Origin of the sequence: Demequina activiva (genome assembly GCF_016862815.1) — a bacterium.
In the GTDB taxonomy this organism is placed as follows: domain Bacteria; phylum Actinomycetota; class Actinomycetes; order Actinomycetales; family Demequinaceae; genus Demequina; species Demequina activiva.
In genome coordinates, this window is the sequence record NZ_BONR01000002.1 from 338989 (window position 1) to 452239 (window position 113251).

A 113251-nucleotide genomic window follows, 5' to 3' on the forward strand; every position below is an offset into this window, starting at 1 on the left:
CGCGGCTTCCGCTGTCCGGCGTGCGGCAACGAGGATCCCCGCACCTGCGACGTCGTGAAGCGCACCTGCGGCTACCTGGGCAACCCGCAGCAGCGCCCCATGGTCCATGGCAGGCACGCGGAGATCGCCGCGCGGGTCAAGCACCTGACGGGCGACACCCGTGCGTGGCCCCTCCCGGCGGACGCGTCACCTCGGACGCGCGGCTGACGTTCATGCACCGCTCGCCAGACTCGCGCACGTGGATCGCCAGCAAGGTGAGCCAGGATCATGTCGCCGACTACAAGCCCTTCCAGTTCGTGGATGGGGAAGGCGTGCGATGCAGCCTCTACGTCGCTGGCTGCCTGTTCGGGTGCGAGGGGTGCTTCAACGAGCAGGCGTGGAGCTTTCGCCGGGGTGAGCCGTACTCGGACGCCCTCGAGGAGCGCATCATCGCGGATCTCGCGCACCCGGGGGTGCAGGGCCTGTCCCTGCTGGGCGGGGAGCCGTTCCTCAACACGACCGTGTGCCTGCGCATCGTGCGCCGTGTGCGCGATCAGCTGCCCGGCAAGGACGTGTGGTGCTGGACGGGGTACACGTTCGAGCAGCTGGCAGCCGACAGCGGGGACAAGCAGGAGCTGTTGAGCCTGGTGGACGTGCTGGTCGACGGCCCCTTCGAGCTGGCCCGGCGCGACCTCCGGCTGGCCTTCCGCGGGTCGGACAATCAGCGGGTGCTCGACGCGCGGCTGTCTGTCGCGGCCGGGCGGGCGATCGCGTGGACGGCATCGGGATGACGTGGTGGTTCGATCCTCGACGCACCTACGAGGACAACGTCGCACGCGGACCCTTCGGTGCGTTCGCCCCCGACGCCCGCTTGCCTGAGCCGACCGCGCAGGCACCGGGGGAGACGTTCCTGGCTCGACCGGTGCATCGACCGTTCGGGATCGCAGCCGGACCCTTGCCCACCGCGCGCCATTGCGCCGCCGCCTTCGCGCACGGCTTCGACATCAACGTCTACAAGACCGTCCGCTCCCGAGCGGTCCGCGCGCATCCGTTCCCGCACGCTCTCGCCGTCCGTGTCGAGGGCGACCTGCCAGCGGGCGGCCGGGAGACGCTCGTGGCCGACGCGGACATCGACTCAGCCTGGAGCATCTCGAACTCGTACGGCGTGCCGTCGTCCGACCCCGACGTCTGGCAGCCGGACATGGAGCGGGCAGCCCAGGCAGCCGGCGCCGGCCAGCTGCTCGTGGGCTCCTGCCAAGGGACGCGGGACGGTGGATCGGAACGCTCCCTCATCGAGGACTACGCCCGAACCGCCGCACTGGTCGCGGAGACCGGCGCCCATGCGATCGAGCTGAACCTCAGCTGTCCCAACGAGGGCACGTCTCAGCTGGTGTGCCACGATCCTCGCCTGACCGGCAGGGTGGTCGGCGCGGTCAAGGAGCGCGTGGGCGACGTGCCGGTGGTCGTCAAGATCGCCTACGTGCGCTCGGACCACGACCTCGCGGCCCTGGTCGCCTCCGTGACCGACGCGGTCGAGGGCATCGCGGCGGTGAACACGCTGCCGGCGCGGCTGGTCCGCGTCGACGGCTCGCCCGCCCTGCCCGGTGCGGGCCGTGAGGTCGCAGGGGTGTGCGGCGCGGCGATCCGATGGGCGGGCCTCGAGATGAGCTCGCGGCTGGCCCGGCTGCGGGAACGGACGGGTGCCGCGTTCGTGATCGTGGGGGTCGGAGGGGTGCTCACCGCCCACGACTACGTCGCCTACAGGCTCGCCGGGGCTGACGCGGTGATGGCGGCGACAGGCGCCATGCGGGACCCGGCTCTGGCACGGGCCGTGCGCGCCGTGCGGGTGGGCGAGCCGACGGGCTAGCCCTGAGCGTGCGCTCCCTGCGACCTCGCCGCCTCGATGTCGCGCAGTCCGCGGCGCAGAACCTTGCCCACGTTGGTCTTGGGCAGCTCGTCGAGGAACTCGATCTGGCGCGGCCGCTTGTATCCCGTGAGGTGCTCCTTGAGATAGTCCGCGAGCTCGGCCTCCGTGAGAGAGTCGTCACGACGCACCACGAACAGCTTGGGCACCTCGCCGGCCCGCTCGTCCGGGATGGGGATGGCCCCGGCCTCGGCGACCTTGGGGTGGAGCATCGCAGCGTCCTCGAGATCCCCGGGGTACACGTTGAAGCCGGAGACGACGATGATCTCCTTCTTGCGGTCGACGATGCGCAGATAGCCGTCCTCGTCGAACGTGGCGACGTCTCCCGTGAGCAGCCAGCCGTCCTCGGTGATCACGGCGGCCGTCTCCTCCGGCTTGTGCCAGTAGCCCGCCATGACCTGTGGACCCTTGACCGCGAGCTCGCCGGGCTCGCCTGGCGGCACGTCGCGGCCCTCGTCGTCCAGCACGCGCACATCGGTCGAGGGCAGCGGCACCCCGATGGTGCCGATGCGCGGCGGCAGGTGGGTGGGGTTCACGCTCACCACGGGCGACGCCTCGGTGAGGCCGTAGCCCTCGACGATGTCCGAGCCCGTCATCTCGCGCCAGCGAGCGCCCACCGCGGAGCGCAGCGCCATGCCGCCGGCGACGGAGATCTTCACGTTCGATAGATCCAGCCTCGCGAAGTCCGCGTTGTCCATGAGTGCTCCGGCGAGCGTGCTCACCAGGACCAGCGCATCGGGCTTCGAGGCGTCGATGGTCTTGACGAAGCCGGGGATGTCGCGTGGGTTGGTGACCAGCACGTTGTGGCCGCCGAACCGCAGGAAGCCGATGCAGTTCACGGTCAGCGAGAACACGTGGTACAGCGGGAGGGCCGCGATCACGGTCGACCCGCCGTCCTCGAGCACGGCGCGGATGTTGCCGATGAACTGCTCCTGGTTGCACAGCATGTTCCAGTGGGTGAGGACGGCTGCCTTGGTGCCGCCGGTGGTGCCTCCCGTGTACTGGAGGAACGCGACGTCCTCGTGGGTCACGCCCGGCTCGGTGAACCGCTCAGGGTCGCCGCCCAGGATGGTGCGGAAGGGGATCGCCTGGGGAAGGAAGTAGGCGGGAACCATCTTCTTGACCCTCTTCGCGACCAGGTTCACGATGGCGCGCTTGGGCTGGTGCAGCATGTCGCCGGCCTCGGTGACGATGACGCTCTCGATCGACGATCCCGGGAGGACCTTCTGCACCGTGTGAGCGAAGTTGGCGAGGACGACGATCGCCCGCGGCTCGGCGTCCGCGATGACCTTGGACAGCTCGTCCGCGGTGTACAACGGGTTCGCACCGACCACGACGAGGCCGGCGCGCAGCGCTCCGTACAGCACCACCGGGTACTGCATGAGGTTGGGCATCTGGATCACGATGCGGTCGCCCTTGGTCAGGCCGAGGTCGTGCTGGAGGTACGCGGCCACGCGCGTCGCGAGGTCGTCCAGCTCCGCGAAGCTGAGCGTGCCGCCCAGGTTCGAGAAGGCCGTGCGGTCGCCGTACCGCAGGGCAGCCTGGTGTGCCATGTCTCCCAGGCTGGACTCCTGGGGCACCTCGATGGTGCGGTCGACCCCTGGCGGGTAGTGGGCGAACCAGGGCCGGTCGCCGCCGGCGACCGGGTCGTGGCCGGGAAGGGGGCGGGCGGTGTCGTCGTGCGTCATCATGCATCTCCATTGATGTCGATGGTGGTGGGAAAACTGTAGTGCGTGGCAGGGATCTCAGCTGACAGGGGAGCGGGTGTGGTGCGTCCAGTCGCTCATCCACGGCGCGATCCTGAGGTGGGCGGGGAAGCCTCCGACGGCACGCTCGAGCTCGTCGACCTCGACCGTGCCGCCGGCCCGGCGCACGAACCGCCCCCGCACCACCGCGTGGGCGTGGACGGTCTCACCCACGACGAAGCGATGCTCCAGATAGCACCAGCGTTCGTCGAAGCCCAGGACGCGGGTGTGGAGATCGAAGCGCTGGCCCAGCCGGAGCTCCTTGCGGTACGTGATGGTCTGACCTGCCACGACCGCCGCCCAGCCACGCTCGGCCAGGCGCTCCCACCAGCCCGAGCGCTTGAGCAGCTCGTACCTGCCCAGGTCCATGAGCGTCAGATAGCGACCGTTGTTCATGTGTCCGAGCACGTCCAGGTCCGTGGGGGTCACGATGAAGCTCACCGCCACGTCATCCCACAGCGACGCAGGGCGTGGTCGCATGAGGGCGATCCACCTGCGCAGCAGGCGCCACCACAGATTCATGGGGCCTCCGTCACCTGCAGGCGCAGGAGCGGCCGGCTGCCGTCGCGTGACGTGACGGTCGCATCGATGGCGTGCTCGCGTGCCGTGCTCGCGAAGCCGACCGGCCCTGGCAGAAGGATGGGCTTCAGGAAGTCGACATGGACGCGGTAGGACGCGGGGAGTCGGTTCTCGAGCGCGGCGAGCGCGCGGGCGTGCGTCCACATGCCGTGGATGATGGGCCGGGCGAATCCGAAGGCCTTGGCGGCGATGCGGCTGGTGTGGATCGGATTGGGATCGTGCGACACGCGCCGGTACCGGCGTCCGAGGTCACCGGGCAGTCGCCACGTGGCATGGGGGACGAGCGGCTCCCACGGTGGCCTCTCGGCTTCCTCTGGCTCGCCCGGCGTGCTCATCCCCGATGCCAGGTAGGTGCTGACTCCCTCCCACACCACGTCCCCTGCGACGGTGATGGTGCCCACGAGGTCCACCAGCGCTCCACGCCGGTGGGGCCGGAGGTTCTGCGCGTGCACCGCGATGTCGAGGGACTCCTGAACGCCCACCGGGCGGTGGAGCGTCATGGAGTTCGACACGTGCACCGCGCCCGCCAGACGCACCGTGGAGCTCCGATCTCCCAGCACGTGCACGTGCAGGGGGAAGGTGAGCACGTGGAGCCACGTGGGTGGCACGTGATCGCGCAGCGTGAACCCGCAGACCCTGCTGTACTCGGCGAGCCTCGCGGGATCCTGCCGGTAGCCACTCACCTGAACGGCGTGGCGAGGCAGGCGGGCCTCGTCTCGGCGCGAGGGCGCGAGCGCACGTGCGAAGGCGGCGGCCATCCCCGGCATGGCGTCGAGGTGCTGGACGGGACGATCGGCGGCGCCGGCGGCCGGGGGGACGGACATCAGGCGCCCACCAGGTTCTGGCCGCACACTCGGATCACCTGACCCGTCACGCCTTGCGACGAGGGATCGAGCAGGTAGCCGATGGTCTCCGCGACGTCCTCCGGCCTCCCTCCCTGGCTCAGGGAGTTGGAACGGCGGAACACCTCGCGCTGCACGAAGGGTATCCGTCCCGTCATCTCCGTCTCGATGAATCCCGGGGCGACGGCGTTGACGGTGATGGCGCGCGCCGCGAGGTCCGGCGCCATCGCGGCGACGAGCCCTGCGACTCCTGCCTTGGACGCCGCATAGTTGGTCTGGCCCTTGTTGCCCGCCAGGCCCGAGGTGGAGGCGATCCCGATCACGCGGCCGCCGTCCTCGATGCCGCCTGCTGTGGCCGGATCGAGCAGGACCTCGTTGATGCGCATCTGGGCGGCGAGATTCACCTCGAGGACCGAGGCCCAGCGCTGCGCATCGGTATTGACGAGCATCTTGTCGCGCGTGATGCCGGCGTTGTGGACGATGCCGTGGATGCGCTCGCCGCGCTGGGCGACGTGCGACGCGATCCGCAGTCCCGCATCGGCCGCGGTGATGTCGAGCTGCAGCGCCGTGCCTCCCACCTCGTTCGCGACGGCGGCGAGCGCCTCGCCGGCGGGAGGGATGTCGATGGCGACGATGCGCGCTCCGTCGCGTGCCAGGGTTCGCGCGATCGCGGCGCCAATGCCCCGCGCAGCGCCGGTCACGACGATGGTCCGACCGTCGAGCGGCCTCTCGGCGAGGGGGTCCTGCGCCTGGTTCGCCGCGTCCACGTGCCAGCGCTGGCCGTCGACGAACGCCGAACGCCCCTGCAGGACGAAGCCGAGCGTGGACACCAGATCTCCGGGCCCGGCATCCGGCGCGACCTCGAGGAGCGTCGCGGTGGCGCCGCCGCGCAGCTCCTTGCCCACGGTTCGATTGATGCCGTCGAGGGCCCGCGCGACCGCCTGCGCCTCCCAGTCACCGGCGGCGGGCCTCGCGAGCACGACGATGCGGCCCGAGCGCTCGATCGCCCGCACCGCGGGTCGCAGGAGCGCGCGCAGCTCCTCGAGCTGATCGATGCGCGTCGCGGCCGTCGCGTCGACCACGAGAGCGCCGATGCGCGAGCCGTAGCCGGGCGCGCTCTCGCCCTCGTCGACCACGGGCTCCTCGGTGGCGCGGCCCAGAAGGCGCATGGTGCGCGACGCGAGGTCGCCCCCACCGATGGAGGCCAGGACGATGGGACCGTCCGGCCACGTGCGTCCGCGGCGCAGCCGCGGCGGCTCCTTGAGGCCTGCCTTGGCGGAGACCGCCTTGCCGACGGGGGAGTAGAAGGCCTTCTCGAGCGCGCCCATCACACGGCCTCCAGGATCGCGACGACGCCCTGTCCGCCTGCAGCACACATGGAGATGAGCCCCTTCGAGCCGGCGCCACGCTGGTGCAGCAGCTTCGCCAGCGTGGGCACGATCCGTGCGCCGGTCGCGGCGAACGGGTGACCCACCGCCAACGAGGAGCCGGTCACGTTGAGCCTGGCGCGGTCGATGGTGCCGAGCTTGCCGTCGAGCCCGAGGCCGCGGCAATAGTCCTCGTCGTCCCACGCCTTGAGCGTGGTCAGCACGGTCGAGGCGAATGCCTCGTGGATCTCGATCAGGTCGAAGTCGTCCAGCGTGAGGCCCTGGCGCTCCAGCATCCGTCCGGCCGCTGCGACCGGCCCCAGCAGGAGGTCGTCTCCGCCCGGGTGATCCACCGCGGCGACCTCTGCGTCCACGACCTTGGCGAGCACGGGCATGTGGTGTGCCGCTGCCCACTCCTCGCTCGCCAGCAGTGCCGTCGCGGCGCCGTCGGACAGCGCGGTGGAGTTGCCCGCCGTCATGGTGCCGTGCTCGCCGCCGAACGCCGGGCGCAGCTTCGCCAGCTTCTCGACGGAGGTGTCGGCGCGGAGGATCGCGTCACCCGCGACGCGGAGGTACGGCGTGACGAGGTCGTCGAAGAAGCCGTCGTCCCAGGCGGCCGCGAGGTGGTGGTGCGATGCGGCCGCGAGCTCGTCCTGCTCCTCGCGCGAGATGCCCCAACGCTCGGTGGTGAGGGCCTGGTGCTCGCCCATGGACAGGCCGGTGCGCGGCTCCGTGACGCTGGGCGCCTGAGGCTTCAGGTGGCTGGGTCGCACGCTGGCGAAGGGCTTGATGCGATCCATCGCCGAGCGCGCGCTGTTGGCCTTGAGCAGGGTGCGCCGCAAGGGGTCCGACACGGTGATGGGGGCGTCGGACGTCGAGTCGACGCCGCCGGCGATCCCGGACTCGATCTGCCCCAGGCGAATCTTGTTCGCGATGTAGATCGTGGTCTCCAGGCCCGTCCCGCACGCCTGCTGCAGGTCGCATGCGGGCGTCGCGGGGGAAAGCGCGGAGCTGAGGACCGCTTCGCGGGTGAGGTTGAAGTCCTTGGGGTGCTTCAGGACGGCGCCTGCGGCGACCTCGCCGATGCGCTCGCCGGCGAGGCCGAAGCGCGCCACGAGCCCGTCGAGGGCTGCAGTGAGCAGGTCATGATTCGAGGCCTGGGCGAACGGGCCGCCGGCCTTCGCGAACGGGGTGCGATTGCCCCCGACCACCACGGCGTTGTGGGTCATGCGGTGCCTCCATCGTTGAGAGAAACTAACCGATACCAACGGTAGCAGATACCGCGAGTGTCGGGTAATGTGGCGACCATGACCACCGACGGCAGAGACGCCCGCTGGGAGCAGCACCGCGCCGACAGGCGGCGGGAGCTGGTCTCTCACGCCCTGCGTGCCATCCGCGTGCACGGCGCGCAGGTGGGCATGGATGCGATCGCCGCCCGGGCGGGCACCTCCAAGACCGTCATCTACCGCCACTTCGGCGACCGCGAGGGCCTCTACGACGCGGTCGTCGAGTCCGTCCACAGCTACATCCACGAGGGTCTCGCCGCGGCCTTCCGGCTGTCGGACCCCGCGGACCTCGGCAGGCTCACCGCTGATCTCGCCGACGCCTATCTGGAGCTCGTGGAGCGCGATCCCGAGATCTATCGGTTCGTCATGACTCCGCCGCCGCAGGGAGCTGACGCGGTGGTCGATCCCGTCCGTGGCCTGCCAGGCGTGATCGGCGAGGAGATCTCCGCTGCGATCGCCCACAGCCTCACGGAACGCGGCCTGGACGCCTCGGCCGCTCCCACGTGGGGGCATGGCCTCGTCGGCTTCATCAAGGCCACCGCAGATCACTGGATGGCATCGAGCCCGCGACCACCGCGTGAAGACGTGGTGGCGCACATCGCAGACTTCTTCGCCCCCGCACGAGTCGGCGCACCCGCGCCGGCACCCCACTGACTGGAGGATCGACGATGACGTTGACCGCGCAGCACCACCGCGAGACCACCCCCTTGCGCGACGAACGGCTGACCACGCTGGGCTCACGACTGCGCGTGGCCCTCGACGGCCCCTTCGCCGCCGAGCGAGCGGTGCGCCGCGCCACCTTCCCGGCGGAGGGCATGCTCCGCGATCCCGAGCTCGACGTGGCCGCCTCGCGCGCATGGACCCTGCAGCGCCTGCTCGACCTCGACAAGCAGGGCTTCGGGCACGTGGGCGTGCCGGAGGGTGCGGACGCCGTCTCGGACCCGCTGACCGCCGTGCTGGCGTTCGAGATGCTGAGCCATGGCGACCTCTCCGTGACCATCAAGTCGGGCGTGCAGTTCGGCCTGTTCGGTGGGGCGGTGACGAACCTGGGCACCGCGTGGCACCACGACACCTACCTGCCTGACATCACGTCGATGACCCTGCTGGGCGGCTTCGCGATGACTGAGCTGGGGCACGGCAGCGACGTCGCGAGCCTCGAGACCACCATCACCTACGTGCCCGAGACGGACGAGTACGAGGTGCATTCGCCCACCCCCGGATCCACCAAGGCCTACATCGGCAACGCTGCCAAGGACGGCACGATGGCCGCCGTGTTCGGTCAGCTCGTGGTCGACGGCACGGGGCACGGGGTGCATGTCATCCTCGTGCCGCTGCGCGACGACGCCGGTGGGGACCTGCCCGGCGTGACCACCGGCGACCACGGTCACAAGGGCGGGCTCCTGGGGGTCGACAACGGCACCCTCCGCTTCGACCACGTCCGGGTGCCGCGACGGATGCTGCTGAACCGCTACGGCGGCGTCGATGAGACCGGCGCGTACGTCTCGCCCATCGACAACCCCAACCGTCGGTTCTTCACGATGCTCGGCACGCTCGTCCGTGGACGCGTGTGCGTGGGGGGAGGCGGAGGCATCACCGCACGCCGAGCCCTGTCGATCGCCACGCGGTACGGACTGTCGCGCCGGCAGTTCCCGGCCTCAGGACGCCCCGACGGGGTGCGCCTCATGGACTACCTGGTGCATCAGAAGCGACTGCTTCCTCGCATCGCTCGGGCGTACGCGCTGGGCTTCGCGCAGAACGAGCTCATCGTCGACCTCGTGCACGTCCAAGGTGCGGACGACTCGAGCGAGGAGGACCAGCGACGCCTCGAGACCCACGCCGCAGGGCTCAAGGCCGTCACCACGTGGTTCGCGAACGACACCGTCCAGGAGGCTCGCGAGGCATGCGGCGGCAGCGGGTACCTCAGCGAGAACCAGCTGGTCGAGATGCGGCGCGACGTCGACATCTTCGCGACGTTCGAGGGCGACAACACCGTCCTCATGCAGCTCGTCTCGAAGGCGCTCCTGACCGACTACAAGAAGGAGTGGAGCGAGCTGGATCGCACGGGCGTGGTGCAGGCGACGGCTCGCGTGGCAGGCGAGACGGTGATGGAGGCCACCTCTGCGAACCTGGTCCTCGAGCGCCTCGCGGACGCCGTGCGGCGCAAGCCGGAGGAGACCACGCTGGTCGACAGGCGCTGGCACGCGCTGATGTTCGAGGAGCGCGCTCGTCACTCGCTCGAGTCGCTCGCCCAGCGGATGCGGGCGGCGAGCAAGGAGCAGGGTGACTCCTTCGAGGCGTTCAACGCCCTGGGCGACCACGTGCAGTTCGTCGCCCATGCGTACATGGAGCAGCGCATCCTGACCGCGTTCGTCGACGCTCTCGAGACGGTGGAGGACGAGGAGACCCGCGACGTCCTCGAGCGCCTGTGCAGCCTGTACGCCTTGCATTCGATCCATCAGGACCGCGCGTGGTTCATGGAGCACAATCGGATCAGCTCGGGCCGCTCCAAGGCCATCGGCGCGCAGATCAACGACCTGTGCCGTGAGCTCAGGCCGCACGCGCTGAGCCTGGTGGAGGGCATGGGCATCCCCGAGGCATGGTTGGGAGCCGCGATACTCAAGGTTTGACGCCAGGCACCGGAACCCAGAACGAGAGTTTGGCACCATTTTCATCTCTCAGGGCGTTAGGTGATGAAAATGGTGCCAAATTCTGATGAGGGGTGGCGTGGGGCGATGTCGACCAACGGCTGGATGAGCGCGGTGGGGCGCGTCACGGAGCGCATCTGGTTCCGCCTGACCCTGTTCGGCGTGGTGGCGATCCTGCTGGCGCTGCTCGCGCGACTCGTGGGCGAGCTCGTGCCGGGCTCGATCACGATCGACTTCGGCCAGGACTCCGTGAGCGGGATCCTGCAGATCCTCGCGACGTCGATGCTCGCGGTCACCACCTTCTCGCTGACCGCGATGATCTCCGCCTATGCCAGCGCATCGGCCGGGACTACGCCTCGGGCTACCCAGCTGCTCATCGCCGACCGCACGTCGCAGAATGCCCTCAGCACGTTCCTGGGGTCCTTCGTGTTCGCGATCGTGGGCATCGTCGCGCTGTCCACGAGCTACTACGGCGAGTCCGGGCGCACCGTGCTGTACGTCGGCACGCTGGTGGTGATCGCCCTCATCGTCGTGACCCTCATGAGGTGGATCCATCACCTGACCGAGTTCGGCCGCATGGCGGATGTGATCGATCGCGTCGAGCGGGCCGCCACGGACGCCGCGTGCGAGCACGCGCGCTCGCCGCACCTCGGCGGAGCGCCGCCGGTGGAGATCCCCGCGGCGGCACGGCCGCTCGCCGCGTCCCGCGCAGGCTGCGTCACGGGAATCGACATGGCCGAGCTGGCGACGATCTGCGACAGCGCCAGGCTCACCGTCCATGTGCACGCCCTCCCCGGTGCCGCCGTGGGCCTGGGCAGGCCGCTCGCGACCGTCGAGGGCACGGCGGACGAGGCGACGGTGGAGCGCCTGCGCGGCGTGTTCCGCATCGAGGATCACCGCACCTACGAGCAGGACCCGCGGCTGGGCTACGTCGCCCTGGCGGAGATCGGCTCCCGTGCGCTGTCGCCGTCCACCAACGACCCGGGATCCGCGATCGAGGCGCTCAACGCGATCCAACGAGTGCTGACGCGGATGCTTACCACCACCACCACCGATGCCGAGGTGCGCCATCCGCGTGTCCACGTGCCGACCGTGACGCTCGAGGACATCGTGGAGGATGCGCTGCGGCCGCTGGCTCGCGACGGGGCGGCGGTGGTCGAGGTGGGGCTGCGCATCCAACGCGTGATCGGAGACATCATCGGCATCGTCTCCGCCGACGATGCGTCGGTGCTGCGCAAGGCCTCCACGCGAGCGGAGCGCCGTGCAGTCGGCGGGCTCGCGGACGCGGGCGACCAGGAGCTGGTGACGGCGGCAGCGCTGGAGGTCCGGGCACGTGAGGCAGGCTCCGCTCTGCACCCGTGACAAGGCGTTCGGCTATGCGGGAGAGCGGCCAGCGCGACGGCGGGGCTGCGGGGGCCACACGGCGTCCGTGAGGTACGCCTCGGCGTCGCGCGCGATGCGTCGCGCGCCGCGGTTCGCGCTGATCGTGGACGCCTGCGGCCCATAGCCGGCGAGGAATAGTCCTGGGACGTGCACCGCGTGGCCATGCTCGACGCGTACTCCCTCCGCGGCGCTGACTCCCAGCGGCGCGAGCGGCCCGAGCTCCGCGCGGAAGCCGATCGCCCAGATCACCGCGTCGAGCGCCTGGAAGCGGCCATCCTGCAGCACCACGCCATCGCCGACCATGCGGGTGAACATCGGCTCGCGCCGCAGCACCCCCAGGTCGCGCAGGCGCTGCAGGCGAGGCGTCACGGGCATGCCGGTGGTCGACACGATCGACGGAAGCTCGCGACCCGCGCGGGCGGCCTCGTCCTGGAGACGCACCGACTCGCGGCCCAGCTCCTCGCGCAGCGTGGAGTCCCGCTCGTGGAACACCACGGGCCTGCGGGTGAACCACGTCAACGACGCGGCAGTGCCGGCGAGCTCGCGCAGGAACCCGATCGCCGATGCACCGCCTCCCACGACGGCGACACGCCGTCCCGCGAAGTCCTGCGCCGCCGTGTACTCAGGCGTCACGATCTGCTGGCCGTGGAAGTCCTCCGACCCCGGGACGTCAGGCAGCCGCGGGCTTCCCCACGTTCCCACCGCGGCGACCAGGACTCGAGGCCGGAAGGCGTCCCGGGCATCGGCCGTGTCCACCTCGAACGCGCCGTCCTCCGCGCGACGCACGGACGTGATCTCGACGGGCCGCAGCACGTTGAGCCCGAAATGACGCTCATAGCGCCCGTAGTAGTCGGCGACGACCTCGCGCGCTGGCGGCTCGGTGGGAGCTCCTGCGAAGCTCACACCGGCCTCGTCCATGGCTGGCAGGTCGTGGATGCGGTGGGCGTCGCCCAGCCGCAGGGAGTCCCAGCGGTGCTGCCATGCGCCGCCGGCACCGGGACCGCGGTCAACGATCACGAAGTCCGTGCCGGGCGCGAAGGAACGCCGCAGCAGGTGGTACGCCACGGAGAGTCCGGCCTGCCCTGCACCGACGACGAGGAGGTCAAGGGCCGATGCTCGCGTCGAGGTCACGACTCAGGTGTACGCGGTCAGGGGGCGCCCTCGCAAATGACGCGCACGCATCGGGGACAATGGAGGTCTTCGCCCCGTCGCCGTCACCTCCGGAGGTCTCCCGTGTCCGTCGTCGATCCGCCCATCGCGGAGAAGCATGCGGTGTGGGAGGACGCGCTCGCACTCCCGTTCGGCGCGTTCCTCCTGTCCTTCGGGCTGTTCCTGCTGAGCGAGATCGGCGGGGTGTCCGGGGGACTGGCCGGCGTGGCGATCCTGGGCAGCTACTGGACAGGGTTCGGGTTCGGCGTCATCTTCTTCGTGGTCAACCTGCCCTTCTACTGGCTCGCGGTGCGGCGCATGGGCTGGGCGTTCACGCTCAAGACGCTCATCACGGTGTCACTGATCTCGCTGTTCACGGCGGTGCACGGTCTGTACCTGGATGTGAGCGAGATCGCTCCGCTGTACGCCGTGATCTTCGCCGGGCTGGTCATCGGCGTGGGAATGCTGATGGTGTTCCGCCACGGCGCCTCCGCGGGCGGCTTCGGGATCCTCGCGGCCTACCTGCAGGAGCGCCACGGGATCCGAGCGGGGTACGTCCAGGGGGCGCTCGACCTGATCGTCGTGATCGCCTCGCTCGCACTGGTGCCGCTCGACATCCTGGCCTACTCGATCGTGGGAGCGGTGCTGCTCAACCTGGTGCTCGCCATCAACCACCGGCCGGGCCGGTACTTCGGCTGATTCGTCACGCGCACCCTCTGACATCCGATAGCATTGTCGGGCTGTCACGGGCTGTGGCGCAGCTTGGTAGCGCACTTGACTGGGGGTCAAGGGGTCGCAGGTTCAAATCCTGTCAGCCCGACCAGTAAACGCGCTGGTAGCGGTCAAACTGACCTGCTACCAGCGCGTTTCATCGTTAGGTGGACTACTGCTCGTTGTGCACTCGTTGTGCAGTGCGTTCCCGGGGGACGAGAGCGGACGCACGTCCCGCCGCTTTTCGCGCAGCGTCTCCGATGAGGTGTGAGTACACGTCAGACGTGATGCCGATGCTGCTGTGCCCAAGACGCTTCGAGATGAGGGCGATGTCGGCACCAGACTCGATCAGCAGGCTTGCGTGCTCGTGTCGCAAGCCGTGGAACGTCATCTTCGGGAGCTGCGCACGATTGCGAATGCGATCGAAGAGGCGCGTCACATACTGCGGGAGAAGTGGATCGCCCGCCGGACTAGTGAACACATAGCCTGATGTGCTCCATGTCGCCCCCAGTGCGGTGCACTCGCTCTGCTGACGGAGCTGCCACTCCATGAGGCATCCGACGGCGGCCTCATCGAGGTCGACAATGCGGCGCCCAGATGTGGTCTTGGGCGACTGCTCGAGGACTCCGCGCTCGGTCTGGATTCGGGTGCGACGAACCTGAAGCTTGTACGAGGCAACGTCAACGTCCTCCCACCGCAGGCCAAGGAGTTCGCCGCGGCGGAGTCCGGTGAAGACGGCGAACTCAAACAGCGGGCCCAAACGGTCGGCTGCAGCTGAATCGAGAAATGCGCCGATCTGCGCGGGAGACCAGGGCTCAAAATCGTGACGGCCGACCGTTGGCAACTTCACGCCGCGCGCAGGGTTCGTAGAGATGAGGTCTTCGTGAACGGCAGCCGTGAGCGATCCCTGCACAACCGCGACGATCCTTCTGATCGTTGTGGCGCCACGTCCCGATGCTCCGAGATCATCGATGAACTGGCGGATGTGCGATCGTCTGATATCCGTGACGCGCATTGCGCCAAGGGGCGAATCCTTGATGTCCTGATCGATGTAGCGCCGGTAGTTCTGCACTGTCGACGGCTTGAGATCCCCTCGCTGAATGCGTGACGAAAGCCAATCGTCGAGCCAGGCGGCGAACCTCGTGCGACTGTTCTCGACATAGCTGCCACGGTCGTGATCGTGCTTCGCTGATGCAAATGCCTTGAGCGCAGCGGATCTCGTGTCGAAGTTGGCGCTACGCGTCTGGAGCCGGCGCCCTCGTGAGTCGAAGCCTCGTGAGAGGTAGAAGCCCCACTTGCCGTGTCTGCCGCCGCTCGTGTGCGCGGCGACGAGTGCAGGGCAAGCGCGCTGCAACTGTTGCGGCGAAGGGTGCTCGGGCAGATTTGCATACGCCCGCCCGTCGGCTGTGCGGCATGCGCAACGGCGATAGATCATTGGTCGTCCTCTCGTGGTTCAAGGTTGAGTAGGCCCTCGTTTCGGCACCGCGCGGCCCAGCGGTTCGCAGTGGCGCGAGAGAGACCTAGTTCGCGTGCAGCAAGAGTCATGGCGGCGTCGGAGTAGGTACTGTGCTTGGTGTAGACCTCGGCAAACCTGGTCAGCTCTTCGTGAGTCGGGCCGCGTCGGCCGCGCTTGCTTGGCGCAGCGGACGCTTCGGCGTGGGACTCGACCCGCTCGGTCATACCTTCGAAACGGGCAAGTCCAGTCGGCCCGAGTGCGCCGACAGACCGGGGTGGGAGAGTGCCGCTCTCGCGCCACTGAATAGTGCGGATGATCTCTCCGGGTTTGATCGCTCTCAGCGCCTGGCCCGTGACTTCGTCGATGCCGTCTCCCATGACGAGGCCAGTGATGACGAGCTTCCCGTCACTCGACTTCGCGACGCGAACCAATAGGGAGCCCGCCGCTCCGGTTTCGTCGACAACCCTGTGCCAGTCGGCATCGTCGAGCGAGTCGAGGTTCAAGTTGGCTGGGGTCTGGACGTCCCAACGGGAGAAGTTCTGCATGCATAGAACGTACAAGGATGTAACCCAATGTGCAACATGCGTGCAGAACTGTGGCATAGGTACCGGCCCTGGTAGAATGCCTATTGACTTGGAGCATCGCGTCTCATTTCGCTGCAATAAGATGCAACATGAGACGCTAGCGCAGAAGTGTGCCGATACGTAACCTGACGCTATAAACATTCTTGATGAGGTGTCCGCGGACCGGGCATTGCCGACCCCCTCCGTCTCTCGCGCGATTCGGCAATCGTGCGGACTGTCGCAGGCGCGAGTCGCACTAGAGCTTGGCGTGTCCCGAATGACTGTGAGTCGCTGGGAGCGGGGCGCGAGGCGCCCGCGTGGCCTGCGTCTAGTCGCATACACGGCACTGCTTTCGGATCTGGCAGCAGCAGCAAAGAGGGGCCCACAGTGAACACCCAGCTTGAGGCTGCGCGGCTGACGTACACAGTTGAGGAGGCGGGGCGACTGCTCGGCATCGGGCGCGGCGCCGCGTATGCAGCTGTCCGCAGGGGAGAGATCCCCGTGATCGCCCTCGGCAAGAGGCTTGTCGTGCCGAAGGCGCCGCTCCTCCGAATGCTTGGTGCCGGCAGTGGCAGCGATGAGTAGCCGGTCAAGGTCGAACGACCCGGGACGAACTGGCGCGGCTGAGCCCGCCAAAGCGGGCCTTGGCACATGGGTGCGACGTCTCATGTGGGAATCCGACCTCGACCATCATGAACTCGTGGTCTATATCGCGCTTCTTACTCATCGCTCCGACGCGGGTGAGGCGTGGCCGTCTAGGACCACGCTTGCGCGGGAGTCGAAGGTGTCTCTTGACTCAGTGAAGCGAACGCTTCGGAAGCTCGAGGCGCGAGGGTTGATCGAGATCACTCGGCGCAAGAACGGGAAGCAGAACGCGTCGAACCTCTACCGAGTCGATATCTACGACCCGGCACAGCATCACGCAAGCAAATCGCATGCGAATCTCAAAGCGCGCGAAGTCGGAGCAGGCAGCGCCTATCCGGGTGCAGTGGGCACTGAAGTAGGGTGCCCAGAGCACCAGGAACAGATAAGAGAACAGGTAATTGAACATGGTTAGGCGCGCCGCGACGCGGCGACGCCCGCCAGCATGCAGGCCGGCAGGTCAAAGGCTCTCGATGCTGGGAGCACGTCGAACGTCGAGGCCGCCGACGCACAGCTGCAGTACCTGCGCGATCTCTTCCTCCATGAGCATTCGGTAACGCCGGGGAAGGCTCGGATTGATGCATGGCGCTCTCACTCCGTCAGCTCTGCCTCCGTGGAGATCTCGGATCGGCTGAGGACAGTGCGCCGCGGTTCGGACTACCGCGGACCCTGGCCCACTGACACTGCATACGGCGAGCTCTCACAGTCCGGCCGGGATTGGGCTGACAAGGCATTGGTGCCCGAGTAGGACAAGAGCGCTCCCGTGGCTGCCGTCTGGTCGCGTGAAGACTTCGTGGGCAACCCATGGAGCAGAAAGCATCGAAAGCCTGCGGCCGGGGTCTGCGTCACGTTCGTCGGCCGAGGCGAGCATCTTGGAACAACGACGTCTCAGAAAGTGCGTGGAGACCAAGACGGCGCAGACTTGTTTCCTGTCTACGAGGCGCGGCGCGTAGCCACGACTGAATGCGCGGAAATGCGTGAAGACCCCGCGTGGGTCCGGGATGATTGCTTCATGGGATTGGCCAAGCGCATGTGGATGGAACAAGAGGCGCAGGGCTGGTCTTACTCTGACAAGTACGTGTGTGCTGGGTGCGTCGACGATGAGGTTCTACAAGCCGCAGTTGCAGGAGCCGTTGAAGACGGGGAGAAGTGTTCGTTCTGTGGTGCTGCCGGAGCCGCGTCCCTCGACGTACTGACAGAGGCATTCGTGGTTGGTATCGGGCACTACTACGGGGACCCTGACGCCGAATTGGTCCCTTGGGAGAGCCGCGAAGGGGGCTACCAGGTCGCCACGTACTCCACTGGCGAGCTAATGATGGATTTTGGTGACGTGCTCACCGGTCCCGGCGTACTAGACGCAGTTGAAGAGGCGATTGGCGATCGTGACTGGGTAGAAGCGCTGTGGATGGAGTCCAAGAGGGACGCGGCACTTGAATCCGCGTGGGATCGCTTCCGCCATGCAGTCATGCATGAGACACGGTTCATCTATTGGCTGGCTGATGGAGATGACGAGTCGTGGCTTGGAGCGGGAGACATCCCCGCAAGTCGTTTCCTCCATCACTTCGCGCAGATGGTTGTCGACCACGATCTCATTGTTGAGTTTGCTCCGGGAGAAGCCTTCCATCGAGCGCAAATCCATTCGGGTCCGGCAATTGACGGCGGTGCTACTGCATACCGTCTCGGAACCGCTCCGTACGAGCTGTCGATGCGTCCGAACCGCATGAACCCTGCAGGTATCCCGATGTTCTACGGTGCTCTTGAGCCAGAGACCGCAATCGCAGAGGTCTCGGCGCACACGCCAGGTAGCGGCGACCACGTCACCGTTGGCACGTTCGTCGCGAGCGAAAGGATTGATGTCGTCGACCTGACTCGGCTCCCCGTGCTGCCATCAGTCTTCGACCCCGAACGAGGTGGCGACGTGCGGCGAGAAATCCAGTTCATGCACTCCTTCGTAAAGGAGTTGCAGCGACCGTCAGGTGAGCTGACCGCTGCGGTCGACTATGTGCCCACCCAGGTCGTCACTGAGTTCATTCTCCGTGCGCTTCATAGAGTCGTCGAGGGAGTGCGACAGCTCAGCGGTGTCATCTATCCATCCGTGGCCTTAGTCGGAGGACGAGCGTTGGTGCTCGACGTCGACAATTCCCGTTGCGTCGATGAATTGGGCAAAGACCCGGAAGTAGCTCCTCGGTTCGGGCCGACGCCCGACAGGTTGCGGCTGGTACTCGCCAAGGACTCGGTCAAGACACGCCCGCTCCGATAGGCGCTGCCCAGTCAATCTCCTGTCGGCTCAAAGCGCACATTGCTCAGACGCCTGTGGCTTGCGTGCACAGCGTCTGCACAATGTCTCGTAAAACGTCTGCTAAATGACTGTGCGACTTGATTGACTGTCAAGCGGTCGAGAGCGCGTTCCAGATTGCAGCGCGGCCTTCGCATCGGTGCCGCACACGCAGCGGCACTTGCGAGCGGAAGCCGCGACTGAAGCGCCAGTTTGGCGGGCCGAGGCACGAGCCAGCTGCAATCCTCCGGTCAACGCTTCTCGCATCGTGGCGTCGGGCGCGTGGCGGTAGCGCCATCGTTGCCAACGTGACGGATGGTATGGATGCTCGCCAAGCATCCACGTCGGCGTACCGCGTGTCACGAGGTGGTCAATCAGCCAAGAGACTTGGCTTCGGTGATGCAGCCGCGCTGCGCCACTGGGTTCGGTCTTGCCGTACGCGAGCAGCGCGCCGGACGCATGCGCGAGCGCATCTTCGAGCTCGATGCGCGCATCTTCCCACCCGTGTGCGCTGGCGCCGACCGCGGTAATCTCTCCACTACTTCTCGTTGCGATTCCAAAGATGTTTGCGACAGATAGTGATTCGTACCCAAGAACCTCCTTGGCCAGATCGAGTCGCGCGAGAGTCCGTGCGCCGCTGGTCAAGGGTGGGTTGCACAGCACTGCGACGAGGTTTCCTCTGGCGACGTGGGTGCGCGTCATCGCTCGATCCATTTCGCAAGAGTACGCGCCACGAGAATGCGGAATGTGACTCATAGTCTGTGGACTGATAGGCGTCAGTCTTCGATGCTGAGGCCCGTGAACGCGACTGGAAGACAACTGCTGGCCGCTGCAATGCGGCGTGAACGCGAGGCCCTACAGATCTCGCAGGAGGCCCTGGCCCACAGGGCCGGCCTGCATCGGACCTACGTGTCGCAGGTGGAGCGGTGCACCCGGAACGTGGGCATCGACAACATCGAGAGGATTGCCGGAGCTCTCGACATAAGCATTGCGGAACTTTTCGACCGGGCGGCCGACGAATGAGCGACGCCATGGCTGGTGCGGCGGCAGGAGATGAGCAGCAGACCCAGGCTGAAGTCGACTTCTTCGAATCGTCGCCGCTTGCGGACATGGACTGGGCAGAAGGCGACTGGGAGCAGATGCTCGTGTACCTGGTCGAGTCTGGTCTTGTGACCTACCAGGAGGTGGCCGCTTTGGTGCTGGGGCACCTAAACCCGTCGCAGGTCGGCACTTCGATCGCTTCCAAGAAGACATTTCAGGCGCATTATCCGCCTCGCAAGACGATGCAGGCCGTGCTCGCTTGGCACATCAACCAGGAAGGTGTCTGCGTCGACTGCGGGACGAGGCTCGAACTCCAGGCTGACCACGTGGAGACCCGTGAGGAATACGGCGATGCCGCGGATCGACTTGAGAACATGACTCTCCGCTGTCGGCGGTGCAACGTCATCCGTAGGCCGTCGCACGCGAACGGTGGCAAGACCTTTCTCACGACGGAATCGGCGCTGATGTGGATTCTCCTTGTGAAGCGGCCGGGGACCTACCTGGAGTACGAGAGGCTCTGCCGCAACTACGGGTTGACGATGGCGAATATTCGCTTCAAGGAGGCCTGGGCCATGGCCCACTGGCTCCAGCGTGTCGGTCTCTACACCATCGACGACTCGTCTACTTTCTAGACACTAGTCGAATAGAGGCAGCATCGAGTCTTCGCGAGCGATGAAGTCCTCGGTCATCTTTGTGCAGAGTTGTGCGTATGCCGGATCTCTTTCGATCATCACTGACCGCATTCCGGCCCGATGAGCCGCCCGCGCCGTTGTGCCCGAGCCGCCGTACGGATCGAGAACCAACGAACCCTTTGCGAGACCGCTAAGCAAGAGTGAGACGAGGTCGAGGGGATAGGGGGCGGTGTGCCCGTATGTGTTTTGTCCTCGCACCATCTTGATGACGGGTTGGATTCGTGTCACTGATGCGACTATATCCGCTGGAATTGCCAGCTCAGAGTCCAGCGTCTCCGGGCCGGGTGCCTTGCGGAGTAGCAGCACGTGTTCCCAGCAGTTGAACGGCGACTGGTAGAACGGCGAGAAGTTCCCGGCATTGAACCCGCGCTTGCCCTGAATCTCGCCCTTGTCCCACGGAATGACACCGACGAGCTCAAAGCCGATCCGTAAGAATGCGTCTGTCACTAGCGATGCCAGAGCGATGCGCTTCTTGCCCATGTCGGAGAAGACGACCGTGCGCTCGTTGTCGAAGTAGTCAAAGATGTTGTAGGCGTAGATGCCGCCCGGCTTGAGCACGCGGTGCACCTCGCGTGCGTTCTCGGCCATGTCGTACAAATAGGCATAGAGGTTCGGCCACTGCGAGTACTCGCGGGCATTGAAGTACGGGGGAGAAGTAACCGCCCGATCAAATGTCTCGGTCGGAATCGACTTCAACACCTCGTTTGAGTCGCCGTGGATTGTGGTGAATCGTGTGGGAGCGACGACACGCTGGGGCAATCCAGAACGCTCCGGCAGAGGTTCGTGGAGCTCGGTCGCTCGATACCGATGGAAGAACGCGGAATCCCAAAAATCCGTCCGAGCGTGAACCCGCGCGAGGCTTTCGAAGCTGGTGCGGCGTCCCAAGTCGGCAACGCCGAGACGCTCGGGGGCGTTGATGACGGCGATACCGTCCCCCCACATCGAATAATGCGTGACAAGCGTCTCAACGATCTCCTGGTCGCTCTCAAACTCAAGGACATCGCGCTGCCACCTACGCACGCTGGCGACCGAGACCCTGCTCTGGGGGTCCTCAATTGCGGCTTGGCTGATGACGGACTTGAACTGGAACCGTCGCCCGCGGTTGTAGATGCTTCGCGCCGGGCACAAGAGGTTCTGGCATTCCCAGCTCTTCACGCCAAGCGTGGGGTAGGAGTTCCCCTCAACGTGGGTGCTTCTGCAATCGGGGCACGGGATGGTCGTTTCGTCACGAAGGTTCTTCTGCATTACCAGGACGAGTCTGATCACCACCCCAGCGGGATCCGTCAGCACGAAGAGGTCGCGATAAGTAAAGCCTTCATTGAGGATGCCGAAGTCAGCACTCTCCTCGTTGAGACCCGGTATGTGCGCTGTTGTCTCCCGGGCCACCTCTTTGCTGCGGAAGAACATCTGGCGGAGGCGGGTCTCTTTGAAGCGCTCCGCGTATAGCATCGCGTCGTGAGCGGTTGCCCAAGCCGGTCCAGGATGTGCCGGGTCGACCTCGAGTACAGCAGCGATGAACCCGTGGTTATTGAGTCGCTGGTACTCGTCCGCGAGCCAGGCAGACAGCGCCGATCTGGTCTTGCTCACTTCGAGGACTTCCGCGGTGGCCACGAACCTCACGGAGAGTGTCCTCTCACGCTCGAAGAGTTCCGGCGAGCGTGCACGGAGGAACGATAGGTAGTCAGCCGTCGTGTCGCCCGCCCCTCCACTCCCGAAAGCCGCGTAAAGAGACTCGGCCGGCCACAGAGCCCACGCTAGAGGTCCGGCGCACGAACCCATGACATCGGCGGTGACACTTCGGTCGAGCGCCTTGCGAAGCTTCGAGGGCTTGTGGGCCTCGTCCGCAAGAGCCTGCCGTGTTTCTGACGAGGTGGCGGGCTCGACCCCATTAAGTAGTGCACGGGCGCTCGCCGCGCTTACGCCCATCTCTTCAAGTGCTTTGGCGCATAGGTCCATGCGCGCCGAGTCAATGCATGACGAGAGACGCGACTTCTGGTGGTAATTGAAGGTGATGTCTTTGGCCGCCGCCCGCGTGTAGAGCGTCGCGAGTTGCGCACGGTTGACGCCGAGTTTCCTGTTGACCGTGCGGTAGAAGCGCGTCGCGAGCTCGCTCGGCGAGTCGATGGACGCGGGCCCAAGGGTAGCCAGAAGCGTCCGAAGCGCGTCAGAAGTGTCGCCAGGGAGATCTCCGCGAAGGCCAGTTAGCTCGCGCAGGAGCTGTTGGAAGGCATCGACCGTCTCGACAACCTCTTGACTGGCGCTGGCAATCATCTGGACTTCTCCTCGCGCCGTCAGGGATGTTGCGCGGTTTGCATTGTAGACGCGGTCCCTGACGCTGACCGTTGGCCGGTCGATGCTTGTGGACACTCAGCCAGGTTGGCCCTTGCGGTGCGCAGCGTGGGTATAGCTGGCGTGATTGTGCAAACTGTTGTGCACACTGCGGACCATGGGATGGCACTCGACGACACGAGCGCCGTCAGACCCCATCGCCCTCGAGCATGCTTGGGCAAGAACTGCTACTAGGCGATATGGGATGGCACGCGGGTTCGTTCACTGGGGGTCAAGGGGTCGCAGGTTCAAATCCTGTCAGCCCGACGGTTCAGAGCCGTCTGCCTGGGGAGACCCAGGTGGGCGGCTCTTTCGTTGCTGCGGCCGGGCCGTCGGGACGATGGCTGCTCTCGCTGTGCCACGCGAAGGATCGCGGGTGCCACGGACAACCGGAGCGAGCCTGAGAACCGCGCCGTCCATCCCGTCTCAGCGTCGCGTCGAGACCGTGACGGTGAACTTGGCGTTGCGCGCGACCTGCTCGGTAGGGCCCACCGCATTCTCGAGCAAGGGCCGGTAACGCAGCGCCGAGTTCCACACGCACCACAGCTGTCCTCCGGCGCGCAGGACGCGGGCCGCATCGGCGAACAGCCGGGGCGCGAGGAGATCGGTCACAGCCCCGCCCGAGTGGAACGGCGGGTTCAGCGCGATCAGAGATGCGCTGCCAGAGGGCCGCGTCGCGAGGGCATCGTCCCGGACGACGTCCACACGATGGTCGATGCCGTTGGCGAGCATCGTGGCCCGTGCAGACGCGACCGCGACGGCCGACTGGTCGCATGCGTAGACATGAGCGTGAGGATGCCGCGTCGCGAGCCATGCCGCCACGATCCCCGTTCCGCACGCGAGGTCGATCAACGGATCGTCCGCCGTCCCGCCCATCGGCTCAGACGGCAGGCTCTCCAGCAGCAGACGAGTGCCGATGTCCAGGCGCGCTCCTGCGAAGGCGCCCCCGAAGGCCCGCACCTCGAGCCCCTCGACATGCGCCGCGGCGGGCTCGGGATCGCGACCATCGTGGGGCTCACGCGCCAGGAGCACACGGGACTTCTGCCGCGCGTGGGTCACATCCAACCGCCCGAAGAACTCGCTCAGCACCTCGTTCATCGACAACGACATGTGCTTGAGCCGGCCGCCTGCGACCACCACCACGGCTGGATCTGCGTGTGCGGCGACGAGACCTGCGATGTCTCGCAGCCCCTCCAGGGACCGCGGCAGTCTCATGAGCACGACTCGCGCACCGCTCACGAGATCCGGGCCCAGGGGCAGCGCGCGGTAGCACCCCTCGAGCCCGGTGCGGTGCGCATTGGCCTCGAGGGCACGCTCTCCGTTGAGCGCATCGACATGCGACCTGATGTCCGTCGCGCCCGCGTGCGCTGCCCCCAGCGTGAGCGCACCGTAGGCGTCACCGATCACGACGATCGAACCCGCGTCCGCGTCCGCGCGCAGCGCGGCGGATTCGTCGAGAATCAGGCGGTCGGCGGCATCGACGGCCACGAGTCCCGGGCCATCCACGTCAGGCCAGCGCAGCAGCCCCTCGAGAACCACTCTCAGGGCTTCCCACGACCGTCAGGGCGACGCGCCCGCGGGGCGCTGCCGTGCGCGAGGGAGTCGAGGCGCGCGGCAAGCGTCGCCAGGTCAGTGCCGATCATGAGGAGATCCTAGACGCGCGTGGTCGCCGTGCGTGGACACCACCCGATGCTGCGAGGATGAGGCGATGAGCGAGCCGAGAACCGAGAAGGGCCTGATCGCGCTGCCAGCGGTAGGCGCCCGTGTGGTGGTGCGGTACCTCTTGTCGACGGGACAGGCCACGGATGCTCTGGGCCACCTGCTCAGCGCCGATGACCACACGGTGGTCGTCCAAGGAGTGCGCGGGGTCGAGCGCATCGCGGTCGGTGACATCGTTGCCGCCAAAGAGGTGCCGCCCCGCCCCGGACCGCGGCGAGCTACGGGCCAACAGGAGACCCGAGCCCTTACTCTGAGACCGTCCCCGACACAAGGAACCGCCATGCACGCAGATCACGAGCAGTCCCCGCACGAGTCGAGCCCTGGTCCGGGCCAACCCGACGTTCCCGAGATCGAGGAGGACCAGACGGTCGCGCCGCGCCCCGAGGAAGAGATTGCGGACATCGCGCGGTCGGAGCCGGACCCCCAGGGCCACGGCGCCCATCCTGCGTGAACCCAGACGGCGTCCGGCCGCGGTGCCCCTGGCTCGCGCCTACGCCTCCCCGTCGCCCTCGGCTTCGGCTTCGGCGACGATCCTGTTGACCATGCCGCTGAAGATGAGGCCGTGGAAAGGGAGCATGGTGAGCCAGTAGAGCCGGCCGGTGAGACCACGCGGGAAGAACACCGCCCGCTGCCAGTAGCGGGAGCCCTCATCGGTGGGATCGACGCCCAGCTCGAGCCAGGCGCTGCCAGGCACACGCATCTCCGCGCGCAGGCGCAGCAGCCGGCCGCGATCCACGCGCTCCACGCGCCACACGTCGATCGCGTCGCCGACGCGGACCTTGCTGAGGGTGCGGCGGCCGCGGGCGCCGCCGACGCCCCCGGCGATGCGGTCGATGAGCCCGCGCGTGGCCCACAGCACCGACGCCGAGTACCAGCCGGTCGAGCCGCCGATCTGCGAGATGACGTCCCACACGGCATCGGGATCGGCGCTGGAGTCCTTGTGGCGCTCGTCCTTGAAGACGGTGCGACCCGACCATTCCGGGTCGCTGGGCATCGGGTCGCTCGGGACGCCAGAGAGACGAGCATCCACCCAGCTGGTCTCGACCTGGTCGATCTCGATGCGGCCGAGCGCGAGGCGCACCGACTCGTGATAGCCCGTGAGCCCGTCCGGGGGAGGCGGCACCACGGCGTCGATGGCGTCGTCCTTGACGATGCAGGTATGGAGCAGGGACTCCACCAAGGGCTTGGCGATCTGGCGGGGGACGGGCGTCACCACGTTCACCCAGTGCGATGCCAGTCGCGGCGTCAATACCGGCAGGGCGGCGATGTGGCGCTGCGGCAGACCGGCTTCCGTCGCATAGCCGTTCATCATCTCGGAGTAGCGCATGACGTCGGGCCCGCCGATGTCGAAGGGTCGGTTGACCGTGTCCTCGATGCGCGCCGAAGCCAACAGGTAGTAGACGACGTCGCGCACGGCGATGGGCTGGATGCGGTTGCGCACCCACCGCGGTGCCGGCATGACCGGCAGCACCTCGGTGAGGTGACGGATCATCTCGAAGGACGCCGATCCGGCTCCGATGACGACGCCGGCCTGGAGCACGACGGCGGGGGTGGCGGAGGCCAGCAGGATGTCGCCCACCTCCTTGCGCGAGGCCAGGTGGGGAGACAGCTCCACGTGGTCCGGGTGGAGGCCGCCCAGGTAGATGATGCGACCCACGCGGTGCTCGGCGGCCTGCACCGCCACCGTCAGCGCGATCTCGCGGTCCTTGCGTCCGTAGTCCTTGCCGCTGGTCATCGAGTGGACCAGGTAGTAGACGATGTCGATGTCCGCCATGGCCTGCGCCATCGCTTCCGCATCGGTGGCGTCCCCCTCCACGACCTCCACCTGCTCCGCCCAGGGAAGGGCGGCGACGCGCTGCGCCGATCTCGTGAGCGTGCGGACCCGGTAGCCGCCTTGGAGGAGCCGGGGCACCAGCCGGCCACCGATGTATCCGGTCGCGCCGAGCACCAGGACCAGGGGAGCGGTGCCGTCCGGACCGGGCTGGGCGCGCAGGTCCGGCTCGCTCCCGAGGGGGCTGCTCAGCTCGACGTTGCTGACGCTCGCTTCGTCACCGGGTGTCATCGTGGGCCTCTCGTCCGTGCGGCGGGAGCCGTCGCACCCAGGGAACCAGCAGTGGCACTGCGGCTATTCCGCGCGCCGTGCCGCACGGCACGGTACAGCCCGCGGGCCGGTGATCTCTAGGAGCCTCCCCGAGCGTTGTAGACCGTGACGTTCGCCGATCCGTAGGCGGCGTAGACGGCGAGCGCATCGGCGCGGCCCACGTCCTGCACCACCTCGATGCCGCGCCGCTCGAACTGCTCGGCCCAGTCCGGCACCATCGGCCCCTCGTCGAAGCCGGTGAGCCGTTCGAGCTCGGGCCCGTCGCCCGCGACCACCAGGTGTCGCACGCCGGACCACATGGTGGCGCCGTAGCACTGCACACAGGGGCGCCAGTTGACCACGAGCGCGAGGTCGCGGCCGTCTCCCAGGTCCCACGCGTCCAAGCGCTGCTGCGCCAGGGCGAGCGCGGTGACCTCGGCATGAGCCGAGGAGATGCCCGTGGACAGCACCACGTTGACGCCCACGGACACCAGCTCACCGGTGGCGTGGTCGACCACGATCGCCGCGAACGGCCCCCCATTGCCCTCACGCCAGTTGCGGTCGGCGAGGCGGTTGACCAGACCCATCTGCTCCTGATGCGACTCGAGACGGCGGGGAAGTCCGGGGAGCTCGCCGACGAGCCAGGGTGGGAGGGAGATGGAGTACGCGGTGCTCACACTCATGGCGGGTCCTCTCGGCCGATGCGGGTGAGCCGATCGTAGGGCGACGATGTTTCGTCCGGGTGTCCGCGCGTGGTGCGCGAGGCACACTTGCATGAACGGCCCTGGCATGTGACGATGGCGATATGTCGTTCAGTGTCGTTCGCGATACATTCACCGAGGAGGTCACCATGGGTTCGCACGGGTACAGCAAGGCGTCGGGATTCAGCGCAGGTCAGGCGGGCGACGCGATGTGGCAGGCGATGGACCAGCTGCGGGCATCGTTCGACAAGCGCGTGGGAGTGCGCATGGGACGCGGCGACGTTCGCGCCGCCGTGCTCGCACTTCTGCACGAGCAGCCGATGCACGGGTATCAGATCATCCGCGAGATCGCCGAGCGCACGGACGGCCGCTGGAAGCCCAGCGCCGGCTCCGTGTATCCCACGCTGCAGCTTCTCGCGGACGAGGGTGTGGTGACGGCGGCCACGCAGCAGGACCGCAAGACCTACTCGCTCACGGAGGAGGGACGCGAGGAGGCTGCCGCAGCCGCTGGCTCAGCGCCGTGGGCACAGTCCGACACCGACGGCGCCGGTCCGTTCGGCGTGGTCCCTAAGGCAGGCGTGGACCTCGCTCAGGCCGCCGCCCAGGTGGTGCGGTCGGGTTCCGCCGCTCAGCAGGAGGAGGCCGCGAAGGTCATCGACGAGGCACGTCGTAAGATCTACTCGATCCTCGCCCAGGACTGACGCGATCGGCGCAGCACGGCGGGGTCGAGGAGAATCGATGCCCGACGAGATCCACGACCGCGCGCGCTACCGCCGCATCCTGCGCTTCGCGGCGCGACACCTCGCGGTCACCTGGTGGTACGAGATCCTGCTCCCGCGCATCGGCCTGCGCAGGGTCGCGGAGCGCACCCGCACGGCCCGCATGCGCACGTTCGCGCGGCGCTTCCGGGGACTCGCCGTCGATCTGGGCGGGCTCATGATCAAGCTGGGACAGTTCATGTCCTCACGCCTGGACGTGCTTCCACCAGAGATCACCAAGGAGCTGGAGGACCTCCAGGACGAGGTTCCGGCAGTGCCGTTCGACGCCATCCGCGAGCTTGCGGAGCACGAGCTGGGACTGCCGCTCGAGCGCGTCTTCTCGACCATCGACACCGAGCCGGTCGCCGCGGCCTCCTTGGGCCAGGTCTACCGTGCGGTCCTGACGGACAGCGAGTCTCACGACACAGGCTTCGCCGGCGTCGTGATGAAGGTGCAGCGTCCCGGCATCGGCGACATCGTGGCGATCGATCTCGCCGCGTTGCGACGTGTGGGTCGATGGCTCAGTCGCGTGCGTCTGGTGTCGAGTCGTGTCGACATCCGCGCACTGATCGAGGAGTTCGCTGACGTCAGTCGAGAGGAGATCGACTACCTCCACGAGGCAGGCAACGCGGAGCGCTTCGCGGCCAACTTCGCCGACGACCCCCGTGTCAAGGTGCCCCAGGTGGCGTGGGAGCGCACCACCAGCAGGGTGCTGACTCTCGAGGACGTCACCGCGATCAAGATCACGGACCGCGAGCGCCTGAGGGGCGCAGGGATCAAGCCAGCCGAGGTCGCACCCGTGTTCGCAGAGCTCATGTTCGACCAGCTCTTCGAGCACGGCTTCTTCCACGGCGACCCGCACCCCGGAAACCTGTTCGTGGAACCGGCGGCCCCAGGGGCGGAGGGCCCGCCGTGGCGCCTGACGTTCGTCGACTTCGGGATGATGGGATCCGTTCCTGACACCCTGCGCGGGTCGCTGCGGGCGCTGGTGATCGCCTCCGCCCAGCGCGACGGCGCCGGGATGGTGAAGGCGATGAGCAACGCAGGCGTGCTGCTGCCATCCGCGGACACCGTCGAGCTCGAGCGGGTGGTCAGCGAGGTGTTCTCCCGGTTCGGCGGCATGGGCTTCGCCGAGCTGCGGGAGGTGGACGAGCGGGAGTTCCGCGACTTCGCCATGGAGTTCAGCGACGTCCTGCTGACTCTCCCGTTCCAGCTCCCCGAGGACTTCCTGCTGGTGGTGCGGGCAGTGTCGCTGACCTCGGGCGTGTGCAGCTCGCTCGATCCTGCCTACAACGTGTGGGACACGGTCGAGCCGTACGCTCAGCGCCTGCTGAGGAGCGAGACGGGCGACTTCGTGGGCGACTTCGCTCGCGAGGCCACCCAGATCGCAGGCGTCGCATGGCGCCTGCCCAAGCGCTTCGACTCAGTGCTGTCCAGGTTGGAGGACGGCAACCTGCCGGTGGCCGCGCCGCGCCTGGAGGCGACCGTCACGCGCTTGGAGCGGACTGCGCGCCGCCTCGTGTCCGCGTTGCTGTTCGCCGCTCTGCTGCTCGCGGGCGCCCTCGTGCACGCAGACTCGGAGGGCCTGGGCGTCACGCTCATGGTCGCGTCCGGCGTGCCGTTGCTCGTGACCGTCTTCGGTGGCCGATCCAAGCGCTAGGACGCGACTATCCTCGGGTGCAGAACCGAGAGGACGGGACCATGGCAGGGCACAGGATCTTCGGTGTGAGCTTTGCGAGCATCTATCCGCTGTACGTGACCAAGGTGGAGCGCAAGGGACACTCTGTGGAGGAGCTGCACCAGGTGCTCACCTGGCTCACCGGCTATGACGACGAGGGCCTTCAGGAGACCGTCGCGGACGGGCGGACCCTCGAGGAGTTCTTCGCGCAGGCGCCGTCGCTCAACCCCCATGCCGGCCTCATCACGGGTGTGATCTGCGGCGTCAGGGTTGAGGAGATCGAGGATCCCCTCATGCAGCGGATCCGGTGGATGGACAAGCTGGTCGACGAGGTCGCGCGCGGGAAGAAGATGCAGTCGATCCTGCGCGGTGCCGCCTGACATGGCCAAGCTCTACTTCCGCTACGGAGCGATGAACTCGTCCAAGACCGCGCTGCTGCTGACCGCGGCGTACAACTACGAGGAGCGCGATCAGCGGCCCGTGATCGTGAAGCCTGGGATCGACACCAAGGCGGGCGAGGCAGTGTCCTCGCGCATCGGCGTCGAACGCCCGGTGGACGTGCTGCTGGGGGCGGACGACTCGCTGCTGGACGCCCTTCGGGCGCATGCGGATCTCGACGACATCGACGCCGTGTTCGTGGACGAGGCACAGTTCCTCACTCCGAGCCAGGTGGACGAGGCGTTCACGGTGGCCGTCACCCATGGCGTTCCGGTGCTGTGCTACGGACTGCGTGGCGACTTCACCACCCGCTCGTTCCCCGGATCACTGCGCCTGCTGGAGGTGTCGCACGCGATCGAGGAGCTGAAGACCATCTGCCGTTGCGGCTCGAAGGCGATCTTCAACGCTCGGATCGTGGCAGGCGAGTTCGTCAGCCACGGAGAGCAGGTCGCGATCGATGGCCAACAGGCGGAGTACGAGTCGCTGTGCGGTCGCTGCTACCTCGAGAAGGTGGGACCGCTGCGAGCGGGTGCCGGCTCTTCCTGAGGGCCGATGCCCGGACCGCCTACGAGCGGCGCGGCTTGCGCGGCCCGCGGTCGCCGGACGCGCGCGGGGGGCGCGATGACCCTCGCGGCCCGCTGTCCGGCTTGAGGTCGATGAGGATGCCGCTGATGCGGGTGCCACCCAGCTTGCGCATGGTGTCCTGCGGAAGCTCGGCCGGCAGGTCCACGAGAGAGAAGTTGGGGAAGATGCGGATCTGGCCGAAGTCCCCCCGTCCCAGTCCGCCCTCGTTCGCGATCGCTCCCACGATCTGACGCGGCTCGACGCGGTGGCGCTTGCCCACGGCGATGCGATAGGTGGCCATGGGGCCCGACGGGGGCTGCCGGTCGCGGTCGGCACGGCTCTTCCCGTCCTTGCCGGCCGCACCGCGGAACTCCTCGCGCCGGGGCTCGTCATTCGGATCGAGCAGCAGCGGCGTGTCGCCCTGTGCGACGACGGCGAGCGCGGCAGCGACATCTGCCTCCGGCACGTCGTGATGCTCGACGTAGTGGCCGATGATGTCCCGGAAGCGGTCGATCCTGGCGGTCTGCGACAGCGCCGCCGTGATGGCGTCGTCGAAGCGCGACAGGCGCGTCGCGTTGACGTCGTCGACGCTGGGAAGGTGCATCTGCGTGAGGGATTGACGCGTGGCGCGCTCGATGTTGCTGAGGGTGCGCCGCTCGCGCGGGGTGACGAAGCTGATCGCATCGCCCGTGCGCCCGGCGCGGCCGGTGCGACCCACGCGGTGGACGTAGGACTCGGTGTCGATGGGGAGGTCGTAGTTGACCACGTGGCTGATGCGCTCGACGTCGAGTCCGCGCGCCGCCACGTCCGTGGCCACCAGGATGTCGAGCTTGCCGTCCTTGAGCTGCTTGACGGTGCGTTCCCGCTGAGTCTGCTGCACGTCGCCGTTGATCGCCGCGGCGGCGTACCCACGCGCGCGCAGCCGCTCTGCGAGCGTCTCCGTCTCATTCTTGGTGCGCGTGAACACGATCATCGCCTCGAAGTTCTCGACCTCGAGGATGCGCGTGAGCGCGTCCACCTTCTGGGGGTAGGAGACGATCAGGTAGCGCTGGGTGAGGTTGGTCGCGGTGGTGGTCTTCTTCTTGACCGCGATCTCCTGAGGATCGTTGAGGTACTTGGAGGAGAGCCTGCGAATCTGGGGCGGCATCGTCGCGGAGAACATCGCGACCTGCTTGTCATCCGGCGTCTGCGCGAGGATGGTCTCGACATCCTCGGCGAAGCCCATCTTGAGCATCTCGTCCGCCTCGTCGAGCACCAGGAACTTCAGCTCGGACAGGTCCAGCGTGCCCTTGTCCAGGTGATCCATGATGCGCCCGGGCGTGCCCACGACGATGTGCACGCCCCGGCGCAGCGCTGACAGCTGCACACCGTAGCCCTGCCCGCCGTAGACGGGCAGGATGTGAACCGCCTTGCTGTGTCCCGCGTACTGCTCGAAGGCCTCGCACACCTGCAGCGCGAGCTCGCGCGTCGGGGCGAGCACGAGCGCCTGTGGCTGCTTCTGGCCGCGATCGAGCCGTTCGAGGATGGGCAGGGCGAACGCGGCGGTCTTGCCCGTGCCGGTCTGCGCGAGTCCCACGACGTCCTGGCCGCCGAGCAGGGTGGGGATGGTGGCGGCCTGGATCGCGGAGGGCTGCTCGTAGCCCACCGCGCTGAGCGCCTTCAGCACCTGCTCGCCCAGGCCGAGGTCAGCGAAGGTGAGGGTGTCGGTGGCGGTCGAGTCGCTGTCGAGGTCCGCGGAGGAGTCAGAAGGCATGTGCCAACGGTAGCCCGCTCACGGGCACCTGGGGGGACGGTGAGCGCGACAGGCGGCTCGCGGCAGCCGGATCATGCCTCGTCGAAGGCGCTTGCGAGGGGCTCGAGCAGGGCCGGCGCCGCCGGCGCCTCGAAGGCTCCCACATCGGCCGCCACGTACTCGAGATGCCACGACTCGGGCTTCGAGCCTCCGGGTCGTGCCCATCGGGGGTGGACCCAGCCGAACCTGTCGCCGTGGGCGCGCATCCACGCCGATGACGCGACATCGAGGTCGACCGCCATGCCCCACCCGTGGTTCGACGTTCCGGGGACGGCGGCCGTCGCCGGCTTGCGTGAGCGGGTCGTGACCTGGAGTCCGTAGGACCGGTAGGTGTCGGTGACCACGAGGTGGCGACCGGTCTCGGCGTGGTAGGCGGCATTCGCGTCCGCGAGCGCGCGAGCGGCGTCGCACTGCAGCAGGTGCCCCGCGGCGAAGTCGACCTCGCAGAGGCTGGCGGATGCGACCTGGCCGTTCGAGCCAGCGACCCCGACGGGCTGGCCGGCCCATCCGTTGGCGCGGGCGGCGACGGCCGAGAGGTTCGCCTCGACGTGCGCGGCGCGGGCCGACGCGACGTCCTCCTGGTGCTGGACCATGCGTCGATCGTTGATGAGCTCGCGCCTGGCGTTCTCGCCCGCCAGCCACTCGTCATGGGATCTCCTGAGGTCCGCGAGGGAGGCATCGAGACGGGACTGGGAGGCCTTGACCGCGACGCGTGCGCTCGCGACGGCGTCGGCGTCCGTCCTCTCCGCCTCACGGGCCCCGTCCAGAGCATGGGTCATCGCTGCGCTGGCCTCGAGGGCCGCCGTCACGGTGGTCGCGCTGGAGACCCTCCGACCCACCGCACCGATGCGATCGGTGGCGTCGGCGAGCTGGGCATCGGCGAGCTCGATGGTCGTGTCGAGATCCGCGGCGCTCAGCTCGAGCGCAGCGGCTGCCGTGGCCGCCTCGAGGGAGGCCGCCTGCTGCTGGACCTTGAGAGTGGCTCGGTCGATCGTCTCGCTGGCCTCGGCGAGCGAAGCGGCGATGTCGTGCGCCTCCTGGCGCGATGTCAGGGACCCTTCGAGCGCCTTGGTCGCATCCCTGCCTGCCTCCTCGACGCGGTCCGCGATCGCGGCGTCCTGGTGAGCGGCGATCGCGGCGCTCAGATCGGCGCTCGTCGGCGCTGGTGCAGGAGCGGTCGCCGCGGGATCGGCGGTGGACTTCGCGACCCATTGGTCGGACTCGGGCGCGTTCGCCTCGTCGGGCTCGCCATGAGGGGTCGACGATGTCTCGGTCGCGCCGTCGACGACGATCTCCACCATCGCGGGCTCGGGCGTGTGCACGACGAGGGGTGCGGGATTCGCTGCGGCAGCGCTCGCATCGGCCACCGCCTTCTCGAGAGCCGCCGCTGCCGCCGCGACGTCGTCCTCCTCCAAGACGACCTTCGCCTCGTGCGCCACTCGCTCGGCTGCGCTGAGGCTCTCGTCGAGGGCCCGCCGGTCGGACTGAAGCTCGTGCGCGGCAGCGCGCGCCTCAGCGACGGCGACGTGCGTGCGCACGGCGTCTGTGCCGTGCGCGCTGAACAGGCCGATGGCGAAGCACGTGAGGGTGACGGAGGCCGCGATGTCACGGAAGGGCAGAGGAGGCAGGTGCATGCGAGAGGGTGGCTCGGGACTGGGACGCGCGCCCACGGCCGTGGCCGGGGAGCGTCGCCGTGCGCGCCACGTTCAGGTTCGTGGCGCGTGCGGCGTCGTCGTCGCCGAAGCGAGCGGCACTGTGGTGGCTGCCCGGGGTTCCAGGCCGGGTGAGGGCTCTGCGACAGAGACCTTCGCCCACAGTTCGCGGTTCGGTGCGACAGGCGGTGAACGCGTCGCACCCACCGAGCGTTCCTGCCGCACGTGTGACAAGCGTCACTGGCTCGCGTTTCGTCCTTCGCTCGCGGCGGCGTGGACTGGAAGGCGTACCACGCGCATCGGCGCGCACGCATGGAGGATCGCAGCCACCACGAAGCCTGCGGCGGCGATGGCGGCGACGCTGCCGACCACGGACGCCAGGCCGTGAGCGGGATCGAGGAACGGATAGGGGACCCACCCGTCGGTCAGGGCGCGAGCGAACAGGTAGGCGAGCCACGCCGCGGGCACCGCGAGCACGGTCCACCACGTCCGCACGGGAAGTCGCGACCCCTGTCCCACCAGGAACCAGTCGGCGACGAGGATCGCGCCCGTGCCGCCGTGGAGCACGAGGTTGGCCCACGGGAAGACGGGCGTGGCCACCCCGGAGAGCAGCCACCAGTAGACCACCCCGGTGACGACTCCGTAGGTGGCGGCGTTGACGCGCAGGAGAGCGATCCACCGCGGCTCCTGGGCCCCGGTGACGGCCGCGCCGGTGAGTGCGACGACGGCAGTGATGGCGGCCAGCGGGGTGAAATAGCCCGGGAGCTCTGCCCAGGTGAAGGTGCCGAAGGTGAGATCCGCCCACGCCTGCACCCCGAGGGCGGCGACGATGACGGCTGCTGCCGTCAGCCGCATGGCTGCGATGGTGGCGACCTTGCTCACGGTCCCTACTTTACGCAGACTTTGCTCTATAGAGAATCAGACGCGCCCGAACTGTGACGAAGTGCATAACGTGGCGTTCCGCCGGACACCGGTGTCCGAGTCCCGACGTATGACACGCTGATCAGGTGACCACCCAAGACCCTGCGAGCCACGTTCCTCCCCGGCTTCCGGGCGTCCGCGACCCCGGCGATGCCTGGGTGACCGCCGCGGATGGCACCCGGTACTGGGGCCGCTTCGGCGCAGCGGGCCTGCTCGTCCATGACCCTGCCAGGGGAGTGCTGCTCCAGCATCGCGCGATGTGGAGCCACCACGGCGGGACCTGGGGGATCCCAGGGGGCGCCCTGCACGCCGGAGAGCCGCCGGCGGCAGGGGCTCTGCGCGAGGCGAACGAGGAGGCGGGCGTCCCGGCCGATGCCGTGGTCGCCTTTGCCACGTCAGCCGTGGACCGCGAGGTCTGGCGCTACACGACGGTGCTCGCCCGGGTCGAGCGGTCCTTCACTCCCCACGCGGGTGACGCGGAGAGCCTCGAGCTCGCCTGGGTCACGGTGGACGCCGTCGCGCAGCGGGAGCTCCACCCGGCGTTCGCTCAGGCCTGGCCCCGCCTGCGCCGCATGCTCGACGTCCGACCGGTGCTGGTGGTGGATGCCGCGAACGTGGTCGGATCCCGTCCGGACGGCTGGTGGAAGGACCGCGCTGCGGCGACGCAACGCCTGGTTCAGCGGCTCGCCGTGATCGCGCGTGAGGGGCTGCCCGCCGCAGCGCTCGAGCTCGACGGCGATCGTTGGATGCCGCGCATCGAGATGGTGATCGAGGGGCGCGCACGCGACGCGACCGCGGTCGCTCCGGTGGTGATGACTGTCGCGAGAGGCAGCGGGGACGACCTCATCGTCGAGCGCGCAGCCGAGCGCAGAGAGCAGGGCGATGCGGTGACGGTCGTCACCAGCGACCGTGGGCTGGCGGAGCAGGTTCGAGAGGCCGGCGCCACGACGCGCGGCGCGGGCTGGCTCCTGGCGCTCCTCGACGAGGCAGCTGACCCACCGGCCTCCCGCTAGCCTCGGAGAGCATCGTCGAGGAAGTCGCGCACGTCCTCGAGCATCTGCTCGTTCACGCCGTGGCCGAGCCCGGCGTAGGTACGCTCCGTGAGCGTCGCCAGGTGCGCGAGGGTGTCCGCGGTGCGCTCGATCGCCGCCGGCCAGATCACGACGTCCTCCAGGCCGCGCCCCCAGAACACCGGGGGTCGCTCGAGCGCCAGACGCGCATCGGCAGGCTGTTCGTCCGTCGAGACGAATCCCGCGAGCACGACCGTTGCGGCGATGCGCTGCGGTCGCGTCCGCAGCAGCTGCGTCGCCATCAGCCCACCCTGGGAGAAGCCCACGGGGACGAGCGGCGCGCTGTCGCCGATCTCCGCGTCGATCCAGTCCCAGAGCACGCCGCCGGCCTCGTCGATCCCGGCCTGACGGGGCTCGTCGGGCAGGCTCAGATCGAACCAGGAGGCGCCTCCTCCGGCCATGGGTAGTGGAGCGCGCACCGAGATCCAGGGCATGCGAGGCAACAGGGGAGTGATGCCGGGCAGATCGCGCTCGTGGGAGCCGTAGCCATGCAGCAGGAGCATCACGGGCTCCGTGCCGTCCGGCGCGAAGGCTGGCTCGGCGGACGCGACGGACTGGAGGCTCGTCATGACGACCAGTATCGCGGCTCACGGGGCTCTGGTGCGCGGGCCCGGCGCGCCCGTGCTTGACTGGAGGCGGCGCCGAGACGGCGCCGTCCCCCATCAGGAAGGCATCCCACCATGGCTGTGAAGAGCACCGCGAGCACCCTCTGGAAGGGGTCGCTCGGAGACGGGTCCGGCACCACGTCGTTCGGCACTGGCATCGCGACGCTGAGCGTCGACTGGAAGGCGAGGTCCGAGGGGTCGTCGACGACGACCACGCCCGAGGAGCTGCTCGCCGCGGCGCACGCCTCGTGCTACGCGATGGCGCTGTCGAACGAGCTCGGCCAGGCGGGCCACGCGCCGGAGGAGCTGCAGGTGTCCGCTGAGGTGTCCTTCCAGGCGGGCGAGGGCATCACCGGCATCGTGCTCAAGGTAGAGGCGACGGTTCCCGGCATCGACGAGGACGAGTTCCTCAGGATCGCCACGGGCGCGAAGGACGGCTGCCCGGTGTCGAAGGCGCTGGCCGGCACGACGATCGAGCTGGGCAGCGCGACCCTGGGCTGAGTGCCAGCTCCCGCGACTACATCGCGAGGTGCGTGAGCCTGCCGGCCACCATCGTGGCCGCGACCGGCATGCGCTGCAGATCGTCGATGCCGCACTCGAGGGGATCCGCGTCCAGGGCGACGAGGTCCGCGAGCGCGCCCTCGGTGAGGGTGGCGTGGGATGCGGCGCCGGCGATCGCCTGCTCGCGCGTCAGAGCGTGCTCCGGGTACCACGGCGCGCGCTCGTCGCCCGAGCGATGGACTGCTGCGGCGATGCCGCGCCACGGGTCCAGCGGCGCCACCGGGGCATCCGAGCCCAGCACGAGGCGGGCGCCGGCGTCCCTCAGAGCGCCCAGGGGGAACGCGCGGTGGGCCCGGTCGGGCCAGATGCGCTCGGTGGGGTCGCGGTCGTCCCACAGGTGCTCGGGCTGCACCGACGCCGTCACCCCCAGCTGGCCGAACCGCGGGAGGTCCTTCTCGCTGACGAGCTGTGCGTGCTCGAGGGTTCCCTGAGCGCCCGTGCGCTCGAAGGCGTCGAGAGCGTGCGTGACCGCCGCGTCCCCGATCGCGTGCACTGCGACCGAGAACCCCTGCGCTGTGGCCCGCTCGAGCAGCGTCTCGCACTCCTCGGGCGCCACCGTCAGCACGCCACGCGTGTCGCGCCCGGGATACGGATCGTGACAGTAGGCGGTACGAGTGTTGAGCGAGCCGTCGGTGATGATCTTCAGAGGACCGATGCTCAGGAGGTCCCCGGTGCCGGGCACCACGTCTCCCGTACGCCACCCCGCCGCGACCCGCTCCTCGAGCTCCGCAGGATAGAAGCCCGAGTGGACACGCAGGGCGTGGAGGCCCCGGCTCATGCGCTCCGTCCAGCCGTCGAGATTGCGCGCCATCTCCAGGTCGACGATGCCCACGACGCCTCGGGCCGCCGCCGCGACGGCGGCGTCGCTCACGGCCAGGTCCTCGTCGCCAGGGGCTGCCTTCTCCAGGCGCATCTGCAGGGCGAAGGCGTCGTCCTCCCGCAGCACGCCCGCCTCGGGGAGGCCGTACCGGTCGCGTGCTGCGGTGTTCACCCAGCAGGCGTGCATGTCTCCGGAGAGCAGGACCACGGGTCGTCGGGGCGCCACCGCGTCGAGCACCTCCGCGCAGGCCTCGTCCTCCCACATCGCGTCGCGGTAGCCGTAGCCGATCACCGGCTCATGCATCTCCATCTCCGCAGCCATGCGCGCCGCGACTGCTTGAGCTGCGGCCTGGGCGCTCGTGGCCCCGGACAGGTCCATGCGCCTGCGCATGATCGCCCACTGCGCGAAGTGCACGTGGTGGTCCCACAGGCCCGGGATGAGCCAGCGTCCGTCGAGATCAAGGGTCTCGACGTCAGTGCGGCGCGGGCCGCCGAGCGTCGCGACACGACCGTCCACGACGAGCAGGTCGGTGGGATCGGGGCGCCCCGGCAGGCGCGCGTCCGTGAGCAGCAGATCAGTCATCGTGGGTGGTACCGCCAGGGGTTCGAGTCGTGGGTCAGGTGCGCATCGTCAGGATAGACCGGAGGTCGATACCCTCTGCACATGAGCGAGCAGGGGCGAGGTCGCGGCGGCGCGCTGAGAGAGGCGCTGCTGGGAGCGAGTCTCGCCTGGCAGGGGATGAGGACCTGGGGGACGAGCCCACGGCTGATGCTGATCGGCCTCATCCCCGGCGTCGTCTCCGCCGTGCTGCTGGGATCCGGCGCGTTGGTGCTGGTCTCGCAGATCGCCCGCATCGGAGACGCCATCGCGGTCGCGACGGTGGGGGAGGACGGTTGGCTCCATGACGCGGTGCAGGTGGTCGGCATGCTGGCGGTGCTGGGCGCGGCTGCCGTCATCGGCGTCTACACCTTCACGGCCCTCACCCTGCTCATCGGACAGCCCTTCTTCGAGCGCCTCGCGCGTGAGGTGGACCGCGGAGCGGGATGGGAGGGCGAGGACCCGGATGAGACGGTGTGGCGGGGAGTGATCCGCGGCGTCGGCGAGGCCCTGCGGCTGGCGATCCTGACGGTGCCGCTGGCGGTGGGGCTGTTCCTGGTGGGCCTGGTCCCGGCCATCGGCGGCCCCGCGGCCGTGGTGCTGGGCGCATCGTTCGGAGGCTGGTTCCTGGCTCTCGAGCTCACCGGCTATCCGCTGGCGCGACGTGGTCTGGTTCCGCTTCAGGAGCGCCGTGCGCTGCTGCGGCAGCATCGTGCCCGCGTCGTCGGGTTCGGTGCTGCGGTGTTCCTCCTGTTCCTGGTGCCCTTCGGTGCGCTGGCGTTCATGCCGGCAGCGGTCGCCGGCGCGACACGGCTCGTGCAGGGCCTCGACGTCGATGCCGCGCTCAGCGGGCGGCCACCTCGCGCGCCGCGTCCGTGAGCGCGGCCAGCGTGGCTCGGATGCCGGCGTCGGCCTGCGAGGTGTCGCGGAACGCCGCGAAGACCGACCGCGTCATCGTGCCTCCCACGGGTATCCTCGCGACGCCGGGAGGCGCGGACGGCCACATCAGGCCCGGAATCAGGGCGACGGCGAGCCCGGCCCCCACCAGTGCGAGCTGTGCCTGGAGGTCCGCGGTCTCGTAGCGCACGTCAGGCTCGAAGCCCGCGATGCGGCACACCTGCTCCGCGAAGTGCCGGGAGGCGGTGCCCCGCGGCTCCATCACCCAGGCTCGCTCGTGGTGGTGCTCGAGCGACGCCCCCCACCCGATGGGTGCGGCCAGGGCGATCTCATCCTGCACCAAGGTCACCCGGGTGAGCCCGGGGTAGTGCGGGGCAGAGTGGTGGGGGTACTCCTCGGCGACCACGAGGTCGAAGTCCCGAGCCCAGGTGTCCTCGAGGGCCTGCGCCGGCTCGCTCTGCGTGACCTCGACTCGCACGCGCGGCGCCGAGCGCGCGAGCCGGGGCAGCGCGGTGGGCAGCAGGGCCAGCGCAGCGGACTGGAACACCGCGAGCCGCACGGTCCCGCCTGGAGCCTCGTCGCCCGAGCGCAGCCGTGCCTGAGCGTGCTCCACGAGACCGAGGATCTCTCCTGCGGAGCCGGCCAGCTCCTGACCTGCTGGAGTGAGAAGCAGCCTCCTGCCTGACCGTCGAAGAAGTGGCACGCCTGCCTCGCGTTCGAGCGCAGCGAGCTGCTGCGACACCGCGGACGGCGAGTAGCCGAGCACGTCCGCGACGGCGGTGACGGTGCCGCGGACGGTGAACTCTCGAAGGGTCCGCAGGTGCTGGAGGTCGAGCATGCAAACAGTTAAGCAGAACTGGACGGTATATGGAGCAAACCTGTCATGGACGTGAATGAACTACGGACTCACACTGATCCCATGTCCCCCACCTCTACCCACGCACGCACCGAGCACGACGCCGATCGCGCCGTGGCGCACGTGAGGCGATGGCTCGACGAGGCCGCCTCCGTGCGGCCCAGCGCGGGCGCGCGACTGATGGCGCACGTGCTCTCGCGGCCGGGCGGACTGCGCTTCCTCACGGAGGTGGTGGACGGTGTCGTACGTCCCGAGGACCCCCACGTCGCCGCCGCCGAGCTGCGGCGCGCCGCGAAGCGCGGGCACGAACACCTCCCCGTGGCGCTCGCCACGCTCATGCGCGTGGGTGGCGCCGCCGCTCGCGTGGCGCCTCGCCTGACCTCGCAGCTCGCGCGTCGGGTGATCCGCGCGATGGTGAGCCACCTGGTGGTCGACGCCCGCCCCCGTCGGCTCGCTCGCGCCTTGAGGCGCCTGCGCTCCACCGGAGCGGATCTCAACGTCAACCTGCTCGGGGAGGCCGTCCTGGGTGGCGACGAGGCTGCGCGTCGTGTCGCAGCCACCCGCGCGCTGATCACTCATCCCGAGGTCGACTACGTCTCGATCAAGGTGTCCGCGGCGGTCGCGCCTCACTCGCCGTGGGACTTCGATGGTGCCGTCGAGCAGATCGTCGCGACGCTCGCGCCCCTGTACCAGGACGCGCGTGACCACGGTGGCGTGTTCATCAACCTCGACATGGAGGAGTATCGCGACCTCGACCTCACGCTCGCGGTCTTCGAGGCGCTCGTCCAACGCGAGGATCTCCGTTCGCTCAGCGCCGGCATCGTGCTGCAGGCCTATCTGCCCGAGTCGAGCCGCGCGCTGCGTCAGGTCCAGTCCCTCGCTCGCGCTCGCGTCGAGTCTGGTGGCGCGCCGCTGCGCGTGCGCATCGTCAAGGGCGCCAACCTGTCGATGGAGAGGGTCGAGTCGGAGATTCGCGACTGGCCCCTGGCCACGTGGAGCTCGAAGGTCGAGTCCGACGCCCAGTACAAGCGCATCGTCGACGCGGCCCTCGAGCCGGTCAGCACACGATCGCTGCTCGTGGGCGTCGCGGGCCACAACCTGTTCGACATCGCCCACGCGTGGACGCTCGCCGCCGATCGCGGCGTCCAGGATCGTGTGCAGTTCGAGATGCTGCTGGGCATGGGAGAGCACGTGGCCCATGCCGTGAGAGCGGACGTGGGGGCGCTCCGGCTCTACACGCCCGTCGTGGATCCGCGCGACTTCGACGTCGCACTGGCCTACCTGGTGCGTCGCCTCGAAGAGGTGGCGAATCCTCAGAACTTCCTGTCGCGGCTCACGACGATGGGCTCGTCGCCCGAGGACTTCGAGCGCGAGGAGCGCGGCTTCCGGGACTCGCTCGAGCTGTCGTCGCACGCGCCGTCGACCGAGAGCAACCGTGATCAGAGCGACATCGCCGCGCCACCGCCTGGCTTCCGCAACGCGCCCGACTCGGATCCTTCGCGACGTCGAGTGCGGGAGTGGGGGGCCTTGCTGCTCGAGCGCGCTCGCGAGTCACGGCTGGGCATGGCGGGCGTCGACGCCGCGCGTGTCGACGACGCCGAGACCTTGTCCGGACTGGTCGGACGAGCTCGCCAGGCGGGGGAGGAGTGGGCCCAGACGGATGTCGAGCACCGCGCTGCGCTGCTCGAACGAGTGGCGGAGCACCTCGAGGCACGCCGCGGAGACCTCATCGAGGTGATGGCCTCGGAGGCGGGCAAGACCATCGACCAGGCGGACCCCGAGGTGTCCGAGGCGATCGACTTCGCTCGCTTCTACGCTGACGCGGCTCGACGGCTCAGTGCCGTGCGAGGTGCCCGTCCTCGACCGCGGCCCCTCACGGCCGTGATCCCCCCGTGGAACTTTCCCGTGGCCATTCCAGCGGGCTCCACCCTCGCTGCGCTCGCCGCGGGCTCGGCCGTGATCCTCAAGCCCGCCGAGGAGGCGGAGCGCTGCGGCGCGGTGCTGGCAGAGATCCTGTGGGACGCGGGGGTGCCGCACGAGGTGCTGAACCTGCTGGTGATCGACCCGCAGCACCTGGGTCATGCCCTGCTGGGCGACTCGCGCATCGACCAGGCGGTCCTGACCGGGGCGTACGAGACCGCACAGGCATTCCTGGAGGTCCGCAGCGATCTGCGCGTGCTCGCCGAGACCTCCGGCAAGAACGCGATGATCGTGACCCCGAGCGCGGATCTCGACCTGGCTGCCAAGGACCTCGCAGCGTCGGCCTTCGGCCACGCGGGCCAGAAGTGCTCGGCCGCCTCGCTCGCGATCCTGGTGGGATCGGTCGCGGACTCGCCGCGCTTCCGTCGCCAGCTCCTCGACGCCGTCCGGTCGCTGCACGTGGCAGCGGCCTGGACGCCGGGCGCGCAGATGGGCCCGGTGATCGCGGAGCCCGAGGGCAAGCTGCTGCGAGGACTGACCGAGCTCGAGCCGGGCGAGACCTGGTGGGTGCGGCCGGAGCGGATCGACCACGCCCTGTGGACGCCCGGGGTGAGGGGCTGGGTCGAGCCCGGCAGCTTCCTGCATCGTGTGGAGTGCTTCGGCCCGGTGCTGGGCGTGATGCGCGCGCGCGACCTCGATCATGCGATCGCGCTGGTCAACGAGGTCGACTACGGCCTCACGTCTGGGCTGCACACTCTCGACGAGGCCGAGATGCGCGAGTGGGTAGATCGCGTTCAGGCCGGCAACCTCTACGTCAACCGGGGCATGACCGGCGCGATCGTCCAGCGTCAGCCGTTCGGCGGCTGGAAGCGCTCCGCCGTGGGGGCGACCTCCAAGGCGGGCGGGCGCCACTACGTGGCCTCGCTGACGGACTGGGAGAGGGCCGATGCGGGCCCCAGCGACGGCGCGACGCTCGCCGCGTCCGTCGAGGCCATCGTCCGCGCCGTCGATCGGGACTGGGTGCGTGCAGCGGCTCAGCGGGATGCGCAGCACTGGCGCGACACGTTCTCCGTGGGACATGACCCGACGGGGCTCAGCGCTGAGCACAACGTCCAGCGGTATGTCCCCACCCCGGTCCTCGTGCGTTGGGACGGCTCCGACGTCGACGACCTCGCCCGCGTGTGCGCAGCGCAGGTGCTGGCCGGGGACGGCGGTCGGGTCTCCGCCGCCGTCGAGCCCCCGCCCGCGCTCAGCGACGCTCTGGCCACGGCCGGAGTGACGGTGGTGGTCGAGGGCGACGAGCAGGCAGTCAGCCGCGCCCGGTCGTCCCACCACGGACGAGTGCGCCACGTGGGGGCCGTTCCGGCAGCATGGCGGGGCCAAGCCGACCTCGCGGTGTTCGACGGGCCCGTCACGGCCGCACCCGAGCTCGAGCTGCTCCCGTTCGTGCGCGAACAGGCGATCTCCATCACCGCCCACCGCTACGGCACGGCGTTCGACGCCGCCGACCGCGCGGCAAGGATGGTCCTCGCGAAGCCATTCGACGAGCCAGCGGCGTAGTCCGCCTGCTCGGGCGGTGCGCGTCTGCCTCGCAGCGGCGCACCGTACGCTCGAGCCATGAGGATCCGCCACCACGCCGGCGCCGCCGCGCAGTCCGTAGCCCCCCATGTCGAGCTCATCCTCGCTGAGGAGGGCGCGATCATCGAGGCGGACGACCGCGCGCTCGACGAGGCCAGGGACAGCGCTCGCGAGTCGGATCCAGCGCACATCGAGGACGCTCGGGCAGACGCCACCGACATCCCGTTCGTGACCATCGACCCGCCGGGAGCCAGGGACCTCGACCAGGCCCTCCACCTCGAGCGCACTCGCGATGGCCATCGTCTGCGCTACGCGATCGCAGACGTCGCCGCGCACGTGACCCCGGGCGGTGCGCTGGACGCCCTCGCGCATGCTCGCGGGTCGACCGTCTACTGCCCGGACCGGCGCATCGGCCTGCACCCGCCGGAGATGTCGGAGGGACACGCCTCCCTCCTCGCGCAGCAGCGCACCAAGGCGGTGATGTGGAGCGTGGTCATCGGTGGTGACGGCGCGCTCGGCGACGTGAGCATCGAGCGCGTCTGGGTGCGCTCCCGTCGCCAGCTCGCCTACGGGGATCTGGAACGGCCGGCCGACGCCGCTGACAAGGAGCTGCGTGCGCTGCTTCACGACGTGGGTCAGGCCCGCCGCGCCGCTGTGCGCGCGCAGGGCGGCGTCACGCTCCCGTTGCCGGAGCAGGAGGTGAACGAGCGGGATGGCCGCCTCTACCTCGACCTGAGGGCCGGCACGGCGATCGAGGACGACAACGCGCAGCTCTCGCTCGCGACCGGGATGGCGGCCGCGCGCGTCATGCTCGCGGGCGGCACAGGCATCCTCCGGACCATGCCGGCAGCGGACGACGGTGCGCTCGAGCAGCTCCGGCGCCAGGCGCGTGCTCTGGGCGTGGCGTGGCCCCGCGAGACCACGTATGCGCAGCTCCTCGATGCGCTCGACCCCACCGCGCCCTCCACGCTCGCCTTCCTCACGGCGGCGACGCGGCTCTTCCGCGGCGCGCGGTGGGAGCCCTTCGACGTGCACGACCCCGACCTGCCGCAGCCCGACTCCACCGCTCACGGAGCCCTGGGAGCGGCATACGCGCACGTGACCGCACCGCTGCGGCGGTTGGCCGACCGCTACGCGGCCGAGGCGGCGCTCGCCGAGGCCCAGGGACGAGACGTGCCTGCGTGGGTGCGGGAGGGCATGGTCCCGGCGGCCGCGGACACGGCGACAGGGGCACGGCGAGCCTCGGCAGTGGAGCGCCGATGCGTGGACGCCGTGGAGTCCGTGGTGCTGGCCTCACGGGTGGGCGAGGCGTTCGAGGGCGTCGCGCTCGACGACCGCACGGTGCAGCTCCTTCGCCCGCCCGTGATCGCGCGCTGTGAGGGAGAGGTGCCGCCCGGTGACACGGTCGTCGTCGAGCTCCTGCGTGCCGAGGCGCCCGACGGGCCGGTGTTCCGGCGCGTCGAGGGCGATCAGGGAGCTGCCGGTCCGTCCAGCACCTCGTCGTCCAGGTGGGCGCCGTAGGCCTCTGACTGGCCGTCCATGATCTCGGTCATCGGCGTCATGCGCGTCGCTCCGTAGACCGTGCCGGGAAAGTCCAGGCCCTGCTGGATGCGCCACACCTCCTCATGCTCGTCGGCCGAGGCGAGCTGAGCGGGATCGCCCACCGCGACCCACCCGATCGGCACCACGGATCGAGGGGCGAGCGCCGTGTTGACCTGCACCACGGCGTTGACCCGCACCTCGCAGCCCTCCCGTGCGAGCGAGCCAGGGAACAGCGAGGCTCCCGTGGCGATGAAGCACTCCCGCTCGATGGTGGCGCCGTTGATGTGCGCATGGGGGCCGACGAGCACGTGGTCGCCGATGGTCACCGGGTGGCGAGGCCGCCCCTTCACCACGGCGTTCTCCATGATCACGACCCGCTGCCCGATCGTGATCGGTCCGCCCTCGGACGTCAGCACCGCGCCGTGCAGCACCCGCGAGCCCTCGCCGATGGTCACGTCGCCGCACACGACGGCGGACGGCGCGACGTAGGCGCTCTCATGGATGCTCGGTGCATGGCCTCTGCTCGCGATGATCATGGCTCCCACCCTAGGACGCGGAAGATTCGGCGGCTCGGGCCCGTTGTCGGGGGCGAGCGGACCGATGAAGGAGGTTCCCATGACACCGCAGGAGTGGTCGGACAAGCGCGAACGGCAGTACCGCAAGATCAAGGAGTCCGTGCAGGATCGCGGCGCATCCGAGGATCGTGCGAAGGAGATCGCGGCGCGCACCGTCAACAAGGAGCGCGCGCGGGCCGGCGAGGCAGAGCAGTCCTCGAAGGCCTCGACTCAGGACATGTCGAGCAGCAAGCGGGGCGGCAAGCGCTCGCACAGCGGTGCTCGAGGCCGCACCAAGCAGCAGCTCTATGCCGAGGCCAAGCGCCGGGGCATCGAGGGGCGCTCGACGATGACCAAGAACGAGCTCGAGAAGGCGGTCGACGGCTGAGCGCGGGGTGAGCGCCACGCACTGCATGCGTCGCGCGCACGCCGTAGGCTGGAGGAGTCCCGAGGATTGCTGCCAGGGAAGGAGTGGATCATGACCGAAGAGCACCCGGCCGACACGCGCCGGTACAAGTTCGAGCAGATCAAGGCCAAGGAGCTCGCGCGCGGCGCGACCGAGGATGAGGCCACCCGCATCGCCGCGGAGACGGTGGACAAGGTCATCGCCCTGGAGACGGACGAGAAGTAGACTCCCGCTTCGTGAGCGAAGCCAGCCCCGTCGATCAGCACGACTCCGCCGAAGCGGCGCCCTCCGCTGCGATCTGGACGGTGCCGAACCTCATCTCGATGGCGCGCATCGTCCTCATCGTGGTGTTCGGCTGGCTGCTGATCGCAGGGCACGACGCGTGGGCCATCGGCGCCCTGGCGGCCGCTGGCATCAGCGACTTCCTCGACGGCTACCTCGCCCGACGGTGGAACCAGGTGACCGAGCTGGGTCGTGTGCTCGACCCCGCCGCGGACCGTCTGCTGACCATCGTGGTGGTGCTGGGCCTGGCGATCCGCGGGGTGATCCCGTGGTGGCTGGTCGCTATCCTGCTGGCGCGGGACGTGATGGTGGGCGTGGCGCTGCTGATCGCCCGGTCCCGCGGCGTCTCCTCCGCGCAGGTGACGTTCGTGGGCAAGGCGGCGACCTTCGGTCTGTACGTCACGTTGCCCCTGGCATTCCTCGCATACGAGCGCTGGGACGGCGTCTGGGTCGCGGCGATCGTCGGGGCCTGCGTCGCCGCCGCTCTGTACTGGATCTCGGGCATCGGGTACGCCAGAGACCTCGCCCGCCGAGCACATCCCGCGAGCGACGGCGCGTCTGTCGCCGGGGCACCCGAACGCCTAGGATGATGTGACCAGCCCAACTCCCGGAAGGAGGCGCCATGACGTTCGATGAGAGTCCCGTGGAGCGCACGATGTCGCTCGACGCACAGGTAGTGCCGGACGAGCACGCTCCTCACCGCATCTCCCCGCAGGACCAGACCGCAGTCGACGCCCTCGACGACGACTGCGCGCTGCTGATCGTGCATCACGGACCCAACCAGGGCGCCCGCTTCCTTCTCGATGTCGACGTCACCACGGCCGGCAGGTCCGTCTCCGGGGACATCTTCCTCGACGACGTCACGGTGAGTCGCGAGCACGTGCGCTTCGTGCGCGAGGGCAAGAGGTTCTTCGTCAAGGACGCGGGATCGCTCAACGGCACCTACGTCAACCGTGAGAGCGTGTCCGAGGCCGAGCTGCACGACGGCGACGAGGTCCAGATCGGCAAGTACCGCATGACGTTCTACCCCGGGTCCGCCGGCTGATCGGATGCCCGCGCTGAGAGCAGTCGAGCAGGCACCGGAGCCCGAGCGCCCTGCAGGGGCCGCGGCGAGCCCGTGGCCTCAGCAGCTCTCGCATGCGCCGGAGCTGCGCGTGAGCGACGTGCTCGCGCAGCTCGTTCGCGAGTTTCCGGCCCTCACCCCCTCCAAGCTGCGCTTCCTCGACAGCAACGGGCTCGTGTCACCTCATCGCACAGGAGCGGGCTATCGGCAGTACTCGGCGGCCGACGTGGAGCGCCTGCGCTTCGTGCTGACACAGCAGCGCGACCAGTACCTGCCGCTGTCCGCGATCGCGCAGCAGCTCGCGGACCTCGACGCCGGGCGCACGCACCAGCCGGTGGGGCCACGAGCGGTGGCGCAGACCACGCAGCAGCTCACACGCAGGCAGGTGGCCGAGGCCGCAGGGGTCGAGGAGGACACCGTCGCGACGCTCGAGGCTGCCGGGATCATCGCGCAGTCCGGGCCGGGCCGCTACGAGCGCGCCGTGGTGCCGCTCGTGGTCGCCGGCGGAGCGTATCTCGCGACCGGCGCGGACCCGCGCTCGCTGTCCGCACTCGTGCGCGCTGCAGGTCGCGAGGCGCAGCTGGCCCGCGACGCCGCGCGCCCGCGCCGCGAGCGCGGCGACGACACCACGGCCGATGCGCTGATACGCGAGCGTGCGGATGCGGCGGTCGCCGTCTTCAGTGCTTGGGTCCACGAGCAGATCGACCGATAACAGTGGCACAGGCAACGCCGCGCCCCGCCGGGCGCGGTCGTTGACCGGGTGGGGCCCCCGCTCTACCGTGGTGAACTAGGACGTGACGCAAGGAGAAGCGATGGCTGAGCAGGACGGTCGGGACGCGACACCCGTGCGCGACCAGGGCATTCTGTTCGACGACGGCCTCACTCACCTCGACGAGAACGCGGGCTACCGCGGGCCCACCGCGTGCAAGGCGGCGGGCATCACGTATCGCCAGCTCGACTACTGGGCGCGCACCGGACTGGTCGAGCCGAGCGTGAAGTCCGCGACCGGCTCCGGCACGCAGCGTCTCTATGGCTTCCGCGACATCCTGGTGCTGCGCGTCGTCAAGCGCCTGCTCGACTCGGGCGTCTCTCTGCAGCAGATCCGCACCGCCGTGGGGACGCTGCGCGAACGCGGCGTCGAGGACCTGTCACGCATCACGCTCATGTCCGACGGAGCCTCGGTGTACGAGTGCACGTCGGACGATGAGGTCATCGACCTTGTGCAGGGCGGGCAGGGCGTGTTCGGCATCGCGCTGGGCAAGGTGTGGCGCGAGCTCGAGGGCTCGCTGTCCGCGCTGCCCGCGGATCGCGGCGACGGCCCCGTGGCTGAGGCCGACGGCGTGGACGAGCTCGCCGATCGCCGCGCCAAGCGGTCGACCGCCAGCTGACGCGGAGCATCGACCGCTCGTCGGGGAGCGTGGGTGACGCAATGCCAGAAGACCTGGCAGACTCGAGCGCACCAGCCTGACGAAGGGATGTCGATGTTCTCCAAGGTGCTTGTCGCCAACCGTGCCGAGATCGCGGTGCGCGCCTTTCGAGCCGCCTACGAGCTCGGCGCGCGGACGGTCGCGGTGTTCCCGCACGAGGACCGCATGTCCGAGCACCGCGTCAAGGCGGACGAGGCCTACGAGATCGGCGATGAGGGACACCCCGTCAAGGCCTATCTCGACGTCGAGGAGATGCTCCGCGTCGCCAAGCATGCGGGCGCGGACGCCATCTACCCGGGCTATGGCTTCCTGTCGGAGAACGTCGAGCTGGCCCGCCGCTGCGCGGAGGAGGGCGTCACCTTCATCGGCCCGCCGCCGGAGGTTCTCGCGCGCGCCGGCGACAAGGTCGCCGCGCTCAAGGCCGCTCGCGAGGCAGGCGTGCCGGTGCTGGACTCGAGCGAGCCGTCGAAGGACCGGGACGAGCTCATCGCGGCCGCCGACGGCATCGGCTTCCCGATCTTCGTGAAGGCCGTCGCTGGAGGCGGCGGGCGCGGCATGCGGCGCGTGGAGCGCCGCGAGGATCTGCCCGACGCGCTGGCCGCAGCCATGAGGGAGGCGGACAGCGCCTTCGGTGACCCCACGGTGTTCCTGGAGCAGGCCGTCCTGGGGCCGCGGCACATCGAGGTGCAGATCCTGGCCGACGCGGACGGCAACGTGGTGCACCTCTACGAACGCGACTGCTCGGTGCAGCGGCGACACCAGAAGGTGGTCGAGATCGCGCCTGCACCCAATCTGGACCCTCAGATCCGCGACGCCCTGTGCCGTGACGCCGTCACCTTCGCTCGGTCGTTGGGCTACCGCAACGCCGGAACCGTCGAGTTCCTCGTGGCGACCGAGGGCGAGCGCGCAGGCCAGCACGTCTTCATCGAGATGAACCCGCGCATCCAGGTCGAGCACACGGTGACCGAGGAGGTCACGGACATCGACATCGTGAGCGCTCAGATGCGCATCGCGGCGGGGGAGAGCCTGGAGCAGATCGGGATCCGGCAGGAGGACGTCCGGACCAAGGGCTTCGCCATCCAGACGCGCATCACGACCGAGGACCCGACGAACGGGTTCCTCCCGGACACCGGCCGGATCGTCGCGTACCGCTCGCCGGGTGGGGCGGGCGTGCGCCTCGACGGCGCGACGGGAATGGCCGGCAACACGATCACGGGTCACTTCGACTCGATGCTGGTGAAGCTCACCTGCCGGGGAAGCGACTTCGACATGGCCGTGCGGCGCGCGTCGCGTGCGCTGGCGGAGTTCCGCATCCGCGGCGTCACCTCGAACATTCGCTTCCTCCGTGCCGTGCTGGCGGACGAGGACTTCCGCACCGGGGGAGTGACCACGGCGTTCATCGAGCAGCGCCCGCAGCTCCTCGAGGTGCCGGAGAGCGCTGAGCGCTCCACCAAGCTCCTCACGTTCCTGGGCTACCAGACCGTGAACCGTCCTCACGGCGAGCCCGCAGACGTGGCGCTGCACCCGGCGGACAAGCTGCCGCCGATCGACCTCACCGCGCAGCCGCCGGCGGGGTCGCGCCAGCGCCTGCTCGATCTGGGACCTGAAGGCTTCGCGCGGGACCTGCGGGAGTCCCAGCAGCTGCAGCTCACGGACACGACCATGCGCGACGCGCACCAGTCGCTGCTGGCCACGAGGGTGCGCACCTACGACCTTCTCAAGGCCGCCGGTCACGTCTCTCGCATGACGCCCGAGCTGCTGTCGCTCGAGTGCTGGGGAGGCGCGACGTACGACGTCGCGATGAGATTCCTGTCCGAGGACCCGTGGCTGCGGCTCGAGGATCTGCGCGAGGCGGTTCCCAACATCGCTCTCCAGATGCTCCTGCGCGGTCGCAACACCGTGGGCTACACGCCGTATCCGGACGAGGTGGCTCGTGCCTTCGTCGAGGAGGCGACGCAGACGGGCATCGACATCTTCCGCATCTTCGACGCGCTGAACGACGTGGAGCAGATGCGGCCCGCGATCGAGGCGGTGCGCGCCACGGGACAGTCGGTCGCGGAGGCGACGCTGTGCTACACGGGCAACATGATCGCGCCCGACGAGGACCTCTACACCCTTGACTACTACCTGCGTCTGGCCGATCAGCTGGTCGACGCGGGGGCGCACATCCTCGCGATCAAGGACATGGCCGGGCTGCTGCGGCCTGCCGCCGCCTACATGCTCGTGTCCGCGCTGCGCCAGCGCTTCGACGTGCCGATCCACCTGCACACGCACGACAGCGCGGGCGGCCAGACGGGCACGCTGCTCGCCGCCGCGGAGGCCGGCGTGGACGCCGTCGACGTGGCCAGCGCCGCGATGGCCGGGACCACCTCGCAGCCGCCCATGAGCGCCCTCGTCGCGGCGCTCGAGCACACCACCCGCGACACGGGAGTCTCGTTGACGGCGGCGCAGGACCTCGAGCCCTATTGGGAGGCGGTGCGCAAGCTCTACGCTCCGTTCGAGTCCGGGCTGCCGGGTCCCACGGGGCGCGTGTACCGACACGAGATCCCCGGCGGTCAGCTGTCGAACCTGCGCCAGCAGGCCATCTCGCTCGGACTGGCGGACAAGTTCGAGCAGATCGAGGACACGTACGCGGCCGCCGACAGGATCCTCGGCAGGCTCATCAAGGTCACGCCCTCCTCGAAGGTGGTGGGCGATCTCGCGCTGCATCTCGTGGCCAAGGGTGCGGACCCGGACGACTTCGAGGCCAACCCCGGCAGCTATGACCTGCCGGACAGCGTGATCGGCTTCCTGCAGGGCGAGCTGGGCGATCCGCCTGGCGGCTGGCCCGAGCCGTTCCGCACCAAGGCGCTTGAGGGCCGGCCCCAGTCCAAGCCCCGGGCGGAGCTGAGCGACGACGACCGCGCCGTGCTCGCATCGGCCGGTCCCGATCGGCGCAGGCGCCTCAACCACCTCCTGTTCCCAGGACCGGCGGACGACTTCGACGCCGCCGTCGACGTCTATGGCGACATCTCGGTGGTCGACACCTTCCACTACCTGTACGGCCTCACCGTGGGCAGCGGCGAGGAGGTGAACATCGAGCTGGACAAGGGCGTGCGGATGATCGTGTCGCTCGAGGCGCTGGGCGAGCCCGACTCGCACGGCGAACGCACGGCGATCTTCAACTACAACGGCTCGATACGTCCGGTCCAGGTCCGCGACGAGGCGGCCGCGGTCGACGTCGTGGAGCGCGAGAAGGCCGATGCCTCGGTGCCGGGACAGGTGGGATCGCCGTTCTCGGGATCGGTGGCGGTGACCGTGTCCGAGGGCGACGAGGTGGCCGCAGGGCAGACGGTCGCACTGATCGAGGCGATGAAGATGGAATCCGCGATCACCACGCCCGTGGCCGGCACCGTCGCGCGCATCGCGATCGACGGCGCGCAGACGCTCGGCGGGGGAGACCTCATCCTGGTCGTGGAGTGAGTCCCACAGGAGCGGTGCGTCCTGCGCTGCGCAGCGACGCCGCGGATGTCTGGGCGCTTCTCGAGGGTCTCGTGCTCGGCGGCCCTCCCGAGCGGGCGTTGTTCGACCGGACCTTCCCGACGCTCACGGCGGACGACGCAGTGGCGCTGCTGGTTCACGAGGGCGGCGGGGGAGAGGTGGACGGCTACGTCCACGCGCTGACCAGGCCGAGCCTGTACGCGAACGGGCCCGTCTGCTGGGTGTCGGAGCTCATGGTCGCGCCAGGCGCGCGGCGACGGGGAACGGGAGCGGCGCTCATTCGCGCCGTCGAGGAGTGGGCGAACCTCCGGGGGTGCCGGGAGGTCACGCTCGCGACGTCCAGGGCGCGCGAGTTCTACGAGGCCATCGGCTACGACGCCACCGCGCAGTACCTCAAGAAGCGCATGCCGCAGGTGCCGGGGACGTAGGTCCCTGCTGACGCTGCCGGCAGGAGGCGACACTTGAATCACACGATTCAGGGAGGTCGTCATGAAGGTTCTGGTCGCCACAGGCTCCAAGTACGGCTCCACGCGCGAGCTCGGTGCCGTGATCGGCGAGGTGCTGCGCGAGGACGGCTTCGAGGTCGACGTCGAGGACGCGTGCGACGTGCTGAGCGTGACGTACTACGACGCCGTCGTGATCGGCAGCGCCGTGTACGGCGGGCTGTGGCGCCGTGACGCCGCCGAGCTGATCCGCGACCACCTGATCGAGCTGCGCCACCGGGAGGTGTACATGTTCTCCGCGGGGATGGAGACCGTGGTGCGTCCAGGGCAGCGTCTCGACGAGGCGGACGCGCTCGCGACGGACGTGGGGGCGCGCACCCACCAGCGCTTCCCCGGCGCCCTGGACTACGACCGGCTGAATGTGGGGGAGAAGGCGATCATCCGCGCGCTGAACCCGCCCAAGGGCGACTTCCGCGACTTCGCGGCCGTGCGCAAGTGGGCCGGGGACGTCTCCGCGCAGCTGCGCGCCGTGGCCTCGGTCTGACGCGCGGTCGCGCCGCTTCGGTGCTGCGATCAGGCCGCATCGGTCCACACGTCTGCGTTCTCGGACGGCCGATGCCGTGGTCGCGGGTGCGTGTGCCTCGCAGGCTGCTGCTCTCGCGCGGCGTCGACGCGCTCTCCGCGGGCACGTCCGGCCAAACTGACATAATGTGCATTATCGGCGTTACGCGCAGACGGCGTCAGGAGTGTGCCGTTACCGCTTGGGCGGCGCCGGAGGCACGTCTCCCAGCGCTTCCGCCAGCGCCGTGAGCCCGCGCGTGAGCAGCTCGCGGTCGTCCGCGCCCATGAGCTCGAGGATCGCGCGCTCATTGTCGATGTGCGCCTGATGGACGGCGTCGCACACCGCGCGGCCCGCATCCGTCAGGAGCACGTGCACCACACGGCGGTCGTCCTCGTCGCGCACGCGCTCGACGAATCCTCTCGCCTCGAGCCTGGTGATGCGATGCGTCGTGGTCCCCGACGTGATCATCATGGTCCGATCGAGCTCGCCGGCCGTCAGCGAGTACGGCTGTCCAGATCGCCTCAGCGACGCGAGCACGTCGAACTCCCATGACTGCAGGTCGTGCTGGGCGAACACCGCGTCGAGCCGGACCTGGACCAGCGCGGCCATGCGCGACAGCCGTCCGATGGTCGCCATGGGCTCCACGTCGATGTCCGGGCGCTCCTCGCGCCACTGCTGGACGAAGTACTCGACCGCATCCATGTCCTGCCTCCGGAATATCTTGACATCAAGATGTGCTTGTATATCTTGATATCAAGATACAGGAGTCCCCCATGAATCGCACGCCCCTCGTCCTCGCCACCGCCGTCGCGCCACTGCTGTGGGGAACCACCTACCTCACCACCACCGAGCTGCTTCCCCCTGACCGTCCGTTGCTCGCCTCGGTAGTGCGCGCGCTCCCTGCCGGGCTGGTGCTGCTGGCCCTCACGCGCACTCTCCCCCGGGGCGTGTGGTGGTGGCGATCGCTGCTCCTGGGCGCGCTGAACATCGGCGCCTTCTTCGCCCTGCTGTTCGCCTCGGCGTATCGCCTTCCTGGCGGGGTGTCCGCGACCCTGGGCGCGGTGCACCCGCTGATCGTCGCCGCGCTCGCCGTGCTCGTGCTGCACGAGCCCGGACGCCGCCGCACCTGGATCGCCGCGGGCATGGGACTGGCGGGCGTCGCCATGCTGGTGATGACCCCTGGCGCCTCGGTCGACGCGGTCGGCGTCGCTGCGGGCCTGCTCGCCGGCGCCTCGACCGCGTGGGGCGTGATCCTCACCAAGCGCTGGGGACGGCCGGTGGGACTCGTGGCGTTCACCTCCTGGCAGCTCATCTGGGGCGGCCTGCTCCTGGTGGTGCCGATGCTCGCGCTCGAGGGCCTGCCCGCCCGGCTCAGCGTCCACCATGGCATCGGCTTCGCGTGGCTGATGACCGCAGGAGCGATCGTCTCCTACCTCCTGTGGTTCCGCGGAGTGCTCGCGCTGCCCGCCTCGCAGGTGAGCGTCCTGACCTTCCTGGCGCCACTGACCGCCGCGCTCCTGGGCTGGGGGGTGCTGGGCGAGACGCTGTCGCTCGTCCAGTTCGCGGGCGCGCTCGTGATCCTCGGCTCGGTGCTGGTGAGCCAGCTCCGCCCCCGATCCCGCCGCACCCTGGATCCCGCCTCGCCCGGCTCCCGGCACGGGCGTGGAGACCTCTCCGATCACGGTCTCCGGCGGACGGCGACTGCCGGGTCGAGACACCGCCGGCATCGCTCGGGCCGCACGGCCACCACCCCTCCGGCATCACGGAACGCCAGGCACAGGCGAGCCACCGGAGCGGCCCCTCGACGTCGCGGCTGAGGCGGCGGCGAGCCTCATCCGGCCGGGCCGGGACGTCGGTCGCTAGTGCCGGCCGTGCGCGAGCTGGCCGAGCTCGGCGGCCACCGTGGCGAGGGCTGCTGCCGACACACGATGGAAGGCCCAGCTGCCCCTCTTGTCCCTCTCGACGATCCCCGCAGCAGCGAGCTGGCGCAGGTGATGTGAGACAGTTGGCTGACTCAGTCCCAGCGGCTCCTCGAGATCGCAAGCGCACACGGAGCCGTTCGCGGCGAGGATCTGGACGATGCGCAATCGTGTGGGGTCCCCCAGCGCCTTCAGGCGGGCAGAGAGGCTCGCGACGTCCGCGTCGGGAAGCACGAGCGGTGCTCCCGGGACGCACACGGCGGGCTCGGCGAGAAGACTCTCCCCTGGTGTCATGCTCGTCAGGCTAGTTCACCACATCGACATCTGTCGATATTGACATTCGTCGATATTGCCGCCACGCTGACCGCATGAGCGACTCCAAGCCCTCCGTGATCTTCGTGTGCGTCCACAATGCCGGGCGCTCCCAGATGGCCGCCGGCTACATGGCGCACCTCGGCCAAGGACGCGTCGAGGTGCGCTCCGCCGGCTCGATGCCCGCAGACCAGATCAACCCGGCTGCGGTCGAGGCGATGCTCGAGGAGGGCATCGACATCCGCGCGGAGCAGCCCAAGGTCCTGACCCCCGAGGCCGTGCAGGCCTCCGATGCGGTGATCACCATGGGCTGCGGAGACGCGTGCCCCTACTACCCAGGGAAGCGCTACGAGGACTGGAAGCTCGACGATCCCGCCGGGCAGGGCGTGGAGGCCGTGCGCCCCATCCGGGACGAGATCCGCGGACGGGTCGAGGCCCTGCTGGCCGATCTGCTCGCGTGAGGACGCAGCACCGCCGGCTGCTCGGCGAACTGATCGGATCCGCGGGCCTCGCCGTCGCGGTGATCGGCTCGGGCATCATGGCAGCGAACCTGAGCCCCTCCGACGTGGGACTGCAGCTCCTCCAGAACTCCTACGCGACCGCGCTCGCGCTCGCCGTGCTGATCGCGGTGCTCGGGCCGGTCAGCGGCGCCCACTTCAACCCCGTCGTCTCCCTGGCGGAGAGGGTCCTCGACCGCGACGCTCGCACTCCGGGCGAGACCGCTGCCTACATCGTCGTGCAGGTCCTCGGCTGCTCGCTTGGCGCCGTGCTGGCGAACCTCATGTTCGATCTCGCTCCCGTGACCATCGCGACCACCGAGCGCGCGGACCTGCCACGACTGCTGGCCGAGGTGGTCGCCACCGCTGGCCTCGTCACGACGATCTTCGTCCTGGTACGCGCCGGCCGTGCCGCGCTGGTGGCGCCCGCCGTGGGCGCGTACATCGGCGCCGCGTACTACTTCACCAGCTCGACCAGCTTCGCGAACCCCGCCATCACCGTGGGACGCATGCTCTCCGACACGTTCGCCGGCATCTCCCCTGGCTCCGTGCTTCCCTTCGTGGTCGCACAGCTCGTCGGAGCCGCTCTCGCCGTCCTCGTCGTGCGCGCCCTCGCGCCCGCATCGGCCGTTCCCACGAGTGGGAGCGTCACGCAGGGAACATCGTCCCCGGCGTAAGCGTTCCCTGAGCGCAGGCACCACCCCGCCTGCACTGGAGAGGGAGGCTGACATGGCTGATCGAGCATTGCGCGGCATGCGACTGGGAACCCAGAGCATGGAGACCCCGGCGAACGCAGAACTGGCGGAGCGCAAGGACGTGCACTACGACTGCCCCAACGGGCACGTGCTGACGTTCCCCTTCTCGGTCGAGGCCGACGTCCCGTTGTCGTGGGAGTGCCACTGCGGAGCGCTCGCGCTCCTGCGTGACGGCGACCGCGCCGAGGTGAAGGACGAGAAGACCCAGCGCACCCACTGGGACATGCTCCTCGAGCGTCGCACCATCGCCGAGCTCGAGGACCTGCTCGACGAGCGCCTGGAGCTGCTGCGCGCCGGCCGCATCGGCTGACCCGCCTACCCCGACGTCTTCGAGAACGCGCGACGCACCTGCGTCGCGCGTTCTCTCATTCCCCACGCCGTCACCTTGACGAGCGCCTCGCGGATGATTGCGCCTGACATCTTCGATGTCCCGTGCTCGCGCTCCACGAAGGTGATCGGCACCTCGACCACGCGCCCGCCCGACTGCAGCACCCGCCAGGCCATGTCGATCTGGAAGCAGTATCCCTGGGACTCCACGCCGTCGAGGTCCAGCGCGCGCAGGGCCGATGCACGGTAGGCCCGGAACCCGGCCGTCGCGTCTCGCACGGGGATGCCGAGCAGGATCCGCACGTAGGTGTTGGCTCCCGTGGACAGCGCACGCCGATGCGCCGGCCAGTTCTCGACAGCTCCGCCGGGCACCCATCGAGAGCCGATCGACAGGTCCCACTCCCCCGGAGCGGACAGCACGCGCGGCAGGTCCTGCGCGCGATGCGAGCCGTCCGCATCCATCTCGACCAGAACGTCGTAGCCGCGCTCGAGTCCCCACGTGAACCCCGCGCGATACGCCGCGCCCAGGCCGTGCTTGCCCGGCCGGTGCAGCACGTGCACCTGCGGGTCGACGGCCGCTTGAGCGTCCGCCCAGGCGCCCGTGCCGTCCGGTGACGCGTCGTCGGCCACCAGGATGTCGACGTCGGGACACGCTGCACGCACCGCATCGACCTGGAGCGGGAGGGACTCGCGCTCGTTGTACGTGGGGATGATGACGAGGGTGCGCGTCACCACTCGTACCTGTTGCTCAGGCGACGTGACACGGCGGCGATCGCGAGGCCGGCTGCGCCGATCAGCGGTGCCCACTCCCACAGCAGCCGCAGCCGCACCGCGGGTGTGATGGTGTCTCGCAGCGCCACCTCCGCGTACATCTGCTCGGCGGTGAACAGCCCGGTCTGCTGGCTGACGCGACCACGCGCGTCGATCACCGCGCTCACTCCCACGGTCGACGCCTGCACCGTCGAGCGTCCGGTCTCGATGGCGCGCAGGCGGCTCATCGCCAGCTGCTGGGTCGACTCCGCCGTCTCGCCGAACGACGCATTGTTGGTCTGCACGATGAGCACCTCGGCTCCCGTGCTCACCGCGCCGGTCACGATGGGGTCGTAGGCCACCTCGAAGCAGATCACCGTGCCGATGGTCACGGTGCGTTCGAGCGCGGGCACCGGCAGGGTCATGACGGCAGGATCGTCCCCGGGCAGCACGTCGTGCGTGACGCGGTCGACCTCGGGCGAGAAGCGGCGCGCGAAGTCTCGGATCGGGATGTACTCGGCAAAGGGTGCAGGGCGCTGCTTGGCATAGGTGTCGAGCACGGTGCCGGAGGGCGCCCAGAGCAGCGACATGTTGTAGCGGCCGTCCTCCGGAGAGTAGTCGTTGGTGCCCAGCAGCAGCGGCGCATCGGCCGCTTGAGCGGACTGGGTGACCAGGGCGGCGGACTCGGGATCGGTGCGCGGGTCGTAGTCGGAGGAGTTCTCGGGCCACACCAGCAGGTCGATGGGACCGGGGTCGTCCTCGACGAGCGCGAGGCTGCCGTCACGATGGTTGGTGGTCACCTCCCTCGCCTGGGCGAACGCGTCGAGCCCTTCGTTGGGGACGTTCCCCTGGACGATGCCCAGCCGCAGGGTGCCGCTGATGGGCTGAGCGCTCAGCGGCAGCAGCATGCCCACGGACAGTGCCACCACGCCCAGCAGCGGAGCGGCGATGCCGGTGACCAGGCGCTTGCGCAGGAGTGCCTCGATGCCGCCTCCCAGGAGCCCGCCTGCGCAGGCAGCGACGAAGGACACCAGCGCAGCTCCACCGAGCCAGGCCATCGAGGCCACCGGCACGTCGAGCTGCGAGAACGCGAGCCGTCCCCATGGGAAGCCGCCGAACGGCACGATCGAGCGCAGCTGCTCCATGCCGGCCCACAGCAGGGCGAACGCCGGCGCTTCGAGCCACACCCCGCCGCGGATCATCCCGGAGCGGCGCACATGCGCCCACGCCGCGCCGAACAGGCCGTAGAACGCCCCCGACGCGATGGCCAGAGCGAGCCACGGAACGAGGCCCACGGCGACGTTGGCCCACCAGACGTGAGGAAGCATGAAGGCGCTGCCGAACACCCAGCCATAGAGGAAGCCGCCCCATGCGCTCGCGCGCGCCAGGCACAGCCACAGCGCCGCCAGCGCGACGAAGGCCAGAGGCCACCAGCCCAGGTCGGGGAATGCGGCGGACAGCGCGAGGCCGCCCAGGGCGGCGAGGCTCAGGCGCAGCAGGAGTGACACGGGACAAGCCTAGGCGCGGCCGGCCGATGCTCGGGCCAGGCGCCGCGCGGGGCGCGCCAGGTGCGCGTCGCGCCGAGCCGCAGCTCCCCCGCTGTCAGTAGGCGACCACGCCCCGGCGCATCGCGTCGATCGCGGTGCGGGCGCGCTCGCGCACCTGCTGCTCGGGTGCGGACTGGGCGACCTGGTCGAGCACGTCGATCACCTGCTTGCACCAGCGCACCATGTCGCCGGGAGCGATGTCCGTGTCTGCGAGCACGGCGTCGAGCCCCTTGCCCTGCGCCCATCCGTGGATGGGGCCCACGATCCCCCAGTGCGGCGCGGGCAGGTCAGGAAGGCCCTTGGCCGACTGGAGATCATCGATGCGCGACCACACGCGCTGGCTCTCCGCCAGCGCCAGACCGAGCACCCCTCGTGGTCCCCCCGGCACGCGTGGCGCGCGGACGTCGTCCTCGCGGCGGCCGCGATAGAGCAGGGAGGACACGGTGGCGGCGAGCGCGGGCGGGTGCAGGTCCTTCCACACCCCGGTCCGCAGGCACTCCGCCATGACCAGGTCGTTCTCGGAGTACAGCGTGCGCAGCGTGGTGCCGGCGCGAGTCACGCTCGTGGAGCCGCCCTCTCCGTCGAGGTACCCCAGCTCGCGCAGGACGTCGCATCGGCGGTCGAAGACCTTCGCGATGGAGCCGGTTGCGCGAGAGATCTCGCCCATCACGCGGTCGCGGTCCCGCTGCGCTCGGAAGTGCCTCTCCGCCCACCGAGCGTGGTCCTCGCGATCCGGACAGCTGTGGCATGGGTGTGACGCCAGCCGCCTGCGGAGCTCCTCGACCTCGGCGCCGCTACCCGCGCCGGCGCCGCGGGCGCGGCGGCTCGACGGCGTCTCGAACGTGTTCTTGGCGCTCGCGACCACCTGGCCCAGCTCCCTGCGCGCACGAGCGTCGCGGTGATCGAAGCCCTTGGGCACGCGCACGCGGCCCACCGGCTCGACGCCGTGGTGCAGCTCGGAGATCGCGAGGCGGTACGAGCGTCCCTGGGTGGACACCACCGTGGGACGTGGCGCCTCGGTGTCGCCGTCGGGCTCGACGACGACGGACAGCCCCGCGCGCTTGCCGCCACCGACCCGGACCACGTCGCCACGTCCAAGGCCCGCGAGCATCGACGCCGTGGCCTCTCGGCGGCGTCTGGAGGAGGCCTTCGACGCGTTCTTCTGGAGCCGGTTCAAGCGCTCCCGCATCGCGGCGTACTCCATGAAGTCGCCCTTGTCGCACTGCGCCGCCTCCCGGAAGCCGGCGAGCGTCGCGTCCAGGTCGCGTGCCTTGCGCGCCTTTCCCACCACGGACTGGTCCGCCTGGTACTGCGCGAAGGACAGCTCGAGCAGCTCGCGGGCCTTGTCGACGCCCGACTGCCCCACGAGGTTGATCGTCATGTTGTAGGACGGCTGGAAGCTGCTGATGAGCGGGTAGGTGCGCCGAGACGCCAAGCGACCCAGCTGGGCGGCGTCGAAGCCTGGATGCTCGACCACGACCGCGTGGCCCTCGACGTCGATGCCGCGCCGTCCGGCCCGGCCGGTGAGCTGCGTGTACTCCCCCGCCGTGAGGTCCTGGTGCGCCTGGCCGTCCCACTTGACGAGCTTCTCGAGCACCACCGAGCGCGCAGGCATGTTCACGCCCAGAGCCAGGGTCTCGGTGGCGTAGACGACCTTGATCAGCCCTGCGGCGAACAGCTCCTCCACGACCTCCTTGAACAGCGGGATCATGCCGGCATGGTGGGCGGCGATCCCGGCCTCGAGGTGATCGCGCCAATGGGTGAAGCCCAGCGCGCCCAGGTCCTCGGTGGGCAGCCCCGCGCAGCGCTCGTCCACGATCGCCGCGATGCGCGCACGCTCCTCGTCGGACGTGAGCCGCAATCCGGAGGCTCGGACCTGGTCGACGGCGTCCTCGCAGCCTGCACGCGAGAACACGAAGACGATCGCGGGCAGCAGTGCCTGGCGATCGAGGACGTCGACCACCGCGAAGCGTGGAGGCGCGCGCCGGCCCTGGGGACGCTTGCCACCCTTGGACGGACGCCGGCCGCGGTACCGCGTCTCGGACTCGTGTCGCTGGCGCCGGGTGATCGCCTCGAGCTCGGGGTTCAGCCGCGGCGTGGGGCCTGGGGCGAGCGGGTCGACGCCCGGAGCGTAGAGGTCGAAGATCCCCTCTCGCACCATCACGTGCGGCCACAGCGGCACGGGACGACGCTCCGACACGATCACCCGGGTGTCCCCGCGCACCTCCGTGAGCCAGGCGCCGAACTCCTCCGCGTTGGACACGGTCGCGGACAGCGCGATGATCGCGGTCTTGGCGTCGAGATGGACGATCACCTCCTCCCACACGGACCCGCGGTACCGATCGGCCAGGTAGTGCACCTCGTCCAGCACCACCACCCCGAGCGTCGCGAGCGTGGGGGACGCCGCGTAGATCATGTTGCGCAGCACCTCCGTGGTCATCACCACGACCTGCGCCTCGGAGTTGATCGACGTGTCACCGGTGAGCAGGCCCACGCGGTCCTCTCCGTACACGCGACGCAGCTCCGCGAACTTCTGGTTGCTGAGCGCCTTGATGGGCGTCGTGTAGAACGCCTTCTCGCCACGCTCCACGGCATGCCGGACGGCGTACTCCCCCACGATGGTCTTGCCAGCTCCCGTGGGTGCCGCCACGAGCACCGAGTGCCCATCCGCGACCGCGAGGCAGGACTCCTTCTGGAAGTCGTCCAGCGGGAAGCTCAGCGAGGCCTCGAAGTTCGCCAGGTCCTGGTGCCGGGACCGCGCCTTCGCCGCTGCGAAGCGCTCTGCTGGAGAGCTCATGCCTCCAGGCTATCCGGCGCGACGCCCATCACCGTCAGCGCGCCGGGTTCGACCCGGATGTCCAGCGGCGCCGCTCCCACGAGCTCGCCATCCGCGAATGCGGCCGGCAAGGCGGCTCCGACATCGCTGGGCGACAGTCTGATGCGCGTGCCGGAGACCACGCGGCAGCGTGGGTCCTCGAGATGCGAGCCGTCGGCCAGGCTCGGGAAGATCCGCGCGACGGCGACCGCGCTCATGGGCTCCGCGAGGACCAGCTCGAGCCGACCGTCGGCCAGGTGGGACCGAGGGGAGATGCGCAGGCCGCCGCCGAACACCGGCCCATTGGCGACCGCGACCAGCGTGCACCGCTGCTGCCAGCGCTCGCCGTCCACCTCGACGCTGACCCCATAGGGCTTGAAGCGGGTCAGCTCGCGTGCCGTCGCCACCTTGTACTTCAGCGGGCCACGGGGAAAGGTGAGGCGGTTGGCGTACGACGACACGGCGGCGTCCAGGCCCGCGGAGAGCACCGCGGCGAAGTAGCGCCGGCCGTGCGCATCGGCGACGCCCGGGCCATCGACGCGACCCAGATCCATCCGGGCCCTGGCACCCTCGAGTCCACGTTCGATCGCGCCCACCGACGCCTCGATGTCGTGCAGCGGCAGCCCCAGGGACGTCGCGACGTCGTTGCCCGAGCCGGCGGCGACGATGCCCAGCGGCAGGCGCGAACCCGCGCAGGCCTGGATCCCCAGGTGCACCATGCCGTCCCCGCCCACGACCACGAGCGCGTCGAGGTCGCGATGCCTGCGCCGTGCCTCGGCGAGCGACGCCGCCCAGGAGCCGCGCGACAGGTCCTGCACCTGGTGACCGCGGGTCGCGAGCAGCGCGAGCGCCTCGGCGCCCCACCGCGCTCCCCTCCCCGACCCCGATGTCGGATTGGTGATCACGCCCAGGGTGCTCATGCGGCGTCGCGTCGCCTCACGAGGCGGCCCCGCAGGGCGCCCACGCCGATCGCGCCGAAGTACAGCCCGCACATCGGCACCGCCATCGCGATCATGGTGATCGCGTCTGGCGTCGGAGTCATGATCGCGGCGAAGGTGAACATCACCAGCACCGCCCACCGCCAGCCCTTGAGCCAGGTGCGGGGCGTCACGACGCCGGCCCAGGACAGCGCCACCATGATCACGGGGAACACGAATGCCAGGCCGAAGGCCAGCAGCAGGCGCATGGCGAAGGTCATGAACATCTGGGCATCGAGGAAGTTCGACGCGCCCTCGGGCGTGAAGCCGGTGAGGATCTCGACCGCGTGGGGGTAGACCCACCACGCGAGGTACACGCCGGCAAGGAACAGCGGGATCGCGGCGAGCAGAAAGCCCACGGTGTACTTCTTCTCCGTGCTCTTGAGGCCGGGCGCCACGAACGCCCACAGCTGGTAGAGCCACCACGGGGAGGACAGCACGACGCCGATGAACAGCGACACCTTGATCTGCATGTCGATGGCGGTGGCGAGGCCAGCGAAGTTGACGGAGACGAGCGCGTCGTCGCGCTCGGCGGCCTGCAGCACGGGCTCCTGCAGCGCCTCGAAGACGGGGGTGTAGAAGAACCACCCGACCACGGCGCCGATGGCGATGCCGATCGCGGCCAGGATCACACGGTTGCGGAACTCGCGGAGGTGACCTCCCAGCGACATCCGCCCCTCAGGGTTGGTGCGGCGTCGCGCCCTACTTGCCACGCGTCTCGTCGTCGGAGGGCGTGGCGGGCGACACGTCGCTGCTCGCAGAGCCGGCGCTGTCGTCCCCGTCCTTCTTCGCCTCGTCATCGTCGGAGGTCAACGACTTGGCCTCGTCCTTGAGGATGTGGAGCGACTTGCCGACGCTGCGGGCAAGCTCAGGAAGCTTGGGCGCACCGAACAGCAGCAGGATCACCACCAGCAGGACGACGATGTGCCATCCACGCAGCGCTCCCATGACTCCTCCTCCGGTTGGTGACTTGCGGGTCAGTCTAGTCGCCCTGTGCGGCGATCACCGCACCGGCGTGGCGCGCGAGCTCCTCGCGCAGGGTCACCGGCTCGACTCGCAGCAGGTGCGGCGCGACCGTCAGCAGGCGCGCGGCCGCCCATCCGGTGTCGCTCACGCCGAAGGTCGCCGTGGCGCTGTCGCCGTCGTCCTCGACCGCGACGCCTGCGATGTCCTCGAAGGCCCAGCGCGCGCTACGGCGCATGGTGACCGTCGCGTTGTACTGCGGCTCGAGGCTGAAGCCGTGCTCGGCAGAGGCCGGCTGCGTGGCCGCGTCCGCGAGCTCCTCGGCATCCGCGAAGCGCGACAGCCGTAGTGTCCGGTACCCCTGCGCCTTACGGCACCAGCACTCGACATAGCCGATTCCGTCGATGGCCACGAGCCGGTGTGGCTCGATGACGCGCTCCGTCCGATGGTCCTGCGCATCGACGTAGTCGGCGCGCACCGCATGCCCACGGGTGATGGCCCCCGCGAGCGTGTCGCGGAGGGCGGGGTCGACCGTGTCACCGCCGGGGAGCACCGTGACGGGCGCCGCACCACCGAACGCCACGCGGATGCGCTCGAGCAGGTCCACCGCGCCCTCGGGCGCCGTGCCGGCGGCGATCAGGGTGGCGAGCGCGCCCGTGAGGGCCACCGCCTCCTGGCCGCTCAGCCGCACCTGAGTCACGCCCTGCGCGTCACGCAGCACCGCGAGACCCTCGTCGAGGGCGTCGAAGTCGAAGTCCAGGTACTCGTCGGGGAGGTACGGCGGGACGCCGCTCATCCCGAGCGTCCACAGCTCCTGGGTGACCTTCGCCTGGGAGACGCCGAAGTGCTCGGCAAGCACGGCCACGGGCGTGGCGCCGTGGCTCTCCAGGTAGGCGACCATGCCCAGCATGCGCACCAGCCGGTCGCGCGAGGTCTCAGCCACGCGCCACCTCCAGTGCCGCACGGGCGTGCTCGATCACGGAGGTCGCGAGCGACTCCGGCGACACGATGCGTGCTGCGCCGTTCATGGACAGCACCTCGGAACGCAGCACGTCCGCGTGGCGGTAATCCACCTCGAAGAGCTCCCATCCGTCGCGCGCACCCGCTGGACGTCCGCGCCTGCGCACGGCATGACCGGCCTCGGGCCGGACCGCCACCACGGCAGTCGACACCTCCGCCTCGTCGGCGAGCGAGCCCAGTGACACCGTCGCGGGCCGTTCGAACGCCTCGGGCTCCCCGACCAGGCGCACCGTGCCCAGGATCCTGCCGAGGCGGAACACCCGCGAGTCCTCGGCGTCCACGTCCCACCCCACGAGGTACTCGAGACCGGCACGCATCACGATGGTCCACGGCTGGACCGTGCGCACACGCGTGTCAGAGCTCGCGGACGCGTACTCGAAGCGCACCGACTGCCGTTCGGTGATCGCCTCGGACAGCGTGGCCGTCGCCTCGACGCCCACGGTGGTCGACATTCCGCCGTACGGCAGTCGCGGCCCCTGGCCGTGCGCGACGGACGAGATCAGCTTCGCGTAGCCCTGACGCGCGTCCGCCGCCATGGATCGTCCCGACCAGTACTCGACCGCCAGCGCGAGCACGGCAGCATCCTGGAGGCTGAGGTCCAGCTCCGGCATCGCCATGTCACCGTCGATGCGGTAGCCCAGGTCGTTCTGATGGGTGGGATCCGTGATCGTGCGCAGCGGGATCCCCATCCGCCGCAGCTCGTCCTTGTCGCGTTCGAACATGCGCTGGAAGGACGCGTCGGCGCGCTGACGCTCCTGTGCCGTGGCGCCCGCCGGCACCGCGTCGTAGCCTTCCACGCGGTCGCGGATCTGCTCGCGCGTGAGCCGGTGACGCGTCGCGCTCAGCGCGATCATGAGATTCAGGCGTCGCTGCTCGGCGGAGGTCTCGGACATCTACAGGCGCACCGCCAGCAGCTCCGTGGTGAGGATCCCGCGCCCGCCGGCCGCATACAGCTGATCCATGATCTGGTTCGCCTCGCTGCGGGGGATCATCACCCGGACGGCGTGCCAGTCCTTGCCATGCAGCGGCGTCACCGTGGGCGCCTCGAAGCCGGGAGTGACGGCGATGGTCGCGTCGAGGTGCTCGTTGGGGACGTCGTAGTCCACGAGGACGAACTGGCGTGCCATCAGCACGCCTCGCAGACGGCCAGTCAGCACCGCGAGCTCCTCGTCATCCACGTCGGGGCCCTTGATGAGGATCGCCTCGGACTTGAGCAGCGGCTCGCCGAAGATCTCGAGCCCGGCGGCACGCAGCGTGGTGCCGGTGGAGACCACGTCCGCGACCACGTCGGCCACGCCGAGGCGGACCGAGGACTCCACCGCGCCGTCCAGGCGCACCACGGTCGCCTCCACGCCGAACGACTTCAGGTGGTGCTTCACCAGGCGCGGGTACGAGGTCGCCACCCGCTTGCCGTGGATGCCCTCGATGCTGCTGACGGCATCGGCGGGAGCGGCGTACCGGAACGTCGACGCGCCGAATCCCAGCTCGAGGTGCTCGGTCGCCGCGGCGCCCGAGTCGAGCAGCAGATCACGGCCCGTGATGCCCGCGTGGACCGTGCCCGAGCCCACGTAGACCGCGACGTCGCGCGGGCGCAGGAAGAAGAACTCGACCTCGTTGCGGGGGTCGACCAGGACGAGCTCGCGCGGGTCGCGCCGCTGCTTGTAGCCGGCCTCGCGCAGCAGCGTGGCGGCGGGCTCGGACAGGGAGCCCTTGTTGGGAACGGCGATGCGGAGCACGGATCTCCTTCAGAACGGGTGTGCGGTGTCGGTGAGGTTCACAGGTGACGGTAGACGTCGTCCGGCGTCAGGCCCTTGGCGATCATCATCACCTGCGCCCAGTACAGCAGCTGCGAGATCTCCTCGGCGGCTTCGTCGTCGGACTGGTACTCAGCGGCCATCCAGGACTCGGCGGCCTCCTCGACGAGCTTCTTGCCGATCGCGTGGACGCCCTTGTCGAGCGCGGCGACGGTGCCTGATCCCTCGGGGCGCTCGGCGGCGCGCGCGGCCAGTTCCTCGTACAGCTGCTCGAACGTCTTCACGGGAGTCAGCCTAGGGCAGAACGCCGGAGCGTGGCCCCGCGCCACGGCGTGCGGCCGATGCGCGGGTCCCGTGCCCTCCTCAGGTGAGGGCGCGCAGCGTGAGGGCCGTGTCGAGGGCCGCCTCGACGGCCTCGGCGCCCTTGTCCTCCTTGGAGCCCTCGAGGCCCGCGCGGTCGAGCGCCTGCTGGACGTCGTCGACGGTCAGCACTCCGAAGCCCACCGGCACCCCATGGGTGCGGGCGACCTCGGTGAGGCCCATGGTGACGGACTCGCACACGTACTCGAAGTGCGGCGTCTCGCCCTGGACCACGACTCCCAGCGCGACCACCGCATCGGCGCCGCGGCGAGCGAGATGCTCCGCCACGACCGTGAGCTCGAACGCCCCGGCGACGCGGGTCACGCGGTGCCTGGCGCCGGCAGCCTGGGCTGCGCGGACGGCTCCGTCGACCAGACCGTCCATGACGTCGGTGTGCCAACGGCTGGCCACGATCTCGACCGTGAGTCCACGGCCGTCGACCTGGATCGCCGGTGCTCCGTCGCCGCTCATGCGTTGTCTCCCAGCAGGTGGCCCATGCGCTCGATCTTAGTGCGCAGGTACGCGGCGTTCTCGGGGTGCTCGCCGAAGTGATGGGGGATGCGCTCGGACACCGAGACGCCGGAGGCCCGCATCGCCTCGACCTTGGCGGGGTTGTTGGTCATGAGCCGCACCTCGGTCATGCCGAGGCTGTGCAGGATCGCTGCGGCCGCGCCGTACTCCCGTCGGTCCACCGGGAAGCCCAGGTCCGTGTTGGCGTCGACGGTGTCGCGGCCTGCGTCCTGCAGGGCGTAGGCCTGGATCTTGCCCAGGATTCCGATTCCGCGGCCCTCGTGCCCACGCAGGTAGACCACGGCGCCGCCTTCGATCGCGACACGCGCGATGGCAGCGTCCAGCTGCGGGCCGCAGTCGCAGCGCTGCGAGCCGAACGCGTCGCCGGTGAGGCACTCGGAGTGCACGCGCACGATGGGAACGGCGCCAGCGGGGACCGGCGCCGTCAGCGCCACATGCTCCTCCCCGGTGCGAGCGTCCCGGAACGCGCGGATGGTCACCTCGCCGTGCTTGGTGGGCAGGCGGGCGTCCCCCGACGCGACCACGCGGTGGGGAGACGGCTCGATCGGCTCGGGCTGGTCGCCGATGTGCCGGCGATACTCGATGAGCTCCTGGATGGTCATGAAGACCAGGCCCTCGGTCTCCGCGATCGTGGTCGCGTCACCGGTGCGCATCATGGTGCCGTCGTCGTTCACCATCTCCGCGATCACTCCCACAGGCTCGAGTCCGGCCAGACGGCACAGGTCCACGGCGGCCTCCGTGTGGCCGGGCCGGTGGAGCACTCCCCCGGCGACAGCGCGCAACGGAAGGACGTGGCCCGGACGGATGACGTCGTCGACGCCGGCCTCCGGATTGGCGAGCACCTGCAGCGTCGTGTGCCTGTCCGCCGCGGAGATGCCCGTGGTCACGCCTGCGGCGGCATCCACGGAGACCGTGTACGCCGTGCGGCGGGGGTCCTGGCTGTTCGGAACCATCAGCGGAAGGTTGAGGGCGTCGGCGCGTGGGCCCGTCATGGGCGCGCACAGGTACCCGCTCGAGTGGCGGATGCCCCACGCGACCCATTCGGTGGTGGTGGTCTGCGCCGCCATGATGAAGTCCGCCTCGTTCTCGCGGTGTCGCGAGTCCGCGACCAGCACGGGCTTGCCGTCGCGCAGGTCCGCGAGGGCGCGCTCGACCAGCGCGATGGTCTGCGCGTTCATGACCGCGCCGCCAGCATCGACTCGACGTACTTGCCCATGACATCGACCTCGACGTTAACGTGGTCGCCGAGGGCGAGGCCGCCCAGCGTGGTGTCAGCGAGGGTGGTGGGAATCAGCGACACGGTCGCGTGCGAGCCCTCCAGCGCAGCGACGGTCAGCGACACGCCGTTCAGCGCGATCGAGCCCTTGGGCACCACGTAACGCACCAAGTCCGCGGGCAGCGCGAAGGTGAAGTCGTCCCAGTCGGCCTGCGAGTCGCGACCGACGAGCTCTGCCTGGCCGTCGACATGGCCCTGCATGATGTGGCCGCCCAGGCGTCCGTCCGCTCGCAGCGCGCGCTCGAGGTTGACCGTGCGCCCCGCCTCCACCTCGCCCAGCGTGGTCGTCGTGCGGGTGATGCGCATGACATCGGCGAGCCATGCGTCCTCGCTGTGACCAGCGACGGTGAGGCACACTCCGTCGACGGCGATGGACTCGCCGTGCACAAGGTCCGAGCCGATGCCCGCCGAACGGATGGTCAGCTGCGAGCGAGCGCCGTCGTCGACGACCTCCACGACAGTGCCGACCGCCTCTACGATGCCGGTGAACATCACAGTCCTCTCGAGAAATGGGCGGTCACAAGGATATCCGCGCCCAATGGTTGAAAGTTCACGTCTTGCCCCCTCAACGCGCTGGACATCGTCCCGATTCCCAGGTCCTCGATGGCGCTCGGACCGGCCCCGAGGAGCGCAGGAGCGATGTACGCGTTGACCTCGTCTACCAGGCCCTCACGCACGAGCGCTGACAGCACCGTGGGGCCGCCTTCCACCACGAGGGTGCGCACCTCGCGCGCGTGCAGGATGGCCAGCGCCTCGTGCGGATCGCGGGTCCGCAGCGCGATCGCGTTGGCATCGCGCCACACCTGCGCACCCGTGGTCTCCGACTGGCCGATCACGGCACGCAGGGGCTGGTGGGCGGACTCCTCTCCACCGGGCCGTGCGGACAGTCGCGGATCGTCGGCCCTGACGGTGCCGGTGCCCACCGCGATGGCGTCCACGCCCGCCCGCACGTGGTGCGCGTGATCCCGCGCCTCGTCACCGGTGATCCACACGCTCGTGCCATCGGCGGCAGCCATGCGGCCATCGAGCGTGGAGGCCCACTTCGCGATCACGTACGGGCGGCGCAGCCGCATCGCGGTCACCCAGCGCCGGGTGAGGGCCGATGCGCCAGCGTCCGGCACGTGCACCGCAGGGATGCCCCGCTCGTTCAGCACTGCGGCACCGCCGCTCGAGGCATCACCGGGATCTGGCACGGCGTAGCGCACCTGTGCGACGCCCGCCTGTGTCAAGGCGTCGACGCAGGGGCCCGTGCGGCCCGTGTGCGCGCATGGCTCCAGGGTCACCACCGCGGTGGCGCCACGAACATCGCGACCGGCGGAGCGCGCATCTGCGATCGCCGCCACCTCCGCGTGCGGTGTGCCCGCCCCTCGATGCCATCCCTCCCCCAGCGTGGTCCCGTCCTCCGCGATGATCACGCATCCCACGCGCGGGTTCGGGCCGTGCTCGGGGCCGCGCGCGGCGATCGTGACGGCTCGCGCCAAGGCGGCCTGGATGGCCGAGTCGTCAGGCATCGTCGCGCGCCTGGCGAGCAAGATCTCGCAGTGCCTCGATCTCGGCACGCCGGTCCTCGGCGCCGTAGACGGCCGATCCTGCCACGAACACGTCGCATCCGGCCGCCGCCGCCTGGCCGATCGTCTCGCGAGAGATGCCGCCGTCGGTCTGGAGCCACAGGTCGTGGTCGACCTCCGAGGCTGCGGCGCGCAGCCGCTCGAGCTTGGGCATCATGTCCGGCATGAAGTCCTGGCCGCCGAAGCCTGGCTCGACGGTCATCACCAGCACCATGTCGAACTCGGCGAGCCGATCGATGACGACATCCGCCGATGTCCCCGGCTTGAGAGCGACCGATGCGCGCGTACCCAGTCGTCGCAGCTCTCGCGCGATCGCCACCGGATCCTGAGCGGCCTCGTAGTGGAAGGTCACCGAGGATGCTCCGGCCTGCGCGTAGCGGGGCGCCCAGTGGTCGGGGTCGTCGATCATCAGATGCACGTCGACGGGCATGGGCGCCACCTGCACGACCCGCTCGAGGACGGGCAGCCCCACGGTGAGGTTGGGGACGAAGTGCCCGTCCATCACGTCGAAGTGGAGCCAGTCCGCGTTGTCGACGGACACGATGTCCCGTTCGAGGTTCGCGAAGTCGGCGGACAGGATGCTCGGAGCGATCTGGATGCCCATGCCTAGGAGCCTAGCGGCGCGTCGCGACCGCGCTCATCGCCGCCATGACCCGGCACTCATGCCGGCGCCGTCAGCAGCGCGATGAACATCGCATCGGTGCCATGGACGTGGGGCCAGAGCTGTGCGTGCCGATCGGTGCCGAACGTGCGGGGCTCGGCGCCGCTGAGCCCCGCCAGGACGGCAGGGGTGTCAAGCGCGGACAGCGACGAGCCCTCGATGACCGCCGTGGTCTCGGACACCACGGGCGAGCAGGTGACGTAGGCGAGCACGCCTCCTGGCTTGAGAAGCGCGGTCGCGGCGTCGAGCAGCTCGCGTTGGAGCGTCGCGAGCTCGGCGACGTCCTCCTTCTCGCGCCGCCACCGGGCCTCGGGCCGGCGTCGCAGCGCTCCCAGTCCTGTGCAGGGGGCGTCGAGCAGGATCCGGTCGTAAGGCCCGCCCTCCCACGTGCGGCCGTCGCCCACGTGGACGGACACCACGCCCTCGGGGACCGCGCGGACGGAGTCGCGCACCAGCTCGGCACGGTGCTCGTGGAGCTCGAGCGCATCCAGCGTCGCGCCGTCGCGCGCGGCGAGCGCGCCCAGCAGTGCCGCCTTGCCGCCGGGCCCGGCGCACATGTCGAGCCAACGCTCACCGCTCTCGACCGTCCTCGCGGCCACCAGCGCCGCTGCAGAGACCTGACTGCCCTCGTCCTGGACGGCGGCGCGTCGCTCGCGGACCGCCTCGATGTCGCCTGGCGCTCCCCCGGCGAGAGTCACGCCGTAGGGCGACAAAGGGGTCGCCTCGGCCCCCTCGATGGCTTCCACGAGCACGTCGCGATCCACCAGGCCCGGACGTGCGACCAGCGCCACGGCCGCCGGCGTGTTGTCCGCGACCAGCAGCTCCTCGATCTCGCCGGCGCGGCCACCAGCGGCGAGAGCCTGCTCGAGCTCGGCCACGACCCACTCCGGGTGCGAGTGGCGTGTGGCGAGGGCTTCGCGGGAGGTGCCGGAGGCCACGACGGCGAGCCACGCGTCGGCGTCGCGCTCCGTCACCCGACGCATCACGGCGTTGGCGAACTTGGCTGCCCCGACTCCCGCGTGACGACGGGCCTGCTCGACGGTCTCGTTGACTGCCGCGTGCGCGGGCACGCGCATCGCCAGAGCCTGATGGATGCCGAGCCACAGTGCGATCCGCACCGAGTTGTCCACGGCCTCCGCCGGACGCCGCGCAGCCGAGGCGATGACGGCGTCGTAGAGCTTCTCCATGCGCAGTGCGCCGTAGGCGAGCTCGGTCGCGAAGGCCGCGTCCCGGCCGGTGAGGCCCGCGCTCGCGAGGATGCGCGGCATCGCGAGGTTCGCGTATGCCGAGTCGTATACCACGGCCTCGATGCACTCGAACGCCGCCTGGCGTGGGGTGGGCGGGCGCTTCGCGGCGCCGGGCAGGCCTTTGTTCTTGCGCTTGGTGCTCATGCGTCTCCCAGGATCGAGGGCTCAGGAATGCGGGCGCCGCGCCACCAGGCGGCCGCCTCGGTGCGGGTCTTGCCCGCAGGCTGCACCCAGGTCAGCTCCACGGGGTGCCCGCCCGTGCCGACCAGCACGGCACCGTCGCGCTCCGCGACCTGGCCTGGCACGGTGGTCGCGAGGTCGTCCCTGACGCGCACGGGGCCCAGCTTGAGCGGGCTGCCGTCCGGGAGCGTGGTCCACGCGCCGGGCGCGGGGGTGCAGCCGCGGATCTGCCGGTCCACCACGTGCGCCGGGCGGTCCCAGCGCACGTACGCGTCCTCGCGCGAGAGCTTGGCGGCATGGCTGACGCCGTCCGCGGGCTGCGCGATGGGCGCAGCCGCTCCCACCGCCAGGGCCTCCACCGCCTGGACCAGCAGGGGTGCGCCGATCACGGCGAGTCGCTCGAGCAGCGTCCCGGCGGTGTCCGAGCGCCGAATCGTCTCCGTGACGCTCCCGATCACCGGACCGGTGTCCATGCCTGCATCCAGCAGGAAGGCGCTCGCGCCGGTGATCTCGTCGCCAGCCATGATCGAGCGCTGCACGGGCGCGGCGCCGCGCCACGCAGGCAGCAGCGAGAAGTGGAGATTGACCCATCCGGTCCGGGTGGCGTCGAGCAGGGCTGGGCGCAGGATCTGACCGTACGCCACCACGGCCGCGACATCGGCCTCGAGCGCTGCCATGGCGGCGATGAAGTCCGGATCCGAGGCCCGCTCGGGAGTGTGCACGGGCCAGCCATGCTGGACGGCGAACTCCTTGACCGGGGATGGGTGCAGAGACCTTCCACGGCGGCCACGGGAGTCGGGCTGGGTCACGACGGCGACGATCTCGTGCTGCGCTGCGAGTGCCTCGAGGCTGGGGATCGCGATCTCGGGGGTGCCGGCGAAGATGAGACGCATGCGCCCATCGTAGGGCGGCGGCGACGGCGCGCCGGCCGTCACCGAGGCAGCTCCAAGGGGCCGTCGACGCGCAGTCGCAGCTCCCGGCCGTCACGGGATGCCGCTCGCTGCGCCGCCCTGATCCCGTCGACGATCCCTTGGGCCCTCGACCGAGGGACCAGCACCCCGGAACCGCGAGGCCCGGGCACGACGGAGATGCTGTCATCTCCTCCCTGAGGCACGCCTGCGGACTGGAGCGCCGCGGCGACAGTCTCTGGATCACCGCTCACCAAAAGGTGGCGCCGATGGGGCGGCAGGCCGAGCGTGGCGCGCTCGCGGTACTCGTCGAGCGCCGCCTGAGCTGGTGTCCACGTGGACAGCGCACGCGCCACGGCAGGCGGGAGCTCGCCGACCACCGACACCGCCCCGCCGTCCCGGCGGGACCGCACCAGCGCGGCGGCGCAGAGCCACCATCGGATGGCCCTCAGCTCGCCGCCCAGGCCCATGCCCGCGGGAACGCCGGCGTCGAGGATCACCAGGTGCGAGTACCCCCCCGCCACCGCAGGCAGCGCGGCGGGAGTCGCCAGCACCGCTCCGTCCGTGACCTGGCCGTCGGGCACGACGCCGGCCTGAGCGGTCGAGACCGTCAGCCGCACCTCGCCGAGCATGCGCTGGAGCTGCTCGCCGATGCGCTCCGCTCCTTGACGCACGTGCTTGAGTCGCGAACCCTGACACTCCCGGCAGTGCCAGTCGGGCTGCGCATGCCCCTCATCGATGCAGGCGGGATCATCTCCGGACCCTGCGACGGCGAGCAGGGAGTCGCACTCGCGGCACACCGCCCACGCGTCGCAGCGGGCGCACGCTGCGGCGCGCACGTAGCCGGTGCGGGGAACCACGATGCCCACAGGGCCGCGGTCGACTGCCGATCGCAGCTGGCGCCACACGGACCCGGGCATCCAGTGCCATCCGGAGCCGCCCTCGGCGTCCCGGCGCTCGGAGGTGACGACGTCGACGGCCGGGACGCTCTCGCGCACGTGGTCGCGGCTGGAGGCGATGAGCCGCGCCCAGCCATGCTCGGCCAGCGCCACCGCGTCTGAGCTGAGGGCGTACCCGCCGATCAGCAGGGCGGTGCCGTCCTCCGCTCTCATCGCGGCCACGGTGCGTGCGTGGGGGTAGGGGGCATGCGGGTCCTCGAGCGCACCGTTGGCCTCGTCCCAGACCGCGATCAGGCGAAGGTCCGGCACCGGCTGGAGTGCCGTGGGACGCGTGCCGATCACGATGCGGGCGCGTCCGTGCATGGCGGCGAGATAGCTGCCGAATCGCACCGTGGGTCCGTCATCGTGATCGAGCACGGCGACCTCGCCGCCGCTGCGGGTGGTCCACCTGCGCAGCCCTACCCGCTCGCACTCGCGCAGCACGGCGCTCGCGGCGCGCGCATCGGGGACCACGAGGATGGCCGAGCCTCCGTCCGCCACACGAGCCACGGCGGTCGCCACGAGCGTCGCGACCGGGACGCTCCCGCGGGGCTCTGTCTCGGGCACGGCCTCCCAGACGGCTCGCTCCCTCGTCGCGATCAGCGCTTCGCCCTCGACGGCGCCGAGCGCTCGTCGGTACGGGTCCGCCTGCGCGGTTCCGTCTGGCTCGACGGCGCGCCCCCAGTCGCGCTTCTCGATGGCGGCAACCCGTGGGGGCGCCATCAGGCGCAGCACGTCCCACAGCGACCCTCCGTAGCGGCGCGCGACGGCGCGGGCGAGCTCGATGGCGGAGGGCGTGTAGCTGGGGATCGCGCTCGAGCTCCGGAGCTCGCTCACGGCGCCCTCGAAGTCAGACCCGGAGCCGAGTGCGACGACGACGGCCCCCACGAGTCGGCCAGCGAAGACTGCGCGCACGCGCGACCCGACGGCCACCGCGTCCTGCAGCTTCGGGGGCACTGCGTAGTCGAAGGCTCTGTCCAGGTGCGGCAGCGGGCTGTCGACCACCACCGAGGCGATCACGACCGCCGGACTCGCCGCATCCTCGCGCTGTGGACGTTCGGCACGGGCACGCCGACGTGGTTCTGGCCGCGCTGCCGCGGCCTGCTCGCGCGGGAAGAGCGTGTCCGGTTCGGCATCCATGCCGTCTCCGTGGCGGGTCACGCCGGCACGCGCATCCTCACGCGCAGGCTGCGGCCAGCGCGTCCGCGCGGTCGGTGCGCTCCCAGGTGAAGTCCGGGAGCTCGCGCCCGAAGTGACCGTATGCGGCCGTCTGGCGGTAGATGGGACGGCGCAGGTCGAGTGCCTCGATGATCGCCGCAGGCCGGAGGTCGAACACCGAGCGGATCGCAGCGGCGATGCGCTCCGGTGCGACCGCCGATGTGCCGAAGGTCTCCACGTACAGGCCCACCGGGTGCGCGGTGCCGATCGCGTAGGCGACCTGAACCTCGCATCGATCCGCGAGTCCGGCGGCGATCACGTTCTTCGCCACCCACCGCATCGCGTAGGCGGCCGAGCGGTCCACCTTCGAAGGATCCTTGCCCGAGAACGCGCCGCCGCCATGGCGGGCCATGCCGCCATAGGTGTCGACGATGATCTTGCGGCCCGTCAGTCCCGCATCGCCCTTCGGACCGCCGATCACGAAGGTGCCCGTGGGGTTGATGAGCGAACGGTGTCCCGTCGCATCCAGCTCGAAGGCGGACAGCACCGGAGCGATCACCAGCTCCTCGACGGCCGCGCGAACGTCGGGCGTCGCCACGTCCTCGGCGTGCTGGCTCGACACCACCACCGTGTCCACCGTGCGCGGCACGTCGCCGTCGTAGCCGATCGTGACCTGAGCCTTGCCGTCGGGCCGCAGCCAGTCGACGACGCCCTCGCGCCGCACCTGGGCGAGGCGCTGAGTGAGCCGATGCGCGATCGCGATCGGCAGCGGCATCAGCTCGGGAGTGTCGCGGCACGCATAGCCGAACATCAGGCCCTGGTCACCCGCTCCCAGCTCGGAGCCGTCCGTATCCGTCGCGCTGCCCACGCCCGCCCAGATGTCGGGGCTCTGCTCGCCGATCGACACCGACACGCCGCACGAGTCGCCATCGAAGCCCGCCTTCGAGGACGTGTAGCCGATTCCCGTCACGACCTCGCGGATCAGGCCCGGGATGTCGACGTAGGCCTCAGTGGTCACCTCGCCCGCCACATGGACGAGTCCGGTCGTGACCATCGTCTCGACCGCCACGCGCGAGCCGCGATCCTGGCGCAGCATCTCGTCGAGGATCGCGTCCGACACCTGATCGCAGATCTTGTCCGGGTGACCCTCGGTCACGGACTCGGAGGTGAACAGCTGGAGATTCGTCACGGCCGCCAGCCTAGCGTCGAGTGCCGCGTCGATCGTCGGATCGTCGAGCGCGAGGTCATGAACGAACCTTCTCGAGCAGCTGTGTCTCTGCTGCCCAGTGCTCGCGTTCCCAGGCGCGGACCATCGCCTCGTCCTCCGGTGTGATCGGTGGAAGGTCGGGCCACGGAGGTGGGACCTCGACATCGAGCGCCGCTCGGCCACCGGGAGACGGAGCTCTACCCGGATCGAGGTGCGGTGGCGGGATGAAGGTGACGGACGTCGCGGTCGCTTCGATCTCCCACCCTTGACGGTGCACGTCGTGGTGACATCGGGTGCACAGCATGACGCCGTTGGCAAGATCGGTACCGCCGCCGTGCTCCCACCAGCGAAGGTGATGAGCCTCGCAGTGCTCGGGCGGGGCATGGCACTTCGCACATCCGCCATCGCGCTCCAGGAGCGCCAGGCGTTGCGCCGGGGTGAACAGCCGCACCGCGCGTCCCAGATCCAGCGCCGTGCCATCACCGGCGAGAACCTCCGGAATGATGCCAGCGTCTCCGGCCAGCCGCCGCACCTCGCGCACGGAAACTGGCTGATCGATGCCGTCGATTCTGCCCAGACCGTCGCCTCTCATGAGGTCGGCCAGCGACATTCGCACCACCACCGAGGTCCGCACTCCCGACCGCTGCATCGCGGTGCAGCCCAACGCATGCCGCGCCAAGTCATGCAACGCGTCCACCCGCATCTGCCCCACCGTTCTCAAATCCTGCGTGCCGGTGTCCGCGGTCTCTCCCTCGTCGCGTCCCTGGCGCCGCACGTCTCGGGTGGTCATCTGCTCCAGCACCGTCAGAATCGGCGCGGCCGTCACGGCATCCATCTGGCGGTCAATCACCACCGTGCCCTCGTGGTCCTGCTTCCACCACAGGTAGCGGGCTTCGTGGTTCTCCCGCTCCCGACGCTGGAGCTCCGCATGGTCCACCCGCGCAACCGCGCGCAGGATCATCTTTCGCACCTCGTGCGCGTTCATCGGCACCGCCCGCGCCACCAGCCGCTCCTCCAGCTGCCGCAGCGCCTCTGCGTCCATGCGGTCGCGCACCTTGTCCAGACCGTCAACGATCAAACTGGCCGCGTCGACCGACAGCTCCCCCGCCACCGACGCCCGAGCCACCACCGGATACCGCGGCGCCGGCAGGTTGCTCGTTGGCGCAGTGCCGCCCTGCACATCGGCGACCTGGCCGTCCCACCCAGCCGGCGCATCGGCCGGCACGAAGGCCCCGCCGGCGCTGATGGACCTCTTCGCACCCGCGACGCTCCCTCCACGCACGTGGGACAGCAACGACTCGGCGTTGCCCTTGCCCGCACGCCGGGCCAGGCCGCCGCCGGGAAGCTCCGGCGCCGAGCGCCTCGCAATCTCTCCTGCATAGCGCGACCCCAGCGCGCCGACCATGCGCTCGAGCCTCGCGATCGCCGCATTCTGACCCAGCAGAGCGTCAGTGGACAGCCCCGAGATCTCGCGCGCGGCGAGCTCGCCCACCAGGGCGCTCACCTGCTCGATCTCTGCGGTCTTGATGTCCACGGGTTGAGTCAACCACCGGGATCTGACATCGCCGCGACAGCTGGTCTACCAGGAGGAGTCGGGAAGAGCGCGCGTCAGTCCAGTCGTGCAGCGGCCGCATCCAGCACCGCGTGCGCGACGGCGAGCTTCGACCCGGAGGCCTCCCCCACCGGGGACCCCGACGAGTCGAGCATCACCACCGTGTTCGAGGCCGCGCCGAACCCGAGTCCCTCGCCGACCTCGTTCACGACGAGCAGATCTGCACCCTTGCGGCGTGCCTTCGCGGCGCCGTGCTCGATCACGCTGCCGGAGTCGTCGCCGGTCTCGGCAGCGAATCCCACGACCACCTGCCCCGGCCGGCGCGCGGCGACCAGCCCCGCCAGCACATCGGCCGTCTGCACCAGCTCGAGCGTCAGCCCGGCGTCGCCGGACTTCTTGAGCTTGGTCGCAGCGGCCGATGCGGGGCGATAGTCAGCGACGGCGGCCGCCATGATCACGATGTCGGCATCGGCGGCCGCGTCGCGCATCGCGGCGTCCAGCTCGTCCGCGGTGGACACCTCGACGCGCGCGATCCCCTCTCCCAGCGGCAGCGCGACATGAGCCGCCACGACCGTCACCGACGCGCCCCGCTCGCGCGCCGCCTCGGCCAGTGCGAAGCCCTGCAGGCCAGACGAGCGGTTGCCGAGGAAGCGCACCGCGTCGATGGGCTCGCGCGTGCCGCCGGCGCTCACCACCAATCGGCGTCCGGCGAGGTCGCCCCACGGACCCGAGGGCGCGTCCAGTGCCAGGCCGGCGCCGGAGGCGACGGAGTACAGGGCCTCCACGAGCGCCTCGGGCTCAGGCAGGCGACCAGGACCGGAGTCGGGTCCGGTCAGCCGTCCCACGGCGGGGTCGATCACGTGCACGCCGCGTGAGCGCAGCGTCGCCACATTGGCGAGGGTCGCGGCGTCGTTCCACATCTCCGTGTGCATCGCGGGCGCCACCACCACGGGCGCCTCGGTGGCGAGCAGTGCATTGCCCAGCAGGTCGCGCGCACTGCCGGCCGCCATCGATGCCAGGAAGTCCGCGGTGGCAGGCGCCACCAGCACCACGTCCGCGGCCTGGCCCAGGCGCACGTGCGCCACCGAGGGCACATCCTCGAACGTCTCGGTGGGCGCCGGGTGCCCCGAGAGGGCCTCCCACGTCGCCCGTCCCACGAAGTTCAGGGACGATGCGGTGGGCACCACCCGCACGGAATGGCCGTCCTCGACCAGGCGTCGCAGCACGAGCGCGACCTTGTAGGCCGCGATCCCGCCGGTCACGCCCAGGAGGACGCGCATCAGGTGTGAGTGCTGGGGTTACTCGGCGTCGTCGCCGAGCTCCAGCAGGCCGCCCTCGTTGATCTCGCGCAGCGCGACGGACAGCGGCTTGTCGGTGGAGTCCGCCTCGACCAGCGGGCCCACGTTCTCGAAGTGGCCCTCGCCCAGCGCCTCGTAGTACGAGTTGATCTGGCGGGCGCGCTTGGAGCCGTAGATCACGAGGGCGTACTTCGAGTCCACTTTCTCGAGCAGCTCGTCGATGGGCGGGTTGGTGATGCCCTCGGGCTGTGCCACAGTTCCGGCCACGATCACTCCAAAGATTGCATGTAGGGGAAAGTCCGCCGACCAGTCTACCGCGCGTCCAGCACCAGGGCCTCCAGCTGGGAGACCGCCGTGTCGAGGTCGTCGTTGATGATGATGCGATCGAACTCCTTGGAGGCCGCCATCTCGGTCTCAGCCGTGCGCAGCCTGCGCTCGCGCTCGAGGTCGTCCTCCGTGCCGCGGCCGACGAGCCTGCGCACGAGCTCGTCCATCGAGGGCGGCTCGATGAACACGTACAGCGCCTCGGGCATCGACGCCTTGACCTGGCGAGCCCCCTGGAGGTCGATCTCGAGCAGCGACGGCTTGCCGGCGGCCAGCGCGTTGTCGACCGGGGTGCGCGGGGTCCCATACCGATGGGTGCCGTGCACCGTCGCCCACTCCAGCAGCTCGCCCCGCTCGATCATGTGCGTGAAGTCGTCGTCCGACACGAAGTGATAGTCCACTCCGTCCACCTCTCCCGGCCGGGGCGAGCGCGTGGTGGCGGACACGGACACCCAGATGTCGGGGCTGCGCTCGCGCAGGGCACGTACCAGTGTGCCCTTGCCCACCGCTGTGGGTCCTGCGAGCACGACAAGTCGGGTCATCGATGCTCGCGCTCGACGAGCGCCTCGACCTGATGAGCGCCCAGGCCGCGGATGCGACGTGCAGGCGAGATGCCGATCTCCTCCATCGCCGACTCGGCACGCTTGGGGCCGATGCCCGGCAGGCACTGCAGCAGATCGCGGACACGGATGCCGGCGAGAGCCTCGTCGGCCTTGGCGCGGGTGATGGCCTGCTCGAGACTCATCTCTCCGCGCGACAGCTCCTCCTTGAAGACGCGGCGCGCGCTGCGCACGGCCGTCGCCTTCACGAGGGCCGCCGCCCGCTGCTCATCGGTCAGTTCTGGTGTCGCCACGGGTCCCTCCTTCCTCGCGAGCGGGTCATCCCCGCAACGCGAACTGCGCTGCTCCCGCGGCGGCCTGGATGGCGCCGCGCAGCTTCTCCGCGAAGGGGCCTGCGCTCAGCACGCCCCTCGACTGGTTGACGAGCACGAGCCTGCGGGAGTTCCCGAATACCTGGGACAATTCCGCGGGACCCGCGCCCTGGGCGCCCACACCGGGCGCGAGGATGGGGCCGTTGAGCCCCTCGAGGCCGATGCCGAGGTCCGACACCGCCGAGCCCACCGTCGCACCGACGACGAGCCCTACATCTCCCATGGGCTGTGCGCCCACGTTGCATGCGGCCGCTGAGCGCACCATCGCCGCCGCCACCACCTCGCCGTCCGGACCCACGGCGTGCTGGACCGATGCGCCCTCGGGATTCGAGGTCAGGGCCAGCACGAAGAGTCCCTTGCCGTGCTCGGCCGCCAGGTCCAGCGCGGGCGCGAGGGAACCGAAGCCCAGGTACGGCGACACCGTGAGCGCGTCGCACTCGAGCGGTGCCCCTGGGCGCAGGTAGGCGTCCGCGTAGCCCTGCATGGTCGAGCCGATGTCCCCGCGCTTCGCGTCGAGGATGGTGAGCACCTCGCGTTCGCGCGCCTTGCGGAGCACGTACTCGAGCGCCGCGACGCCCCGAGCCCCGTGGCGCTCGAAGAACGCCGCGTTGGGCTTGACCGCGGCAGCGGAGCCTGCGGCGGCGTCCACGACAGTCTCGCCAAACGCCGCGAGGCCCTCGGGCGTGTCCTCGAGGCCCCAGGCCTGGAGCAGCGAGGCGTGCGGGTCGATGCCCACGCACAGCGGACCGAACCGGTCCATAGCATCGGCGAGCTGAGCCCCAAACCGCATGCGGTCCTCCTTGTCGCGGACGCGTTACTAGGCCATGTTACCTGCGATGACGTTTCTCGCACGGGCACCGGCGGCGTCCTGGAGGCTGAGAACGTCGAACGGACCCTTGCGGAGCGCCTCGATGGCGAGCACGGCCGCCGCGAGCTGCTGCGTGGTGGTCACGATCGCCGCGTCCGCCGCCGTCGCCGCTGCCCGGATCTCGTAGCCGTCGGCGCGCGCGCCCTGGCCTGAGGGAGTGTTGATCACCAGCGGCACCTCGCCTGCGTTCACGAGGTCGACGATGGTGGGCTCGCCCGTGGGCCCGCGCCCCTCGGAGTGCTTGCGCACCACCGAGGTGGGGATGCCGTGACGGCCCAGCACCTGCGCCGTGCCCTCGGTCGCGAGGATCTCGAAGCCGAGCGCATGCAGCCGAGCGACGGGGAACACGATCGAGCGCTTGTCGCGGTCCGCGACGGACACGAACGCCTTGCCCTCGGTGGGGAGCCCTCCGAAAGCGGCGGCCTGCGACTTCGCGAACGCCAGCGGGAAGGTCTCGTCGAAGCCCATGACCTCGCCCGTGGAGCGCATCTCCGGTCCCAGCACCGAGTCGACCACCAGGCCCTCGTGCGTGCGGAAGCGCTTGAACGGCAGCACCGCCTCCTTCACGGCCACGCGCTGGCTCATGTCGATGCTCGCGGCGTCGATCTCCGGCAGCACGCCGTCGGCCTTGAGCTGCGCGATGGTCGAGCCGGTCATCACCAGCGCGGCGGCCGATGCGAGGGGCACGCCGGTCGCCTTCGCCACGAACGGCACGGTGCGGCTGGCACGGGGATTCGCCTCGAGCACGTAGAGGACGTCGCTCACGAGCGCGTACTGGACGTTCATCAGGCCACGGACGCCGATGCCCTCGGCAAGCGCCTGTGTCGAGCGGCGGATGCGCTCGAGCTCGTCCAGAGACAGGGTCACGGGCGGCAGCACGCACGCGGAGTCGCCCGAGTGGATGCCGGCCTCCTCGATGTGCTCCATGACGCCACCGAGGTATAGGTCCGTCCCGTCGTACAGCGCGTCGACGTCGATCTCGATCGCGTCATCGAGGAAGCGGTCGATCAGCAGCGGCGCGTCCGTGGCGTGGTCCCCCACGTCCGCCATGCGGGTGCCGTAGTCCTCGAGCTGCTCGCGGTCGTAGACGATCTCCATGCCGCGCCCGCCCAGGACGTAGGAAGGGCGCACCAGCACCGGGTAGGTGATGCGCTCGGCGATCTCGATCGCCTCGTCGATACCGTGGGCCGTGCCGTAGGCCGGCGCGGGCACGCCGGCTGCCTCCAGCACGCGACCGAACGCCGCGCGGTCCTCGGCGTTGTCGATCGCCTCGGGAGACGTGCCAAGGATCGGCACGCCCGCATCGGCCAGGCGCTGCGCGAGGCTCAGTGGCGTCTGCCCGCCCAGCTGGACGAACATGCCCTTGACGGGGCCCGCGGCCTTCTCCGCCTCGTAGACCGCCATCACGTCCTCGAACGTGAGCGGCTCGAAGTACAGCCGGTTCGCGGTGTCGTAGTCCGTCGACACGGTCTCGGGGTTGCAGTTGACCATGACGGTCTCGTACCGGTCCTTGAGGCTCAGCGCCGCGTGGACGCACGAGTAGTCGAACTCGATGCCCTGGCCGATGCGGTTGGGGCCGGATCCCAGGATGAGCACGGCCTCGCGCTCGCGGGGCGCGACCTCGGTCTCCGCGTCGTACGAGCTGTAGTGGTACGGCGTGCGGGCCTCGAACTCGGCTGCGCAGGTGTCGACCGTCTTGAAGATCGGCTGCACGCCCAGCTCGGCGCGCAGCGCGTAGACGTCCTCGATGGGAACGCCGCGCAGGGCGGCGATCTGAGCGTCCGCGAGGCCGTGCGACTTGGCCTCCCGCAGCAGCGGCGCGTCGAGCTCCGCGGCATGCGCGACCTCGTGCGCGACCTCGTTCATCACCAGCATCTGGTCCAGGAACCACGGGTCGATCCTGCAGGCCTCGTACACCGCCTCCATGTCGCAGTGGCCGGCGCGCACGGCGCGCAGCAGCTGCTGGACCTGGATGAAGCGCTTCTCGGTGGGCACGGTGACGGCCTTGAGCAGCTCCTCGACGGCGTCCCCCGTGGGGAACTCGCCGTCCCAGTGGAAGTTCATGCCCTTCTTGTCGATCGAGCGCAGCGCCTTGCCCAGCGCCTCGGTGAAGTTGCGGCCGATGGCCATCGCCTCGCCCACCGACTTCATGGTCGTGGTGAGCACGGGGTCCGCGGCGGGGAACTTCTCGAACGCGAAGCGCGGCACCTTCACCACCACGTAGTCGAGCGTGGGCTCGAAGCTCGCGGGGGTGGAGCCGGTGATGTCGTTGGGGATCTCGTCGAGCGTGTAGCCGATGGCCAGGCGGGCGGCGATCTTCGCGATCGGGAAGCCCGTGGCTTTGGATGCGAGAGCGGACGAGCGCGACACGCGGGGGTTCATCTCGATGACGATGAGACGTCCCGTGTCCGGCTCGACGGCGAACTGGACGTTGCAGCCGCCCGTGTCCACGCCCACCTCACGGATGATCGCGATGCCCACGTCGCGCATGCGCTGGTACTCGCGGTCAGTGAGCGTCATGGCGGGCGCGACCGTGATCGAGTCGCCGGTGTGCACGCCCACGGGGTCCACGTTCTCGATCGAGCAGACCACCACCACGTTGTCGTGCTTGTCGCGCATGAGCTCGAGCTCGTACTCCTTCCACCCCAGGATGGACTCCTCCAGGAGCACCTCGGTGGTGGGCGAGTAGTGCAGCCCGGCGCCTGCGATGCGGCGCAGATCCTCCGCGTCGTACGCGAAGCCGGAGCCCAGGCCGCCCATGGTGAAGGACGGGCGCACCACCACCGGATAGTTCAGCTCCTCCGCGGCAGCGAGGCACTCGTCCATGGTGTGGCAGATGCGCGAGGCGGCGGAGTCCGCTCCGCAGCGCTCCACGACACCCTTGAACAGCTCGCGGTTCTCGCCCAGGTTGATGGCCTCGAGGTTGGCGCCGATGAGCTCGACGCCGTACTTGTCGAGGATCCCCTCCGCATGCGCGTCGATCGCCGCGTTCAGCGCCGTCTGACCGCCCAGGGTGGGCAGCAGCGCGTCGGGTCGCTCCTTGGCGATGATCGACTCGATCACCTCGGTGGTGATGGGCTCCACGTAGGTGGCGTCCGCGAACTCGGGATCCGTCATGATCGTCGCCGGGTTCGAGTTGAGCAGCACCACCCGCACGCCCTCGGACTTGAGGACTCGGCACGCCTGGGTACCGGAGTAGTCGAACTCGCAGGCCTGACCGATCACGATGGGGCCAGAGCCGATGACCAGTACGGAGTTGATGTCGTCGCGCTTGGGCATCAGCGGCGCTCCCCCTTCATCACGGAGACGAATCGATCGAACAGGTAGGCGGCATCGTGCGGGCCGGCCGCCGCCTCCGGGTGGTACTGCACGGAGAACGCGGGGATGTCGAGGCACTCCAGGCCCTCGACCACGTCGTCGTTGAGGCACACGTGAGACACCTTGACGCGCCCGTACCCCGCCGGGGACACCGAGTCGCCGTCGAGCGGCGCGTCCACGGCGAAGCCGTGGTTGTGCGCGGTGATCTCGACCTTGCCCGTGGTGCGGTCCATGACGGGCTGGTTGATGCCGCGGTGCCCGAAGGGCAGCTTGTAGGTGCCGTAGCCCAGGGCGCGGCCCAGGAGCTGGTTGCCGAAGCAGATGCCGAAGAACGGCACCTTCGCGTCGAGCACGCGTCTGAGAGTCTGGACCGGCTGCTCCGCGGCAGAGGGGTCGCCAGGGCCATTGGAGAAGAAGACCCCGTCCGGCTTGGCGTCCAGGATCTGCTCCGCGGTCCAGGTCGAGGGCACCACGGTGACCCTGATGCCGCGCTGCGCCATCATCTCCGGCGTCATCGCCTTGATCCCCAGGTCGACGGCGACCACGTGCGCGACCTCGTCGACGCCAGCCGCCGGCTCGATCGTGTACGCATCCGGAACGGAGACCTCGTCCGCGAGGTGGGCGCCGGACATCTCCGCACCACCCTTGACGCGCTCGACCAGCTCGGCGACCGGCGCGAGTGCGTCCCCGGAGAAGATCCCGGCGCGCATCACGCCCTCGCGCAGGATGCGGGTGAGCTGCCTGGTGTCGATGCCGGAGATGCCCACGATCCCCTGGGTCTCCAGATCCTCGTCGAGGGTGCGCTGCGCGCGCCAGTTCGAGGACCGCCGGGAGGGATCGCGCACCACGTAGCCTGCGACCCAGATCTGGCGCGACTCGTTGTCCTCGTCGTTGACCCCCGTGTTGCCGATGTGCGGCGCGGTCATGACCACGATCTGGCGGTGATAGCTCGGGTCGGTGAGCGTCTCCTGGTAGCCGGTCATGCCGGTGTTGAAGACGATCTCGCCCAGGGTCTGACCCGTGGCGCCGTACGCCTTGCCCTCGAAGGTGCGGCCGTCCTCCAGGACGAGCAGGGCTGTCGTGTCGCTCACGCGCGGACTCCTTCCAGAGCCTGATCAAGATGGGTGGGCACGCCGCGCAGGAACGTCGCGACGGCGCGTCCGGGCAGCTCGATGCCGCCGAACGGAGAGTTGTTGGACCGACTGGCGGTCGCGGCGGGCTCGACGGTCCACGCGGCGCCGGGGTCCACGAGCGTGACGTTCGCGGGCTCGCCCGCCTCGAGCGGGCGGCCGTGCCCGCCATCCCGGCCGATGCGTGCAGGAGCCTCGCTCATCACGCGCGCGACGTCGCGCCAGGACAGCGTCCCGGGATCCACCATCGTCTTCTGGACGATGGCCAGAGCAGTCTCGAGGCCGATCATGCCCATCGCGGCGGCGCCCCACTCGCAGTCCTTGTCCTCGTCCGGATGCGGGGCGTGATCGGTGGCGACGATGTCGATGGTCCCGTCCGCCAGGCCCTCCCGCACGGCGTCGACGTCCTTCTGGGTGCGCAGCGGGGGGTTGACCTTGAACCGTGCGTCGTAGCCGCGCACTGACTCATCGGTCAGGAGCAGATGATGGGGCATGACCTCCGCGGTGACGTCGATCCCCTTGGCCTTGGCCCAGCGGATGATCTCGACCGAGCCTGCCGTGGACAGGTGGCAGATGTGCACCCGCGAGCCCACGTGGCCGGCGAGCAGCACGTCGCGGGCGATGATCGACTCCTCTGCCACCGACGGCCAGCCGGCCAGGCCCAGCTCCGAGGACACCAGGCCCTCGTTCATCTGGGAGCCCTCGGTCAGACGCGGATCCTGCGCGTGCTGAGCGACCACTCCCCCGAACGTCTTGACGTACTCCAGGGCGCGGCGCATCAGCAGCGGGTCGTGGACGCACTTGCCGTCGTCGCTGAAGACCCGCACCTGCGCGCGCGAGTTCGCCATCGCGGCCATCTCGGACAGCTGCGTGCCGCCCAGGCCCACTGTCACCGCTCCGACGGGGAAGACGTCGACCAGGCCCACCTCGCGACCGCGGCTCCATACCTGCTCCACCACGCCAGCGGTGTCCGCGGTGGGAGTGGTGTTGGCCATCGCGTGGACGGCGGTGAAGCCGCCTCGTGCCGCGGTGCGCGAGCCGGTCTCGATGGTTTCCGCGTCCTCGCGGCCCGGCTCGCGGAGGTGCGTGTGCAGGTCCACGAGGCCAGGGAGGGCGATCAGGCCCTCGCCACGCAGCGTCACGGCGCCCTCAGGCGCATCGGCCGCGCTCAGGGAGGCGATGACGCCGTCCTTGAGCACCAGGTCAGCCCGCGTGTCCCCGTACAGCGACACGTTCTCGATCACATAGGCGGTCGCGGTGTCCGTCATTCCGCCGCCTCCTCTCCAGCAAGCAGCAGATACAGGGAGGCCATGCGCACGGCGACGCCGTTGCTGACCTGTTCGACGATGACGGAACGCGGCGAGTCCGCGGCCTCCGCCGAGATCTCGAGACCGCGGTTCATCGGTCCAGGGTGGAGCACGATCGCGTGGTCCGGCATGCGCCGCATCCGGTCGCCGTCCAGTCCGAACAGTCGCGTGTACTCCTCGGGGCTCGGGAAGAACCCTGAGCCGCCGCCCGTCATCCGCTCGCGCTGGACCCGCAGCATCATGATGCCGTCCAGCTCGTGAGCGTCCAGGGCATCGTCGAGCGTGTAGTGGATCGCGATGTCCTCCCGCTCGGTCATGCCGTACGGCAGCAGTGTGGGCGGTGCCACCACGACCACGTTGGCGCCCAGCGTCTTGAGCAGCGGGATGTTCGACCCGGCCACGCGCGAATGCAGGATGTCGCCCACGATCGCGAAGGTGAGCCCCTCGAGCGCCTTGCCCGTGGGCTCGGACACCAGGTGACGGCGCATCGTGAAGGCGTCCAGCAGGGCCTGCGTGGGGTGCTGGTGCGTGCCGTCGCCCGCATTGAGCACATGGCCGTGCATCCACCCGCTGGTGGCGAGCCGGTGCGCCGCGCCGGAGGCCCAGTGGCGGACCACCACCGCATCGGCCCCCATCGCCTGCAGCGTCAGCGCGGTGTCCTTGAGCGACTCGCCCTTGGACAGCGAGCTGCCCTTCGCGGAGAAGTTGATGACGTCCGCGCTCAGTCGCTTCGCGGCCGCCTCGAAGCTGATGCGCGTGCGCGTCGAGTCCTCGAAGAACAGGTTCACCACGGTCCTGCCGCGCAGCGTGGGCAGCTTGCGCATCTCTCGCTCCTGCGTGGCCGCCATCTGGGCGGCGGTGTCGAGGATGAGGATCGCGTCCTCGCGGGAGAGCGTGTCGGTGTCGAGCAGGTGCCTCACGCTCCGGCCCCCTTGCTGCCTGCGCCAGAGATCAGGACCTCGTCGGCGTCGTCGGTCTCCTCCAGATGGACATCGACGCGCTCGGTCTTCGCCGTGGGCAGGTTCTTGCCCACGAAGTCCGCGCGAATGGGCAGCTCGCGGTGACCGCGATCGACCAGGACCGCGAGCTGCACCGCGCGGGGCCGTCCCAGGTCCTTGATCGCATCGAGCGCCGCACGGATGGTGCGGCCGGTGTGGAAGACGTCGTCGACCAGCACGATGGTGCGATCGTCGATGCCCTCAGCAGGGAGCGTGGTCTCGCCGATGGCGCGCGTGGGCTGGCGGTGGAGGTCATCGCGGTACATCGTGATGTCGAGGGCGCCGGCACGGTCCGTCGGGTCGAACCCCGGCTCTACCTGCGCGATGCGCGCGGCCAGCCTGTGGGCCAGTGGCACGCCGCGAGTGGGGATGCCCAGCAGCACCAGGGAGTCGTGGCCCTCGTTGCGTTCGAGGATCTCATGGGCGATGCGCGTGAGTGCCCGAGCGATGTCAGGCGCGCCAAGTACGGTCCCAGTCACCTGGAGACCTCCTTCCCCGCCTCTCCGGACGGTCATTAAAGGATGTCTGCGTGCGGTCGTCAGCCTACCTGAGGCCCGGCCTCCTCGTCGCCCGACTCGGCGGGCGCCTCGGCCGCAGCGATGTTGGGAGCGTCGCGCGCGATCCGGCCCAGCACGCCGTTGACGAAGCGCGGCGAGTCGTCCGTGCTCAGGTCGCGTGCCAGCTCCACGGCCTCGTCGATGGCGACCGCCACGGAGACCTCCTCGTTGCTGAGGATCTCCCACGCGGCCAGCCGCAGAAGGTTGCGGTCCACCGCCGGCATGCGCTTCATGGGCCAGTCGGGGCTCGCGTCCTCGATCAGCGCATTGAGCTCGCGCCACTGCGACACCACGCCGCGCACGATCTGGGCGCTGTACGGCGGCAACGGCGTCTCACGACCGGACTCCAGGAGGCGCCGGTCCAGGACGGCGAGCACGTTGTCGCCGCGCTGCTCCGCCTCGAAGAGCACGTCGAGAGCGCGCTTGCGCGCCTTGGTGCGGGCGCCCACTAGTCGTTGACGCGGCCCAGGTAGTCGCCGGACTCCGTGTTGACCTTGACCTTGGTGCCGGCCTCGAGGAACAGCGGTACCTGGATCTCCTTGCCGGTCTCCAGAGTGGCGGGCTTGGTACCGCCCGACGAGCGGTCGCCCTGCAGTCCGGGCTCGGTGTAGGTCACCTCGAGCACCACGGACGCGGGCAGCTCCAGGAAGATGGGGTTGCCGTTGTGCGAGCCGATGGTGGCCTGCTGGCTCTCAAGCAGGTAGTCCGTCGCGTCGCCCATCACCTCGGGGGTCACCGTCACCTGGTCGAAGGTGTCGGGATCCATGAAGACGTAGCCGGCGCCGTCGTTGTACAGGTACTGCATCGACCGGCGGTCCACCGTCTCGAAATCCACCTTGGTGCCGGCGTTGAACGTCTTGTCGACCACCTTGCCGGACAGCACGTTCTTCATCTTGGTGCGGACGAACGCGCCGCCCTTGCCGGGCTTCACGTGCTGGAACTCGATGACGGACCACAGATTCCCGTCGAGGTTGAGCACGGAGCCATTCTTGATGTCGTTCGAGGTCGCCACGGGTGTGTCCTATCGGTTGCGTACGTTGGTGCAGCGCGCTCGCCGCGCGCAGGCCGTCGACGATTCTATCCCAGGCGGGCGGCCAGGGCCTCGAGCGCCAAGCGGTACGAATCCGTGCCGAACCCGGCGATCGTTCCTGTCGCGACAGCGGACACCACCGAGGTGTGCCGAAACTCTTCACGTGCGTGCGGATTCGTGAGGTGAACCTCGATCAACGCGAGCCGCGCGCTCGTCACCAACGCACAGGCGTCACGCAGCGCGTACGAGTAGTGGGTGAACGCCGCGGGGTTCAGGATCACGTGCTGACGTTCGTCCACCGCGTCATGCATCCAGCCCACGAGCTCTGACTCGTCGTTGGTCTGCCGCACCACGGCCTCAAGGCCCAGGTCGCTCCCCCATTGCATGCACAGCGCCACGAGATCGACGTACGAGGTGCTGCCGTACGTGTCAGGTTCCCGGGTGCCCAGCCTATTGAGGTTGGGGCCGTTGACGATGAGCACGGAGGTCATGAACGTCACCCTAGCGGCGGGGGGCGGCGGACGGCCGATGCGCGCGCCGGGCCGTCACCCGGAGACGGCGTCGTACGCGCTCAGCAGCAGCGAGGGATCCGGCCCTTCGAGGCGCACGGGGTTGCCGATGCCCGCAAGGATCACGAACCGCAGCATGTCGCCGCGGGTCTTCTTGTCGCGCCGCATCGCGGTCTGCAGGGCGTCCCACCGGTTGCCCTGATACGTGACGGGCAGGCCCAGCGATGTCAGGATCTCGCGGTGGCGGTCCACCGAGGCGTCGTCGAGCCTGCCCGCCAGTCGCGCAAGCTCGGCGGCGAAGACCATGCCGACTGACACTGCGGCTCCGTGGCGCCACTGGTAGCGCTCGGTGTACTCGATCGCGTGACCGAAGGTGTGGCCGTAGTTGAGGATCTCTCGCAGGTGCGACTCCTTGAGGTCCGCAGCCACCACATCGGCCTTGACCTGGATCTTGCGCGTGATGAGCTCCTCGAGAACCGCGAGCGTGGCGTCGTCGAGATCGGCAGCGCTCAGCGCCGCCGCGTGCTCCTCTATGAGCTCGAGGATGCGCGCGTCAGCGATGAAGCCACCCTTCACCACCTCGGCAAGACCAGCCACCCTGTCGTTCGCGGGAAGCGTGCGCAGCATGTCGAGATCGCACCACACGGCTGCAGGCTCGTGGAACGAGCCCACGAGGTTCTTGCCCTCGGTCGTGTTGATGCCGGTCTTGCCTCCCACTGCGGCATCCACCATCGCCAGCACCGTGGTCGGCAGTTGCACCACGGCGACGCCACGCAGCCATGTGGCAGCGACGAACCCGGCGAGATCGGTGACCGCTCCCCCGCCCAGACCCATCACCACGTCCGTACGAGTGAAATCGGACTTTCCGAGGACCTGCCAGCAGAAGGCCGCGACCTCGGCGGTCTTCCCCGCCTCTGCGTCGGGGACCTCCGCCAGCACGGGGGTCCGGCCCGAGGCCTCGATCAGGACGCGGAGCGCATCGGCACGAATGCGGAGAGGGGCGGAGTGCACGATCAGCACCCGCGAGGCCGCCTCCGGTAGTGCGTCGACGGCCGATTCAAGGAGGTCGGTCCCGACGGTCACCGAGTACGGCGCGGCGGACGTGACCTCGACAACGGCGCTCACTGGTGTGCCTCCAGCTCGAGGATCGACGTGGCCACCTCGTCCACCGAGAGTGCGTCCGTGAGCACGGTGACCGTTGCGAGCTCCTCGTACAGTGGGCGTCTGTGGTCCATGAGCGCCTTCCACTGCTGTCGAGGGTTGCCCACGAGCAGCGGACGCGATCGGTTGAATCCAACGCGCGGGGCCGCGGCGGAGAGCGAGACGTCGAGGAACACCATGCAGCCGCCTGCGTCGACATACGAGCGAAGCTCGTCCCGTGTCGCCGGGTCGAGCACGGCTCCGCCACCGAGCGACAGCACGCCGTCGTGCTCGGAGAGCGCCGCTACGACGGCGGCCCTCTCCAACGTTCGGAACGCCTGCTCGCCCTCGTCGAGGAAGATGTCCGAGATGGACCTGCCGGACAGGGTCGCGACATCCGCGTCCGTGTCGCGCCATCCGAGTCCGGTCAACTCCGCGAGGCGACGCCCCACCGAGGACTTGCCAGACCCGGGCGGCCCGATGAGGACGAGGCGTGGCTGCGCCATCAGCGCAGCTGCTCCGGGATCGCGGCCGTGTAGGACGCGATGTTGCGCCTCAGCTCGTCCACGGAGTCACCGCCGAACTTCTCCACCAGCGCATCGGCCAGCGTGAGGGCCACCATCGCCTGCGCCACCACGGCAGCGGGAGCAACGGCGCACACGTCGCTGCGCTGATGAATCGCCTTCGCCGCCTCGCCCGATGCTGTGTCGATCGTGTCGAGCGCACGCGGAACGGTGCTGATGGGCTTCATCGCCGCACGCACGCGCAGCGGCTCGCCATTGGTCATGCCGCCCTCGACGCCACCGGCCCTGTTGGTCCGTCGCGCCACACCGCCTTCGCGGTACTCGATCTCGTCGTGCGCCTCGGAGCCACGTCGCGCGGCCGTCCGCAGGCCATCACCCACCTCGACGCCCTTGATCGCCTGAATGCCCATCAGGGCGGCGGCGAGACGCGAGTCCAGACGTCGATCCCAATGGACGTGACTTCCCAGGCCAACAGGCAGGCCGTACGCGACCACCTCGACCACCCCGCCGAGCGTGTCGCCGTCCTTCTGGCAGGCGTCGATCTCCTCGACCATGCGCGCGGAGGTCTCGCCGTGGTAGCAGCGGATGGGGTCCTCGTCGAGCTGCGGCGTCGCGTCTGCCGGCGGCAGCGGCGCATCATCGGGGACGCTGATGGGGCCGACCTGCACGGTGTGAGCCACCAGACGGATGCCGGCCGCCTGCTCGAGGAGTGCCTCCGCAACGGTCCCGAGAGCCACGCGGGCTGCCGTCTCTCGCGCAGACGCCCTCTCGAGGACAGGTCGCGCGTCGTCGAAGCCATACTTGGTCATGCCGACCAGATCGGCATGACCGGGGCGCGGGCGCGTGAGCGCGGCGGAGCGAGCGCCCGTGAGCTCGGCCGGGTCGACGGGGTCGGCGCTCATCACGGTCTCCCACTTGGGCCACTCGGTGTTGCCGACCTGGATCGCGACCGGGCCGCCCTGGCTGACGCCGTGTCGGACGCCGCCGAGGAACGTCACCTGGTCCTTCTCGAAGGACATCCGCGCTCCACGACCGTAGCCGAGTCGTCGTCGGGCGAGCGCCGCCTGCACATCGGCCGTCGTCACCTGGACGCCGGCCGGAAGTCCTTCGAGGGTGCCGACCAGTGCCGGACCATGGGATTCGCCTGCGGTGAGCCATCTGAGCATGGCTGTCATTGTGCCAGAGGGCTACGACGCGGATGCCCATGGCGATGCGCGGGGCCCCGTCTGAATCGGTTGCTACGCTCTGCGCATGACGACGCCGGTGACGCACTCGCTCGATACAGCCGGTGCGAGGATCAAGGGCTGGTGGCTCGCCGCGTCGACTCGCCAATCGGACCGTGCGTGGGTGCCTCCAGCCTGGGTCGCTGTCGCGTCGGTGCTCGTCGCTGCCGCGATACACGCCTCCGTCGCATGGGGCTCGATAGGGCCGATCTTCGGACCCGACGAGATCGGCACCATGGGCAATGGAAGGGTCATCGCCGACTCGGGACAGAACTGGTCGCTCATCGGCAACGGGTACATGCCGGGCGTCGGGCTCATGCTCGCACCGGTCTGGGCGCTGACTGATGACCCCTTCGTGGTCTATCAGGTGGCGCTTGCACTCGGTGTGGCCACCGCTGTGCTGTCGATCTGGCCCCTGTCGAACGTGGCTCGGTGGGCGGGCGCGTCTGCCTCGGGAGCCGTGGTCATCGCTGCTGTGATCTCTCTGGCTCCCGCGCGCACGATCCCGAGCAACTACGTCATGTCGGAGAACCTGCTGATCCTGGTCACTGCTTCAGCGGTCGCACTCGCCATCCGCGTGCTGCGGTCACCAACCCTCCTGAACGCCGCCTTGTTCGGACTCGTGGCAGGCGCTGCCCCTCTGGCCCACGGCAGGGGCGCGACCGTCGCACTCGCCTGCGGTCTGTGGTGCGTGTGGTGGCTGTGGCGACGCGCAGCCGTGGGACTGGTCGCCGGCATCATCGCGACGAGCGTCTCAGCCGCTTCCTATCTCCTCTATCGGTGGATCACCGCGCGGCTCTACTACGGCGACGACCGGGTGGCCGATGTGCTCTCCGGCTCCGAGAGCCGCACGTGGGAGGACGTGATCGCCTCTCTCGCGGGCGTCTCGTGGTACGCCGTGGCAGCCTGGCCGGCCGTGGCGGCCCTTGGCGTTCTCCTGCTCGCCCGGCGGCTGCGGCACGATCCGATCGCGTGGCTCGTCACGGGAATCACGACGCTGGCGATCGTGCTGACCTTGACGCAGATGCAACGCTCGCCGTCCGAGGGCCCGTTCACCCGACTCGACACATGGTTCTACGGACGCTACGCCGAGCAGGCGTTCGTGCTGCTGGCAGTGATCGGAGCGGCGGCACTCGTCAGGGTGAGGTGGGCCGCACTGTCGGCCGCTGTGGTGCTCATCACGGCCGCCGTGAGCATCGTGTTCCTCGTGCTCACCGTTCCGCGCATGCCGGTGGGCGGGTACTTCATCGATATCCACGTTCCGGGTGTCTCGCACTACTTGAGCCTCGACACGATCATCGCGGGAGAGTCGGAGCCGTGGGCTCTGATCTGCGGAGCGACCGTCCTGGTGGCGCTGCTGGTCGTCATCGCATCGTGGGTGCGCTCCGCAGGGATCCTCGTCCTCGCGCTGTATTGGGGCGCGCTCTCACTCGCGAACGACGCGACCCGGATCGATCCCCGCGACGACTACTACCGTGAGACCGCAGCGCTCGGCGAAGCAAGCGCCTACCTCCCCGCGGACGTCACGGTCGGAGCTGACATCACGTATGCCGAGGGCACCAACTTCTATGTGTTCTGGAACACCCCTCGCAGGCTGACCCTCATCGCCGTCGGCGAAGGTCTGCCTCATCCCGACGTGGTGCTGACGACGATCGGCAATCCCGTTCCGGCACAGGCGGGGGCAAAGCTCCTGCCCGAGGGTGACTATGCCGGTCTCGGGTACTGGATCTACCCCGGCGATCTCCAGGACTCGCTCAGCGAGGCCGGACTGCTGGTCGACGCACCCACCCCCGCCGGCTGACGCGCCCGGAGGGCGCCGCCGCAGCCACCGGTGGCTGCGGCGGCTTCGCACGCAAGGCGGGCGGGCGGGCGAGCTTCACGATGGGCCCGGCCGCCCGCTTGCGCCTAGCTTGCGCCCGGCTGCGGGTCCGCCCCGCCTACCTCCGCGAAGGGAGAGTCGCCTGTCAGTGGAGCGGGCTCGAGCACGCCTTCGTCGACCACGGTGTAGTCCGGATTCTGGAGATAGAACGCTCCGGTGGCGGTCACCTGCACATCTCCATCTGCGGATTGCGAGACACCGGTGAGCGGTGAAGAATCCGACTGGCGAGCCTCGAGCTGCACGTTGTACAGCTGGAACAGCTGTTGAGCAGGGTCGGCCAGGAGCTCGAAGAACTCGAGCGCCTCCTCAGGCGTCCCCGCCACGCTCAGCGTGACGGCGACCTCGACCAGGCCGTCGGTGACGACGACGTCGGCGGTGGGCGGCGTCACAGCAGGCTGGAACTCGGAGGTCTCGCCGGTCTCAGGCAACGGCCCGGTCACGAAGAGGCCTGCGATCTGCGTCGAGACGAGTGCCCCTGGCGCGACGGTCCAACCCTCGACCGTGGCACTTCCCGCCTGGCTCAGACTCACGATCTCCACGCCCGACTCCTCGACCGCTGTCGCCAGTCGGGCCCGGATGACCGGCTCGTCGAAGACGGAAGGAGCGTTGAGTGCGACCGCGTCCGAGTAGTCCGGGGCAGCCTCCAACTCGCTTGCGTAGGCGTCCAACTGAGCGGAGGCAGTCTCGATGAGCACCGTGTTCCCCTCGACCTCCTCGGCTCGGTCCGCGAGCTCCCCAGTCTGCTTGATCTGCGGGCTCACGGCGAGGAACCATCCCAGCGCCAGGACGATGATGATCGCGACGACGGTCAGCGCGATGATGGGTGCGTACTTCGAGTTGAGCATCAGCCCTCCTCCTCCGTAGTCTCCTCCGCGGCGGCGGACGGGCTGGGCTCAGCGCTCGGCTCGGGCGAAGGTGCGACGCCTGGGTCTACGGCGACGATGACCTCACCCACCGAGATTCCTGTCACGGAATCCTCAGGCACCAGGCGACCAGTGAGGACGCCTTCCGTGAGCACCGCTCGTCCGGTGACGAGCCAGAACACGTCAGCTCCGTCGGTGCCGTAGGCCTCGGTCGTCGCAGAGACGTTGGCGATCCCAGGAAGAGCCTCGATGCGCTCGAGATGCGCGTTCGCGTCCTCGAGAGACAGAGCACGGGAGATGAACTCGACGGTTCCCACTCCCCCTCCGACCACCGGGTCGACGATGACGTTGCCGAGCCCCTGAGCGCTGGGGCCGAAGAACGCCACGCTGTCGAAGCTGGTGTCCTCGTCCGCCGTCGCGAGGATCGAGGAGGACAGAGCGGAATAGGCAATCTCTCCGTAGCCCACCTGCGCGAGCCCGAACTCCTGCTCCTCTCGCTCACGGTAGGCCTCGTACACGACGACCTTCGCATCCCGCTCCGCGATCGCCTCAGCTTCAGCGGCAACAGCGTCATCGACGTTGTCCTGCGCGAGCCCGCGCGCGCCCCATGCCAGGAACCACGCGACCGCTACGACACCGATGGCGATGAGCACCGCGAACAGCGCGGTGACCTGCACGGCCCGCAAGGCCCGCTTCTCTGCGATGTCCTTGGGTATCAGATTGACGGCCGGCAGCGGTGACGCGCCGATGCGCTTGGCAAGCTCGTTCACGCCGCACCTCCCATCGCGAGTCCGACGACCGTCGCGAGCGTTGCCTCACGGCCTCGAAACTGCTGGGCGTCGACCTTCTTGGACACCACCGCTCCTTGCATAGGGTCGCCGATCATCACCGGCAGGCGCGTAGCACTCGAGAGTGCCTGGCCGAAGCCCGCCATGTACGCTCCACCGCCGGAGAGCACGATGCGCTCCGCGCCCGCGCCCGGGTTGGACGAGGCGAAGTACACGAGCGTGTTGCGAATCGAGTCGATCAGAGGCGACATGACATGAGCCACGGCCTCGGCGACGGGGCGCTGCTCCGTGCCGACGTTAGGGTTCATGCCGATCTGGAACTTGAGTGCCTCAGCGTCGATCGACGCGCCCTTGAAGGCGCTCGCGATGGCCTTGGTCGCGTCCGAACCACCCTGGGGAAGCACTCGCACGAGTCGTGGGGATCCGTGCTGCGAGACCACCACCGTCGTGGTCTCCGCGCCCACATCCACCGTGGCGACGTTGGACGTCATGAGCTCACCACGCACGGTGCCCCGCCAGAGTGCGAATGCCTTGTGGTCGATGCGTGCGGGACCGATGCCCGCTTCATCGAGACCGGAGATGAGGCCGCGCACGAACTCGCGAGGCGCCGCGACCAGCAGACCGCGGAGCATGGGTCCCGACTGCGTCTCGATCTCGACGCTCGGGTAGAAGTCCAACAGCGCGTCGTCGACGGCCATCGGGAGCGAGTCCTGAACGTGGAACGCGAGCGACGCCCTGACCTCGCTCATCGATTGGGTGGGCACGTCCACCTCGCGCACCACCACGCTCGGGTGGCCGATCGCCAGGATCGCCTTCTTCGGCTTCACCTTCGCGGCGCTCAGAGCCTCCTTGACGGCGCTCGAGAAGGCGCCAGGCTCCTCGACCTGCCCCTCACGCATGACGCCAGCCGGAAGTGCGCGCTCGGCGTACGCCGTGAGCGCCGCTCCGGCTCGAGGATCGTCGCCGCCGCGCAGCTCGACCTCTGCCACGCGCACGACGGTCGCTCCCACGTCGATCGCTACTTGTCTGGTCGCCACAGCGGCCCCTCCTTTAATGTTTCAGGTGAAGTATCGGCACCCTTGTCGGAAGACTCAAGGCTCATGAGAGACCCGTCACACTCAGGTACCACTCGGCGATCGGCGGCCCCAAGATCACCCCTGTCCACGCCCCAGCGAACATCCACGGCCCGAACGGAATGCGCACACCCGTGGCCCGGCGAGCCACGATCATCGCGCCCACGCCCACGATCGAACCCCACACGAACGCAGCGAACCCTCCGACGGCCAGCTCGGCCCAACCGAGCCACGCGAGAACGCCACCGAGGATGAAGGCCAGCTTGACATCGCCCAGCCCCATGCCCTTCGGATACACCAGCACTGCGGCGAAGTAGAAGGCGCCGAGCACGGCCGCGCCGGCCAGTGCACGCGCTGCACTCCACCAGTCCCCTGACACGGCTGCTGCCGCCACGATGAGGACCCCAGCGATGATCGCGAAGGGAAGCGTGAGGGCGTCCGGCAGCCGCATGGTGTCGAGATCCACCAGCGTCAGGACCACGCTGAAGAAGGCCAAGGTGAGCAGCAAGGGCAGCGCCCACGTCACACCGGCGCCCCAGGCGACCGCGCCGAAGATCACGCCCATCGCGAGCTCCACCAACGGATAGCGACCACTGATGGGTGCCGAGCAGTCCGCGCACCTGCCACGCAGCCACAGCCACCCGATGACGGGGACGTTGTGCTGGGGGCGGATCCGCCCCCCACACGACGGGCACGCGCTGGGAGGCGACACCACCGACAGGCCTGCCGGCACGCGGTAGATCACGACGTTCGCGAACGACCCGAGGAGCAGTCCGAGCACCGTGCAGAGTGCGACCACCAAAGCGCTTGTCACCCGCGAATGTCGAACCGCGAGCTCAGCCGCATGTCGGCCTCATCATCGAGGTCGGGAACGGTCGTCACGAGCGACGGCACGGGCATGGAGAACATCTCCTGCTCCCAACCGTTGGTCTGCGCCAACGACCCCGCGTAGACCTGACCCTTGAAGGGATCGGACGACGCCGGGATGGAGTTCTGAGACTCGAACTTGCAGGGCGTGTAGATCAGTTGCGCCACGTCCTGAATGTTCTGGAACTTCGCCATCCAGATGCTGCCGTCCGCCCAGCCGTCGGAACCGTTGTCCGAGCATGTGGGCGTCTCCTGCCCCTGGGTGAAGGTTCCCGTGGCCCACGAGACGCCGGGAGCGTCGGCGGGCACGATCCAGTAGAGAAGACGCTCGGAGCCGTCTGCCGAGCGCACACGCAGGTCGTTGCGCGAGCGGAACCCTGTGTTCGACACCATTGCCACGTCCGACGTGAGCACCAGGTTCGCGTTGTCGAACTGAACCGGGGTGTTGGGTGGGCAGTTGAAGATGATCAGTCGGGGTCCCACCACGGTCCCCGCGTTGTTGACGATCGCGGTCGAGCCAGCGGTGCTGCAATCGGTGGCAGTGACGAGGGTGTACCCGGCATCGTCGGTCCACCGCGAGATGTCTGCGGCCGTCATGGTGATCTGGTCCATGGGCACGCGTCGCGGCGCCTGGATGCGGCTGGGGTAGCCCACTGCGTCATTGAAGGACGCGCTCGCGGTGGAGGGGTTGGAGGGATCCGGGGTTCCCACGGCCATGCCGGGGTGTCGGTTCGCGGGCGTGATGTTGAGCTGGGGGTGAATGGCACCGGACGCCCATGCCTGGCCATCGACATACGCCTGGTTGTTGCGTACCGACAGGTTGCCTGACCGCACGATGACATCCTTGGAGATTCTGGTCGCCTCCATCTCGACGCCCGTCTGGACGTACAGACTGCCGTCGATGGTGGCCTGCTGCGACTTGAAGCCATGCAGGAAGGAGAAGGCGATGCCTCCGATGCCGCCCTGCGGTGCCTTCGAGTTCTGCAGGAGGATGCCGCCGTTCGTGAGGGCCGAACCGGTGATCCGCGAACCGGAGTTCTTGATCGCGATGCCCCACTCGGCGGCGTCTCCCGCAGCGTAGACGTTGCCGTCGATGTCCGCGCCCGAGGAATCGATGATGACGCTCCCCGATGCCCAGACGTCACTGAAGATGTCGCAGGTGTTCTCGAGCCTCACGTCGCCATGCGCAGCGACGATGGAGCCCTCGATGTGCTCGTTCGTCGAGCAGGTGATGCCGCCGTTGGAGTAGACGTGCGCGTCACGAGCGTTGACGGTGCTCTCGAGCAGGTCCGTGTTGTTGCGCATCGTCAGGGTCGCCTCGGAGAACAGCGCCTTGTCGAGGATGCCCGGCGGGATCGTGGGCGAGAAGCTCGCGGCGACGGTGCGCTGCACCGGGTCGCCATCCAGCACGACGGGCGGGGTGGTCGCCGTCGCGGTCACCACCAGCCTCGTGGTCAGGTCGCCCGGCCCCGGGCACGCCTTGGTCGACGTGGTGGTGCCGTCCGAGACGGTGAACTCATAGGCCAGTGCGACATCGTCGCCGTTCATGACGAGGCTGTTGTTCGAGCAGATCGAGGAGAGCTCGTCGTACTGAAGCCCCTCGAGGCTCGTGAAGATGAGATCGATGCCCGCGTCGGCGCTCGCGTAGGCGCGCTCCTCGACGCGAGTCTGCTGCGTGCGCTCCACCGTGAACATGGTGGCGGCGGCCACCGTGGTCATGATGACGGCGCCTACGAGCATGATCCCCAGCACCATGACCATGGCGACGCCCTCGTCGGACTCTCGCCAGGAACGGTTGCGATCCATCATCGTGTCACGTCCTCAGTTGCAGGCAGGGACGGTGTTGCCCTGCGGTCGTACGGTGATGCTCTTGCTGAATTCCACGGGCTTGTGCCCGTTCTCGGTGTCGACGGCAAGGTTGATGCGCAGCAGCTTCGACACGCCCAGGACGCCGTCGGTGCTCGTGTCGATCAGACCATCCGCGACCCCGAATGCTCGCGAGGAGCTTCCCTCGCTGAACCCATCGCGGACCACGGGCCACGTCGACGTCGCTCCGGCAGCGGATCCGCTCGCCGCCGCCGTGAGAGCGGCGCGCGTGGGCGCGCCGTCCGCGCCGATGTAGCGGCGGAGCTCGCCGTCCGAGTCGGACATGTAGTAGCCCACGCACACCCAGGTGCTGCTCGCGGCATCGGCATTCGTGGCGATGCGCGACTGGGTCACCATGAGCTGGCCGTCGTCCGCGACCTCGGTGAAGGCCGCGTTGCGAAGGTCCGCCTCGACCTCCTTGAACGTCACCTGCGCGATGTTGTTCGCATGGGCCGCATCGATGGTGTCGCGCTGCACGGTGATGACGCGGATGAACAGTGTCGCTGCGATGCCCATGATCATGATGAGCAGCAATGAGTAGACGATCAGCTCCGCGAGCGTGAAGCCATCGTCGTCGAGCCGACGTGAATGCCGCATCATGCGTCGAACTTCACGTAGATGTTGGACGTGAGCGTGATGTCAGCCACCTCGAGGTCCGCCACTTGAGGCGTGACCACGACCGTGACCAGCGCGAGCTTGGGCTCGAGCTTGGGGTCCGGGCCGGTCTGCACGCAGTTCGTGAGCGTCCCGGTGATCTCCAACGGCACGCCACGGCCGTCGACGACGGTCTCGGTCGCCTCGACAGCATCGCGCACGTTGTCGCAGTCGCCGGTTGCGGCCTTCGCCCGCGCCACCTCCATGCGTTGGGTCGCCAGCTCCGTGGCGCTCGCACGCGTGGATGACTCGCCCACCGCGGTGATGGCGGTGATGAGGAGGGAGAGGATGGCCATCATCACGATCGCCAGGAGCAGCATCGAGACCATGATCTCGGTCAGGCCGAAGCCGTCGTCCTTGCCGTTGCTCTTCATCTCACTCCCCTCAGCCTTCTCAGAATACGCGGCTGCGGTGGGATCGGGAATATGCACTCCCGACCCCACCGCAGTTTCACTCACCTGCGATTAGCAGGAGGTGGAACCCTCGTGCAGGGTGCCGTCAGCGTCGATCGACCAGTCCTCGATGTCTCCACCGGCGACCGAGGCGCCGATGCAGAAGCCACCACCGGTCACGGTCACCGAGCTCGTGGCCCAGCTCACACCGGGCGAGGTGGTGAAGCCCGAGATCGTCACGGAGGTCGCGGTCGGGTTCTCGACGAGCGCGCTCGCGACCTCGATCTGAGCGTTCTTGAGGTCCGACTGAGCGGCCGAGTCCTTGGCCTTCGCCTGCTGGTTCAGGTACAGCGGGATGGCGATGGCGGCGAGGATGCCGATGATGATGATGACCACGAGGAGCTCGACGAGCGTGAAGCCCTTGTCGGTGCCCTCGAGCTTCTCCTGCATGCGCTTCTGGATGCGTGCAATCATGGTGATGCCTTTCGGTGTCTTGTTTTCTCTTTCAAGCCCGAACCCACGGATGTGAGTCCGGTCACGGCCGAGGAGACTCACGTCACGCCCAGTAGACACCTGGGGCCCTCAGCCACGTCTGTGTGTAGTTATCCGATCAGGTCGAAGACCTTGAAGATCGGCATGTAGAGAGCGATGACCATTCCGCCGATCATGCCTCCCAGCACTGCGATCATGATGGGCTCGATCAGGCTGGTCAATTGCTCTGTGGTGGATTCCACTTCTTGGTCGTAGAAGTCCGCGATCTTGTCGAGCATCTCGTCCAGCGCACCCGTGTCCTCGCCCACCGCGATCATCTGGACGACCATGGGCGGGAAGACAGGATGCTGCGAGAGAGGCTTCGCCAGCGACTCGCCCTTGCGCACCGACTGCTGCACAGCGCGTGTGGCATCCTCGATGACGATGTTGCCTGAGGCCTGGCCCACGATGTCGAGCGCCTGGAGGATCGGCACGCCGGAGCGGACCATCGAGCCGAAGTTGCGTGAGAAGCGCGCGACCGCGATTTTCTGCACGAGCGGACCGAACACGGGTGCCTTGAGGAACGCCGGCTGATACTTGCGGCGCACGCTCTCCTTGTGCTTGTTCTTGCCCCACCACACGCCGAACATGATGAGGGCGATGATCAGCGGCACCGCACCGATCTTCATGATGTTGGAGGCGTAGACCAGTATCTGCGTCGCGAACGGCAGCTCTCCCCCGAGTCCCTCGAACATATCCGCGAACACGGGCACGATGAAGATCAGCATCGCGGCTGTCGCGAGGATCGCGATGAAGAACACCACCACGGGGTAGGTCATCGCGGACTTGATCTTCCCGCGCAGCTTGACCTCGTTCTCGAAGTTCTCGGCGATCGAGACCAGCACCGTGTCCAGGAATCCGCCTACCTCACCCGCCTTGACCATGTTGATCATGATGGGCGGGAAGACCTGCGGGTGCCGGCCCAGGGACTTCGAGAACGACTGGCCCGTCTCGACATCACCGCGGACCTCGGCCACGACCTTCTGCAGGGCCTTGTTCTCCGTCTGCTCGGCAAGGATCGACAGCGATCGCAGGAGCGACAGACCTGAGGAGATCATGGTGGCGAGCTGACGCGAGAGGATCGCGATGTCCTTGAGCCCGATCTTCTCCCCCATGCCAGGGATCGTCAGCTCGGTGTTCAGACCCTTGCCACCGGTCTCAGCGACCTGCAGCGGTGTGAGCCCCTTCTCGCGCAGTCGCGATGCGACGGCAGCGCTGGTGGGCGCCTCCATCGTTGACTTGTGCGTCTTTCCCTGCATGTCGCGGGCAGTGAACTCGAACTGCTTGGTAGGCGTCGCCATCGTGGATACCGTCCCTTAGTACTTGGAAGCGCCAGCGCGCCCGCACAGCCGGTTGAACTCTTCATACGAGTGACACATCTCGACCGCCACGTCATAGGAGATGGTGCCGGCCTTGACCAGCTCCGCGAGGTGCTGATCCATGGACTGCATGCCCAGCGACGCACCTGCCTGCAGCGAGGTGTAGATCTGGTGGGTCTTCCCCTCGCGGATCAGGTTGCGAATCGCCGGCGTGGCGACCATCACCTCGACGGCGACAGCTCGGCCGGGTCCGTCTGCGCGCGGCAGCAGGGTCTGGCACAGCACGCCCTGGATCGCGGTCGCCAACTGCACGCGCACCTGCCCCTGCTGCTCGGACGGGAACACGTCGATGACGCGGTCGATGGTCTGCGCGGCGTCCTGCGTGTGCAGGGTGGCGAACACGAGGTGACCGGTCTCGGCAGCGGTCAGCGCGACGGAGATGGTCTCGAGGTCGCGCATCTCGCCGATGAGGATGATGTCTGGGTCCTGGCGCAGCACGTGCTTGAGCGCGCGGCCGAAGGACTTCGTGTCCGCGCCCACCTCCCGCTGGTTCACCAGCGAGCGCTTGTGGCGGTGGAGGAACTCGATGGGGTCCTCCACGGTCATGATGTGACCGGAGCGGGACCGGTTGGCGAGGTCCACGAGGGAGGCCAGAGTGGTCGACTTGCCTGAGCCGGTGGGGCCCGTCACGAGCACGAGGCCTCGTGGCAGGGTCGCGAAGTTCGCGGCGGCCTGCGGGATGCCCAGAGACTCCAGCGGCTTGATCTCGTAGGGGATCACGCGGAACGCGGCGCCGACGGACTCACGCTGACGGTAGAGGTTGACGCGGAAGCGCGCCTCGCCGACCAGCGCGTACGAGAAGTCCAGCTCCAGCTCCTCCTCGAACTTCTCGCGCTGCGCCTGCGTCAGGATCTGATAGAGCGTGCGCTGCAGGCTCTCCGGCATGAGCTTGGCGAAGCCCTCCAGCGGCTGAAGTCCTCCGTCGACGCGCACCATGGGCGGCGCACCGCTCGTCACGTGGAGGTCGGAGGCGCCCAGCTTGAGCATGCCGCGGAGCGCCTCTGTGATGTCGAGGTCGCCTTCCTGCGCGTCCTGACTCATCCCGATGCGCTTGTGCGCGGCCGGCTGAGCCTGCGGCATGGTCCCCGAGGTGGGTGCGGATGCAGTGGTGGGACGCGAGCCGGCGACCGGCGTCGCGGGCTGAGCAGGCGCGCCGGGCGCGGCCTGCCGCGGAGGCATCATGGGCTGGCGCTGCGCTGGCGCCGCACCAGGCTGACCCGGTGCCTGCTGCCCGGGCATGGCCTGTGACGGAGCGGGCTGGCCCGGCATGGCCTGGGCGGGAGCCGGTCGCTGCGGCTGAGCGGGGGCGAAGTGGTTCGAGGGCACCTGCGGGACGGAACCGGACATCGGTGCCGAGCCCGGGACACCGGACTGCGCAGGTCGCTGGACGGCCGGCTGGCCGGCTGGCGCAGGCTGCTGCGGCGGTCGCGGAGTCTCCTCCGGCATGAACTGCGTCATCGTCGTTCCTCCCGTGCGCCGCGATCGTGGAACCGCGACGTCTCGTCAGTGAGAGTGGTATCGGCACACACTATGACGCGCTTCACCACAAATCGGTCAAAAAACCTGTGGGATGCGTCACTTCGCCACACGGAACAGCTCCTCGACCGACGTCGTGCCGTTCAGCACCTTCGCCCAGCCGTCCATGAGCAGCGTCTCCATGCCGTTCGCGCGGGCGGCCCTGCCGATCTCCGCTGCCGACGCGCGTGCGACCGCGAGACGCTCGATCTCCTCGTTCACCACCATGATCTCGTGGAGCGCGACGCGCCCGCGGTAGCCGGTGTTCGAGCATCGCTGGCAGCCCTCGGGCCGGAACACGGTGGGCGGAGGCTGGGTGGCGTCCCACGTGATCGAGTCCGGGATCTCCTCCCGGGTCATCGTGTACTCGACCGCGCAGTGCTCGCACAGGCGACGCGCGAGACGCTGGGCGACCACGGCGTCGATCGCGGAGCCCACGAGGAACGGCTCGATGTCCATCTCGATCAGGCGCGTCAGCGCGGACGGCGCGTCGTTCGTGTGCAGGGTCGACAGCACGAGGTGACCGGTGAGCGCCGCCTCGATCGCGATCTGCGCGGTCTCGTGGTCGCGGATCTCACCGACGAGCACCACGTCCGGGTCGGCACGCAGGATAGACCGCAGCGCCGCTGCGAAGGTCAGCCCGGCCTTGGGGTTGACCTGCACCTGGTTGATGCCGGGGATCCGGTACTCGACCGGGTCCTCGACCGTGATGACGTTGATCTCGGGACGGGTGATCTGGTTCAGGGTCGCGTACAGCGTGGTGGACTTTCCCGAGCCCGTGGGGCCGGTCACGAGGATCATGCCGTACGGCTTGGTGAAGGTCTCCGCGTACGCCTCGTAGTTCTTCTCGCGGATGCCCAGGTCCTCGAGGTCGAGGGTCGCCGTCGAGTTGTCGAGGATTCGCATCACGACCTTCTCGCCCCACACTGTGGGCAGCGTCGCGACTCGCAGGTCGATCTTGCGGCCCTGGTGGTTGACGGACAGACGTCCGTCCTGCGGCTTGCGCCGCTCCGCGATGTCGATGTCGGACATGATCTTGAGACGGCTGGTCACGCCATTGGAGATCGCCTTCGAGGCCCGCTGCATCTCATGGAGCACGCCGTCGATGCGGTACCGCACCCTGAGGTCCTTCTCCGTGGGCTCGATGTGGATGTCCGAGGCACGGTCCTGGACTGCTTGGGAGATCAGCAGGTTCACGAACCGCACGATGGGTGCGTCATCCTCCGAGATCGCGCCGGACAGCGCCTCGTCGTCGAGGTTGACCTCGGACTCGGAGAGCTCCTCCTGGAGGTCCTCCAGCTCGGCGTCGGAGCGGCAGTAGCGGTCGATCGCCGTCATCACGTCGTCGTGCGTCGCCACGACGGGGATCACCTGGAGGCCGGAGATGGTGCGGAAGTCGTCGACCGCGACCACGTTGCCTGGATTGGACATCGCGACCTTCAGGATGCCGTCCTGGAGAGCGATCGGCAGAGCGCTGTGGCGCCGGCACACGGCCGCCGAGACCATCGAGACGGCGGAACGGTCCACCGGGAACTCATTGAGCTCCACGAACTCCATCCCGACCTGCGACGCGAGCGCACGGACCAGCTGGCCCTCGGAGATCAGGCCGAGCTCGACCAGCGTCCGTCCCAGCGACTGGCCGCGCGACTGCTGCTCGTCGATGGCATCCATCAGCTGCTCTTCCGTGAGCACGCCATCCTCGAGCAGGATCGAACCGAGCTGCTTCACAACACTCCCTCATTCGCCATCGAGTGCGCGATGCGCACCTTGCGAAAAATAACATCGGCATCGGCATGAGGGCAGACCAGTGTTACCGATCTCACTCAGGCAGCCAGCACCGCCTCGAGCGCCGTCACGGGCGCCGCTCGTCCCGTCATGAGCCGTACCTGCTCGAGGGCCTGATGGAGCAGCATCCGGGTTCCGGGAACCAGCACTCCCCCGGCCCCGCGCCACGCCGCGCCCAGCGGTGTCACGAGCGGCTCGTACACCACGTCCAGCAGCACCGCGCCAGGCTGAACCGAGCCGAGCATGTCTCCCAGCAGGGCGCCGGCGTCGGCGGGGATGGTGGACACGACCGCCTCGGCGGCCGCCATCGCCTGCGGCGCATCCTCGAGGCTCACGAATCGCGGCTCGACGCCCATCTTGGTGGCCGCGCGCATCAGTGCGCCAGCGCGCGCACGGTTGCGGACCGCGACCAAGGGCCGGGTCACGCCGAGGCGTCCCAGCGCGGCGAGCGCGGACGTCGCCGTCGCTCCCCCGCCGAGGATCACGCCGCTGGTCGCACGCTCCACGCCGCCCTCGGCCAGCGCCGCCACCACTCCGTGCACGTCCGTGTTCGCGCCCACGAGCTGACGGTGGCCCGCGACGGGCTGCACCACCACGGTGTTGATCGCACCGACGAGCTTGGCCATGGGCTCGATGAAGTCGACGAGGGGCATCGCTGCGACCTTGAGCGGCATCGTCAGGCTGAGTCCGGCCCAGTCGTCGTCGAGCTCCGCCACGAAGGCCGGGAGCCGGTCCTCCGTGACGTCGAAGGCCCGATAGTCCCAGTCCAGACCCAACTCCTGGTACGCCGCACGATGCAGCGCCGGCGACAGCGAGTGCGCGATGGGATGTCCCAGCACGCCCGCACGGCGCGTCGACGTCATGGTGGGGTCAGCCGTCCGAGCCCTCAGCGGCCTCTTCCTCAGCGGCACGGGCCTGTGCCCACTCGCGCAGCTCGGCCACGTTCACACCGTGCTGCTCGAAGGTCTCCGCGTACTTGGTCTCGCCGGTGTCGGTGTTGACCGTCACGAAGAACAGGTAGTCGTGATCGGCGGGATTCATGGCCGCGATGATCGAGGCCTCACCCGGGGCCGCGATGGGCGTGGGCGGCAGACCCGGGTACATGTACGTGTTGTACGGCGAGTCGATCGCGCGGTCCTCAGCGGTGGTGAACACGCCCTCGGTGGGGTTGAGGTACTTGACGGTGGAGTCGAGCTCGAGCGCCATGTCGATGTCGAGGCGGTTGTGGATCACGCCGGAGATCATGGGACGGTCCTCGTCCAGACGCGCCTCGCGCTCGATCAGCGAGGCGATCGTCAGCACCTCCTGGCGATCGCCCTCGGGAACATCGTTGCGGTCCAGCACCGTCACGGTGGTGTCCACCATCTCGGCGAGGATGTCCGCAGGCTGCGCGTCGGGGTTGAACCGGTACGTCAGGGGGAACAGCCAGCCCTCGAGGTTGCCGTCAGCCTCGGCGGGGAGCCCCAGCGCCTCGGTGTCAGCCGCTGCCGCCTCGACCTCCTCGATGGTCGCGTCCGTGAGGTTCGCGATGGCCTGGAGGTAGAACTCCAGCGTCTTGCCCTCGGGGATGGTGAGGGTGAGCTCGTTGCGGTTGTTCGGGTCGAGCAGGGCGAGCAGCGCGAACTCGGCCTTCATCTCGCGCTGCATGAAGTAGTAGCCGGGCGTGATGCCCGCGGCGGCGGGGTTGTTGCGCGCCTCGCTGATGAACGCCTCGGGAGAGGCGACCACGCCAGCCTCGTACAGCGTCTGCGCGATGTCGGAGCCGGTGTCACCCTGCTCGACGACCACCTGCACCACGCCCTGTCCGGCGCCCTCGTAGTCCTGCGCGACGTTGGCGGAGTCCGTCTCGAAGGACTGGACGAAGTTCCACGCGATGGATCCGCCGATGGCGAGCAGCACCACGGCGACGGCGGAGACCACGAGGGTCCACTTGCGTCGGGTCGCACGGCGCTGCTGCCGCTGCAGGCGGCGCATGTCGAGCGACGTGGTCGTCGTCGCCTCGGCCTCGAAAAGGTCAGTCATCATTCCCCTCGGGGATCGGCTCGTAGGTCACCCTATCGAGGTTTCCCTGTCGTTCAATGTCCAACGCGCTCTCGAGGATCACCACAGCGGCGGCCTGATCGATGACCTGGCGTTGCTGTCGTGAGCTCCTGCCGGCCTGGCGCATGGCGTGCTGCGCCGTGGCGGTCGAGAATCGCTCGTCCACCAAACGAACCACTGCGTCGCATCGTTCCGACAGCTGCGCTGCGAACGCGTGGGCCATCGCCGCGCTGTCGCCATCCTTGCCCGAGAGCTTCCGGGGAAGCCCCACGAAGACCCTGGTGGCACCGCGCTCGCGCACGATCTCGACCACCTGGTCGACGTCGCCATCGCCGCGTGGGACGGTCGTGACGGGGAACGCGAGCACGCCTTCGGGGTCCGAGGCGGCCACGCCGATGCGGACGGTGCCCACATCGACCGCCAGCCGCACTCCTCTATCCACGGTTCCCGACCGCCGCCACCACGGACTCCAGCGCTGCGCCGATCCTGGTGGCGTCCTGACCACCGCCCTGTGCGAGGTCCGGCTTGCCCCCGCCACCGCCGCCCAGGACGCTCGACGCGACCTTCACGAGGTCGCCTGCGCGCAGGCCGGCATCGCGCGCGGCCTGGTTGGTGGCGATCACGATCTGCGGACGTCCGTTGAAGGCAGCCGATGCGGCCACGACGGAGGGGCCGGCCTCGCCCAGGCGGGAGCGGACGTCCGTCACGAGCGTGCGCAGGTCGTCGCCGTCGGAGGCGTTCGCCGATTCGTGCGCCACCACGCGCACGCCGGCGACGTCCGCCGCGGTCTCGACCAGCTGGGCCGCGACCTGCTGCATCGCCTGCTGGCGGTACTGCGCCAGCTGCTTCTCGGCCTCGCTCAGGCGGCTCAGCAGAGACCCGATGCGGTCGCTCAGCTCCTCGGGCCGCGCCTTCAGGGTCGTGGTGAGCTCGTTCACGATCGACCGCTCTGCCGCCAGGTTCGAGAACGCATCGGCTCCCACCAGCGCCTCGATGCGGCGTGCACCCGAGCCGACGGAGCCTTCGCTCGTGACCGACAGCAGGCCGATCTGGCTCGAGTTCTCGACGTGCGTGCCGGCGCACAGCTCACGCGAGAACGGTCCGCCGATCTCGACCACGCGCACGCGGTCTCCGTACTTCTCGCCGAACAGCGCCATCGCGCCCAGACCCTTGGCCTCGTCCAACGACATCACGTTCGTCGCGACCGGCAGCTCCTCGCGGATCGCACGGTTGGCGATGCCCTCGATCTCCTCGCGCGCGGTGTGGGAGATGCCCTGGCGCCACGCGAAGTCCAGGCGCATGTAGCCGGGCTTGTTGTAGGAGCCCGCCTGCGTGGCGTCGTCGCCGAGCACCTGATGCAGCGCGGAGTGGATGAGGTGGGTGGCGGAGTGCGCCTTCGACGCCAGGCGACGATTCACCACGTCGACCTCCGCGGAGACCTGGTCGCCGGCGGCGATCTCGCCCTCCTCGACCGTGACGGTGTGGACGATGACGTCCGCGACCGGCTTCTGCACGTCGATCACGTTCAGGGTCGCGTGGCCGCCGCGAATCTCGCCGGTGTCCGCGTCCTGCCCGCCGGACTCGGCGTAGAACGGCGTCTGGGCGAGGATCACCTCGACGGTGTCGCCGGCCTTCGCCACCGGGACGGAGACGCCGTCCTTGATGACGGCGACCACCGACGTGGCGAGGCTCAGCTCGTCGTAGCCACGGAACTCCGTGGGCGTCCTCTCACCGACGGCCTGGTAGACCGCCACGTCCGCGTGCGCACCCTTCTTGGCCTTCGCATCGGCCCGGGCGCGCTCCTTCTGCTCGTTCATGAGGGCACGGAAGCCGCCCTCGTCCACGGTCACGCCCTGCTCGGCCGCCATCTCGAGGGTGAGGTCGATCGGAAAGCCCGACGTGTCGTGGAGACGGAACGCGTCCGCGCCGCTGAGCGTGCTCGAGCCGGCCTGCTTGGCCTTGGCCACGGCGGTGTCGAAGATGGTGGTGCCCTGCGTGAGGGTGCGCCTGAACGCGTCCTCCTCCGTCACGGCGACGTTCTCGATGCGCGCGATCGCGTCGCCGAGCTCCGGGTACGAGGGCTTCATCGCGTCGAAGCTGGTGCGCACCAGCGCGGCCATCGATGGGTCCTCGACGCCCAGCAGCCGCATCGATCGGACGGTGCGGCGCAGCAGCCGGCGCAGCACGTAGCCACGCCCCTCGTTGCCGGGCACGATTCCGTCGTTGATCAGCATCATGGAGCTGCGGACGTGGTCTGCGATCACGCGCAGGCGCACGTCGTCCTCGGCGTCCGCCTTGTAGGCCTTGCCCGACAGCTCGGAGGCCTTCGCGATGACCGGGAAGACCTCGTCGATCTCGTACATGTTCGACACGCCCTGCTTGAGGTACGCGATGCGCTCGAGGCCAGCGCCGGTGTCGATCGCCTTCTGGTCGAGCTCCCGCACCAGCGGATAGTCCTTGCCGGAGCCGGGTCCGCGAAGGAACTGGTCGAACACCAGGTTCCAGATCTCGAGGTAGCGGTCGCCGCCGGGATCCACGGTGCCGCCCACCGCCTCGGGGCCGAACTCGGGACCGCGGTCGTAGTGCCACTCGGCGCACGGGCCGGCGGGTCCGGGCTGTCCGGTGTCCCAGAAGTTCTCCTCGCGCTCGAGGTGCACCACGTGAGCGGCGGGCACGCCGATGGCGCGCAGCGCGGAGTGCGCCTCAGCGTCCTCCTTCCAGGTGGTCACCCACAGGCGTTCGGGATCGAGTCCGTACTTTCCTTCGGACTCGGGTCCCGTCAGGAGGTCCCACGCGAAGTCGATCGCGCCTTCCTTGAAGTAGTCGCCGAAGGAGAAGTTGCCCAGCATCTGGAAGAACGTGCCGTGGCGGGTGGTCTTTCCCACCTCTTCGATGTCCTTGGTGCGGATGCACTTCTGGACGGAGGCGATGCGCGCGTGCGGGGAGGTCTCGGTGCCGATGATGTACGGGATGAACGGCACCATCCCTGCCACGGTGAACAGCAGGCTGGGATCGGGCGACACGAGCGAGGCGCTCGGCTCGATGTGGTGGTCCTTCGACTCGAAGTAGTCGATCCAGCGCTGTCGGATGTCCGCGGTGCGCATCCTGTCCTCCATGTCCTGCCGGCCTGGTGAGCCGGGTGGACGGCGCATCGGCCGCCCGTACTCATATGACAACGCCGCCGGGCCCTGGCGCGTGCCAGGGGCCCAGCGGCCATTGTGAAAGGGCTCGATCAGAGCCTCGTGTGCATCAGCGAGCGTAGAACTCGACCACGAGCTGCACCTCGCAGGTCACGGGGACCTCGGCGCGCTTGGGGCGACGGACCAGCTTCGCGGACAGCTTCTCGAGCTGAACGTCGAGGTAGTCGGGCAGCTCGGGCAGCACGTCGCGGTGAGCGCCGGCCGCAGCGGCCATGTAGGGCTCCATGGTGACGGCCTTGGGCTTGACCTGGATGGTCTGGCCGGGCTTCACGCGGAACGACGGGCGGTCGACGATCTGGCCGTCCACCATGATGTGGCGGTGCAGCACTGCCTGGCGCGCCTGCAGGACGGTGCGGGCGAAGCCGGAGCGCAGCACGAGCGCGTCGAGACGCATCTCGAGCAGCTCGACGAAGGCCTCACCGGTCAGACCGGGCTCCTTGCGAGCCTCCTCGAACACACGCGTCATC

At 69.2% G+C, this 113251-nt stretch carries 111 protein-coding genes and 1 tRNA gene (2 of these 112 running past the window's edge); 38 read left to right on the plus strand and 74 right to left on the minus strand.

Features of this window, described 5'->3' with window-relative positions:
• The 3 genes in view from nrdD to Dac01nite_RS06390 are tightly spaced (at most 5 nt apart) and all read left to right on the plus strand, a layout consistent with a single transcriptional unit that may run on beyond the window.
• Positions 1-207: the end of an anaerobic ribonucleoside-triphosphate reductase gene (gene nrdD, locus Dac01nite_RS06380; RefSeq protein ID WP_203654576.1), read on the plus strand. Its footprint begins 2034 nt before the window's first position; the window shows 207 of its 2241 coding nt (coding positions 2035-2241); the start codon falls outside the window, past its left edge; it ends in the stop codon at positions 205-207.
• A gap of 5 nt (positions 208-212) precedes the next feature.
• Positions 213-770: an anaerobic ribonucleoside-triphosphate reductase activating protein gene (nrdG, locus tag Dac01nite_RS06385; protein ID WP_203654583.1), complete on the plus strand. Its 558-nt coding sequence runs from the start codon at positions 213-215 to the stop codon at positions 768-770.
• Positions 767-1846 carry a tRNA-dihydrouridine synthase gene (locus tag Dac01nite_RS06390; RefSeq protein ID WP_203654592.1) on the plus strand — a complete coding sequence of 360 codons (1080 nt, stop codon included), beginning with the start codon at positions 767-769 and terminating at the stop codon, positions 1844-1846. Before nrdG ends, Dac01nite_RS06390 begins: the two co-directional genes overlap by 4 nt.
• On the opposite strand, the gene Dac01nite_RS06395 is transcribed toward Dac01nite_RS06390, so the two are convergent.
• From Dac01nite_RS06395 to Dac01nite_RS06415, 5 genes are read right to left on the minus strand one after another with little or no spacing between them, the layout of a single operon-like run.
• A complete protein-coding gene (locus Dac01nite_RS06395; RefSeq protein WP_203654602.1) occupies positions 1843-3591 on the minus strand; it encodes an AMP-binding protein in 1749 nt (582 codons plus the stop codon). The two genes, Dac01nite_RS06390 and Dac01nite_RS06395, sit on opposite strands and share 4 nt — an antisense overlap.
• A gap of 57 nt (positions 3592-3648) precedes the next feature.
• Positions 3649-4170 carry an acyl-CoA thioesterase gene (locus Dac01nite_RS06400; protein ID WP_203654604.1) on the minus strand — a complete coding sequence of 174 codons (522 nt, stop codon included), beginning with the start codon at positions 4168-4170 and terminating at the stop codon, positions 3649-3651.
• Complete coding sequence (locus tag Dac01nite_RS06405; RefSeq protein WP_203654606.1) at positions 4167-5051, minus strand: MaoC/PaaZ C-terminal domain-containing protein; 885 nt, start codon at positions 5049-5051, stop codon at positions 4167-4169. The genes Dac01nite_RS06400 and Dac01nite_RS06405 overlap by 4 nt, the downstream gene beginning before the upstream one ends.
• Positions 5051-6397 carry a 3-oxoacyl-ACP reductase gene (locus tag Dac01nite_RS06410; RefSeq protein ID WP_203654608.1) on the minus strand — a complete coding sequence of 449 codons (1347 nt, stop codon included), beginning with the start codon at positions 6395-6397 and terminating at the stop codon, positions 5051-5053. The genes Dac01nite_RS06405 and Dac01nite_RS06410 overlap by 1 nt, the downstream gene beginning before the upstream one ends.
• Positions 6397-7665: an acetyl-CoA C-acetyltransferase gene (locus Dac01nite_RS06415; protein WP_203654610.1), complete on the minus strand. Its 1269-nt coding sequence runs from the start codon at positions 7663-7665 to the stop codon at positions 6397-6399. Before Dac01nite_RS06415 ends, Dac01nite_RS06410 begins: the two co-directional genes overlap by 1 nt.
• Before the next feature lie 78 nt (positions 7666-7743).
• Here Dac01nite_RS06415 and Dac01nite_RS06420 point away from each other — a divergent pair, with 78 nt between their 5' ends.
• From Dac01nite_RS06420 to Dac01nite_RS06430, 3 genes are all read left to right on the plus strand, one after another.
• The gene (locus tag Dac01nite_RS06420) at positions 7744-8376 is read left to right on the plus strand and encodes a TetR/AcrR family transcriptional regulator (RefSeq protein ID WP_203654612.1); all 633 of its coding nucleotides are present in this window, start codon (positions 7744-7746) and stop codon (positions 8374-8376) included.
• A gap of 14 nt (positions 8377-8390) precedes the next feature.
• Positions 8391-10349, plus strand: coding sequence for an acyl-CoA dehydrogenase family protein (locus Dac01nite_RS06425; RefSeq protein ID WP_203654621.1), 1959 nt, complete (start codon positions 8391-8393; stop codon positions 10347-10349).
• A gap of 105 nt (positions 10350-10454) precedes the next feature.
• Positions 10455-11729, plus strand: coding sequence for a DUF2254 domain-containing protein (locus Dac01nite_RS06430; protein ID WP_203654623.1), 1275 nt, complete (start codon positions 10455-10457; stop codon positions 11727-11729).
• Positions 11730-11741: 12 nt separating this feature from the next.
• Here Dac01nite_RS06430 and Dac01nite_RS06435 read toward each other — a convergent pair whose 3' ends face one another.
• Positions 11742-12881, minus strand: coding sequence for an NAD(P)-binding domain-containing protein (locus Dac01nite_RS06435; RefSeq protein WP_203654625.1), 1140 nt, complete (start codon positions 12879-12881; stop codon positions 11742-11744).
• Positions 12882-12983: 102 nt separating this feature from the next.
• On the opposite strand from Dac01nite_RS06435, the gene Dac01nite_RS06440 reads away from it, so the two are divergent.
• Both Dac01nite_RS06440 and Dac01nite_RS06445 read left to right on the plus strand, forming a co-directional pair.
• The gene (locus Dac01nite_RS06440) at positions 12984-13598 is read left to right on the plus strand and encodes a YitT family protein (protein WP_239066549.1); all 615 of its coding nucleotides are present in this window, start codon (positions 12984-12986) and stop codon (positions 13596-13598) included.
• A 47-nt stretch (positions 13599-13645) separates the two neighbouring features.
• A tRNA-Pro gene (locus tag Dac01nite_RS06445) sits at positions 13646-13722 on the plus strand.
• A 60-nt stretch (positions 13723-13782) separates the two neighbouring features.
• Here Dac01nite_RS06445 and Dac01nite_RS06450 read toward each other — a convergent pair.
• The gene (locus Dac01nite_RS06450; RefSeq protein ID WP_203654629.1) at positions 13783-15045 is read right to left on the minus strand and encodes a tyrosine-type recombinase/integrase; all 1263 of its coding nucleotides are present in this window, start codon (positions 15043-15045) and stop codon (positions 13783-13785) included.
• Complete coding sequence (locus tag Dac01nite_RS06455) at positions 15042-15611, minus strand: helix-turn-helix domain-containing protein (protein ID WP_203654631.1); 570 nt, start codon at positions 15609-15611, stop codon at positions 15042-15044. The genes Dac01nite_RS06450 and Dac01nite_RS06455 overlap by 4 nt, the downstream gene beginning before the upstream one ends.
• 190 nt (positions 15612-15801) lie before the next feature.
• Between Dac01nite_RS06455 and Dac01nite_RS12215 the strand changes: the two genes are divergently transcribed.
• The 4 genes from Dac01nite_RS12215 (at position 15802) to Dac01nite_RS06475 (ending at position 18531) form a co-directional block, all read left to right on the plus strand.
• Positions 15802-16020 carry a helix-turn-helix domain-containing protein gene (locus Dac01nite_RS12215; protein ID WP_203654633.1) on the plus strand — a complete coding sequence of 73 codons (219 nt, stop codon included), beginning with the start codon at positions 15802-15804 and terminating at the stop codon, positions 16018-16020.
• A complete protein-coding gene (locus tag Dac01nite_RS12220) occupies positions 16017-16214 on the plus strand; it encodes a helix-turn-helix domain-containing protein (protein ID WP_203654635.1) in 198 nt (65 codons plus the stop codon). Before Dac01nite_RS12215 ends, Dac01nite_RS12220 begins: the two co-directional genes overlap by 4 nt.
• A gap of 82 nt (positions 16215-16296) precedes the next feature.
• Positions 16297-16686, plus strand: coding sequence for a helix-turn-helix domain-containing protein (locus Dac01nite_RS12225; RefSeq protein ID WP_203654637.1), 390 nt, complete (start codon positions 16297-16299; stop codon positions 16684-16686).
• 348 nt (positions 16687-17034) lie between these two features.
• Positions 17035-18531 (plus strand): HEPN-associated N-terminal domain-containing protein, encoded by a 1497-nt coding sequence (locus Dac01nite_RS06475; RefSeq protein ID WP_203654639.1) that lies wholly within the window; start codon positions 17035-17037, stop codon positions 18529-18531.
• Positions 18532-18630: 99 nt separating this feature from the next.
• On the opposite strand, the gene Dac01nite_RS06480 is transcribed toward Dac01nite_RS06475, so the two are convergent.
• The gene (locus Dac01nite_RS06480; RefSeq protein WP_203654641.1) at positions 18631-19248 is read right to left on the minus strand and encodes a hypothetical protein; all 618 of its coding nucleotides are present in this window, start codon (positions 19246-19248) and stop codon (positions 18631-18633) included.
• A 96-nt stretch (positions 19249-19344) separates the two neighbouring features.
• Between Dac01nite_RS06480 and Dac01nite_RS06485 the strand changes: the two genes are divergently transcribed.
• Positions 19345-19569 (plus strand): helix-turn-helix domain-containing protein, encoded by a 225-nt coding sequence (locus Dac01nite_RS06485; RefSeq protein WP_239066550.1) that lies wholly within the window; start codon positions 19345-19347, stop codon positions 19567-19569.
• The gene (locus Dac01nite_RS06490; protein ID WP_203654644.1) at positions 19566-20219 is read left to right on the plus strand and encodes an HNH endonuclease; all 654 of its coding nucleotides are present in this window, start codon (positions 19566-19568) and stop codon (positions 20217-20219) included. The genes Dac01nite_RS06485 and Dac01nite_RS06490 overlap by 4 nt, the downstream gene beginning before the upstream one ends.
• 3 nt (positions 20220-20222) lie before the next feature.
• Here Dac01nite_RS06490 and Dac01nite_RS06495 read toward each other — a convergent pair whose 3' ends face one another.
• Positions 20223-22646 carry a DNA-methyltransferase gene (locus Dac01nite_RS06495; protein WP_203654646.1) on the minus strand — a complete coding sequence of 808 codons (2424 nt, stop codon included), beginning with the start codon at positions 22644-22646 and terminating at the stop codon, positions 20223-20225.
• Positions 22647-23033: 387 nt separating this feature from the next.
• Positions 23034-24152 (minus strand): class I SAM-dependent methyltransferase, encoded by a 1119-nt coding sequence (locus tag Dac01nite_RS06500; RefSeq protein WP_203655249.1) that lies wholly within the window; start codon positions 24150-24152, stop codon positions 23034-23036.
• A gap of 163 nt (positions 24153-24315) precedes the next feature.
• On the opposite strand from Dac01nite_RS06500, the gene Dac01nite_RS12250 reads away from it, so the two are divergent.
• The gene (locus Dac01nite_RS12250) at positions 24316-24777 is read left to right on the plus strand and encodes a putative acetyltransferase (RefSeq protein ID WP_505706975.1); all 462 of its coding nucleotides are present in this window, start codon (positions 24316-24318) and stop codon (positions 24775-24777) included.
• Positions 24778-24816: 39 nt separating this feature from the next.
• On the opposite strand, the gene Dac01nite_RS06510 is transcribed toward Dac01nite_RS12250, so the two are convergent.
• A complete protein-coding gene (locus Dac01nite_RS06510) occupies positions 24817-26388 on the minus strand; it encodes an SDR family oxidoreductase (protein WP_203654650.1) in 1572 nt (523 codons plus the stop codon).
• 116 nt (positions 26389-26504) lie between these two features.
• Positions 26505-27089, minus strand: a complete 585-nt coding sequence (locus Dac01nite_RS06515; RefSeq protein WP_203654652.1) for a nucleoside deaminase — start codon at positions 27087-27089, stop codon at positions 26505-26507.
• A 167-nt stretch (positions 27090-27256) separates the two neighbouring features.
• Here Dac01nite_RS06515 and Dac01nite_RS06520 point away from each other — a divergent pair, with 167 nt between their 5' ends.
• Genes Dac01nite_RS06520 through Dac01nite_RS06535 form a run of 4 tightly spaced genes read left to right on the plus strand, consistent with a single transcriptional unit; the run spans position 27257 to position 30527 of the window.
• Positions 27257-27808: a PadR family transcriptional regulator gene (locus tag Dac01nite_RS06520; protein ID WP_239066551.1), complete on the plus strand. Its 552-nt coding sequence runs from the start codon at positions 27257-27259 to the stop codon at positions 27806-27808.
• A gap of 37 nt (positions 27809-27845) precedes the next feature.
• Positions 27846-29525: an ABC1 kinase family protein gene (locus Dac01nite_RS06525; RefSeq protein WP_203654654.1), complete on the plus strand. Its 1680-nt coding sequence runs from the start codon at positions 27846-27848 to the stop codon at positions 29523-29525.
• Between the two features lie 41 nt (positions 29526-29566).
• On the plus strand, positions 29567-29923 hold the full coding sequence (locus Dac01nite_RS06530) for a DUF2200 domain-containing protein (protein ID WP_203654656.1): 357 nt from the start codon (positions 29567-29569) through the stop codon (positions 29921-29923).
• Position 29924: 1 nt separating this feature from the next.
• Positions 29925-30527 carry a thymidine kinase gene (locus tag Dac01nite_RS06535; RefSeq protein ID WP_203654658.1) on the plus strand — a complete coding sequence of 201 codons (603 nt, stop codon included), beginning with the start codon at positions 29925-29927 and terminating at the stop codon, positions 30525-30527.
• Positions 30528-30546: 19 nt separating this feature from the next.
• On the opposite strand, the gene Dac01nite_RS06540 is transcribed toward Dac01nite_RS06535, so the two are convergent.
• From Dac01nite_RS06540 to Dac01nite_RS06550, 3 genes are all read right to left on the minus strand, one after another.
• Complete coding sequence (locus Dac01nite_RS06540) at positions 30547-32298, minus strand: DEAD/DEAH box helicase (RefSeq protein WP_203654667.1); 1752 nt, start codon at positions 32296-32298, stop codon at positions 30547-30549.
• A gap of 71 nt (positions 32299-32369) precedes the next feature.
• Positions 32370-33971: a M15 family metallopeptidase gene (locus Dac01nite_RS12110; RefSeq protein ID WP_239066552.1), complete on the minus strand. Its 1602-nt coding sequence runs from the start codon at positions 33969-33971 to the stop codon at positions 32370-32372.
• A gap of 255 nt (positions 33972-34226) precedes the next feature.
• A complete protein-coding gene (locus tag Dac01nite_RS06550; RefSeq protein ID WP_203654670.1) occupies positions 34227-34871 on the minus strand; it encodes a Pr6Pr family membrane protein in 645 nt (214 codons plus the stop codon).
• Between the two features lie 125 nt (positions 34872-34996).
• Between Dac01nite_RS06550 and Dac01nite_RS06555 the strand changes: the two genes are divergently transcribed.
• Entirely contained in the window at positions 34997-35923 is a 927-nt protein-coding gene (locus Dac01nite_RS06555; RefSeq protein ID WP_203654672.1) for an NUDIX hydrolase, read from the plus strand.
• Here the strand turns inward: Dac01nite_RS06555 and Dac01nite_RS06560 are convergent.
• On the minus strand, positions 35920-36549 hold the full coding sequence (locus Dac01nite_RS06560) for an alpha/beta hydrolase (protein WP_203654674.1): 630 nt from the start codon (positions 36547-36549) through the stop codon (positions 35920-35922). The two genes, Dac01nite_RS06555 and Dac01nite_RS06560, sit on opposite strands and share 4 nt — an antisense overlap.
• A 111-nt stretch (positions 36550-36660) precedes the next feature.
• On the opposite strand from Dac01nite_RS06560, the gene Dac01nite_RS06565 reads away from it, so the two are divergent.
• On the plus strand, positions 36661-37086 hold the full coding sequence (locus tag Dac01nite_RS06565; protein WP_203654683.1) for an OsmC family peroxiredoxin: 426 nt from the start codon (positions 36661-36663) through the stop codon (positions 37084-37086).
• A 16-nt stretch (positions 37087-37102) separates the two neighbouring features.
• Here the strand turns inward: Dac01nite_RS06565 and Dac01nite_RS06570 are convergent, their stop codons facing one another.
• Positions 37103-38548, minus strand: coding sequence for an amidohydrolase (locus Dac01nite_RS06570; protein ID WP_203654685.1), 1446 nt, complete (start codon positions 38546-38548; stop codon positions 37103-37105).
• Positions 38549-38629: 81 nt separating this feature from the next.
• Here Dac01nite_RS06570 and Dac01nite_RS06575 point away from each other — a divergent pair, with 81 nt between their 5' ends.
• Positions 38630-39442, plus strand: a complete 813-nt coding sequence (locus tag Dac01nite_RS06575) for an EI24 domain-containing protein (protein WP_203654701.1) — start codon at positions 38630-38632, stop codon at positions 39440-39442.
• Here the strand turns inward: Dac01nite_RS06575 and Dac01nite_RS06580 are convergent.
• The gene (locus Dac01nite_RS06580) at positions 39408-40298 is read right to left on the minus strand and encodes a LysR family transcriptional regulator (RefSeq protein ID WP_203654703.1); all 891 of its coding nucleotides are present in this window, start codon (positions 40296-40298) and stop codon (positions 39408-39410) included. The two genes, Dac01nite_RS06575 and Dac01nite_RS06580, sit on opposite strands and share 35 nt — an antisense overlap.
• A gap of 81 nt (positions 40299-40379) precedes the next feature.
• Here Dac01nite_RS06580 and Dac01nite_RS06585 point away from each other — a divergent pair, with 81 nt between their 5' ends.
• Entirely contained in the window at positions 40380-43796 is a 3417-nt protein-coding gene (locus tag Dac01nite_RS06585) for a proline dehydrogenase family protein (protein WP_203654705.1), read from the plus strand.
• A gap of 57 nt (positions 43797-43853) precedes the next feature.
• The gene (locus tag Dac01nite_RS06590) at positions 43854-45335 is read left to right on the plus strand and encodes an RNB domain-containing ribonuclease (protein WP_203654707.1); all 1482 of its coding nucleotides are present in this window, start codon (positions 43854-43856) and stop codon (positions 45333-45335) included.
• On the opposite strand, the gene Dac01nite_RS06595 is transcribed toward Dac01nite_RS06590, so the two are convergent.
• A complete protein-coding gene (locus Dac01nite_RS06595; protein ID WP_203654709.1) occupies positions 45284-45892 on the minus strand; it encodes a gamma carbonic anhydrase family protein in 609 nt (202 codons plus the stop codon). The two genes, Dac01nite_RS06590 and Dac01nite_RS06595, sit on opposite strands and share 52 nt — an antisense overlap.
• A gap of 79 nt (positions 45893-45971) precedes the next feature.
• Here Dac01nite_RS06595 and Dac01nite_RS06600 point away from each other — a divergent pair, with 79 nt between their 5' ends.
• The 9 genes from Dac01nite_RS06600 (at position 45972) to Dac01nite_RS06640 (ending at position 53555) form a co-directional block, all read left to right on the plus strand.
• Positions 45972-46298 (plus strand): plasmid stabilization protein, encoded by a 327-nt coding sequence (locus Dac01nite_RS06600; RefSeq protein ID WP_203654710.1) that lies wholly within the window; start codon positions 45972-45974, stop codon positions 46296-46298.
• Positions 46299-46388: 90 nt separating this feature from the next.
• A complete protein-coding gene (locus tag Dac01nite_RS06605) occupies positions 46389-46541 on the plus strand; it encodes a hypothetical protein (protein ID WP_203654713.1) in 153 nt (50 codons plus the stop codon).
• An 11-nt stretch (positions 46542-46552) separates the two neighbouring features.
• Positions 46553-47188 carry a CDP-alcohol phosphatidyltransferase family protein gene (locus tag Dac01nite_RS06610; RefSeq protein WP_239066553.1) on the plus strand — a complete coding sequence of 212 codons (636 nt, stop codon included), beginning with the start codon at positions 46553-46555 and terminating at the stop codon, positions 47186-47188.
• A 32-nt stretch (positions 47189-47220) separates the two neighbouring features.
• Positions 47221-47643, plus strand: coding sequence for an FHA domain-containing protein (locus Dac01nite_RS06615; protein ID WP_203654715.1), 423 nt, complete (start codon positions 47221-47223; stop codon positions 47641-47643).
• A gap of 4 nt (positions 47644-47647) precedes the next feature.
• Positions 47648-48373: a transcriptional regulator FtsR gene (gene ftsR, locus Dac01nite_RS06620; RefSeq protein ID WP_203654717.1), complete on the plus strand. Its 726-nt coding sequence runs from the start codon at positions 47648-47650 to the stop codon at positions 48371-48373.
• Between the two features lie 100 nt (positions 48374-48473).
• On the plus strand, positions 48474-49049 hold the full coding sequence (locus Dac01nite_RS06625) for a MerR family transcriptional regulator (RefSeq protein ID WP_203654725.1): 576 nt from the start codon (positions 48474-48476) through the stop codon (positions 49047-49049).
• A 93-nt stretch (positions 49050-49142) separates the two neighbouring features.
• Positions 49143-52550, plus strand: coding sequence for a pyruvate carboxylase (locus tag Dac01nite_RS06630; protein ID WP_203654727.1), 3408 nt, complete (start codon positions 49143-49145; stop codon positions 52548-52550).
• Positions 52547-52996: a GNAT family N-acetyltransferase gene (locus tag Dac01nite_RS06635; RefSeq protein WP_203654729.1), complete on the plus strand. Its 450-nt coding sequence runs from the start codon at positions 52547-52549 to the stop codon at positions 52994-52996. Before Dac01nite_RS06630 ends, Dac01nite_RS06635 begins: the two co-directional genes overlap by 4 nt.
• A 61-nt stretch (positions 52997-53057) precedes the next feature.
• Positions 53058-53555, plus strand: a complete 498-nt coding sequence (locus tag Dac01nite_RS06640) for a flavodoxin domain-containing protein (RefSeq protein ID WP_203654731.1) — start codon at positions 53058-53060, stop codon at positions 53553-53555.
• 210 nt (positions 53556-53765) lie between these two features.
• On the opposite strand, the gene Dac01nite_RS06645 is transcribed toward Dac01nite_RS06640, so the two are convergent.
• The gene (locus tag Dac01nite_RS06645) at positions 53766-54275 is read right to left on the minus strand and encodes a MarR family winged helix-turn-helix transcriptional regulator (RefSeq protein ID WP_203654733.1); all 510 of its coding nucleotides are present in this window, start codon (positions 54273-54275) and stop codon (positions 53766-53768) included.
• Between the two features lie 71 nt (positions 54276-54346).
• Between Dac01nite_RS06645 and Dac01nite_RS06650 the strand changes: the two genes are divergently transcribed.
• Positions 54347-55390: an EamA family transporter gene (locus Dac01nite_RS06650; protein ID WP_203654735.1), complete on the plus strand. Its 1044-nt coding sequence runs from the start codon at positions 54347-54349 to the stop codon at positions 55388-55390.
• 42 nt (positions 55391-55432) lie between these two features.
• On the opposite strand, the gene Dac01nite_RS06655 is transcribed toward Dac01nite_RS06650, so the two are convergent.
• Positions 55433-55786 carry an ArsR/SmtB family transcription factor gene (locus tag Dac01nite_RS06655; RefSeq protein WP_203654743.1) on the minus strand — a complete coding sequence of 118 codons (354 nt, stop codon included), beginning with the start codon at positions 55784-55786 and terminating at the stop codon, positions 55433-55435.
• 74 nt (positions 55787-55860) lie between these two features.
• Here Dac01nite_RS06655 and Dac01nite_RS06660 point away from each other — a divergent pair, with 74 nt between their 5' ends.
• From Dac01nite_RS06660 to Dac01nite_RS06670, 3 genes are read left to right on the plus strand one after another with little or no spacing between them, the layout of a single operon-like run.
• Complete coding sequence (locus tag Dac01nite_RS06660) at positions 55861-56265, plus strand: arsenate reductase ArsC (protein ID WP_203654745.1); 405 nt, start codon at positions 55861-55863, stop codon at positions 56263-56265.
• Positions 56262-56978: an aquaporin gene (locus Dac01nite_RS06665; RefSeq protein ID WP_203654747.1), complete on the plus strand. Its 717-nt coding sequence runs from the start codon at positions 56262-56264 to the stop codon at positions 56976-56978. The genes Dac01nite_RS06660 and Dac01nite_RS06665 overlap by 4 nt, the downstream gene beginning before the upstream one ends.
• Positions 56979-57030: 52 nt before the next feature.
• The gene (locus tag Dac01nite_RS06670) at positions 57031-57366 is read left to right on the plus strand and encodes an RNA polymerase-binding protein RbpA (RefSeq protein ID WP_203654749.1); all 336 of its coding nucleotides are present in this window, start codon (positions 57031-57033) and stop codon (positions 57364-57366) included.
• Between the two features lie 5 nt (positions 57367-57371).
• Here Dac01nite_RS06670 and Dac01nite_RS06675 read toward each other — a convergent pair whose 3' ends face one another.
• From Dac01nite_RS06675 to aroC, 36 genes are all read right to left on the minus strand, one after another.
• Positions 57372-58118, minus strand: coding sequence for a polyprenol monophosphomannose synthase (locus Dac01nite_RS06675; protein ID WP_203654751.1), 747 nt, complete (start codon positions 58116-58118; stop codon positions 57372-57374).
• Positions 58112-59641 (minus strand): apolipoprotein N-acyltransferase, encoded by a 1530-nt coding sequence (gene lnt, locus Dac01nite_RS06680; RefSeq protein ID WP_203654753.1) that lies wholly within the window; start codon positions 59639-59641, stop codon positions 58112-58114. Before lnt ends, Dac01nite_RS06675 begins: the two co-directional genes overlap by 7 nt.
• A 94-nt stretch (positions 59642-59735) precedes the next feature.
• On the minus strand, positions 59736-62477 hold the full coding sequence (locus Dac01nite_RS06685; RefSeq protein WP_203654755.1) for a DEAD/DEAH box helicase: 2742 nt from the start codon (positions 62475-62477) through the stop codon (positions 59736-59738).
• Positions 62474-63415: a diacylglycerol/lipid kinase family protein gene (locus Dac01nite_RS06690; protein WP_203654762.1), complete on the minus strand. Its 942-nt coding sequence runs from the start codon at positions 63413-63415 to the stop codon at positions 62474-62476. The genes Dac01nite_RS06685 and Dac01nite_RS06690 overlap by 4 nt, the downstream gene beginning before the upstream one ends.
• Complete coding sequence (gene tatC / locus Dac01nite_RS06695) at positions 63412-64143, minus strand: twin-arginine translocase subunit TatC (protein WP_203654771.1); 732 nt, start codon at positions 64141-64143, stop codon at positions 63412-63414. The genes Dac01nite_RS06690 and tatC overlap by 4 nt, the downstream gene beginning before the upstream one ends.
• Before the next feature lie 31 nt (positions 64144-64174).
• Positions 64175-64420, minus strand: a complete 246-nt coding sequence (gene tatA / locus Dac01nite_RS06700; RefSeq protein ID WP_203654773.1) for a Sec-independent protein translocase subunit TatA — start codon at positions 64418-64420, stop codon at positions 64175-64177.
• 34 nt (positions 64421-64454) lie between these two features.
• Positions 64455-65378, minus strand: coding sequence for a helix-turn-helix transcriptional regulator (locus Dac01nite_RS06705; protein ID WP_203654781.1), 924 nt, complete (start codon positions 65376-65378; stop codon positions 64455-64457).
• A complete protein-coding gene (locus tag Dac01nite_RS06710) occupies positions 65371-66348 on the minus strand; it encodes a helix-turn-helix transcriptional regulator (RefSeq protein ID WP_203654789.1) in 978 nt (325 codons plus the stop codon). Before Dac01nite_RS06710 ends, Dac01nite_RS06705 begins: the two co-directional genes overlap by 8 nt.
• Positions 66349-67191 (minus strand): ATP phosphoribosyltransferase, encoded by an 843-nt coding sequence (gene hisG, locus Dac01nite_RS06715; protein WP_203654791.1) that lies wholly within the window; start codon positions 67189-67191, stop codon positions 66349-66351.
• 38 nt (positions 67192-67229) lie between these two features.
• Complete coding sequence (locus Dac01nite_RS06720) at positions 67230-67493, minus strand: phosphoribosyl-ATP diphosphatase (protein ID WP_203654793.1); 264 nt, start codon at positions 67491-67493, stop codon at positions 67230-67232.
• 79 nt (positions 67494-67572) lie between these two features.
• The gene (ribH, locus tag Dac01nite_RS06725) at positions 67573-68040 is read right to left on the minus strand and encodes a 6,7-dimethyl-8-ribityllumazine synthase (protein ID WP_203654795.1); all 468 of its coding nucleotides are present in this window, start codon (positions 68038-68040) and stop codon (positions 67573-67575) included.
• Positions 68037-69278, minus strand: a complete 1242-nt coding sequence (ribA, locus tag Dac01nite_RS06730) for a GTP cyclohydrolase II (RefSeq protein ID WP_203654797.1) — start codon at positions 69276-69278, stop codon at positions 68037-68039. Before ribA ends, ribH begins: the two co-directional genes overlap by 4 nt.
• Complete coding sequence (locus Dac01nite_RS06735; protein WP_203654799.1) at positions 69275-69868, minus strand: riboflavin synthase; 594 nt, start codon at positions 69866-69868, stop codon at positions 69275-69277. Before Dac01nite_RS06735 ends, ribA begins: the two co-directional genes overlap by 4 nt.
• On the minus strand, positions 69868-70887 hold the full coding sequence (ribD, locus tag Dac01nite_RS06740) for a bifunctional diaminohydroxyphosphoribosylaminopyrimidine deaminase/5-amino-6-(5-phosphoribosylamino)uracil reductase RibD (protein WP_203654801.1): 1020 nt from the start codon (positions 70885-70887) through the stop codon (positions 69868-69870). Before ribD ends, Dac01nite_RS06735 begins: the two co-directional genes overlap by 1 nt.
• The gene (gene rpe, locus Dac01nite_RS06745) at positions 70880-71548 is read right to left on the minus strand and encodes a ribulose-phosphate 3-epimerase (RefSeq protein ID WP_203654803.1); all 669 of its coding nucleotides are present in this window, start codon (positions 71546-71548) and stop codon (positions 70880-70882) included. Before rpe ends, ribD begins: the two co-directional genes overlap by 8 nt.
• Positions 71549-71604: 56 nt before the next feature.
• Positions 71605-72996 (minus strand): RsmB/NOP family class I SAM-dependent RNA methyltransferase, encoded by a 1392-nt coding sequence (locus Dac01nite_RS06750; RefSeq protein WP_203654805.1) that lies wholly within the window; start codon positions 72994-72996, stop codon positions 71605-71607.
• Positions 72993-73925 carry a methionyl-tRNA formyltransferase gene (gene fmt, locus Dac01nite_RS06755; protein WP_203654807.1) on the minus strand — a complete coding sequence of 311 codons (933 nt, stop codon included), beginning with the start codon at positions 73923-73925 and terminating at the stop codon, positions 72993-72995. Before fmt ends, Dac01nite_RS06750 begins: the two co-directional genes overlap by 4 nt.
• Before the next feature lie 38 nt (positions 73926-73963).
• On the minus strand, positions 73964-76039 hold the full coding sequence (locus tag Dac01nite_RS06760; protein ID WP_203654810.1) for a primosomal protein N' family DNA-binding protein: 2076 nt from the start codon (positions 76037-76039) through the stop codon (positions 73964-73966).
• Positions 76040-76055: 16 nt separating this feature from the next.
• Positions 76056-77225, minus strand: coding sequence for a methionine adenosyltransferase (gene metK / locus Dac01nite_RS06765; RefSeq protein WP_203654812.1), 1170 nt, complete (start codon positions 77223-77225; stop codon positions 76056-76058).
• 55 nt (positions 77226-77280) lie between these two features.
• The gene (locus Dac01nite_RS06770) at positions 77281-78777 is read right to left on the minus strand and encodes an HNH endonuclease (protein ID WP_203654814.1); all 1497 of its coding nucleotides are present in this window, start codon (positions 78775-78777) and stop codon (positions 77281-77283) included.
• A gap of 74 nt (positions 78778-78851) precedes the next feature.
• Positions 78852-80075 (minus strand): bifunctional phosphopantothenoylcysteine decarboxylase/phosphopantothenate--cysteine ligase CoaBC, encoded by a 1224-nt coding sequence (coaBC, locus tag Dac01nite_RS06775; RefSeq protein ID WP_203654819.1) that lies wholly within the window; start codon positions 80073-80075, stop codon positions 78852-78854.
• Positions 80076-80093: 18 nt separating this feature from the next.
• Complete coding sequence (gene rpoZ / locus Dac01nite_RS06780) at positions 80094-80360, minus strand: DNA-directed RNA polymerase subunit omega (RefSeq protein ID WP_203654820.1); 267 nt, start codon at positions 80358-80360, stop codon at positions 80094-80096.
• A gap of 44 nt (positions 80361-80404) precedes the next feature.
• Positions 80405-80959, minus strand: coding sequence for a guanylate kinase (gene gmk / locus Dac01nite_RS06785; protein ID WP_203654821.1), 555 nt, complete (start codon positions 80957-80959; stop codon positions 80405-80407).
• A complete protein-coding gene (gene mihF, locus Dac01nite_RS06790) occupies positions 80956-81270 on the minus strand; it encodes an integration host factor, actinobacterial type (protein ID WP_203654822.1) in 315 nt (104 codons plus the stop codon). Before mihF ends, gmk begins: the two co-directional genes overlap by 4 nt.
• A gap of 25 nt (positions 81271-81295) precedes the next feature.
• Positions 81296-82138, minus strand: coding sequence for an orotidine-5'-phosphate decarboxylase (gene pyrF / locus Dac01nite_RS06795; RefSeq protein WP_203654824.1), 843 nt, complete (start codon positions 82136-82138; stop codon positions 81296-81298).
• Positions 82139-82165: 27 nt separating this feature from the next.
• Complete coding sequence (gene carB, locus Dac01nite_RS06800) at positions 82166-85495, minus strand: carbamoyl-phosphate synthase large subunit (protein WP_203654832.1); 3330 nt, start codon at positions 85493-85495, stop codon at positions 82166-82168.
• The gene (gene carA / locus Dac01nite_RS06805) at positions 85495-86625 is read right to left on the minus strand and encodes a glutamine-hydrolyzing carbamoyl-phosphate synthase small subunit (RefSeq protein ID WP_203654839.1); all 1131 of its coding nucleotides are present in this window, start codon (positions 86623-86625) and stop codon (positions 85495-85497) included. The genes carB and carA overlap by 1 nt, the downstream gene beginning before the upstream one ends.
• Positions 86622-87932 carry a dihydroorotase gene (locus Dac01nite_RS06810; protein ID WP_203654841.1) on the minus strand — a complete coding sequence of 437 codons (1311 nt, stop codon included), beginning with the start codon at positions 87930-87932 and terminating at the stop codon, positions 86622-86624. The genes carA and Dac01nite_RS06810 overlap by 4 nt, the downstream gene beginning before the upstream one ends.
• Entirely contained in the window at positions 87929-88891 is a 963-nt protein-coding gene (locus tag Dac01nite_RS06815; protein WP_203654843.1) for an aspartate carbamoyltransferase catalytic subunit, read from the minus strand. Before Dac01nite_RS06815 ends, Dac01nite_RS06810 begins: the two co-directional genes overlap by 4 nt.
• Positions 88888-89484 (minus strand): bifunctional pyr operon transcriptional regulator/uracil phosphoribosyltransferase PyrR, encoded by a 597-nt coding sequence (gene pyrR, locus Dac01nite_RS06820; protein WP_203654851.1) that lies wholly within the window; start codon positions 89482-89484, stop codon positions 88888-88890. The genes Dac01nite_RS06815 and pyrR overlap by 4 nt, the downstream gene beginning before the upstream one ends.
• A 23-nt stretch (positions 89485-89507) precedes the next feature.
• Positions 89508-89975 (minus strand): transcription antitermination factor NusB, encoded by a 468-nt coding sequence (gene nusB / locus Dac01nite_RS06825; protein ID WP_203654853.1) that lies wholly within the window; start codon positions 89973-89975, stop codon positions 89508-89510.
• Positions 89975-90538, minus strand: a complete 564-nt coding sequence (efp, locus tag Dac01nite_RS06830) for an elongation factor P (protein WP_203654855.1) — start codon at positions 90536-90538, stop codon at positions 89975-89977. Before efp ends, nusB begins: the two co-directional genes overlap by 1 nt.
• A 65-nt stretch (positions 90539-90603) precedes the next feature.
• Complete coding sequence (aroQ, locus tag Dac01nite_RS06835) at positions 90604-91047, minus strand: type II 3-dehydroquinate dehydratase (protein WP_203654857.1); 444 nt, start codon at positions 91045-91047, stop codon at positions 90604-90606.
• 54 nt (positions 91048-91101) lie between these two features.
• Positions 91102-92190, minus strand: a complete 1089-nt coding sequence (gene aroB, locus Dac01nite_RS06840) for a 3-dehydroquinate synthase (RefSeq protein ID WP_373307238.1) — start codon at positions 92188-92190, stop codon at positions 91102-91104.
• Positions 92187-92711, minus strand: a complete 525-nt coding sequence (locus Dac01nite_RS12115) for a shikimate kinase (RefSeq protein WP_239066555.1) — start codon at positions 92709-92711, stop codon at positions 92187-92189. The genes aroB and Dac01nite_RS12115 overlap by 4 nt, the downstream gene beginning before the upstream one ends.
• Positions 92711-93895 carry a chorismate synthase gene (gene aroC, locus Dac01nite_RS06845; protein WP_203654875.1) on the minus strand — a complete coding sequence of 395 codons (1185 nt, stop codon included), beginning with the start codon at positions 93893-93895 and terminating at the stop codon, positions 92711-92713. The genes Dac01nite_RS12115 and aroC overlap by 1 nt, the downstream gene beginning before the upstream one ends.
• Before the next feature lie 85 nt (positions 93896-93980).
• Here aroC and Dac01nite_RS06850 point away from each other — a divergent pair, with 85 nt between their 5' ends.
• A complete protein-coding gene (locus Dac01nite_RS06850; RefSeq protein WP_203654877.1) occupies positions 93981-95753 on the plus strand; it encodes a hypothetical protein in 1773 nt (590 codons plus the stop codon).
• Between the two features lie 104 nt (positions 95754-95857).
• On the opposite strand, the gene Dac01nite_RS06855 is transcribed toward Dac01nite_RS06850, so the two are convergent.
• The 16 genes from Dac01nite_RS06855 to rpsD all read right to left on the minus strand — a co-directional run.
• Positions 95858-96676, minus strand: a complete 819-nt coding sequence (locus Dac01nite_RS06855; RefSeq protein ID WP_203654879.1) for a hypothetical protein — start codon at positions 96674-96676, stop codon at positions 95858-95860.
• Positions 96676-97464: a hypothetical protein gene (locus tag Dac01nite_RS06860; protein ID WP_203654881.1), complete on the minus strand. Its 789-nt coding sequence runs from the start codon at positions 97462-97464 to the stop codon at positions 96676-96678. Before Dac01nite_RS06860 ends, Dac01nite_RS06855 begins: the two co-directional genes overlap by 1 nt.
• Entirely contained in the window at positions 97461-98519 is a 1059-nt protein-coding gene (pilM, locus tag Dac01nite_RS06865; RefSeq protein ID WP_203654890.1) for a type IV pilus assembly protein PilM, read from the minus strand. Before pilM ends, Dac01nite_RS06860 begins: the two co-directional genes overlap by 4 nt.
• Before the next feature lie 61 nt (positions 98520-98580).
• A complete protein-coding gene (locus tag Dac01nite_RS06870) occupies positions 98581-99354 on the minus strand; it encodes a prepilin peptidase (protein WP_239066556.1) in 774 nt (257 codons plus the stop codon).
• A gap of 11 nt (positions 99355-99365) precedes the next feature.
• On the minus strand, positions 99366-101231 hold the full coding sequence (locus tag Dac01nite_RS06875; protein WP_203654894.1) for a hypothetical protein: 1866 nt from the start codon (positions 101229-101231) through the stop codon (positions 99366-99368).
• Positions 101232-101243: 12 nt separating this feature from the next.
• Complete coding sequence (locus Dac01nite_RS06880; RefSeq protein WP_203654896.1) at positions 101244-101888, minus strand: type II secretion system protein; 645 nt, start codon at positions 101886-101888, stop codon at positions 101244-101246.
• Positions 101885-102316, minus strand: a complete 432-nt coding sequence (locus Dac01nite_RS06885) for a type IV pilus modification PilV family protein (protein ID WP_203654897.1) — start codon at positions 102314-102316, stop codon at positions 101885-101887. The genes Dac01nite_RS06880 and Dac01nite_RS06885 overlap by 4 nt, the downstream gene beginning before the upstream one ends.
• Positions 102317-102406: 90 nt before the next feature.
• Positions 102407-102808 (minus strand): prepilin-type N-terminal cleavage/methylation domain-containing protein, encoded by a 402-nt coding sequence (locus Dac01nite_RS06890; protein ID WP_203654899.1) that lies wholly within the window; start codon positions 102806-102808, stop codon positions 102407-102409.
• 128 nt (positions 102809-102936) lie between these two features.
• Positions 102937-104166, minus strand: a complete 1230-nt coding sequence (locus tag Dac01nite_RS06895) for a type II secretion system F family protein (protein ID WP_203654901.1) — start codon at positions 104164-104166, stop codon at positions 102937-102939.
• A 15-nt stretch (positions 104167-104181) separates the two neighbouring features.
• Positions 104182-105702 carry a type IV pilus twitching motility protein PilT gene (locus tag Dac01nite_RS06900; protein WP_239066557.1) on the minus strand — a complete coding sequence of 507 codons (1521 nt, stop codon included), beginning with the start codon at positions 105700-105702 and terminating at the stop codon, positions 104182-104184.
• A gap of 117 nt (positions 105703-105819) precedes the next feature.
• Positions 105820-107487 (minus strand): GspE/PulE family protein, encoded by a 1668-nt coding sequence (locus Dac01nite_RS06905; protein WP_203654908.1) that lies wholly within the window; start codon positions 107485-107487, stop codon positions 105820-105822.
• A 95-nt stretch (positions 107488-107582) separates the two neighbouring features.
• Positions 107583-108407, minus strand: a complete 825-nt coding sequence (locus tag Dac01nite_RS06910) for a shikimate dehydrogenase (protein ID WP_203654910.1) — start codon at positions 108405-108407, stop codon at positions 107583-107585.
• A gap of 7 nt (positions 108408-108414) precedes the next feature.
• Complete coding sequence (gene mltG, locus Dac01nite_RS06915) at positions 108415-109566, minus strand: endolytic transglycosylase MltG (protein ID WP_203654912.1); 1152 nt, start codon at positions 109564-109566, stop codon at positions 108415-108417.
• Positions 109559-110014: a Holliday junction resolvase RuvX gene (ruvX, locus tag Dac01nite_RS06920; RefSeq protein ID WP_239066558.1), complete on the minus strand. Its 456-nt coding sequence runs from the start codon at positions 110012-110014 to the stop codon at positions 109559-109561. Before ruvX ends, mltG begins: the two co-directional genes overlap by 8 nt.
• A 4-nt stretch (positions 110015-110018) precedes the next feature.
• Positions 110019-112688 carry an alanine--tRNA ligase gene (gene alaS / locus Dac01nite_RS06925; protein ID WP_203654916.1) on the minus strand — a complete coding sequence of 890 codons (2670 nt, stop codon included), beginning with the start codon at positions 112686-112688 and terminating at the stop codon, positions 110019-110021.
• Between the two features lie 145 nt (positions 112689-112833).
• On the minus strand, positions 112834-113251 hold the 3' portion of the coding sequence (rpsD, locus tag Dac01nite_RS06930) for a 30S ribosomal protein S4 (protein ID WP_203654930.1). It continues 209 nt past the right edge of the window; the window shows 418 of its 627 coding nt (coding positions 210-627); the start codon falls outside the window, past its right edge; the stop codon is at positions 112834-112836.

Excerpts from the sequence above, each read along its gene's own strand:
- nrdG (WP_203654583.1), top strand. The coding sequence starts at position 213 with ATGCACCGCTCGCCAGACTCGCGCACGTGGATCGCCAGCAAGGTGAGC.
- Dac01nite_RS06390 (WP_203654592.1), top strand. The coding sequence starts at position 767 with ATGACGTGGTGGTTCGATCCTCGACGCACCTACGAGGACAACGTCGCA.
- Dac01nite_RS06395 (WP_203654602.1), bottom strand. The coding sequence starts at position 3,591 with ATGACGCACGACGACACCGCCCGCCCCCTTCCCGGCCACGACCCGGTC.
- Dac01nite_RS06400 (WP_203654604.1), bottom strand. The coding sequence starts at position 4,170 with ATGAATCTGTGGTGGCGCCTGCTGCGCAGGTGGATCGCCCTCATGCGA.
- Dac01nite_RS06405 (WP_203654606.1), bottom strand. The coding sequence starts at position 5,051 with ATGTCCGTCCCCCCGGCCGCCGGCGCCGCCGATCGTCCCGTCCAGCAC.
- Dac01nite_RS06410 (WP_203654608.1), bottom strand. The coding sequence starts at position 6,397 with ATGGGCGCGCTCGAGAAGGCCTTCTACTCCCCCGTCGGCAAGGCGGTC.
- Dac01nite_RS06415 (WP_203654610.1), bottom strand. The coding sequence starts at position 7,665 with ATGACCCACAACGCCGTGGTGGTCGGGGGCAATCGCACCCCGTTCGCG.
- Dac01nite_RS06420 (WP_203654612.1), top strand. The coding sequence starts at position 7,744 with ATGACCACCGACGGCAGAGACGCCCGCTGGGAGCAGCACCGCGCCGAC.
- Dac01nite_RS06425 (WP_203654621.1), top strand. The coding sequence starts at position 8,391 with ATGACGTTGACCGCGCAGCACCACCGCGAGACCACCCCCTTGCGCGAC.
- Dac01nite_RS06430 (WP_203654623.1), top strand. The coding sequence starts at position 10,455 with ATGTCGACCAACGGCTGGATGAGCGCGGTGGGGCGCGTCACGGAGCGC.
- Dac01nite_RS06450 (WP_203654629.1), bottom strand. The coding sequence starts at position 15,045 with ATGATCTATCGCCGTTGCGCATGCCGCACAGCCGACGGGCGGGCGTAT.
- Dac01nite_RS06455 (WP_203654631.1), bottom strand. The coding sequence starts at position 15,611 with ATGCAGAACTTCTCCCGTTGGGACGTCCAGACCCCAGCCAACTTGAAC.
- Dac01nite_RS12225 (WP_203654637.1), top strand. The coding sequence starts at position 16,297 with ATGTGGGAATCCGACCTCGACCATCATGAACTCGTGGTCTATATCGCG.
- Dac01nite_RS06480 (WP_203654641.1), bottom strand. The coding sequence starts at position 19,248 with ATGACGCGCACCCACGTCGCCAGAGGAAACCTCGTCGCAGTGCTGTGC.
- Dac01nite_RS06490 (WP_203654644.1), top strand. The coding sequence starts at position 19,566 with ATGAGCGACGCCATGGCTGGTGCGGCGGCAGGAGATGAGCAGCAGACC.
- Dac01nite_RS12250 (WP_505706975.1), top strand. The coding sequence starts at position 24,316 with ATGAGCGAGCCGAGAACCGAGAAGGGCCTGATCGCGCTGCCAGCGGTA.
- Dac01nite_RS06510 (WP_203654650.1), bottom strand. The coding sequence starts at position 26,388 with ATGACACCCGGTGACGAAGCGAGCGTCAGCAACGTCGAGCTGAGCAGC.
- Dac01nite_RS06515 (WP_203654652.1), bottom strand. The coding sequence starts at position 27,089 with ATGAGTGTGAGCACCGCGTACTCCATCTCCCTCCCACCCTGGCTCGTC.
- Dac01nite_RS06520 (WP_239066551.1), top strand. The coding sequence starts at position 27,257 with ATGGGTTCGCACGGGTACAGCAAGGCGTCGGGATTCAGCGCAGGTCAG.
- Dac01nite_RS06525 (WP_203654654.1), top strand. The coding sequence starts at position 27,846 with ATGCCCGACGAGATCCACGACCGCGCGCGCTACCGCCGCATCCTGCGC.
- Dac01nite_RS06530 (WP_203654656.1), top strand. The coding sequence starts at position 29,567 with ATGGCAGGGCACAGGATCTTCGGTGTGAGCTTTGCGAGCATCTATCCG.
- Dac01nite_RS06535 (WP_203654658.1), top strand. The coding sequence starts at position 29,925 with ATGGCCAAGCTCTACTTCCGCTACGGAGCGATGAACTCGTCCAAGACC.
- Dac01nite_RS06540 (WP_203654667.1), bottom strand. The coding sequence starts at position 32,298 with ATGCCTTCTGACTCCTCCGCGGACCTCGACAGCGACTCGACCGCCACC.
- Dac01nite_RS12110 (WP_239066552.1), bottom strand. The coding sequence starts at position 33,971 with ATGCACCTGCCTCCTCTGCCCTTCCGTGACATCGCGGCCTCCGTCACC.
- Dac01nite_RS06560 (WP_203654674.1), bottom strand. The coding sequence starts at position 36,549 with ATGACGAGCCTCCAGTCCGTCGCGTCCGCCGAGCCAGCCTTCGCGCCG.
- Dac01nite_RS06565 (WP_203654683.1), top strand. The coding sequence starts at position 36,661 with ATGGCTGTGAAGAGCACCGCGAGCACCCTCTGGAAGGGGTCGCTCGGA.
- Dac01nite_RS06570 (WP_203654685.1), bottom strand. The coding sequence starts at position 38,548 with ATGACTGATCTGCTGCTCACGGACGCGCGCCTGCCGGGGCGCCCCGAT.
- Dac01nite_RS06575 (WP_203654701.1), top strand. The coding sequence starts at position 38,630 with ATGAGCGAGCAGGGGCGAGGTCGCGGCGGCGCGCTGAGAGAGGCGCTG.
- Dac01nite_RS06580 (WP_203654703.1), bottom strand. The coding sequence starts at position 40,298 with ATGCTCGACCTCCAGCACCTGCGGACCCTTCGAGAGTTCACCGTCCGC.
- Dac01nite_RS06585 (WP_203654705.1), top strand. The coding sequence starts at position 40,380 with ATGTCCCCCACCTCTACCCACGCACGCACCGAGCACGACGCCGATCGC.
- Dac01nite_RS06590 (WP_203654707.1), top strand. The coding sequence starts at position 43,854 with ATGAGGATCCGCCACCACGCCGGCGCCGCCGCGCAGTCCGTAGCCCCC.
- Dac01nite_RS06595 (WP_203654709.1), bottom strand. The coding sequence starts at position 45,892 with ATGATCATCGCGAGCAGAGGCCATGCACCGAGCATCCATGAGAGCGCC.
- Dac01nite_RS06600 (WP_203654710.1), top strand. The coding sequence starts at position 45,972 with ATGACACCGCAGGAGTGGTCGGACAAGCGCGAACGGCAGTACCGCAAG.
- Dac01nite_RS06605 (WP_203654713.1), top strand. The coding sequence starts at position 46,389 with ATGACCGAAGAGCACCCGGCCGACACGCGCCGGTACAAGTTCGAGCAG.
- Dac01nite_RS06615 (WP_203654715.1), top strand. The coding sequence starts at position 47,221 with ATGACGTTCGATGAGAGTCCCGTGGAGCGCACGATGTCGCTCGACGCA.
- ftsR (WP_203654717.1), top strand. The coding sequence starts at position 47,648 with ATGCCCGCGCTGAGAGCAGTCGAGCAGGCACCGGAGCCCGAGCGCCCT.
- Dac01nite_RS06625 (WP_203654725.1), top strand. The coding sequence starts at position 48,474 with ATGGCTGAGCAGGACGGTCGGGACGCGACACCCGTGCGCGACCAGGGC.
- Dac01nite_RS06630 (WP_203654727.1), top strand. The coding sequence starts at position 49,143 with ATGTTCTCCAAGGTGCTTGTCGCCAACCGTGCCGAGATCGCGGTGCGC.
- Dac01nite_RS06640 (WP_203654731.1), top strand. The coding sequence starts at position 53,058 with ATGAAGGTTCTGGTCGCCACAGGCTCCAAGTACGGCTCCACGCGCGAG.
- Dac01nite_RS06645 (WP_203654733.1), bottom strand. The coding sequence starts at position 54,275 with ATGGATGCGGTCGAGTACTTCGTCCAGCAGTGGCGCGAGGAGCGCCCG.
- Dac01nite_RS06650 (WP_203654735.1), top strand. The coding sequence starts at position 54,347 with ATGAATCGCACGCCCCTCGTCCTCGCCACCGCCGTCGCGCCACTGCTG.
- Dac01nite_RS06655 (WP_203654743.1), bottom strand. The coding sequence starts at position 55,786 with ATGACACCAGGGGAGAGTCTTCTCGCCGAGCCCGCCGTGTGCGTCCCG.
- Dac01nite_RS06660 (WP_203654745.1), top strand. The coding sequence starts at position 55,861 with ATGAGCGACTCCAAGCCCTCCGTGATCTTCGTGTGCGTCCACAATGCC.
- Dac01nite_RS06670 (WP_203654749.1), top strand. The coding sequence starts at position 57,031 with ATGGCTGATCGAGCATTGCGCGGCATGCGACTGGGAACCCAGAGCATG.
- Dac01nite_RS06685 (WP_203654755.1), bottom strand. The coding sequence starts at position 62,477 with ATGAGCTCTCCAGCAGAGCGCTTCGCAGCGGCGAAGGCGCGGTCCCGG.
- Dac01nite_RS06690 (WP_203654762.1), bottom strand. The coding sequence starts at position 63,415 with ATGAGCACCCTGGGCGTGATCACCAATCCGACATCGGGGTCGGGGAGG.
- tatC (WP_203654771.1), bottom strand. The coding sequence starts at position 64,143 with ATGTCGCTGGGAGGTCACCTCCGCGAGTTCCGCAACCGTGTGATCCTG.
- tatA (WP_203654773.1), bottom strand. The coding sequence starts at position 64,420 with ATGGGAGCGCTGCGTGGATGGCACATCGTCGTCCTGCTGGTGGTGATC.
- Dac01nite_RS06710 (WP_203654789.1), bottom strand. The coding sequence starts at position 66,348 with ATGTCCGAGACCTCCGCCGAGCAGCGACGCCTGAATCTCATGATCGCG.
- ribH (WP_203654795.1), bottom strand. The coding sequence starts at position 68,040 with ATGAGCGGCGACGGAGCACCGGCGATCCAGGTCGACGGCCGTGGACTC.
- ribA (WP_203654797.1), bottom strand. The coding sequence starts at position 69,278 with ATGAACGCGCAGACCATCGCGCTGGTCGAGCGCGCCCTCGCGGACCTG.
- Dac01nite_RS06735 (WP_203654799.1), bottom strand. The coding sequence starts at position 69,868 with ATGTTCACCGGCATCGTAGAGGCGGTCGGCACTGTCGTGGAGGTCGTC.
- ribD (WP_203654801.1), bottom strand. The coding sequence starts at position 70,887 with ATGCCTGACGACTCGGCCATCCAGGCCGCCTTGGCGCGAGCCGTCACG.
- rpe (WP_203654803.1), bottom strand. The coding sequence starts at position 71,548 with ATGGGCATCCAGATCGCTCCGAGCATCCTGTCCGCCGACTTCGCGAAC.
- Dac01nite_RS06750 (WP_203654805.1), bottom strand. The coding sequence starts at position 72,996 with ATGAGCACCAAGCGCAAGAACAAAGGCCTGCCCGGCGCCGCGAAGCGC.
- fmt (WP_203654807.1), bottom strand. The coding sequence starts at position 73,925 with ATGCGTCTCATCTTCGCCGGCACCCCCGAGATCGCGATCCCCAGCCTC.
- coaBC (WP_203654819.1), bottom strand. The coding sequence starts at position 80,075 with ATGCGCGTCCTCCTGGGCGTGACCGGCGGGATCGCGGCCTACAAGGTC.
- gmk (WP_203654821.1), bottom strand. The coding sequence starts at position 80,959 with ATGACCCGACTTGTCGTGCTCGCAGGACCCACAGCGGTGGGCAAGGGC.
- pyrF (WP_203654824.1), bottom strand. The coding sequence starts at position 82,138 with ATGCGGTTTGGGGCTCAGCTCGCCGATGCTATGGACCGGTTCGGTCCG.
- carB (WP_203654832.1), bottom strand. The coding sequence starts at position 85,495 with ATGCCCAAGCGCGACGACATCAACTCCGTACTGGTCATCGGCTCTGGC.
- Dac01nite_RS06810 (WP_203654841.1), bottom strand. The coding sequence starts at position 87,932 with ATGACGGACACCGCGACCGCCTATGTGATCGAGAACGTGTCGCTGTAC.
- pyrR (WP_203654851.1), bottom strand. The coding sequence starts at position 89,484 with ATGACCGTCCGGAGAGGCGGGGAAGGAGGTCTCCAGGTGACTGGGACC.
- aroQ (WP_203654857.1), bottom strand. The coding sequence starts at position 91,047 with ATGACCTCCGTGCTCATCGTCAACGGCCCCAACCTCAATAGGCTGGGC.
- Dac01nite_RS12115 (WP_239066555.1), bottom strand. The coding sequence starts at position 92,711 with ATGGCGCAGCCACGCCTCGTCCTCATCGGGCCGCCCGGGTCTGGCAAG.
- aroC (WP_203654875.1), bottom strand. The coding sequence starts at position 93,895 with ATGCTCAGATGGCTCACCGCAGGCGAATCCCATGGTCCGGCACTGGTC.
- Dac01nite_RS06850 (WP_203654877.1), top strand. The coding sequence starts at position 93,981 with ATGACGACGCCGGTGACGCACTCGCTCGATACAGCCGGTGCGAGGATC.
- Dac01nite_RS06855 (WP_203654879.1), bottom strand. The coding sequence starts at position 96,676 with ATGCTCAACTCGAAGTACGCACCCATCATCGCGCTGACCGTCGTCGCG.
- Dac01nite_RS06875 (WP_203654894.1), bottom strand. The coding sequence starts at position 101,231 with ATGATGGATCGCAACCGTTCCTGGCGAGAGTCCGACGAGGGCGTCGCC.
- Dac01nite_RS06880 (WP_203654896.1), bottom strand. The coding sequence starts at position 101,888 with ATGATGCGGCATTCACGTCGGCTCGACGACGATGGCTTCACGCTCGCG.
- Dac01nite_RS06885 (WP_203654897.1), bottom strand. The coding sequence starts at position 102,316 with ATGAAGAGCAACGGCAAGGACGACGGCTTCGGCCTGACCGAGATCATG.
- Dac01nite_RS06890 (WP_203654899.1), bottom strand. The coding sequence starts at position 102,808 with ATGATTGCACGCATCCAGAAGCGCATGCAGGAGAAGCTCGAGGGCACC.
- Dac01nite_RS06895 (WP_203654901.1), bottom strand. The coding sequence starts at position 104,166 with ATGGCGACGCCTACCAAGCAGTTCGAGTTCACTGCCCGCGACATGCAG.
- Dac01nite_RS06900 (WP_239066557.1), bottom strand. The coding sequence starts at position 105,702 with ATGACGCAGTTCATGCCGGAGGAGACTCCGCGACCGCCGCAGCAGCCT.
- Dac01nite_RS06910 (WP_203654910.1), bottom strand. The coding sequence starts at position 108,407 with ATGACGTCGACGCGCCGTGCGGGCGTGCTGGGACATCCCATCGCGCAC.
- mltG (WP_203654912.1), bottom strand. The coding sequence starts at position 109,566 with ATGACTGACCTTTTCGAGGCCGAGGCGACGACGACCACGTCGCTCGAC.
- alaS (WP_203654916.1), bottom strand. The coding sequence starts at position 112,688 with ATGCGCACCGCGGACATCCGACAGCGCTGGATCGACTACTTCGAGTCG.